Origin of the sequence: Halorubrum sodomense, assembly GCF_900111935.1 — an archaeon.
Taxonomy (GTDB): Archaea; Halobacteriota; Halobacteria; order Halobacteriales; family Haloferacaceae; genus Halorubrum; species Halorubrum sodomense.
This window is the reverse complement of sequence record NZ_FOYN01000003.1, coordinates 1-109328: the sequence shown is the minus strand read 5'-3', so window position 1 is coordinate 109328 and position 109328 is coordinate 1. Positions and strand designations below refer to the sequence as shown.

Below are 109328 nucleotides of genomic sequence, written 5' to 3'. Positions count from 1 at the left end.
CGACGTACTTCCTGTTCCTCGTCGGACTGGCGGGGATGTACGCGCTGTTGTCCTTCGGCCTGAACGCCCAGTGGGGGTTCACGGGCCTGATCAACTTCAGCGTCGCCGCGTTCTTCGGCATCGGCGCGTACGGCACTGCGCTGATGACCGCGAGCGGCTCGCCGATAGCGGGGGGGTTCAACCCCCTCGTCGGGCTCGCCGTCGCGCTCGTCGTCGCGTTCGTGCTGGCGCTGCTGATCGGTATCCCGACGCTCCGGCTCCGGGCCGACTACCTCGCCATCGCGTCGCTCGGACTCGCGGAGGTCGTGCGGCTGATCGTACTCAACGAGCGGTGGCTGACGAACGGCAGCGCGGGCCTTCGCGGTATCCCCGGATTCTTCGTCGGGTGGCCGGTGCTCTCGACGTTCCCCGAAGCGATGCCGGGACTCCGGTTGGAGGTAGTACCCGGGTCGCCGGTGTTCCTCGAAACGCCGTTCTGGCAGGCGTCGCTGAACGGCCTGTTGGTGGTGGCGTTCGCGGGGGGCGCGTACCTCGTACTCAGGCGTGCGCACCGGTCGCCGTGGGGGCGCGTGTTGCGCACGATCCGCTCCGACGAGGACCTCGCGCGGGCGCTGGGCAAGAACACCTACTCGTTCAAGATGCAGTCGTTCGTCCTCGGCAGCCTGATCATGGCGCTGGCCGGCGTGTTCTACGCGCATCTGAATCTCTACGTCGGGCCGGGCGACCTGGACCCGATCACGACGTTCTACGCGTGGGTCGCGGTAATCCTCGGCGGCAGCGGCTCCAACCGCGGGGCGCTGTTCGGCGGTGTCGTCATCGTCACGATCCGCGAGGGGACGCGCTTCCTGAACGACGTGGCGCTCCCGATAGACCCCGCGCCGCTACGGCTGCTGTTGATCGGCGTCGTCATCGTCGCCGTCATGCGCTACCGGCCTCAGGGGGTCCTTCCGCCGCAGCGGGAGCTGATCTGGCCGAGCGCCGTCGACGGGGGCGGAACGCCCGAGACGCCGGACAGCGGCGTCCGCGAGCGCAAGGGAGGTGGCGGCGATGAGTGACGCCGACACCGAGAACGTCGTCCTCCGCGTCGACGACCTCCAGAAGTCGTTCGGCGGGCTCGCGGCGACCGACCACGCCACCTTCGACGTCGAGCGCGGGACGATCACTGGCCTCATCGGTCCGAACGGGGCCGGCAAGTCGACCATCTTCAACCTCATCTCCGGGTTCTACGAGCCGGACGGGGGGACGGTCGAGGTGAACGGGACGGACGTGACCGGCATGGAGCCGTACGAGGTCGCCGAGCGCGGCCTCGTCAGGACGTTCCAGACGCCCCGGAAGCTGGAGGGGATGACGGTGCGCGAGGCGATGCTGGTCGGGCCGCGGAAGCAGCCCGGCGAGTCGTTCCTCACGCTGTTCACCTCGCCCGGCACGGCCGCCGAGAGCGAGTCGGCCAACCTCGCCGAGGCGGAGCGGATCTTGGCGGAGTTCGAGATCGACCACCTCGCGACCCAGCCCGCCACCGACATCTCCGGCGGGCAGATGAAGCTCGTCGAGCTCGCGCGGGCGATGCTCGCCGAGCCGGAGGTGCTGCTGCTCGACGAGCCCGTGGCGGGGGTGAACCCGACGCTGGCGAAGAAGCTCAAAGAACAGATCCGGCGGCTCAACGAGCAGGGGACGACGTTCCTGCTCATCGAACACGACATGGAGTTCGTGATGGACTTGGCGGACCCGATCGTCGTCTTAGATCAGGGACACGTCCTCACCGAGGGGCCGCCGCACTCGGTCCGCAACGACCAGCGCGTCATCGACGCGTACCTCGGAGGCGGCGCATGAGCGACGGAATGACGGACGACACGACCGGGGCCGCGGACGGGCCTCACGGCGGAACCGATCCCGTGCTCTCGCTGTCGGGCGTCGACAGCGGGTACGGCGAGGTACAGGTGCTCGACGACTGCTCGGTCCGGCTCGATCCGGGCGAGATCGTCTGTCTGGTCGGCCCGAACGGCGCCGGCAAGTCGACGGTCCTCAAGACCGCGTTCGGGATGTTGACCCCGTGGACGGGGACCGTGGAGTACCACGGCCGCGACATCGGCGGGATGGCGCCCGAGGAGATCGTCCGCGAGGGGATCGGCTACGTCCCCCAGACCGACAACGTGTTCGGCTCGCTGACGATCGACGAGAACCTCCGGATGGGCGGCGTCGCCCGCGACGGGGGGCTCGAAGAGGTGATCGAGACGCTGTACGACCGGTTCCCGATCATCGACGAGAAGCGCGGCTCGAAGGCGAAGACGCTCTCCGGCGGCCAGCGCCAGGTGCTCGCGTTCGCCCGCGCCCTGGTGATGGAGCCCGACGTGCTGCTCATCGACGAGCCCTCCGCGGGGCTCGCCCCCAACACGGCCGACGACGTGTTCGAGGACGTCCGGGAGGTCAACGACATGGACACGGCGATCCTCATGGTCGAGCAGAACGTGACGAAGGGGCTCGGCATCTCCGACCGCGGCTACGTCCTCGATCAGGGGACCGTCCGGTTCGAGGGGACGCCGGAGGAGCTGCTGAACGACGAGGAGGTCTCCCAGCTGTACCTGGGCGGCTGAGTCCTCTCCCGGCTCGCCTCCCGATTCCACTCAATGCCCACGTTCGGACGGTACGCGTTCGCCCTCGCGCCCCTCGCAGCCGCGGCGCTGTGGGGCGGGATGTACGTCGTCAGCAAGTGGGGGTTCGCGCTGATCCCGCCGGTGACGCTCGGGTTCCTCCGGGTCACGCTGGGCGCCGGGGCGCTCTGGCTCGTCGTCGCCGGCCGCGGCGACGCCGCGCCGTCGCGCGAGGAGTGGCCGACGTTCGCGGCGCTCGGCGGCTGGGTGACCCTGACGGTCGCCACGCAGTTCGTCGGCACGGAGCTGACGAACGCCAGCCAGGGCTCGCTTTTGACCGTCCTCACCCCGGTGTTCACCGTCGCGCTGGGGGCGCTCGCGCTCGGAGAGCGCGTCACGCCGGCGAAGGCGGGAGGGATGACGCTCGCGGGCGTCGGCACGGCGGTCGTCCTCGCCGGGCGGTACGAGCTCGCGTCGGTCGCCGCCGGCAACCTCCTCGGCGTGGCGCTGCTGCTCATCGCGAGCGCGGCGTGGGCCGGGTACACGGTCTGGGGGCTCCGCGCGGTCAGGCGACACGGGGCGCTCCGCGCGGCGACGTACTCCTCGCTTGCGAGCGTCCCGATGCTCGGAGCCCTCGCGGCCGGCGAGCTGTGGTATCTCGGCCGATCGCCGACCGAACTCCCGCTCACCGTCGAGTCGGCGGCCGCCGTGTCGTACCTCGGACTCGCGTCGACGGCGGCGGCGTGGTTCCTCTGGTACAAGGGACTGGAGTACGTCTCCGCCGGGACGGTCGCCGCGTTCTTCTTCGCACAGCCCGTCGTCGGCGCGGCGCTCGGGGCCGCGCTGCTCGGGGAGTCGCTCGGCCCGGGCTTCCTCGCCGGCGGCGCGCTGATGGCCGTCGGCATCTGGATCGTCAGCCGCGAGCGTGCGGGTCCCGTCGACGGACCGGCGGACTCGACCGGGTACTGAGACGGGTATCGGCGGCGAGGAACCCCTACGCCGTGCGCTTCTCGAGTTCGCCCGTCAGCGTCGCAGCGTCGAAGTCGTGGTCCGGGCGGATCGCGACGAAGTCGAGGAACCGGCGCGCCGCGAGGAGCTCGTCGGGTGAGTAGCTCGTCAGCGCGGCCTCGATCGCGTCGGCCGCGCCGATCAGCGGCTCCAGCGCCGCGAGCGCGCTCGCGAGGTCGTAGGCGCGGGCCGCCTCGCGCCCGTCCTCGCTCACGCGGGTCGCGTCGATGACGTAGAGCTCGCCGTCCGCAACGAGGACGTTCTCGGCCCGGAGGTCGCCGTGGGTGAGCCCGGCGTCGTGGACCGTCCGGAGCGTGGCGAAGAGATCGGGCGCCAGCCCGGCGACGGTCTCCGCGTCGAGCTCGCCGAGGGTGCGGAACTCGGGGAGGTACTCTAAAACGAGCACGCCGAGGCCGTCGACCTCGAACGCCTCGATCGGCTCGGGCGCGTTGACTCCGAGCTCGCGGACTCGCCGCGTCGCCTCCAGCTCGTGGCGCGCCATCTCGTACGGGGTCTCGTGGCGTTCGAAGAAGCCCTCCGTGCCGGCCGAGAACGCCCCGAGATTCCGCCCCGTCGTGAACAGCGCGTGGACGAGCGTGTTCTGTCGCGTGATCACCTTCACGAAGAGGTCGTCGTCGACGACCATCGGCGTCGACAGCCAGTTGTCGGCGTCGAGGAACCGCACGCGGGTCTCGTCGCGATCGTATCGGTCCGCCAGCTCGCGCGCGACCCGCTCGATGTCGGGCCAGTCGACGCGACCGCGGACGAGCTGCCGGAACTCCATACCGGCGGAACGCGGCGACGCCTCATAAGTCGTCGGCTCGCGGTCGACCCCGACAACACGGACTGTCACGGACGTTCGCATCGTTTATGCCCGCGGGTCGCAATTCTTGCCCATGGACTTCGAGGTACCCGCCGAACACCGGATGATACGCGACACCGTCCGGGAGTTCTGCGAGGCGGAGATCGCCCCCATCGCGCAGGAGATCGAGGACGAACACCGGTTCCCCGAGGAGGTGTTCGAGTCGCTCGCGGAGCTCGACATGATGGGCGTCCCGGTCTCGGAGGAGTACGGCGGCCTCGGCGGCGACCAGCTCATGTACTCGCTCGTCACGGAAGAGATCGGCCGCGTCTCCGGCGGGATCGGCCTCTCGTACGCCGCCCACACCTCGCTGGGCGCGAAGCCGATCGACCTGTTCGGCACCGACGCACAGAAGGAGCGGTGGCTCCGGCCGCTCGCGGAGGGCGAGGGGATCGGCGCGTGGGCGCTCACGGAGCCGGGCAGCGGCTCCGACGCCTCCGACATGGACACGACGGCCGAGTACGACGCCGACGCGGGCGAGTACGTGCTCAACGGCACCAAGCAGTTCATCACGAACGCGAACGTCGCGAACTCGATCCTCGTGAAGGCCGTCACGGACCCCGAGGCCGGCTACGACGGCATCTCGACGTTCATCGTCGACCCGGAGAACGACGACGGCTTCGAGGTGACGACCGTCTGGGACAAGATGGGACTCAACTCCTCGCCGACCTGTGAGATCCAGCTGGACGACGTGCGGATCCCGGACGACCGGCTGCTCGGCGAGGCGGGCGAGGGGTGGACACAGACGATGAAGACGCTCGACGGCGGGCGGATCTCCATCGCCGCGCTCTCGGTGGGCCTCGCGCAGGGCGCCTACGAGGCCGCGAAGGAGTACGCGGGCGAGCGCGAGCAGTTCGGGAAGCCGATCGCGAAGTTCGACGCGGTCCGCGACAAGATCGTCCACATGCACCGCCAGACCGAGCGCGCCCGCCTGCTGACCCACCGGGCCGCGTCGAAGTACGACGCCGGCGAGTCGGTGACCCGCGAGTCGGCGCTGGCGAAGCTCGACGCCAGCGAGGCGGCCCGCGAGGTCGCCGAGGAGGCGGTCCAGACGCTCGGCGGCTACGGCTACACGACCGATTTCGCCCCGCAGCGGTTCTACCGCGACGCGAAGCTGATGGAGATCGGCGAGGGGACGAGCGAGATCCAACACGTCGTCATCGGCCGCGAACTGGGGCTGTAAACGGATTCGAGACGGCTTGATCGACCGTCTCAGGGGAACTCGACGAGGTCGTCGTCGACGGCGCGCAGGCTCTCGGCGAGCCGCGAGCCGTCCGGCACCGCACGCTTGAACGGCGCCGAGCCGAACTCCGCGTCGCCGTTGACGGAGACGAGGCCGAGGGCGGCCGGACCGCCGTCCAGCCCCGTCAGGAACGCGACGGTGCTGACCGCGGGCACGTCGCCGGCCCGCGAGTCCGAGTCGACCGAGCCGTACAGCGTGCGGTTCGTCGCGACGTGGTGGACGCAGGTGGGCGTCGGCGCGAAGCAGAGCAGGTAGCGCGCGGCCGGTTCGACCCGGCCGAGCTTGGGGCGGAGCGCGTGGCGCTCGTCGGCGTGGAAGTACCGCTCCATCCGTCGGTACTGCCGGAGGACCTCGTTCGCGCCGGTGGCGCGCCGGACGGCGGCGTCGGCCTTGAGTTCGATCACGCGGTCGACCGGCTCCGGCGTCCGCGTCCGGACGAACAGGTCGACGACGCCCTCCCGCCCGTCGGCGTCGTACGGCTCCTCGAGCCGGATCGCCGGGTCGTCGGCCGTCGTCTCGTAGTGCTCGACGAGCCGGGTCGCCAGCGCGTCTTCGCGCATTGGTCGCCGGGAGGGTCCGGAGCGCGATAAACCCGCCCCTCCCGACCGGTCCGGCGGCTCGTCGAGCGGACCGATTTCCCCCGTCGCGTTCCCGCGAACCGAGAGCCATCACGGGGTTTGTAAGGCTCCAACCCCTACGATCGGTGATGTCTGATAAACTGTCCAGACGGCGGTATCTCGCCGGCACCGGCGCCGCGCTGACCATCGGAACGCTCGCCGGCTGTTCGGGCGGCGGCGACGGGTCGAGCGGCGGCGGCGGTGACGGTTCCGGCGGCGGAAGCGGGGGAGACGGCGGAGGCGGCACCGCCGTCGACGACGTGCCGGCCGAGATCGACGAGTACCTCGCCGACGCCCGCCTGTACGAGGGCACCATCACCGACTTCACCGGGGAGGACGAGGTGACCGTTCAGGTCGGCGCCGGGGACGTCGGGTTCGCCTTCTCGCCGCCGGCGATCCGCATCACCTCCAGCACGACCGTCGTCTGGGAGTGGACCGGACAGGGCGGCGCGCACAACGTGGCCTCGGTCGAGGCGTCCGAGTCCGACTTCAACAGCGGCAGCGCCGTCTCCGAGGAGGGGCACACCTTCGAGCAGTCGTTCGACAACACCGGGATCCAACTGTACCAGTGTACGCCCCATCAGGCGAACGGGATGCTCGGCGCGATCGAAGTCGTCGAGGCCTGAACGGCTCGCGTCGGACCGTTCGGAGGCGAACGGGGATTTTTCCAGCGAACCGCTCTCAGGAGAGGAACGGCCAGCGAACGTCGACGATCCGGTCGCGTTCGCTGGTGACCGTCGGCCGCGCGAGGTGGTCGTTGGCGTTGGCGCCGACCTCGGCGAGCCGCGACAGGGCCTCTTCGAGCGTGCGGTCCGAGCGCGCCACGGCGGAATCCCGTTCGTACGGGGCGTCGATCGGGTTCGCCCGGGAGTTCGAGATCGCGATCGCGTCGGTGAGGTCGCCGCCGATCGCGTGCGGCGGCTGGTGGAAGTGCCAGTCGTCGATCGTGAGGAACAGCCACACGTCGCCGTTGATGGCGTGGTACTCGCCGGTGACTCGGTCGGCGTCGTAGGAGACGACCCGCGAGAGGACGGCGGTCTTGAGGCGATAGAGCGCGTCCTTCCGCGCCGAGCGGACGTTGCTCTCGGTGACGTCGCCGCGCTCGTAGGCCGCGGTGGCCTCGTCGGCGAACTGCTTGGCGACCTTGTTGACGACGTACAGCGATTCGAGCAGGTCGTCGGTCGGTTCGAGCGGAGTCACGGCGGATACCGGTCGTGTACTGCGACCGAGCGTCGCTCCGGTCGTCGCGCTCATAGTCGTTTCGGGATCGAAACTCCGGCCGGCCCCGCTCGGCGGCGGACCGGCCCCGCTCGGCGGCGACGCCCGAGACCCCGGATGGTTAATTCTTTAAGCGCAGGGACGAACGTGGAGGTACGATGGCGCACGACTCCGTGAAAATGTATACGGCGATATACGTCGCCCTCTTGGTGGCGGCGACGCTGAACTTCCTCCTCTTCGAGTCGACCTTCGTCGAGTTCACGTACGCCCAAGCGGTCGGCGGCACGCTGGCGATCGCGACGGTCAAGACGCTGCTCATCGTCGCGTACTTCCAGCACCTCCGGTGGGAGAACCGCTCGCTGACCTACCTGATGGGCCTCGCGCTCGCCCTCACCATGCTGCTGATGGCGGCCGCGACGTACTCGATCTCGTAACGCCGCCCGCGGCGGTCGATTCCCGCTGCCGACCCCCCTTCGTCCAAGCGCCTCGTTTTCCGCGTCCCGAGCGACCGCGTCTCCTCCCGTTCGCCCGACCCGCTATCGACATCGATCTCCCGCTAGCTTATTACTTAGTGATATTAGTTAGTTATAACACGCCGCGGAACGAGGCCCCGACGAGATGGACTTCAGCGACCGACTCCTCGATGCCGGATCGGCCATCTGGGACGCACAGAAGGAGCATCCCTTCGTCGTCGAGCTCGCCGAGGGCAGCCTCGACGAGGCGGCGTTCCGTCACTGGGTGAAACAGGACTACCGATACCTGCTCGACTACGCGCGCGTCTTCGCGCTCGCCGGGACGAAGGCGGACGACGAGGAGACGGCACGGCGGCTCATCGGCACGGCGCACGCCACGCTCGCCGACGAGATGGACCTTCACCGCTCGTTCGCCGCCGACTACGGGCTTTCGCCGGCGGACCTGGAGTCCGTCGAGAAGGCGCCGACCTGCGCCGCCTACACCGACTTCCTCGTCCGGACGGCCCACGAGGGGTCGATCGCGGAGGTCGTCGCCGCCGTCTACCCGTGCGGACAGGGGTACCTCGACGTGGCCGACCACATGGCGTCGCTCGCGGCCGAGGAGCACCGGTACACCCCGTTCATCGAGAAGTACACGAGCGACGAGTTCCGCGAGACGGTCGGATGGATGCGCGAGCTCGTCGACCGGTACGGCGAGACGTACCCGGGCGAGCGCGACGCGATGCGGGCGGCGTTCCTGCGGAGCGCCCGGCTCGAACACGCCTTCTGGGAGATGTGTTACACCGAGGAGGAGTGGAGCGTCTAAGGCGACGAGCCGACCGAGGCGTCTCGGTCAGCGGCCGCGCAGCGGGTGAGACCCGCTCAGAACGGGTATTCGCGTGGCTCGTGCTGGATCGAGATCCACTTCGTCTCGGTGATCTCGTCGAGGAAGGCGTCGCTGTTGTAGTGGCCGACGCCGGAGGCGCCGACCCCGCTGAACGGGACGTGCGCCTCGTCGTTGATCGGCTGGTCGTTGATGTGGACGTTGCCGGTCTCCATGCGGTCGGCTATCTCCTTCGCCGTGCCGAGGTCGCCGGAGTGGACCGCGCCCGAGAGCCCGTACTCCGTGTCGTTAGCTATCTCGACCGCCTCGTCGACGTCCGAGAACGGGATCACCGGGGCGATCGGGCCGAAGTGCTCGTTCGCCGCCGCGGGCATGTCGTTCGTCACGCCCGAGAGGACGGTCGGCGCGACGACGAGCGAGTCCTCGACGCCGTCGACGTCGACCGTGTGGCCCCCCGTCTCCAGCGTCGCGCCCGCGGCGACCGTCTCGTCGACGTAGCCGAGCATCTCGTCGCGCTGCGACTCGTCGATGATCGGGCCGACGATCGTCTCGGGGTCGTGGACGCCGCCGGTCGGGAGCGACTCGGCGCGGTCGACGAGGCCGGCGACGTACTCGTCGTAGATGTCCTCGTGGACGACGTGACGGTTGATCGAGATACACACCTGCCCCTGGTGGACGAAGGAGCCGAACGCGGCGGCGTCGAGCGCGCGGTCGAGGTCGGCGTCCGCGGTGACGACGTGCGCGTTGTTGCCGCCGAGCTCCATCGCCGGGACGGCGAGGTTCTCGCCGGCGAGGCCCGCGACGTGTTTGCCCACTTCCGTCGAGCCCGTAAACGCGACGACGTCGCTCTCGGGGTGGCTCGCGACGCGGTCGCCGATCTCGGAGCCGCGCCCGGTGACGATGTTCACGACGCCCCCGGGGAGGTCGGTCTCCTCGAACAGCTTGGCGAACAGCAGCCCGCCGGTGATCGGGGAGTTCGTCGAGGGCTTGAGGACGACCGCGTTCCCGGCCGCGATGGCGGGCGCGACCGCCCGCATCGAGAGGTTCAGGGGGAAGTTCCACGGCGAGATCACCGTGACGACGCCCTTCGGGCCGACCTGAAGCTGGTTCTCCTTGCCGGGGATGTTGGAGGCGGCGTGTTCGCCCTTCATCCGGCGGGGGAGCGTGGCGGCCTCGGCCACGTGATCGCCCGCGATCTGGATCGACGTCTCGCCCATGATGGTCGAGCCGCCGACCTCGTACGCCAGCAGCTCGATGATCTCGTCGGCGTGGGCGTCGAGCGCCTCGTGGAACTGCTCGACGACCTCCTGTCGGTGCGCGGGCGGCCGCTCGCCCCACGTCTCCTGCGCCTCGGCGGCGGCCTCGTAGGCCGCGTCCACGTCCGCCTCCGTCGCGGCGGCCACCTCGGTCACCGCCTCGCGGGTGGAGGGGTCCTCGACGGCGATGGTCTCGCCGCTCTCGCTCGCCCGCCACTCGCCGTCGACGTAAAGCTCGTCCCACGCCGCGTCGATCGATAGGTCACTCATTGCGTTTTACCAAACGGTAGAAACAGTGAAAAGGGGACAGATAGCGGAGATGCCCACCGGATCGGAATCTCCGGCCGACCGGGGGAACCGCGGATATGACGGCCGCTCCAACAGACTTTACCGCCTGGTAAACAATGGGTGACGCATGAGTCAGTTCGACCGGTCCGGCGGCGTCGCCCCCGACGAGGAGCGGACGGACCGAACCGACGGCGTCGACGCCTCGGTCGCGGCCCCGCGAACCGAGTCGCGGATCCCGCCGTCCGAGGTGTTCGCCACCCTCGGCAACGAGACGCGGGTCGAGGTCCTCCACGCGCTGCTCGAGCTCGGCGGCGACGAGTCGCCCGTGAGCTTCACCGACCTCTTCGAGCGGGTCGACGCGGCGGACAGCGCGAACTTCAGCTACCACCTCGACCAGCTCACCGGCCACTTCGTCCGGCGGCGAGACGACGGCTACGAGTTCCGCGCGCCCGGGCGGAAGGTCGTGAGCGCCATCTTCACCGGCACGCTGACGGAGCGGGCGCAGCTGGGCTTCTTCCCGGCCGAGGGGTCGTGTCACGCCTGCGGGGGCGACCTCCACGCGTGGTACGTCGACGACACCCTCTCCGTCGGCTGCGCCGACTGCGGCGCGATCCAGGTGAGCTACCCGTTCCCGGCGGGCGCGCTCGACGGCCGCTCGACCGACGACCTGCTGGACGCCTTCGGCCACTACGTCCGACACCACTACTGCCTGGCCGCGGACGGCGTCTGCCCCGAGTGTACCGGGACGGTCGAGACCGACCTCGTGCGCACCCCTGACGAGGAGGACCAGGAGGTCGCCGTCGAGCACGCCTGCCGGCGCTGTAGCTACGACCTCCGATCCACCGTCGGTCTCCTGCTGCTCGACGACGCGGACGTCCTCCGGTTCCACGCGGACCGCGGCGTCGACCCGAGCTCGGCGCCGTTCTGGACGTTCGACTGGTGCGTGAGCGACGCCGCGACGACGGTCGTCTCCGAGGAGCCGCTCCGCGTTCGCCTGACGATCTCCTGCGCGGGCGACGAGATGCGCGTGGGCGTCGACGAGACCGGAACGGTCGTCGAGACCGACGCACCCGACCTCGACGCGCGGTGACCGCCCGAATCCCGACGACCGCCGCTCGACGACTGCGGACAGCGACGATCAGTTATAAAAGAAGGTGCGGTGGCGCGTACCTGCGAGGCCGCCTCGCGGCCGAGCCGCGAGGGACCGGAGGTCCCTCTGGAAGCCGGCGCGAAGCGCCGGCGACAGCACCGCGCGAGGGAGTGGGCCGGTCGGAGCGAAGGGGAGACCGACCGACGAGGCTGGGGAGGCGTGAGGTGCGGTCGCGGTGCTGTGCGGGTGGGGCTTTGGAGGTGTTCACCGCCGGTCACCAGTTTATCATTTATAAGCGAACAACCGTTTCGGACGGGAGAGTCTCCGGAGCCCCGACGTTCCATAGCCGAGAAGGGAGAGAAATCGCCGCCGAGACCCCCACAGTATCGCTCCGTCGCCGGCGGCGGGCGCACGGAGCGCGGAAACGTCACCTCAGACCAATCGCGCGGTCGACTACCCAATTACTCGAAGAGCTCGACGGCCTGCTCGTAACGGCTGGACGGCTCGTCCCAGTCGACGACTTCGAAGAAGTTGTCGACGAACTCGCCGCGGGCCGGGCCGTAGTCGTGGTAGTAGGAGTGCTCCCAGACGTCGAGCGCGAGGATCGGGTGGCCGCCCCAGATCGCGCCCTGGTCGTGCTTGTCGACCACGACGTTGCGGAGCTGGTTCGAGAACGTGTCGTACACCAGCAGCGCCCAGCCGCTGGCCGCTGAGGCCGCGGCCTCGAACTCGCCCTTCCAGGCGTCGTACGAGCCGAAGTCCTCTGCGATGCGGTCGGCCAGCTCACCCTCGGGCTCGTCGCCGCCCGCCGGCGACATGTTCTGCCAGAACAGGTCGTGGAGGATGTGCCCCGAGGAGTTGTGGGTCACGTTCCGGATGGCGCCGGCCGACGAAGAGAAGTCGTGCGACTCACGGTTCTCTTCGAGCGTCTCTTCGGCCGAGTTCCAGCCGTTGACGTACCCCTGATGGTGGGTGTCGTGATGCCATTCGAGCACCTGCTCGGAGATATGGGGTTCCAGCGCGTCGTAATCGTACGGCAGCGGATCGAGTTCGTAGCTCATTGTTGCGTCCCAGTGTACTCGCGGCAGCGGTAAGAAGATTCTCTGTAGCGGATTCCAGTAAATTATCTGTTTTTTCAGTAGTACCCAAATAACGACCTTTTCAGGCTACTGAGCGAGATATCTAAAAATACAGTACAGAATTTGACTTTTTCTCGGTTCCGTAATCGTGATGCTTATCGGCTGTGGTCGGCTCCGTTCGGACGTGACTGAAAACGAGTCGAGCGCGACCCGGACGGCGCCCCTCCCGGGCCAGACCGTCCGCCACGGCACCGGGGTGAACTCGAACCGGGCCTTCCCGACCGAGGCGCACCCGCAACACCTCGACCCCTTCGTCCTCTTCGAGCGGTTCTACATCGAACCGGACCAGGGGTTCCCGATGCACCCGCACCGCGGATTCGAGATCGTCTCCTACATGATCGAGGGCGGCATGGACCACGAGGACAGCCTCGGAGTGACGAACACCGCTCGCGAGAACGAGGCGATGCACATCACGACCGGCGGCGGGATCCGGCACTCGGAGTTCCCGGCCGACGGCGCGGGCTGTAACGGACTTCAACTGTGGGTGAACCTCCCCCGCGAGGACAAGGAGATGGACCCGGACTACTCGGACGCCGCGGCCGACGACCTCCCGACCGAAGCGGTCGACGGCGCGACGGTCACCACGGTCGTCGGGGACGGGTCCCCGCTCTCGACGCACACGCCGCTGGAGTACCTCGACGTCGAGGTCACCGACTCGTGGCGCTGGTCGGTCCCGGACGGGTGGACCGGCTTCCTCTACGCCGTCGACGGCGCGGGGACGGTAGAGGTCGGGGAGACGAGCGACGGCGACGCGTTCACCGAAGGCGACGTGCTTCCGGTGACGGAGACTGAGACGGTCGGCGTCGCTACGGAGGACTCTCTCCGGGCGGTTGCGGTCTCGGGACGGCCACACGGGGAACCGATCGACCAGCGCGGCCCGTTCGTACGCTAGGGTTCGACGACCCGCCGAGAGGGCCCCGTCGTCGCCGGCGGTGCGGGATCCGACCGAGTTTTTTGTAGTCGGAGCGGAATTTGCTCACATGGACCTACGCGCCGCAACCGCCGAAGACGTCGACGCGGTCCGATCGGTCGCCCGGGAATCGCTCGTGGCGTCGTACGGACACGCCGTCGACGAGGGACTGTTGGACGAGGCCGTCGAGGAGTGGTACGACGCCGGCGACCTCGGCGACGACATCACCGACGACGACGCGGTGTTCCCCGTCGCCCTCGTCGACGGGGTCGTCGTCGGGTTCGCGGAGAGCTACGTCGTCGGGCGACGCGAGCGCGTCGGCGAGATCGACTGGCTCCACGTCCACCCCGACCACAGGGGGTCCGGTATCGGCTCCGCGCTGCTCGAGCGCGTCGAGTCCGCGCTCCGCTCGGCCGACGTCGACCGTATCGAGGCCCGCGTGCTCGCCGACAACGAGGCGGGAACGGAGTTCTACGAGCGCGAGGGATACGAACTCGCCGGCGAGCGCGGCGTCGACATCGGCGGCGAGAGCTTCGCGGAACTGGAGTACCGGAAGCAGATCGGGCGCCTCACGGGCATCTCCGAGGCGACCTACGAGACCGAGGACGGCGAGACCGTCCACGTCGCGTTCGACGAGAGCGACCGCGGCTCCCAGGCCCCGTTCTACGTCGCGTACGCCGACCCGGACCACGAGCGCCGGTACGGCTACCTCTGTGGCGAGTGCGAGGGCACCGACATCGCGATAGACACCATGGACCGGATGGAGTGTCGCGACTGCGGGAACCGGCGGAAGCCGGCGCGGTGGGACGCCGCGTACTGACCGCGGCTCGACCCGCGGGGCGGGGAGATGCCTCCCGCCTCAGAGCGTCTCCTTCACGCCGATGACGCGCTCTTCGGCCTCGCGGCCGGGGTCCCACTCGCTCCCGTCGCGGTCGGACTCGCGGTGCTCTTCGACCGTCCGTGCCATCGCCTCGTCGACCGAGGTCGACTCCCAGCCGAGGTCCGCGAGCGCACAGGTGTCGAGCAGGTGCGGGTACTCGCGGTAGAGGGGGAAGTCGCCGGCGTCGAGTCCGCCGGCCGCGAGCGCGTCGTCGCTCGCGGTGACGACCTCGCAGTCGACGCCCGCGGCGTCTGCGACCGTCTCCACCGTCTCCCGAAGGGTGAGTGCGCGCCGGTCGCCGACGTTGTACGCCGCGCCCGGCTCGCCGCGCTCGGCGACGATCCGCAGCGCGCTCGCGACGTCCTCGACGTACGCCCGGTGCCAGAGGTTCTGCCCGTCGCCGGGGACGACCACGCGGTCGTGCGTGAGCACGCGGTCGATCCAGTAGTCGAGCCGCTCCGTGTAGTCGTGCGGCCCGTAGACGATACACGGGCGGACGGCCATCGCGGAAACCCCCGCCTCGGCGGCCGCGAACACCGCGCGGTCGCCCTCGGCCTTCCGGTTGCCGTACGTCTCGTGAGAGTCGTCGGTCGCCTGCTCGTCGGTACACGGCTCAAGCGGGGTCTCGCCCTCGCGCTTGGGGATCTCCTCGGCGGCGTAGCTGGACCCCGACGAGATGTACACGTAGCCGTCGACGTCGGCGAAGACCTCGGTCGCGGTCTCCACGTCGGCCGGCTGGTAGGCGACGCAGTCGATCACGACGTCCGGTTCGACCGACAGCTTCGCCGCGCGCAGCGCGGTCTCGTCCTTCCGGTCGCCCTCGACGCGGGTCACGCGGTCGTCGTCCGCAAAGGGGTCCTCGTGGTTCCCCCGGTTGAATATCGCGACCTCGTAGTCGTGCGCCAGCAGTTCCGCGACGGTGTGGCGGCCGATGAATCGCGTGCCGCCGACGACGAGCGCCGTGTCTGTCATACGCGGGATCGGACGAGCGAGGTGAAAAGCGTGGCCGAACCGGAAGTCGGGTCGACCACCTCGACGCAGGCGCTCGTCGCTTCCAGGCCCCCGTCTCAGTCGTTATCGCGCGGTCCGTCGCCGCGCCACCGCCGGTACAGGAGGTACGCGACGCCGAGGCCGATCCCCCAACTCGCGACGCCGAACACCGCGAATGCGACTCCGCCGAGGAACTCGCCGGACGGCAACCCGAACATACCCGGATTCGGCCCGTCCGGCACATAAACGCTCCGAGAGAGGGGTAGCTTCTCGGGGCGGGAGGTCGTACGACCGCCCATGTCGGAACGCACTCGCCGGCGACCGTGGCTCGCCGCCCTGCTCGCGCTCGTCGTCTCCGGACTCGGTCACGCGTATCTCCGTCGGTGGGCCCGGGCGCTCGGCTGGTACGTGGCGGTCACGGCGGCGGTCTTCGTGTTCGTCCCCGAATCCGCAATCTCCGGCGCGCTCGCCGGTAACCCACCGCCGGTCCGGGACGTCGCGCCCGCCGCCGCGGTCGTCGGCGCGAGCGTGATCGACGCGTACGTCGTCGCGCTCCGGAACAACCGCGAGTACGAGCGAGAGCGGGAGGAGACCCGCGCGACCGGCCGCACGGAGTCGGCCGGCCACGGGACGACAGAGGAACCGAACGCGCCGTCCGCGGGGAGGGCGGAGGAACCGAACGCGCCGTCCGCGGGGAGGGCGGACGACAACGGGACCGTGCGCTGTCCGGAGTGCGGGAAAGAGACCGATCCGACGTTCGACTTCTGTCAGTGGTGTGCGGAACCGGTCGGTGAGGGCGACGCGTAAGCGAACGAAAAACCGACCGCGAACCGGACCTCAGAAGAGGTAGAACAGCGGGAAGATGAACACCCAGACGATGTCCACGAAGTGCCAGTAGAGGCCGAAGTACTCGATCGGCCGCTCGTCGTCCAGGTAGTGGCCCTGGTACGCCCTGACGAACAGGAAGATGGCGATCACTAACCCCAGCAGCACGTGGATCCCGTGGAGCCCCGTGGTCACGTAGTAGATCGACGCCTGAATCGGGTCGCCGTGGGCGTTCGCGGAGATCGTCACGCCGCGGTCGAAGATCTCGTGGTTCCACTCCCACAGCTTGATCCCCATGAACGTGAACCCGAGCAGGATGGTCGCCCCCAGCGTCGCCAGGAGGCCCTGCCGGCTCTTCCGGCGAGCGGCGACCAGCGCGAGGATCACGGTGAACGACGACGTGATCAGCACGAAGGTGTTGATCAGTCCCGGCAGCGACTCGGTCAGCGGCGACCACGTCATCCAGCCCGCGTTGTAGCGGACGAAGACGGCCGCCGAGATGAACGCGCCGAAGACGATCACGTCGGAGGCCAGGAAGAACCACATCCCCAGCTTCACCTTCTCGACGCCGTCGAACGGCCAGCGCTCGGCGAACTCGGTCGGGGGCGCGTAGAAGTCTTCGAGGCCCCACTTCACCCCGGTGTAGAGGAGGCCGACGAGCCCCACGACGATCGCGACCGGGTAGAGCGCGTTCGAGATGACGACGTTGCTCTGCATCGCCGTCTCGCCCAGTTGGACGGTGACCGCGTCAGCGAAGCCGGAGAAGCCGAACAGCGTGATTCCGAGCGCCAGCGAGAGCGCGAGCGGCCAGATGCTCGCGTGGCTCGGGTGTTTGTCCCAGTAGGGGTACTCCGAGATGTGCGCCGAGTGGCTGTCGCCGCCGTCGGTGGCGACGTCGCCGTTGTCGTCGGTCCGCATCGCGGGCCCGCCGTCAGGCACGTAGTCCTTCACGAACTCCAGTTTCCCGGAGGCGTACGACGGCCGGTTCGGCCAGTTCTCGAGCGGCGGGGGCGAGGAGACCGCCCACTCCGCCGTGCGCGAGTAGTCCCACGGGTTGGCGCCGGCGGGCTCGCCGGAGACGTAGGACTTCGCGAAGTTGTAGAACATGATGAAGAAGGACAGCCCGAGCACGAACGCGCCGATCGTCCCGAACTGGTGGTAGATCTGGAACTCGGGGTTGTACTCGAACACCCGGCGGGGGGTCTCCCAGCCGAGGAACATCGAGAAGTACACCATGTTGAAGCTGATAAAGAAGATCGCGAAGTGGAGCTTCCCGAGGAACTCGTCGTACATCTTCCCCGTGATCTTCGGGAACCAGTAGTAGGCCCCGCCGAACAGCGCCGTCGCGCCGCCGAACATCACGTAGTGGAAGTGCGCGACCACCCAGTACGTGCCGCGGAACTGGTAGTCGAGCACGATGGCGCCGAGGAAGACGCCAGTAATCCCGCCGAGGATGAACAGCAGCAGCGCGCCGAACGCGAACAGGAACGGCGTCGTGAACTGTATCCGTCCCTTGATTAACGTGTAGATCAGCGCGAAGACGACCAGGTCGAAGGGCAGTGAGATGCCGATGGTCGTCGCCATCATCAGCGTCTTGATCTCAAGGTTGATCGTCGTCAGGAACATGTGGTGCATCCACACGAGGAACGACTGGACGGCGATCAGACAGATGGAGATGATCACCCACTTCCTGCCGACGAGGCGGCGCCCGGAGAACGTCTGGAACAGCTCCAACATGACGCCGAGCGCCGGGAAGAAGACGATGTACACCTCCGGATGGCCGAAGAACCAGAACAGGTGGCCCCACAGCAGGGACCCGCCTTCGGTCGCCGAGAAGTAGACGCTCCCGAGGACGCGGTCGGCCGCGAGGATGAGTCCGACCGCGAGCAGCGCGGCGAACGCGAACAGCATCATCCACACGGTCGTGAGCATCGACCAGGTGAACATCGGCATGTCCATGATCCCCATCCCCTCAGCGCGGGAGTGGTGGATGGACGTGAGGAAGTTCACCGTCGACGCGGTCGTGCCGGTAACGAACATCGCGAGCGCGAGCACCGCGCCGGTGGACCCGATACTCGGTGTGTACATCGGCACGTTGAGCGGGGCGTAGATCGTCCACCCCGCCGAGAGCGTGCCGCCCTGGAAGAAGCTGATCGCGAGCAGGACGCCCGAGAACAGGTACAGCCAGTAGGACAGGGCGTTGAGCCGCGGGAACGCGAGGTCGTCCGCGCCGATCTGAAGCGGCACGAAGTAGTTCGCGAACCCGAACGCGAACGGCGAGAGGAACCAGAACACCATTATCAGTCCGTGAGCGGTGACGGCCTCGTTGTACGCCAGTCCGGAGAGGATCTGGCTCGTCGGGTCCCACAGCTGGAGGCGGATGAGCAGCGCCATCACGCCGCCGAACAGCAGGAAGAACAGCGCGGTGATCGTGTAGAGGATACCGATGTCCTTGTGATTGGTCGTGACGAGCCAGCGCTTGACCGAAGTCGTCGGCGGGAGTTCGCTCATGCGCTCACCCCGCTGGGCGCGGCGACTCCGGAGCCTCGGATACTGGCGCTCGCGGAGCCGTTACCGGTGTTAGCGTACCACTCCTCCCACTCGTCTTGCGGGAGGACGGTGATCTGGCCTTTCATCGCGGAGTGCCCGGGACCGCACAGCTCGAAGCACTGGACGAGGTACGTCGCGTTACCGCCCTGTTCTCGGACCGTCTCGGAACTCACGGAGAACCAGGTCTGACTGTACTCTCCGGGGATGGCGTCGGATTTTATCCGTAACCGCGATGAGCCGAAGTTGTGCCAGACGTCTCTCGACGTGATGTTGAGGTTGATCCGGTGGTCGGCCGGCACGATCAGTTCGCCCCGCTCGGTGTGGCCGTTCGGATACTCGTACGCCCAGCCGTACTGGTAGCCCTCGACGGTGATCTCGATGTTCCCTTCGTCGCCGGTATCGGGTCCCTGTTCGACGTAGAGGAGTAGCCCGTACGCGTAGACGACGAGGCTGATGACGACGATCGCGCTCAACCCGAACGAGAGGAAGAGCTTCTTCGCTTTCGGACCGCCCTGTCCCGTTGGGAGCTCGCCGACGACCGGCGCGTCGAACTCCTCGTCCGACCGGTCACCGTCGTCGCGGTACTTGTACACGTTCCACAGCGTGTACGCCACGACGATGGTGCCGACGAGGGTACCGAGCGCGAGGAAGACGAAGAAGATCTCCTCGAAGACCTCCGCCTGTGCGCGCCAGTCGCTCCCCTGTTGTAGGATAACTGGGTCTATCATGTTCGTCTGTCTGCTCTTGTCTCTCCCTTAGCGATGGCACACTTATCTCTTGTGTAGCGAAGCGGTCGGTCGGACGGTCGAGGCCGCCTTCGATCTCCTGAAGGAGGCTCGCGGCGCGGTCGATCGGAGCGGCCGGGCGGGGGCGTTGGGCGAGGAACCCCGTGCGTCGAAGGGTATTTGTACGCGCGAACGGAGGCCTTAACAACGGATATCCATGACATCACTCACCCTCTTGAGCACGGGTCTGATGGGCCTACTCGTCGTCACCACGTTCATCGCAGTCGCCGAGGTCGGGGGAAAGCGAACCGCGCCCGGTCGGGACGAGGCGGGCGGACGCTACGAGGCGGTCGTCACGGCGCTCAGCGAGGTCGTCCGGACGCCGGTCGTGTGGGCGGTCTCGTTCGTCGGTATCACCGTTCTCGTCGGCGGGAGTATCCTCCTCGGCGTCGGCAGCTTCGGCATCCCGACGGGGATCGCCGGCACACTGGTGACCGTCGCGTACCTGGCCGTCGCACTCCTCCTCATCGGTTTCGTCTTCCTCGGCGCGTACTTCGCGACGCGGAGCCGCGGACTCGGAAACGCCCAGGGCGTCGCCGTCGGATCCCTCGCGACCGGCGCCGCGGGCCTCGTCCTCATCACCGTCCAGCTGATCTTCGGCGTCGTCGGCTGACCCGCGTCCGACCGGTCGCCGGCGTCGTCGGCTGATCCGGCCCGACGCGCTGTCGAGGTTCACGCCGGTCGAAACGCGTCCGATCCCTAGCGCCCGCCGTCGGCGTCGGCCCCGCGGAGCCCGTCGTCGAGACCGAGCCCCACGAACGCCCCGTACCGGTCCCACACGACGACCAGCGACGGAACCAACAGGATAGAACAGAGGTACGCGTAGAACACGCCCAGCGCGAGCAGGACGCCGAAGTCCCGCAGCAGGGGGATCACCGCGAGCCACAGGACGCCGAGCCCGGAGACCGTCGTGAGCATGCTCCCGGTGAGCGCGCCGCCCGTCCCGGCGATGGTGACATCGAGCGCCTCGTCGATCGGGAGCCCCGCCTTGTACTCGTCGACGAACCGATGGACGAAGTGGACGGTGTAGTCGACGCCGAGTCCGATCGAGACCGAGAGGATCGGTGCGTTGATCGGCGTCAGCGGAATGTCGAACAGCCGCATCGATCCGACGAGCAGGCCGACCGTGACGAGGACGGGAACGAGATTTAACAGGCCGTAGACCGTCCTCCCCTCGAGGTACGCGTACGACAGCGCTAAGAACAGCGCCGTGAGTCCGAACGCGGCGAAGAGGCTCCGGATCGCCGACTCCGTCAGCAGGTCGATCACGGCCTGGTTGACGACGAGGGAGCCGGTCGGCACGGCCTCGAGCGGCGTGCGCTCGGCGAGGGCGCGAACGTCCGCGACGGCCTCCGAGTCGTCGACGCCCGGCCGGATCGTGTAGTCGATGCGCGCGCTGCCGCGGTCGGCCGCCACGTAGCTCCGGGCGCGATCCCTCGCTGGGGAGTCCAGAAGGGCGTCGTACACCTCGTCGACGTTCCGGTCGGGCACACCGTTGCCGAGGCGGTCGTTGCGCTCGACCAGCGCGGCGAACTCGGGGTCCCGCGACGCGCGGTCCTCGATCACGGTGACGACGCTCGTCGCCTGTGCGCGGCGCTCGTCGGTCGTCGCGAAGGTGTCCGGCGGATTCCGCGTGGTCCGGTCGATCAGTTCCAGGGCGTCGTCGTCCCTGACCGACTGGTCGACGTACAGCGTCACCGACCCCACGAAGTCCTGATCGAACTCCTCTTCGAACAGCGTCAACACGTCGAGGAACGTGTACTCCGTCGGCGCGAACGGCTCCGGGAGGTCCGCGTACCTCTCCAGCCGGTCTTGCTCCGGGAAGAACGCCTCCTCCGAGAACTCCGTGTTCACGCCGGTGCCGTAGGCGCCGCCGACCGCGCCCCCGACGAGGAGGAGGGCGACGACCGCGACCGGGGCGATCCGGGAGAGGTCGACGCCGACGTGGAGGAGTCGAGCGAGCCGCGAGCCGCCGGCGCCGAGCGCGCTCGTCCCGAACGTCGGAACCGACAGCCGCTCGCGCCACCGGTCGGAGAGCACCTTCGCGGCCGGGAGGAAGACCCCGAAGATGATCAGCGTGAACGTGATCCCGGCGGCCGCGACGATCCCGAAGTCGCGGTTGGGGTCGAACGGGCTCACGACGTTTGAGACGAGCCCGAACACCGTGGTGATCGTCACCAGCAGGAAGGCGATGAGCAGCTGGTCGGTCGTGGTCCGCATCGACCGCTCGATCCCGGTCCCGGTCGCCCGCTCCTCGCGGTAGCGGTTGACGATGTGGATCCCGAAGTCGATCCCGACCGCGAGCAGCAGCGGGAACACCGTCACGAGCGAGTCGGAGAACGGGATCCCGGCGTACCCCATGAACCCGAAGGTCCAGAGCAGCGAGATCAGCAGCGCCGAGATCCCGATCGCCATGTCGATCGGGTCGCGGTAGGCGAAGATCAGGAAGCCGACGATCAGGATGAGCGCCGCCGGGAAGACGATGATCGCGGTGTCGGTCAACAGCGCGGTGATCTCGGACTGGAGGACGCCGTCCCCGAAGAGGATCGCGTTCTCGCCGGCGACGTTGCCCGGAACGGAGTCGACGACCTCGACGCTACGGGTCTGAAGCTCCGTCACCCGGGCCGTCGTCGCCGCGTCCGGAAGGTCGTAGGAGATCCCCACGATCGCGGTGTCGGCGGTCTGTGCGGTGGGGTTGTAGTCGACGGATACCTGCGCCGCGATCGCCCCGGCCGCGTCGGCGTCCGCGATGGCCGTCCGCAGTTCCGCGGGCGTCGCCTCGACGACGGCGTCGCGCCGCTCGGCCGCGCTCGCGGCGGTCGGATCCAACCGTCGAGCGATCGCGTCCGCGTGACTGGACGTCGACGCGACCCGGAGCGTCGACCGCGACTCCAACCGGTGTTGCGTCTCCAAGATCCGGACCAGCGCCTCGCGGGAGAGGACGTTGTCGTCGGAGACGATAATCTGCGCCGAGGTCGCGGAGCCGCCGATCGACGTCTCGAACTCCTCCTCGATATCGTCGAGCGCCCGCTGAGCCGGGATGTCCTGGGTAAACTGGTCCGCGCCCGCGGTCGTCTCGATACCGGTCAGCCCGCCCGCGAACGCGACGGTGACGACGAGGAAGACCGCCAGAACCGCCAGCGGGCGCTCCGTGACGACGCGGTCGATCGCCTCGATCAGCCGGTGCGCGGCGGTCACCGGCGCCCCCCTGTCCGGCGGTCCGCCGTCCGTCGTCGCGTCGTCCGTCGTCGCGCCGTCCGTCGTCGCACTGTCCGTCGTCGCGCCGTCCGTCGTCGCGCCGTCCCGGATCCCGTCGCTCGGCGATCGCCCGACGGCCGATCCGGAGCGGTACCTCGTTCCCTCATCCGATCACCGCCGTCGGTACCAGACGGCGCCGCCGAGCACGGCGGCGACGAGCAGGACGCCGACGACGATGGGGCCGGTCGGCGCGCCCCCGTCGTCGGTGGCGGCGGTCACCGTGACCGGGACCTGCGTGATGTCCGAGATGCGGTCGTTGCCTCGCTCGTCGTCGTACCGGAAGTCGAACTCGATCGGGTGTGCCTCGACGCTCGCGCTCGGCGCGGCGGCGACCTCGAACCAGATGTCCGCGGACTCGCCCGGTTCGAGGTCGTCGACGAACGCCTCCTCGTTCACCGCCGTCAGCGGGCTGTCGGCGTATAGCCCGGCGTTGATCGACGACAGCGTCTCCGGCCGTCGGTTCGTGATCGTGACATTGATCCGACGGGTCTCGCCGGCCGGGACGGTGGCGTTGTCGACGGCGAGCTCGAACTCGGGCTGTCTCGGGGCGACCTCGACGCGGCGCGCCGCCTCGGCCGTCGCCGTCGCGTCGCCGCTGTCGTACCGGGTGGTGAACCGGAACTGCCGGGGACCGGGGTCGGCGCTCCCGCTCACGGCGGCGTCGAACGAGAACGCCGCGGACTCGCCCGGCGGGATCCTCGGGAGCGCGTACCGGCTCTCACCGAGGCTCACGCCGTTGCTCCCGGAGTCCGCGACGAGGACCGCGTTCTCGACGGGGAGCGGCCCCTCGTTCGTGATCGTCCCGGAGACGGTGCCGGAGTAGCCGACCTCGAGCGTTCCGGACACGTTGTCCAGCGAGAACGACTGCTCGCGGACCGGGACGACGCCGGCGCGCGCGGGCGCCGCGGTCTCGGCGATCCCGTTCGGGTCGCGGTAGTCGACGGTCGACGAGATCGCGTACGCGCCGCCGCCGAACGCCTCGCTGACCGACGAGTCGAACGTCACCGTCCGGTTCTCGCCGGGCGCCCAGTCGCCGACGAAGGACTGGCCGCCGCCCTCGCCGGCCCCGAGCCGGACGCCCGGACTGGTCGTCGTTCCGGAGACGACCGCGTCGCGGGCGGTCTCGTCGCCGACGTTCGCCATCGTGACGGTCACGTCGCCGCTCCCGCCGACCTGGGCGTCGGTGTCGGTCTCGAGGACCGCGAACCGCGCGCCGTCGTCGACGACGATCGTCAGGTCGAACTCGTCGATGCCGCGCCGGTCCTTGTGGTCGTTGAACTCGGGGATGATCTCGAAGGTGTACCGGTAGCGAGCGGTCGCCTCGACCTCGTACGTTCCGTCCGGCACGTCGTCGGGCACGGTCACGTCGAGCGGAACGGAGACCGGGCTCGCGGCGGTCGGGACGTTTCCGACCGGGATCTCGCCGTCCTCGACGTCGATCGGGACGTCGCTGTCGTCGATCGCCAAGGTCAGCCCGCGCGCGGTCGTGACCCGGGAGTCGAGCTGGTTGCCGATCTCCATCTCGCCGGTGTTGACGATGTCGATCGTCACGGTCGATTCGGCGCCGCCGGGGACCGAGCGCTGCGAGACGAACAGGTCCAGCACCGGCGAGCCGCGGATCTGCCTCGCGGTCGGCTCGGAGCCGGCCTGTGCGACGGCACCGTCGGCGATCGGTCCGTCGACACCAGCGAACGCGGCTGCGTCGCCGCCGGCCGCGGTCCCCGCGCTCGGCGCCGCGGCCCCCGCCAGCGAGACGCCGACGAGCAGCGCGCTCGCGGCGACGACGGCGAGCGCGGCGGTCGCGAGCCGCGTCGACCGGCTCATCGGTCTCCTCCGCCGGCTCCCCGAGCGGCTCCGGTCGCGCGCGCCGCCCGGTCACATCGTGACGCATCGGAACGAGTCATACGGTCCGCTCGGCCCCCCGATCAATAAGCTTGTTGAATGAACGTTCAATCAGGAACGATATATATCGCGCCCGTCAACGGGGCGTATGAACGACCCGTTCGCGGAGCCGTCGGACACTCGGCAGGCGATCCTCGGCGCGGCGTTCCGCGCGCTCTGTGAGCACGGGTACGCGGACGTCACGATCCAGCGGATCGGCGACGAGTTCGACAAGAGCCCGTCGCTGGTGTACCATCACTACGACGGGAAAGACGACCTGCTGATCGATCTCATGGGCTACCTCCTCGACGAGTTCGAGGCGTCCATCGCCGACGGGGCCGCCGCGGAACGGTCGGGGAACGGCGCGGAGCGGTCGGAGAACGGCGCGGAGCGGTCGGAAGAGGGCGGAGCGGCCGAGAGTGAGGTCCCGGAGGTGGCGCCGGAGGAGGCCTTCGACCGCTCGGCGCGGGAACAGCTCGACGGCTACCTCACCGCCGCCGTCGACCCCGCGTCGCTCGACGACCCGTACGCGCCCGACGAGCGGTTCGTCACGGTGATGACCGAACTGCGTTCGCAGGCCGCGAGCGACGAGGCGTACCGCGACCACTTCGACCGCAGCGACCGCGTCTTCGGCGAGTACCTCGAACGGCTCGTCCGCGAGGCGGCGGCCGAGGTCCCCCGGGACGCCGCGGGAGCCACGGACGACGACCGGTCCGTCGCCGCGTCGGAGGTGGCCGCGACGCTCCAGACGTTCGCGACCGGCGGGATGTTCCGCTGGGCGACGACGAGCGACGAGGCGTGGGTCGCGGACTCGCGCGCCGGAATCGACCGCTACCTTGAGTCGATGCTGCCGCTCGTCGAGACCACCGGTTCGGACGAGTAACGGTCGGAGGCGCCGTCGACGGCCTGCGACGAACTCAGCGGTCGGTGACGCCCTCGGCGTCCATCCGGGACACCTCCTCTTCGAGCCACTCGCGGAGCCACTTCACGCGCTTGATGCGCTGGTGGGCGATGCCCTCTGCGGTGTCGGAGACGACGCGCTCGGTGTGGTCGTGCGCGCGCTGGAGCACGCGGTCGACCATCTTCGCGGCGTCCATGTGCGTGCGCGACTCGTATCCCATCCGCAACAGCATGAGGACGGCGCCGTTGGCGCCGACCTTGTCGAGCACGTCGGCCTCGATCAGACACCGGCTCTCCAAGGGCACGTCGTCGAGGTCGCCCGTGTACGAGTGGTCGACGACCGCCCCGCACACCTCCTCGATGAACGACTCGGGGTAGTTGCCGCGGCTCTGGAGGTACTCGCGGGTGACGCGCGCGCCGGCCTCCGCGTGGACGTCCTGTTCGGCCTCCAGCTTGGCGACGTCGTGGAAGACGGCGGCGACCCGGACGACGTCGACGTCGGCGCCCTCGGCCTCCGCGATTTCGGTCGCGAGGTCGACGACGTTGAGGATGTGATTGAAGCGGTACGACGACGAGTGCCAGGGGTACCAGCGCATGCGTCCGCCGTCGTCCTCGCCCTCGACGCTGGCCGCGAGGTAGTCGCGGACGAACCCCTTCATCTCCTCGAAATCCTCGTCGCTCACCTCGGTTTCCTTAATTTCGACGCCCACGGGGACCACCTCGGACGAAAAGATCGTGATTCATTACCGTATCCGAGGAGCGTTTCGGTCTTAGGCGTTACGACGGAGTCCTCGGGCCGAAACGGCGTCGAAACCGAGCGACGCGAGGGGCGCTTCCGGACGAGGGGGCGACGGTCGACCCGACGCGGGACCCTTAACAGCGTCCGGGGCCCACCGGTGCCTATGTCGAGCCCCTTCGGGAACGGCGACCGCGCCCGGTTCCAGCGGGCGGCGGCGGTGAACGTCGCCGGCAACGCGGTGAAGATCGCGGTCGTGGGCGCGGCGGGACTCGCGTTCGGCAGCGTCGCGCTGCTGGCCGACGCCGCCCACTCCGTCGCCGACCTCGTCGCCAGCGCGGTCGTGTTCGTCTGGGGGGGATCGCGGTACGAGAGCGCGGACGAGACCCACCCGCACGGTCACCAGCGGATCGAACCGCTGACGGCGCTGTTCGTCGGCGCGACGGTCGCGATCCTCGGACTGATCCTGTTGCGCGAGTCGGCGCTTGGGCTCGTCGGCCCGGTCGAGGTGCGGGCCAGTCCGGTCCTCGTCGCCGCGCTGCTCTTCGCGATGGCCGACATGTACCTGCTGTACCGATACACGGAGCGGGTGAACGCGGACCTCGGATCGACCGCGCTGACCGCCCTCGCGGCCGACTGCCTCAACGACATCTACACCACCGTCGCGGCGCTGGTCGGCGTGTTCGGCGTGTTCCTCGACGTCCCGATCCTCGATCCGGTCGCCGGGGCGCTCGTCAGCGTCCTCGTCGTCTACCAGGGCGTCGAGATCGGTCGCGAGAACGTCACGTACCTCGTCGGCGGCGCGCCGCCGCCCGGCGACCGCGACCGCGTCGTCGCCTCGCTCCGCGACCACCCGGCCGTCGAAGGCGTCCACGACCTGACCGTGTTCTACGACGGGACCGACCTGGAGGTCGAGGTCCACGTGGAGGTCGACGGGGAGATGACGCTCCGAGAGGCGCACGACGTCGAGACGGAACTCGTCACGAGCCTCCGCGCGCTGACCGACGTGGGCGACGTCCACGTCCACCTCGATCCCTCCGGCGTCGGCGAGTGGAAAGACGCGCCGGAGGGCTCCGACGCGTCACGGGAGTGACCGCCCGCCCCGGGGCGAACCCGCCGGCGGCGTGCGAGTTTTGTCCGCCCGTCCCCTGCGATCCGGTATGCTCGGTCGCCGCTGGCTGGAGATGACGTGGCGCGACGGTCTGTTCGCGCACTGGCCCGTCGACCCGTCGAGCGTCGCCGCGGCGCTGCCCGACGGGCTGTCGGTCGCGACCCACGACGGCGACGCCTACCTCGGGGTCGTCTCGTTCGTGATGGACGACGTCCGCCCGCGAGGGGTCCCGATTGGGCTGTCGTTCCCCGAACTCAACCTCCGGACCTACGTCGAGGGGCCGGACGGGCCGGGCGTCTACTTCCACAGCCTCGACGCCGACGACCGGATCGGCGTCGCCGTCGCCCGCGGGCTGTTCCGCCTCCCGTACTACCGCGCCGAGACCGACGTCCGGCTCACCGCCACCGACGGCGGGTTCGACGCCGTCCGATTCGCGAGCCGTCGCGTCCACGAGGGCGCTCCGCACGCGCGGTTCGACGCGACATACGGGCCGGCCGGTGAGGCGTTCACGCCCGAGACGGGGTCGCTGCCGGCGTTCCTGCTGGAGAACTACCGGTTTTACACCGCCGGCTCGGAGGGACGGCTGTACGTCGGCGAGATCGACCACGAGCGGTGGACGCTGCGCCCGGCCGAGGCGGAGATCCGGGCGAACACGCTGTTCGCGGCGAACGGCTTCGATCGGCCCGACGGCGAGCCGCTGCTCCACTACGCCGAGCCGCTCGCGGTTACCGCGGACCGGATCAGGCGCGCCTGACGGGGGGCGAGGCGCTCGCGGGGAGAACGGATCGAGAGAGGGCGGTTACGGGAAGAGCCCGCGGTACTCGTGGGCCTTCGCGGTGCGCTCCAAGGCGAGCGTGTACGCGGCGGTCCGCAGGTCGGGCAGCCCCTCGGTGTCGTACTGCTCGATCGTCTCGTCGAACGCGGTTCCGATGCGGCGCTCCAGTTCGGCGTTGACCGTCTCCAGCGGCCAGGAGAACTCCTGTGCGTTCTGGACCCACTCGAGGTACGAGACGATGACGCCGCCCGCGTTGGCGAGGATGTCCGGCACGACCTGGATGTCGCGCTCGGTGAGCGCCTTGTCCGCGGCGACCGTCGTCGGCCCGTTGGCGGCCTCGACGATCGCGGACGCCCGGAGGTCGTCGACGTTGTCGGCGGTGATCACGCCCTCGACGGCCGCCGGGATGAGCACGTCGACGTCGAGGGTCAGAAGCTCCGCGTTGGTGATCGCGTCCGGGTCGTCCCACCGGGAGTCGCCCTCGCCGGCGCTCCCTCGGAGGTCGCCCGCGACGTACTCCTCGATCAGCCCGCCGGCGTCGACGTGCGCGCCGAGCGCCGCCACGTCGAGGCCGTCGGGGTCGTAGGCCGCCCCCGACACGTCCGAGGTGGCGACCACGTTGGCGCCGGACTCGTCGAGGAGCCGGGCCGCGTTCGACCCGACGTTGCCGAACCCCTGGATCGCGACCGTGGCGTCGGTGAGGTCACGGTCGAGGTACTCGAAGAGGCGCTCGGTGACGAGCGAGACCCCGCGGCCGGTCGCCTCCACCCGGCCCGGCGTCCCGCCGATCTCCAGCGGCTTCCCGGTGACGACCTGCGGGACCGAGTACCCCTCGTACATCGAGTAGGTGTCCATCATCCACGCCATCGTCTGCGGGTTCGTGTTCATGTCCGGCGCGGGGACGTCGACTTCGGGCCCGATCATCCGGCGGATCCCCTCGGTGTACCGCCGGGTGAGCCGTTCGAGGTCGCGGTCGGTGAGCTCTTTCGGCTCGCAGATCACGCCCCCCTTCGCGCCGCCGTACGGGAGGTCGACCAAGGCGGTTTTCCAGGTCATCCAGCCGGCGAGCGCCTCGACCTCGCGCTGGCTGACCGACGGGTGGAACCGGACGCCGCCCTTGAACGGCCCGCGGGCGCTGTCGAACTGACAGCGGTACCCCTCGAACACCTCGACCTCGCCGGACTCCAGCTCCACCGGGAGCGTCACCTTCAGCGTGCGCTCCGGGTGTTTGAGCCGCTCGAACACCCCGTGATCCACGTCTGCGTACTCCTCGGCGCGGTCCATCTGAGCGAGCATGTTCTCGAACGGGTCGTCGGCCATGGCCGGCACGACTCGATCGCCCGGGATATCGGTTTCGGCAAGTATCGCCTTCGGTAGAGATTTCCTACCACGGATCGTCGACCGCCTGTCACCGACCGCTTCCGACCGGACTTATACGTCGGGGACCGCAATCGCCGGCTATGACACACGGACACGCGACGGGGGACCGTCGATGACGGCACAGACGCTCCACCCCCGAGTCCAGATCGTGTGGGCCCTCCGCGCGGTGCTGCTCTCGGCGCTGATCACCGCCCCGTTCGTCGGCGGCGTGTACTTCGAGTACCTCCCGAGGTGGGCGCCGGTGGCGGTCGGCGCCGTCGCGTTGACGCTCACCGTCGGGCACGCGCTGCTCCGGTACCGCCGCTGGAGCTACGAGATCCGCGAGGACGCGATCCACCTCGACCGCGGCGTCATCACGCAGGTGCGGACGACGGTGCCGCTGGTGCGGATCCAGCACGTCGACTCCCGCCGCAGCCCGATAGAACGGGCGGTCGGGCTCGCCTCCTGCGTGGTGTACACGGCGGGGTCGCGGGGGGCCGACGTCCGGATCCCGGGACTCACGCCGGACGGCGCGAGCGACCTCCGCGAGGAGCTGAAGCGGCTGGCGATCCGCGCCGACGGGGAGGACGCGGTGTGAAGCTGGCGCCCCAGTCGGTCCCGTACCGCGCGCTCCAGAAGGCGGCCGGGACCGCCGTCGCGCTGTTCGTCATCGTGAACAGCGGCGGGTTCGGGCTCCCGATCGCGGTCGCCGGCGGCGCCGCCATCCTCGTCGCGATGTTCGCCTACGAGGTCGCGTACTACCGCCGCTTCGAGTACGTCCTCACCGAGGACACGCTCGACATCTCCTCCGGCGTGATCTCGCGGCGCGAGCGGGAGATCCCGTACCGGCGGATCCAGAACGTCGACGTGAGCCGAGGCGTGATCCAGCGCGCGATCGGCGTCGCCGCGGTCGACTTAGAGACCGCCGGGGGCTCGAGCACCGAGGGGTCGATCCGGTTCGTCACGCCCGAGGAGGCGACCCGGCTCCAGCGCGAGGTCCAGCGCCGGAAGTCCGGCGTCGACCGCCCGGCCGACGCGGGCGAGGGGGCGGCGACCGACGCCGACGCGGTCGAGGGCGGCCGCGACGACGCGTTCGCCCCGAACGAGGAGGAGCTGTTCGCCATCTCCCCCGGCGAACTCGCCCTGGTCGGGGCGCTGTCGTTCGACGGGCGCCTGATCGGGCTGTTGGCGTTCCTCAGTTCCGGGTCGTTCCCGGTGCTGTCGAACTTCCTGCCGGAGACATCCGCCGTCGCGGTGACCGCGACCGCGATCGTCGGCGTCGCGCTCCTGTTTCTCGCCTCGTGGCTCATCGGTGCGGGCGTCGCCTTCTCGAACTACTACGGGTTCCGGCTCGCGCGTGCTGGAGACGAACTCCGCTACGAGCGCGGCCTGTTCCGCCGGTACAGCGGATCGATCCCGACCGAGAAGGTCCAGACGCTACGGATCACGGACAACCCGGCCAAGCGCGCGCTCGGCTACGCGAGCCTCTCTATCGAGACCGCGGGGTACGCCCCCGGACAGGACTCCGAGTCCGGCAACCAGTCCGCCGTGCCGATCGCGGCGACCGACCGCGTCTACCGGCTCGCACACGAGATCGAATCGTTCGGCTCGCCAGAGTTCAATCGCCCGCCGAAGCGGATCCGATGGCGGTACGTCATCCGGTACGCGATGATCGTCGGCGCGCTCACGGGGATCGCGTACGGCGCGAACTGGTACCTCTCGGAAACGCTCCCCTGGTACGGGGTCGCCGCGCTCTTCTTAGTCGTCCCGCCGGCGGCGCACCTGAAGTGGAAACACCGCGGCTACTGGCTCGGGGAAGACCACCTCCTCACGCGGAACGGGTTCTGGAGCCGGACCGTCGCGGTCGTCCCGTACTACCGGATCCAGAACGTGATCGACAGCCGGACCGTGTTCCAGCGTCGGTGGGGGGTCGCGACGATCGTCGCCGACACGGCGGGGTCCGGATCGCTGACCGGCACCGACGCCGCGGCGGTCGACTTCGAGCTCGACGAGGCCGAGTCGCTGAAGGAGACGCTCACCGAACGCCTCGCGACCGCCGTCGCGGCGCGGCGTGGCGAAGGGCCCGGCTCCTTCGAGTGGATCGACGACGACGAGGGAGTCGGCGTCGGCGGACGGACCGGCGGGGACGAAGGATTCGGCGGCACCGAAGAGGCCGGAACGGAGGAGGAAGTCGGAGACACCGAAGAGGCGGGAACGGAGGAGGAAGTCGGGGACACCGAAGAGGCGGGAAGCGACCGGACCGGCGGCGGCGGCGGACCCGTCGAGGACGTGGTCGTCGACGCGGAAGCGGACGAGGGGTCGACCGAGGAGCCTCCGGACGAAGACCTCGACGTCCCCGACGACGGCGTCGTCCGCCCGGATTTCTCGCCGAGCGATCGCGACTACTCGGAGCCCGCGGAGCGGATCGACACGGGCGAGTACGCGGTCGACCAGAATCCGTCGGACGCCGACGTCGCACACGGGCCGGGACCAGGAGCCGAGCGCGGCGATACGGAGAGAACGAACGACGACGGCGAGGACGGCGACGGCGAGGATGACCACGGCGAGGACGGCGACGGCGAGAACGACGACGGCGGGGACGGCGACGGCGAGGACGACGACGGTGATCCGAGGGCCTGACCGGCGCGGCCGACAATCGCCCTACTCGTCGAGCAACTGCTGGGCGATCGTGTTACGTAACACTTCGCTCGTCCCCTCGTAGATCTCCGAGAGCTTCGCGTCGCGGTAGTATCGCTCGGCGGGGAAGTCCTTGGTGTAGCCGTAGCCGCCGTGGATCTGGATCCCCTCGTTGGCGACCTCGCGCGCGATCTCGGAGGCGTACAGCTTCGCCTGCGCCGCCTCCTTGATGTAGTCCTCGTCGCGCATCTTCAAGTCGGCCGCCTCGTGCATCAGCAGCTCCGCCGCGCGGGCCTTCGTGTCCATGTCCGCGAGCTTGTGCTGGATCGCCTGGAAGTCGCTGATCGGCCGGTCGAACTGCTCGCGCTGCTGGGCGTACGACTTCGCCTCATTGAGGGCGGCGCGCGCGATGCCGACCGACCGGGCCGCGATCGTGATCCGGCCGCCGTTAAGCGTCTTCAGCGCCTGAACGAACCCCTCGCCCTCCTCGCCGAGCCGCCGCTCTTCGGGGATCCACATGTCGTCGAAGCGGAGTTCCGCGGTCGGACACCCCTTGTCGCCGAGCTTGTCCTCCGTCCCCTCGACGACGAACCCGTCGTCCTCCTCCGGGCGCACGACGAACGACGAGATGCCCTTCCGGCCGGCGTCGGGATCGGTCTTGGCGAACAGCGTGACCGTGTCCGCGACGGAGCCGTTCGAGATCCAGAGCTTCCCGCCGTTGACGGTGTAGCCGTCGCCGTCGCGCTCCGCGGCGGTCGACATGGCCGGGACGTCGGAACCGGCCTCGGCCTCCGAGAGCGCGAACGCGCCGATCTCCTCGCCGGTGTTGAGCGCGGTGAGGTACGCCTCCTTCTGGGTCTCGTCACCGAACTCGTAGAGCATGTTCCCGGCCAGCGACGTGTGTGCCGCGACGACGGTTCCGAGTCCGCCGGAACCTCGGGAGATCTCCTCGAGCCCGATCGCGTAGCTGTGGTAGTCGAGACCGGCGCCCTCGTACTCGACCGGGAAGGGCATGCCCATGAGCCCGAGGTCGGCCATGTCGTCGATCAGGTCGGCGGGGAACTCGTCCTCCTCGTCGATCTCGGCCGCGCGCGGGACGACCTCCTCGTCGACGAACTCCGCGACCGTGTCGCGGATCTGGCGCTGCTCTTCGGTGAGCGTGAACTCCATGCCGGAGCGTTCGGCCGAGCGGACTTAGCCGTTTCCACACGATTGTACACGGGTTGTCGGTTCGTCGGAGCGAGCGGGCTCGCAGTCGTGCGATTTCGGCGCCTCCGTCGACGAGTCGCGGCCGACCGCCGTTCCACGAGGCTTTTTATGCGTTGTGCCGTAAAGACTGCCAACTGAATGAGCGGACGTGAACACGGCCCCGATGCGGCCGACCTCGCGTGGTGTCACGAGGCGGTCCAAGGGGTCTCGCGGACCTTCGCGCTGACCGTCGACGTGTTAGAGGAGCCGATGGCCTCGCAGATCTGCGTCGGCTACCTCCTCTGTCGCGTCGCGGACACGGTGGAAGACGCCGGTCACATCCCGCCGGACGCCCAGAGCGACGTGTTGCGGACGTATCGACGAGCGATCGACCCGGACGACGAGACGGACATCGGGGAGTTCCGCGAGGCGGTCGACGAGTGGCTGCCGGCGGAGCTCGACGACGACTGGACCGTCGTCGCGGAGGCGCCCACCATCGCGGCGACGTTCGAAGAGCTCGATCCGGACGCGCAGGAGGCGATCGTTCCCCCGGTGTTGGAGATGGTCGACGGGATGGCGATGTTCGTCGACCGTCACGCCACCGAGGGCGGGCTCCGTATCGACGACCGCGACGAGTTGGAGCAGTACTGCTACTACGCGGCCGGCACCGTCGGCAACCTCATCACGAACCTGCTCACCCGCGGCGACGTCGGCGAGGAGCGCGCGGAGCGCCTGCGGGAGACCGCCGAGGAGTTCGGCCTCCTCTTACAGCTCGTGAACGTCTCCAAGGACGTCTACGACGACTACACCGAGGAGAACAACGTCTACCTCCCCGCCGAGTGGCTCGAGGCGGAGGGGGTCGATCAGGAGCGCGTCGTTCACCCCGAAAACCGGGAGTCGTCCGCGCGCGTGGTCGACCGCACCGCCGACTACGCCCGGTCGTTCCTCGACGACGCGCAGGCGTACCTCGAGACGATGCCGCTCTCGAACGGGAACACCCTCGAGGCGTGGACGGTCCCGTACCTGCTCGCGGTCGGCACCCTCCGCGAACTCGGGACCCGTCCGGAGGACGCGCTCACTGAGACCGGCGTGAAGGTCTCCAGACAGGAGGTGTTCGCGGTGATGTCCGCCGCGAGCGACGTCGGCCGCGACTCGCTCGCAGAACTACGGCAGACGATCGCCCGGACCCCGTTCCACCGGACGGTCGGATCGGCCGACTGACCGCCGACGCCGGGGTCGTCGCTTCTTCTCGCCCGTCTCTCACAGCCGCGACCGCGCCCGCGACACCGCGGGGACGCTGACGCCGATCGTCTCCCCGAGCGCCTCGGCCGCGCTCAGCAGCCACTCCGCGCGTTCGACTCGCGAGTCGAGGTCGCCGGGGCCGATCCGGTAGCGCTCGACGAGTTCCTCGACGGTCGCGCCGCCGATCCACTCGTCCAGGATGCGCGCCGTCTTCACCGACTCCAGCCATCCCTCGAAGTCGTCCGGCTCGGTCATATCGGTCGTCAGGGTGGCGGCGTTGCGCCGCGCGAACCGGTAGATGTCGGCGCGTTCCTCGTTCCCCAAGTAGGTGTCTCGCATGTCCGGCGTGTCGCAGATCACCTCGAAGGCGGTGAGCGTCGTCGCGTCCGAGAGGCCGGCCGCGGCCCGGAGGCCGGCGACGATCCGCTCGCCGGTCTCGGGGCGGACGTACTGCTTCGAGGTGGTCTCGCCGACCGCCGTCGCGACCAGGCGATAGTCCTCGACGCCGCCCGTCTCCCGCGCGACCATCCCGGCCGCGACGAGGTCGTCGACCGCGACGGCGACCGCGTCCGCGAGGCCGCCCGCGCCCGTCTCCCGGGCGTAGAACGTCCCCTCGAAGACATCGAGGATCTCCGTCTCGGTCGCCGCGAACCCCGTCGCGATCGCGGCGAGGACGTGCGTCCGGAGCGCGCCCGGATCGGCCAGCTGCGACTCGACGGCCTCGGGATCGCCGTCGACGTACCGCTCGCGTACTTCCGCCCGCGTGTCGGCGTCGGCGACGAGGACGGCCTCCCCGTGCGGGTCGAGGCCGGGCCGGCCGGCACGGCCGCACATCTGGTGGACCTCGAGCGTCGGGACCCACGCCATGCCGCCCTCCCCGTACCGGCGCTGGTCGCGGACGACGACGCGTCGGGCGGGAACGTTGATACCGGCCGCGAGCGTGGGCGTGGCGCAGATACAGGCGACGTCACGCTCGCGGAACGCCGCCTCGACGACCGATCGGTGCCCCGACCGGAGTCCGGCGTGGTGGAACGCGACGCCGGCGCGCAGGCAGTCCGCGAGCTGTCGTCCGGTGATCGTGCCGTCGACCTCGGTGACCTCCTCGGCCGCCGCGTCGGCCGCGTCCTCGATCCCCAACGCCGCAGCGAGCCCGTCGTCCGCGAGCCGCTCCGCGAGGGCGACCGCCTCGCGGCGGGAGCGGACGAACGCGAGACACTGGCCGCCCTGCGCGACCGCGTCACCGACCAGAGCCGCCGTGACGTCGGTCGGGTCGGTCTCGCCGTCAGCGTCGGCTCCGGTCCCGGCGCTGTCGACGTCGACCGTCAGTTTCGTTCCGTCGTCGAACGCGATCTCGCCGCCGACGGCGACGCCGGTTCGCAGGTCGACCGGACGCCAGTCGGACTCGACGAGGGCGGCGTCGAGCCAGTCCGCGATCGCGTCGGGGTTGTCGACGGTCGCGGAGAGCGCGACCGTCTGGAGGTCGGGGTTCCGGCGGCGGAGCGTCGCCAGCGTCACTTCGAGGGTCGGCCCGCGCCGCTCCGCGCCGAGCAGGTGGACCTCGTCGACGACGACGCACGCCAGTTCGTCGACCCACGACGCGCCGTTGCGGATCGCGGAGTCCACCTTCTCGCTCGTGGCGACGACGACGTCGTTGCCCGCGAGCGCCTCGCCCGTCGCGTCGAAGTCGCCGGTGGAGATGCCCACGTCGACGCCGGGCAACGCAGCGAACGTCTCGTACTTCTCTCTGGCGAGCGCGCGGAGCGGACAGACGTACAGGCCGGGCCCCGCCGCGGTCAACAGCGCCAGTTGGGCGACGAACGTCTTTCCCGACGCGGTCGGCACCGCCGCGACGACGTCGGCGCCCTCGCAGACGCCCGCCTCGACCGCCGCGCGCTGCGGCGGGTACAGCTCGCGCACGCCGCGCTCGGCGAAGTGATCGACGACGGACTGGGAAAGCGGCAGGTCCCGGACGCGCATGTGAACACGGCTTCGGCTCGATCGGTCATAAAGAGTCGGCGGCACACCTCCCTCGAACCGTTCGGTCGCGGGCTACCCGTCGGTGTCGAACTCCTGAAAGAGCTTCTCGTAGTCCTCGTCGTCGGTCGCGACCGCGTCGCGAGACTCGTCGGCCTGCTCGCGGAGCGTCTCGATCCGGTCGGTGAGCCGCTGATACTCCTCGTTGTCGGCGAGGTCGCTCGCGCTCTTTTCCGACTCTAACATCGCTTTCTTCGAGGTCAGCGAGAACAGCTCCTGGACCTCGGAGTCGTACTCGCCGCGCCGCAGCAGTCCCTCCACCGTCTCTCGGAGGGTGTCGCTGGTGACGGGCTTGACGAGGTAGTCGTCGAACCCCATCTCCAGGATGTCGAAGTCGGGCTCGACGGCGGTGACCATCGCGACCCGACAGTCGATGCCCCGGTCGCGGACGGCGGTGAGGACCTCGTCGCCGGAGAGTCCGGGCATCCGGCGATCGAGGAGGATCGCGTCGACCTCGTCGTCGGTCTCGTCGAGCTGGTCGAGGGCCTCGCGACCGCCGTACGCGGTTCGAACGCGGTACTCGTCGCCGAGCCAGGCGGCATACAGATCGGCCAGGTCGGGTTCGTCCTCGACCACGAGGACCAGCGGCGGTTTCTCACTCATGGGTGACGGGAGCGAGGGGGTGTTCGCTCACACGTTTCATCTCGCCGCTGGCTATATTAAAATACCTCTTCGGCGCGCGGTCCGATCGGTGTGTCCGGACCCGCCTCCGGTCTGCTCCTCCGAGCGGTCGTCCGCGATCACTCGTCCGGGCTGTAGTTCGGCGCCTCGTCGGTGATCATCACGTCGTGCGGGTGGCTCTCGCTCTGTCCCGCGGCGGAGACGCGGACGAACTCCGCGCGCTCGTGGAGGTCGAGGACGGTCTCCGCGCCGACGTACCCCATCCCGGAACGCATCCCGCCCGTGAGCTGGTGGAGCTCCGAGGCGAGGCTCCCCTTGTACGGGGTCGCCGCCTCGACGCCCTCGGGGACGAACTCCTCGTCTTCCTCCTCCTCTTTGAGGTAGCGGTCGCCGCCGCCGGACTTCATCGCGCCGACCGAGCCCATCCCGCGGTACTGCTTGTACTTCTTCCCGTTCATCGTGATGACGCGCCCCGGCGCTTCGTCGGTTCCGGCGAAGTACGAGCCGAGCATCACCGCGTTCGCGCCCGCAGCGAGCGCCTTGATCGCGTCGCCGGAGTAGCGGATCCCGCCGTCGGCGATCACGGGGACGTCGTGTTCGGCGGCGACGTCCGCGACCTCCGCGACCGCGGTCATCTGCGGCATCCCCGCGCCGCTGACGACGCGCGTGGTACAGATCGACCCGGGACCGATTCCAACCTTGAGTCCGTCGGCGAAGCCGACCGCGGCCTCGGCGGCCTCGCGCGTCCCGACGTTTCCGACGACGACGTCGGCGTCGACGGTCCCCTTGATCGCCTCCGCCGAGTCTAAGACGTTGAGGTTGTGCGCGTGCGCGCAGTCGATGAAGATGACGTCGACATCCGCCTCGTCGGCCGCGACGGCGCGCTCCTCCTCGAACGGACCGACCGCGACGCCGGCCAGGAGCCGCCCGTCCTCGTCGCGGGCGGCCTCCTCGTGTTCGCGACGCTGGAGGATGCCCTGCATCGTGACGAGTCCGACCAGCCCCTCGGCGTCGTCGACGATCGGGACGCGCTCGATCTTGTGCTCGTACATCAGCTCCAGTGCCGCGCGCGCGTCGACGTCCTCCGGGGCCGTGATGACCTCGTCGGTCATCGCCTCGCGGACGGCGTCGTCCTCGCCGACCTCGAGGTAGGGTCGGATGTCCGTCCCGGAGATGATCCCGAGGACGGTGTCGTCGTCGGCGACCACGGGGGCGCCGGAGACGCCCTGCCGCTCCATCACGGCGTCGGCCTCGCGGACGGTGTCGTCCGGCGAGACGGTGACGACATCCTCGCGGCGGATGACGAGCTCGTGAGCGCGCTTGACGCGCTCGACCTCGGCGGCCGTCTCCTCGACGGTCATGTTGCGGTGGAGGACCCCGAGACCGCCCTCACGGGCCATCGCGATGGCGAGATCGCTCTCGGTAACGGTATCCATCGCCGCCGACAGCACGGGAACGGTGAGTTCGACGTTGTTCGACACCCGGGTGCTCAGGTCCGCGTCGTCGGGCTCGACTCGGCTCTCCTTCGGGCGGAGGAGCACGTCGTCGAACGTCAGCGCTTCCGGAACCTCGAGCTTCGTCGAGAATCGGCCAGAATCTGTCGCCATATAATCCGTCACGAACGGCCGATGAAAAGCGTTGCGAGACGACACGGACGTGGTGGTTGATCACACCCAGATCCGTGTTGTATACACGATTATGGCTACATTCGGCGTGAGAGCGCGATCATCGCGACGTCGTCGCGACACCGACCGAACGGGGTCCGCCACCCGGGGTACTCGGCCCGAGGTCGCCTCGAAAGCCGAAAAATGATCGGAAAATACGGGGAGCGGCCGACGTATCGTCGTCGAAGTCGGCCCTCTACCGTCGATCCTTCGTGTCGTGCGGACACGTCTCACACAACCTTTAACGCGACCGAAACACGTATACCTAGTATGGACTCCGACAGTCCCGTGAACGCGCGCATCGCCGGCCAGCCGAACGACGAACTCGGCGTCCGCTTTACAGCCGGCAATCCGCGCAAACGCTTTACATGGGCTCGTCGGACCTCCCGCGTGGACTCCGCGTGCTGGTCCCCCGACCGTCGCGAGTCGCACGGGTCCCACCGCCGCCCCGTCGGTCAGGGCTATCGTCCCTAAATGAGCACGTCACGCCACCCGGTCGCCCTGCGATTAGAACAGCAGGTCGGGAGCGCGACGAAGCTGCTCGCGACCGTCATGGCCCTGCCGCTCATCGACGGGATCTTCCCCGCCCTCGTTGTCGCCGGCGTCCTCGGATCGGCCACGGGCGTCGTCGAAACCGGGATCCTCATCTTCGGCGGCTCCGCAACCGCGGCGGTGATCCTCGCGGAGATGGACGGCTCCCGGCGGCAGATGGCGACCTCCGTGCTGCTCATCGGCGCGGTGATCGTTCCCGTCGCCGCCGTCGAGGCCGCCCTCGCGCCGACGCTTCAGGGGCTCCTGAACCTGCCCGTCTTCGAGCGGTTCGCCGGGCTGGTCATCCTGACCGTCGCCGCCAAGACCGCCAGTTCGGAGATCGGAGAGTACCTCCCGAGTCCGGGGGTTATCATCGGGCTCGGCCTCGTCGCGAGCTTCGATCCGTCGGGCTTCGCCGTGGAGACGTCGACCGAGTACGTGGTCAACGGCACCGCGGCCGCCGCCGTGGGCGTGGCGTTCGCGCTGTCGATCGCGCTGCTGTCCCCCCATCTCCGAGGCCGCGTCGACATCGACCGGTTCCGGTTCGGCTCGGCGGTCGCGCTGGGCGTGCTCGCGCTGCCGATCCTGCTCGGCCCGTTCGATCTGATGCAGACGGAGGCGCCGGTCGCGCTCGCGGTGCTCGCGGTGACGGCCCTGTTCGCGTACGACCCGGACTCCGGCGGCGTGGCGGGCGCCGCCGGCGACGCGGACGACGGCGACCGCGGACCCGCGAACGATTCCGGCGAGGAGAGCGACTCGGACGACGCCGATCCGACCGACTCCGACGGGGACCCGGGAGGGGAACCGCCGAGCGAACCCCCGCTCGACGCCCCGCCGAAGGGGCCGTCTCCCGTCGTCGACGACGACGTCGCGGTGCTCGCGAACGACGGCAGCGGACGCGAGACGGACGACGACGGGTCGGACCCGTTCACCGACGACGACTCCCGGGCCCCGTGGCTGTGAGTTGAGCGTGCTCGGGGCGGCCCGTTCCGGTCCGACTCCCGAGTCCGCTCGCCCGCCACCGCGTGTCCCGTGCGTGTCGCCGGGGTTTAGGCGCTCGACGCCGAACGCCCGGTATGTCAAACCGCGTCGTTCAGGGCCGGATGGTGACCCCGGAGAAGCTGGCGGAACTGGTCGAGGGAGAGTCGGTGCTGGAGGCCGAGTCGATCGCCGACGCCGACCGCGACTGTCCGGAGTGCGGCGGCGACGTCATCTCCGTCGGGTACATGCCGAGCGTGACCGAGTTCGTCACCGGGTTCAAATGTCAGGACTGCGACTGGAGCGCCGACGATCGGGAGTGAGTCGGATTTCGTCCGCCTCCGGCGAGCCCCGAGTCGAGGCGGATCCGTCGCGCCGAGGAGCGCGTCGCCGTCCCTCGATCGGCTTCGATCGAAACCCCTTTATCCGCGTTTCGGCAAGCGTGGAACGCGAGATCACGCGGGGCTGTGGCCAAGCCAGGCATGGCGACTGACTCCAGAGGCTACGCCCGGGACGACACTCCAGACTGATATACCGAGCGGCCGACTGATCATCGGTCGTGTTGACGACCCTCTGGAGTTCCGAGGCGCACCGGAGATATCAGTCGATCGGGGGTTCAAATCCCTCCGGCCCCATCCTAAATTTAAATATTCGTGAACCTGAGGTAAACGTAGAGCCGAAGATCTGCGAGTTCTGCGGCTGCTGTATCACCGAGTACGACCAGCGGTGCGCCGCGCCCGACGGGGAGGGGGGCCGGCTATGAGGCTCTACTCGAACTGCGGCTCGAAGCTCACGCGCACCTCGAAGCCCGGCAGCGCGATCCCGTACGACACCTGCCCGAACTGCTCGTCCGGAGGTGACGACGATGTCTGATCGCGTTGACGAGCTCCGGCACGTCGTGGAGCGCGCCCGGACGAACCGGCCGCTCCTCCGAGAGGAGGATTACCCCCAACCGGGGGAGGCGCACGCGACCACGGAGATGGTAGAGGGTGAGCCGAACGGGAGCGACAGCCGACGCGTCTGGTCGCAGAGGGTCGGATCCCGAGAACGGAAGCCGCTCGGAAGCCGTGCGAAAAGCGTCGCTCTCACCGATCGAACCGAACGCGAGCGCAACGCTTCCGCCGGCCTCACCGACGCGAGACGATTCGTCCGGCCACCACGCCGACGAGGGCGATCATGCCCGCCATCGCGAGGTACAGCGCCAGGCCAGCCGTCTCGCCGTTCGCGCCGTTCAGGCCCGCGAAGATCAGGAACACCACGGCGACGGCGGCGTGGAGCGCGAACACGCCCGACGGGACGTTCGCTCCGAGTTCGAATCCGATTTCCATGTCCCGACTTCGGAGGGCGTCAAAAAAAGTCGTCCGGTCGGAACGAGGACCGCGCCGCGGCCGTCACACTGAACCGACCGCGACTCGACGACCGGGGCGGTGACCGACGCCCGCTCCGGACGCGAGCGGCTCGCTGCGCTCGGCCCCGGTGTGAGCCGGATCGCGAGCGACCCGCGCGCGCTACGACTGCGGCTCGTCGGGCAGGTCGAACACGTCCTCGACGCGCGCGTCGAACTCGCGCGCGATACGCCAAGCCAGCTCCAAGGATGGGTTGTACTCGCCCTTCTCGACGTAGAGGATCGTCTGACGTGTCACGTCGACCCGGTCCGCGAGCTCGGCCTGCGTCAACCCCGCCTCCTCGCGGAGCCGCCGGACGCGCGTCTCGAACTCCACGGTCACCCCGCCACGCTCCGGCGTCGTACCCATGCTCGCGTGCCGTGCGCGACGGAGGAGACGCAGATCGCGACGGCGGCCCAGACGACGACGACCCGGGCCTGCGCGTAGACGCTCCCCGCGACGCCCCCGAGTCCGCCGGTCGCCTCCAGCGCGGCGCCGAGGAGGAACGCGACGAACGCGACGCCGAAGAGCAGGAACGCCGCCCGGCTCGCGGCGAGCCGGGTGAGTTCGCGGGTCCGTTCGTCAGATCGGGTGTGGCCGACGCGGTCGGCGAGCAGTCGGCTGAACGGGAAGAACGTCACGAACAACACCCCGCCGCCGGCGATTATCGGTGCCGACTCGCGGGCCAGCCCGAGGTTCAACACCAGTACCGTCACGAGCATGTGAACGGCGCGACCGGCCCGATGGAGGGTCTGCGGTCTCACGGAGTGGTCACCCATGTGTGTTATATCTATCTAACGTTGTATATTTCTTACGCCGGCCGGCCGACCCGTCCGCGGCTGACGGGCGGGATCGGTGCGGTCGACGACGAGCGGAGCGGGGAGCACGGCGCGACCGAAGGGTCAAAGAGGGGCTGGACGGCCGCGTCGCCGGAGCGGAGGGACGAGTCGAAGAGAGGCGGGGCGACTGCGCCGCCGGAGCGGGGAGGCGACCGTTACAGCACGTCGCCGATCCGGACCGGCTCGCCGTCCAGATCCGGGTCCTCCGCGACTATCGTCAGCACCTCGTGATCGGTGACGTCGCGGTACGACTTCCCGGTCGCCTCCTCGATCAGCGTCTTCTCCAGCTCGAACTCCGTGCCCTGATACACGACGTCGACGCCGCGGTCGGTGAACGTCAGATCGGTGCTCATGCGTCGGCGTACGCGGCGTATCTGTAAAAGGAGCGCGACACGGTCGGGCCCCGCCGGGGGCTATCGGGCGGGTGTCTCTCGCCGGTTACTCCTCGTCGTCGTCGCGCATCTCCGAGAGGCGCCCGACGAGGTCGTCGGTGTCGGCGTCGCCCTCGATGGAGACGTCGCCGTCGTGGTCGTTCTCGTGGACGTTCACCGCGTCGTCCTCGTCCGTGTCGACGTCCTGATCCTTCTGTTCGCTCTCGTCGTACGATCCGAATCCCATATCCGCGATACCGGCGGCGCACTGAAAAGCGCGGCGTCTCTCCCGCGCCCGCGTCCGACGCCCGTCCGACGCCCCGCACCGTTTATACGGGCGGGGCGACTGCTCCCGGTGTGTCGCTGCGAGGAGACGGCCCGATCGAGGAGCTCGCGATCCCCTCGGGGACGACCGTCGAGGAGCACGACATCGTCGTCGACGGCGACGTGCTCGTGGGCGGGCAGTCGACGGTCGAGCTCGGCGTCCGCGGCCGCAACGTCGCGATCGGCGAGCGCGTGCGCGTCGCCAACGACATCGAGGCCGAGGGGGACTGTCGGCTCGACACGTGGTGTTCAGTCGACGGGAACGTGCTGGTCGGGCAGGACGCCTACCTCGGGGAGCGGGTGACCGTCACCGGCCGCCTGATGGTCTCCGGCGACCTCGACATCGGCGACGACGTGACGATCGAGGAGGGGTTCGAGGCCAACGGCTGGATCGTGATCCGCAACCCGGTGCCGACGATCGTCTTCTACTTCATCGTCCTCTCGCAGCTCCTGCGCGTCGGGGAGACTGACGCCGCCGACGAGCTGGCGGAGGCGCTCGCCGACGGCGACGACGTGCGCGACCCCCTGCTGGTCCCGCGGAGCGCCGAGATCTCCGACGACGCCTGGCGCGTGTCGACGCCGGCGACGGTCGGAGACGACTGCCGGCTCCACGGCAACCTCCGGGCGGCGTCGATCCGCGTCGGCGAGCGCAACGAGGTGTTCGGGTCGCTTCGCGCCCGCGAGGACGTCACCGTCGGCGCCGACACGATCATCCACGGCGACGTGACGACCCGCGGCGGGACGGTGACCGTCGAGAGCGGCGCGCGGGTCCTCGGCGACATCTCCGCCGGCGACCTGGTGGTGTACGACGGCGCGGAGATCCAAGGTACCCTCCGGGCGCGCGGCGAGATGAAGTTGGTTCAGGAGTCGAAGCGAGAGACCGACGAGGCCGATACCGGGGAAGCGGTCGCAGACGACGACGGAAATCCCGTCGCGGAGAACGGATCGGCGGCCGACGAAGCGGTCGACGAGACCGACGCCGCTCCCGACGACGCCGAACCCGCGGCCGAGTCGACCCCTGACGCGGAGTCCGAATCCGAGCCGGACTCGGACGCGACGGAACCGGAGCCGGACGGAGAACGCACCCCCGACTCGTCGTCTGAGGGCGACGAGGCGTCGGAAGGCGACGACGAATCCGAGGACGGCGGCGAGTCCGAAGACGGCGATGAGTCCGAAGACGGCGATGAGTCCGAAGACGGCGATGAGTCCGAAGACGGAGGCGAGTCCGAAAGCGACGAAGAAGAACCGCCGGAGACCGACCCCGAGCCCGTGGCGTCGCGGCCGGCCGGCGACGACGAGGACTGAGCGCACCGGATCGAGCGCGCTTTGCGACGACGTCGCTCAGTTCGTCGCGCTCGCGTCTCCGGGTCCGACGAACACCTCGTCGTCGAGCCGCTCGCAGACCGCGTCCGCGAGCGTCCGCAGGTTCACGGTGTCCTCGCGGTTGTACGAGACGAGCGTCTCCAGCGCGTCCTCCTCGCCGCGCTCGTACTCGCGCCAGAGGCGGACCGCGTCGCGCCCGGAGATGTCCGGGCGGTCCCGCTCGATCCCCAACTGCTTCTCGATCGGTTTCAGCCCGCCCGAGAGCCCGATCCGCTTCGCGGGGTACATCAGGTCGAGGTGGGGCGTGTCGACCTCCAGGTCGAAGGAGGTCTCTAGGAAGGGCACGTCGAAGCGCGCGCCGTTGAACGTCGCGAGCAGGCTCGCGTCCGCGAACTGCTCGCGGAGCCGCCGCGCGGTGAGGTCCTCGCCCGCGACCAGCGTCGTCGTCTCGCCGCCCTGATGGAAGCTGACCGTCGTCACGCGGTCGCGCCGCTCGTCGAGGCCGGTCGTCTCGATGTCGAAAAAGCAGGTCTCCTCGCGGAAGTTCTCGTAGAGCCGCCAGCGCTCGCCGGAGGGGAACTCGCGGTCGAAGTAGGCGGCGTCGCCGTCGTCGAGCCGCGCGAGCGCCTCCGCGATGAACGACTCGATCCGGTCCGCCGTCGTCGCGCCAACGCCCGCGACGTCGACCGCGGGATCGAACTCGTCCCACGTCGTGACTCCTCCCTCCCAGAGGCGTCGTTCGGTCGTCTCGCCCACCCCCTCGACGGGGATGAAGCTGTTCTCGATACGCATGTCGGTCCCGGAGCGCCGCGCGACTAAAAAGCCGACGGGAGCGGCCGCGCGACCGGGACGACGAAGAGCTAACACGGTCCGAGTCGAAGAGCGGCACGTGACCGACGGCGCGAACGGACTGGGAACGGACGCGGACGCCGAGACCGACCCGACGGACCCGACCGACGTCACCCTGATCGGCCACCGCGGCTGCGCCGGCCGGCACCCGGAGAACACGGTCGCGGCCGTCGAGCGCGCGGCGCCGCACGTCGACGCCGTCGAGGTCGACGTGCGCCGGTGCGCGAGCGGCGAACTCGTCGTCGTCCACGACGCGAAGCTCGACCGACTGACCGACGCGTCCGGCCGGGTCGCGGACGCGGACTGGGAGGAGCTCCGCGATCTGACGGTTCTCGACTCGGCCGAGCCGATCCCGCGGCTCGAAGGAGTGTTCGACGCCGCGCCCGACGACCTCCTCGTCAACGTCGAACTCAAGCAGCCGGGCATCGCGAGCGACGCGCTCGACGCCGCTCGACGGGCGGCCACCGACGTGCTGTTCTCGTCGTTTCACGCCGAGGCGCTGGCGGCGCTGCGGGACCGCGATCCGACGACGGACCGCGCGCTGCTCGTCGCGGACGGACCGCCGGAGCGCGCGGTCGACGCGGCGACGGACCTCGGGTGCGTCGCGGTCCACCCCCCGATCGACCTCGCGACCGAGCCGGGGTTCGTCGAGACGGCGCACGGGGCCGGCCTCGCGGTGAACGCGTGGACCGCCGCCGACCGCGAGGACGCGGAGCGGCTGCTCGCGGCCGGGGTCGACGGGATCATCGCCGACCGCTGGGACCTGTCGGACGGCCTCCCGTCGCGGAGTTAAGTGCCTCCCGAACGAACGCGAGAGACATGTGCGGCCGCTACACGCTCTTCACCCCGACCGACGACCTCGAGGCCCGGTTCGACGCCGACTTCGGCGACCGCGAACCGAGCTACAACTGCGCCCCGGGGCAGTCGCTGCCGGTGATCACCGACGAGACCCCGTCGGAGGCGACCCGGATGGAGTGGGGACTGACGCCCTCGTGGGCCGGCGAGTCGTTCGACCTCATCAACGCCCGCGCGGAGACAGTCCGCGAGAAGCGGAGCTTCGCCGACGCCTTCGAGCGCCGGCGCTGTCTCGTCCCCGCCGACGGCTTCTACGAGTGGGTCGGCGGGAGTGGCTCCGACGGGGACAGCAACGCCTCCGGCAAGACCCCCTACCGGGTCGCCTTCGAGGACGACCGTCCGTTCGCGATGGCCGGGATCTACGAGCGCTGGGAGCCGCCGACACCGGAGACGACCCAGACCGGCCTCGGCGCGTTCGGCGGCGGGAGCGGGGACGGAGGCGACGGAGACGACGGAGCCGACGACGACTCGGACGTGGTCGAGACGTTCTCGATCGTGACCACCGAGCCGAACGACATCGTCGCGGACCTTCACCACCGGATGGCGGTGATCTTAGATCCCGACGCCGGCGAGGAGGAGACGTGGCTCCGGGGCGATCCGGACGAGGCGGCCACGCTGCTCGACCCCTACCCGAGCGACGAGATGACCGCGCACCCGGTGTCGACGCGGGTGAACTCGCCGAGCGTCGACGCGCCGGACCTGATCGAGCCGGTGGCCGGCGACTGAGTCGGGGTGACCGCCGGAGGAGGTTCCGGCCGGTCAGGGCGCGACCAGGTCGACGACCGTCTCGTCGTCGACGACGACGTTGTACGCCCCCTCGTCCTCGTTCCAGAGGACGAGCCCGTTCTCGACGAAGACGACCGACCCGTAGCCGGCCTCGCGGAGGTCGCGGTTCAGCGCCGTCTCCCGGGTACAGACGAAGTAGTGGTCCGTCGCCTGCGAGCCGTCGCCGACGCGGTAGAGGGCGTTGTCCCCCTCGCTTAAGTCGTGGCTCAGCTTCACCGCGAGCAGGTTCACCCGGTCGGTGACGTGACGCTCCGACTCGGCCATGCGCGCGCACCGCTCGGCGCTCGCCTCGACGTCGACGCGCCGCTTCCCGTCGCGGCGGAGGATCGAGTAGGCGAACTGGACGTCGACGTTGACGAACTCGCCCGGCTCGTCCGTCTCGCCGCGCGCGGCCGCCTCGTCGAGCCGGCGCTGGAACGGCGGGACCTCCAGATCGGGCGCGACGTCGAACGACCAGCCCGGATCGGTCGGGATCGCGTCGGGCCACAGCCGAAGCGCCGGCGAGTAGATCTCGGCGTCGTTACCGGGGTAGCCGCCGTCGTCGCCGGCGACGAGCGCGCGTTCGATCCGGCGGAGCCCGGTCGCAGTGTTCCGGTCGGCCGGCGCGAACGCGACGAGGCTCCCGTCGGGGGCGAGCGCGTCGAGGGCGGCCTCCGCGACCGCGACCGGGTCGGCGAGCTCCGAGAGGACGTTGCCGAAGATGACGAGGTCGAAGGGGTCGTCCGTCGCTGAGGAGGGTTCCTCGCCCTCGTCGATCCCGAGGAACGCCTCCGCGGTCGTCTCGTGGACCGTCGTCCGGAAGTTGCGGCCGGTCTCTTCCAGCATCCGGTCGAGGACCTCGGTGGCCGCGCTCGGCTCGACGGCGTGGTACTCGACGACGGCGTCGTCCGGGAGGTAGTCGTGGAGGCCGAGCGCGGGCCCCCCGACGCCCGCGCCCACGTCGAGGACGCGGAGCGTCCGGTCGAGCAGGCCGTTCTCGGTCAGGTCGTCGAGGACGTACCCGACCGTCGCGTAGTAGGCGGGGAGGTGGTAGATCGCGTAGCCGAGCGCCGCGACGCGGTCGTACTCGACCTCGTTCTCGTAGAGGTAGTCGGTCTTCATCCGGCGGACGCGCTCGCGGAGTTCGTCGCCGGAGTCGTCGCGGTGCCAGTTCGCGCCGTACTCGCGGACCAGCAGGTCCTCTAAGGCGAACGAGTACGCCTCCGGCAGGGCCTCGGGCGCCCAGCCCGACGGGTCGACGGGCGCCTCCTCGACGGGGACGAAGGCGCCGTCCTCGCGCTCGCGGAGCCGGAGGTCGAACGCCTCCTCGCGGAGCGTCTCGCGGACGACCGCCGGGTGCGGGGTCCCCTCGACGTACTCGGCGATCTCCTCGGGGTCGATCGGTCTGACGTTGCGCAGGTAGTTCGCGTTGTTCCGGACCGCGGTTCTGTCGATCATTGGTGTCTCGTCCGCTTCGCGTCGGCTCACTCCAGCCGGTCTCGCCCCTCGCGGTCGCCGCGGGCGCGCTCGTACAGGGCGGCGAACGCCTCGTCGTCCGCCGCGGCGATGTCGGCCGCCGCGTCGGCCACGTCCTCGGCGCCGTCGAAGGCGCGTTGAATCTCCGCGTACACCCCGGGCGACCCCTCGGTGACCGTGTCCGCGACGTCGTCGAGCGCGGCCGATACCGGGGTGTGGAACTCCTCGCGGACCGGCTCCGCGGCGAGCCGCCACGCGAGCACCGCGGCGTGCGCGCCCGCCTGGACCGTCTCCATCGCTTCGTCGTGCTCGGCGGCGGTCGTCTCGAACACGTCGTTGCCGCCGGCCTCGATGGCCGCCGAGAGGGACTCCACCGCCGGGCCGCCCTCGTCGACGACGGCCGCGACGTTTCCGGGGACCCGAGGGGGTGCGAACAGCGGGTGGTAGCTCCCCCGTTCGAGGTCCGAGGCGTGCTTGCGCATCGCGGCGAGCGCGTCGGTCATCTCGCCGGAGACGTCGACGATCGCCTCCTCCGCGCGCGGCGCGTACGCCTCGACCGCCGCGGGCACCGCCGACATCGGCACCGCGAGGCAGACCGCGTCGTGGACTGAGTCCCCGTCCGCGTCGACCGTTCGGGCGTCGCGCCCCGCCGCGGCGTCGGCCGCGACGGTCGGGTCGCGGTCGGCGAACGCGACGCTCGCGTCGACCGGCGCGGCGTCGGCCGAGACGGTGTCGGCAACCCAGCGCCCGATCTCACCGGCGCCGACGACGAGGAGGTCCATCGGTTACGGGAACGCAGGTGACGCGCCGATTAAAAGGACTCGGCTCGGGGCGGGGGGAAGGCGCGCTACCGTCGCCCGCCGATCGCTCATCCCCTCGCGCCGAGCCGGCCGAGCACCCCCGTGCCGGGCGAGATGGACCGGACCGCCGGCAGGAGCGCGATCGCGATGGCCAGCTCCAGCCCGCCGACCGCGAGGAACGCCGGCGTGTAGCCGAACGCGTCCGTGGCGCTCCCGCCGATGAGGAAGCCGGTCAGGAAGCCGAGCGAGCCGAACACGTTGAAGAGGCCCATCGCCGCGCCGCGGACCTCCGGCTCGACGAGGTCGGTGACGAGCGCCATCGTCGCCGGCGCCATCAGCGCGCCGCAGACCCCCACCAACACCATCAGCCCGGCCGCGACCGGGTACGCCGGCGCGACGCCGACGCCGATGGTGACGACGCCGTAGGCGAGGGAGCCCGCGACCACGGGGAGGAAGCGGCCGATCCGGTCCGAGAGCGCGCCGAACGGCGACTGGAGCAGCGCGAACGGGACGAAAAAGAGGGCGAGGGTCGCGCCCGCGCCGGCCGCCGACAGCCCGAACGTCGCCGGGTCCTGGAAGTAGTAGACGCCGACCAGCGCGAAGAAGCCCGCCGTCAGCCGGTCGACGAAGCCGAACGCGAGCGGGACGAGGAGCCCCGGCGTCGTCCGGGCGCGGGCGAGCACGTCGCGGAAGCCGACGCCGTCGGTCGCCTCGGGATTGGCTCCCGATTCCGTCGAGGGCGTCGCCGCCCGGTCGTCGACGGTCGCCGCGAGCAGCCCCGCGGCGGCCAGCACGACCGCGCCGGCGTACACCGGGTACAGCGCGCCGAGGGCCGCGAGGGATCCGCCGACGACCGAGCCGACCGCGGCGCCGAGCCCGATCGCGAGCCCCGCGGCCCCCATGTTGCGGCCGTTACCACCGCGCAGGTCCATCAGCAGCGTGATCGAGAGCGAGAACGCGCCGATGGTGAGCGCGCCGCCGACGACCCTGACCAGGAGCGCGGCTTCGAAACCGAGGCCGAACCCCGGCAGCGACGCGAGCGCGACGTACGAGCCCGCGCCGCCGAGCGCGCCGGCGACGATCAGGGGGATCCGGCGCCCGAGCGCGTCCGAGAGCGCGCCCCAGACGACCGCGAACGTCACGAACGCGCCGAACTCGGCGACGAGGAACCACATGCCGGCGTCGATGCCGGCGGGCGCGCCGAGCGCGACGACGAGGTCGGGCACACCGGGGTAGAGGAGGACCTGCGAGATCAGCACCGAGAGCACGACCGCGCCGAGCCGGCGGCGCGCGGCGGCGTCGGGGTCGGGGTCTCCACCCGCGTCGGCGTCCGCAGTCGCGTCGGGCGCCTCGACGTCGACCGGATCGGCGACGGCCACCGGGCGGTCGCCGCCGGAGGCGTCGGTTTCGGTGGAGCGGTCGGCGTCGCTCATCTACTTATAAAACGCGCCGAACGGGCAAAAGATCGACGCTCCGGGACGATCCACCCGGGCCCGCGCCGGTCGCGACCACGTTCGCCGCGTCTCAGAGCTCGGATTCGATCGCCGCCGCGATCGTCTCGGCGCCGTAGCCGCCCTCGACGGGGCTCCCGTTCACGAAGATGGTCGGCGTCCCCTGAACGCCCATCGACAGGCCCTCGGACTTGTCGTCCGCCGACGCCTCCCCGTACGCCGCGTACCGCGCGTCCGACATCGCCGCACAGGGGTCCGCGCCTGCGGCCTCCGCGGCGGCACCGATCGCCTCGCCGCTGTAGCTCCCCTGCGACTCGTAGGCGGCCGTGGCGAACTCGAAGAACGCCTCGTCGCCGTTGCGGGCGCCGACGCCGCGGGCCGCGCTGGCGACCGGGACCGCCCAGCGCTCGTTGACCGGGAGCGGGAAGTCCCAGTGTTCGTACCGGATCGCGCCGGGGTCGATGTACTCCGCGCGGATCGTCGGGAAGTGATTGAGCTTGTAGCTCGCGCAGTGCCCGCAGGTGAAGTCCTCGAACGCCCGAACGACCACGTCCGACTCGGGGTCACCGAGGGTCGGCCGGTAGTCGAGCTCCGGGTCCGACGGCTCCGTCAGGTCGCAGTCGTACTCGCCGGTGTCGAGCTCGACGCCGCTCAGGTCCAGGTTGGTTCCGCTTCCGCCTCCCCCGCCGAGACAGCCGGCGACGCCGACGACGCCGACCGTCGCTCCGGCCGCGAGCAGGGACCGCCGCGTGCGTTCCATGTCCGGCGATCGGTCGGGAACGCACTTAACCGCACCGTGAACCGACGACCGGATCGACGGAGGCGCCGACCGGCGCGCCGGCGACGGCGTCGCTCCCGAACCCTTTTGCCGCCGCCCGTCGACCCCCTCGTATGAGCGACTGGGACCTCGACCTGCGGGACGCCGAGGCGAAGATGGACGAGGCGTTCGCGTCGGCCGGCGACGTCGTTCTCGGCGTCTTGGACGGCACGACCGACCCGGAGGAGTGGGTCCGCAGCGTCGACTACGGGAACACGCTGGTGCTGTCGATCGAGGGCGACCTCAACGAGCTCGCCGCCCCCTTCGCGCGCGACGTGAAGGACATGGACGGCGAGCTGATACACTTCCGCGGCTTCCTCGTGGTGACGCCGCCGGGGGTCAGCATCGACACGGACCGCCTGAGCGACGCCGGCAGCGAAGGGAACGAGGGCGTCGAGGCGGACGACGCAGCCGAAACCGACGACGGCGAGGCCTGACCGGTTCCGAACGCGCCGCGACGGCGCGAAGCGCCGCTACCCCTCGCCGACCATCCGCTCCTCCTCGTCCCACTCGCGCTCGCGCAGCTCGTACTTCTGGATCTTCCCGGTGGCGGTCGTCGGGAGCTCCGCGACGAACTCCACCTCGCCGGGCGTCTTGTAGTCCGCGACGCGGTCGCGGACGAACGTCTTCAGCTCCTCGGGCGTCGCGCCCGCGTCGTCCGGGTCGCCGCTCTCGGGGACGACGAACGCCTTCGGCGTCTCGCCCCAGCGCTCGTCAGGGGCGGGGATGACCGCGGCGTCGGAGACGGCGTCGTGTTCGAAGAGGGTGTCCTCCAGTTCGATCGAGGAGATGTTCTCCCCGCCGGAGATGATGATGTCCTTCTTGCGGTCCTGGATCGAGACGAACCCGTCCTCGTCGACGACGGCCAGGTCGCCCATGTGGTAGTACCCCGCTAACCGCTCCGAGAACGCCTGTTCGGTGGCCTCCGGCTTGTTCCAGTAGCGGTCCATCACCTGGTTGCCGCGGACGACGATCTCGCCGATCGTCTCGCCGTCGGCGGCCACGTCCTCGCCGGTCTCGTCGACGACGCGCACGTCCGTGCCGAGGTAGCCGATCCCCTGCGTCTTCTTCACCGCGAAGCGGTCGTCCGCGCCCGCCTCGTAGTGGCGCTTCGCGTCGGAGGTGGTGATCAGCGGCCCCGTCTCGGTCGCGCCGTACACGTGTTTGAGGTCCCAGCCGAACTCTTCTTCGACGGTGCGGATCGTCGCCTCCGGCGGCGCCGCACCCGCGGTGGCGACCCGCACGTCGTTGTCGCCGGTCGTTTCGCCCCCGTGTTCGGCGTGGTGATCGCCGAGCATGTTGAGGACGGTCGGCGCCGCACAGAAGTACGACACGTCCTCGCCGCGGATCCTGTCGAACGTCTCCGCGACGTCGACCCCGCGGGTACAGACGTGCCGGGCCCCCGCCCCCGTGATCGCGTAGATGTGTCCCCACCCGTTGACGTGGAACATCGGCAGCGTCCAGAGGTACACGTCGTCGTCGGTGATCTCCTGGTGGATCGAGATCAGGTACGCGTGGAGCGTCTCGGCGCGGTGGGTCCGGCAGACGCCCTTCGGGTCGCCCGTCGTCCCGGAGGTGTAGTTGATCGTGATAACCTCGTCCTCGTCCATCTCCGGGCGCTCGTAGGCGTCTGGGTCCGCGTCGTCGAGCGCGGCGTCGAACGACTCCCAGTCGCCCGCGACCGCGTCCGCGTCGTTCGTGAGGAACGTCTCGGTCGGCACCTCGTCGCGGATCGCCTCGACGTTCGGGGCGTACTCGGCGTCGGCGTAGATGGCGTCGACGCCCGCGTCCGAGAGCATGTACGAGAAGTCGTCCGGCGTGAGCCGGTAGTTCAGCGGCGTGTGAACCGCACCGAGCTGCATCGCGCCGTAGGCGGCCTCCAGGTGGTAATGCGTGTTCGGGTCCAGCACCGCGACCCGGTCGCCCTTCTCGATCCCGCGCTCCTGAAGCGCGGCCGAGAAGCGGTCCGCGCGCTCACCGAGCTCCGCGTACGTGTATCGCGTCCCGTCGACGGCGAGGACGGCCTCCTCGTCGGCGTAGTGACGCCGCGCCCGGTCCAGAAAGTCCGTCGTCAACAGCGGCTTGTACATCGTCTATCACTATCGATGATGGGTAAAATCGTTTGCGGCCGACGCAAGGGAGGGGCTGTCGCGGGACCCTTTTGCCGGTCGCCCGCGGAGGAGGTAGAAATGAGCGACGAGTCCGGCGGGTCGGCGTTCGACGAGGGGTACGTGATTCCGATCGCGGGGCTGGTGGCGTTCGCCTTCGCGCTGATGGCGGGGTTGACCGCACAGCGGGCGCTCTCGGGCGATCCCGCCGACGTCGCCGTGACCGTCGGCTTCGGTGCCATCGCCGTCCTCGCGCTTCGGATCCGGCTCAAGGCTGTCGCGGCGCGGTCGGGAGGCGACGAGGGCGCCAGCGGGGAGTGATTCGAACGTCGGCACGGGAGACCGCGACCGCCGCCGACGCGTGGACGAATCGCATACCGGCGGCGGGATCAGAACCCTTAACAGTCGCACGCGATTGTGCTACGATAGCGGGATGGGATAGCCAGGAGATTCCGCCGGGCTCATAACCCGGAGATCGGTAGTTCAAATCTACCTCCCGCTATTTTCTTTCGAAGGCGACCAACATCCGGCCGACTGCTACCTTCCTAACACGGTCTCCGCCTTCCAGAGCCGCCGCCACCGAACCCGGAAGCGATTTCCGTCGCGCTGTCGTTCCCTCGCGTATGGATTACGAATCGAGCCTCGACCGCGCGATGGATGAGGTACCGGATCTGGGCGGCTCCGACGAGCGACTGTCGGTGCCCGACCCAGAGTGGCAGAAAGACGGGGCGTTCACCCGTCTGACGAACCTCTCCGCGATCGCCGACGCGCTGAGCCGCGATCCCGAACACGTCCACTCGAAGATCCAACAGGAGCTCGGTACCGCGGGCCAGTACGAGGACGGCCGCGCGCGCTACAGCGGGAACTTCCGCGAGCGCGACTTCCAGGCCGCGATCGACTCGTACATCGAGTCGTTCGTCACCTGCTCGGAGTGCGGCCTCCCCGACACCCGGCTGGAGACCGAGAACCGGACGCCGATGCTCCGCTGTGAGGCGTGCGGGGCGTTCCGCCCGGTGGCGAAGCAGAACACCTCGAACACCCAGCGGCAGGAGGAGGCCGTCGAGTCGGGCACCACGTACGAGCTCGAAATCGTCGGCACCGGCCGCAAGGGCGACGGCGTCGCCGAGCGCGGCGAGTACACCATCTTCGTTCCCGGCGCACAGGAGGGGGAGACCGTGACCGCCTACATCAAGAACGTCTCCGGCAACCTCGCGTTCGCCCGCCGCGAGGACTGAGTCGAGACGGGCGAAACGCCTCCGGCGTTCCGCTACCCGACCGTTTATCCCCGCGTTCGCGTATCCTGAGCCATGGCCACGCGACTCCCCGAGTCGGCCTTCGCGGACCGGCTCGCAGCGGTCCAGGACCGACTCGCAGACAGGGACGCCGACGCCGCGACGTGGGTCGGAGCGACGGCGATAGAGTACCTCACCGGCTTCCACCACATCCAGACGGAGCGCCCGGTCGTACTCGCGGTCACCGCCGACCGCGTCGAGATAACCGTCCCGCGGTTGGAGGTCGAACGCGTCTCTCCGAACCCGCGGATCGACGCCGTCCGCGACTACTTCGATTACCCCGGCGGCGAGCCGGTCTCGGTCGCCGTCGAGATGCTGAACGGCCTCGGCGCCGACGCGATCGCCGCCGACGCCGACGGGCCGCCGGGCGTGATGGGGTACGAAGGGCCCGCGTTCTCCGAGTTCCTCGACGTCGAGACGCAGTCGTGGGTCGACCGGATGCGCTGGGCGAAGTCCGACGCGGAGGTGGACCTGATCCGCGAGTCGGCCAAGTGGGCCAACCTCGGGCACCGCTACCTCGCCGATTTCTCCGAGCCGGGCGCGCACCCGGCGACCGTCTCGCAGCGCGCGTCGACCGAGGCCTCCCGCGCCATGCTCGACGCGCTCGGTGACGCCTACAGCGTCCGCGTCCGCGGCGACGGGCCGGTCCACGCGGGCTACATCTCCGGCGAGGAGACCGCGCTCCCCCACGGACACACCCCGAACGAGCGGCTCTCTGAGGGCGACGTGCTGGTCACCGGTGCGAGCGCGAACGTCGACGGCTACCGCTCGGAGTTAGAGCGGACGATGTTCGTCGGCGACTACTCCGACGAGCAGGCGCACTACTTCGAGCTCATGCTGGAGGCGCAGACGCTCGCCATTGACGCCCTCGGCCCGGGCGTTCCGGTCGACGAGGTCGACGCGGTCGTCTGGGAGTACTTCGAGGAGCAGGGGGTGACCGACCTCGCGCAACACCACGTCGGCCACAACATCGGTCTCGGCGCCCACGAGCCGCCGTACATCGACCGCGGCTGGGGCGAGCGCTACGACGGCGACGACGCCGTGATGGCGCCTGGCCACGTGTACACCATCGAGCCCGGGATCTACACCGACGAGTACGGCTACCGCCACTCCGACACGGTGGCGATCACCGAGTCGGGGACGGAGCGGCTCACCAACTTCCCGCGCGACATCGAGTCGAACGTCGTCTGAGCGGGTCGCACGGAACCGCCCGCTTCACGCGATCCGGTCGACGGCGACGCGGTGCCCGGTCTCGTCGACGTGGGTGCGCCGGACCGCGTCCGCGTCGGCCTCGGCGTCGTACAGGCGTTCAAGCGGGCACTCACGGCAGACGAGGTGGTACCGTTCGGTCCGGTGGACGGGGGACATACCACAGATACCCCCCCGTGACGACATAGTTACGAGCGGCCTACCGGCGGATAACGAGACGTTATCGCTCGGGACGGCGCGCCCGCGTCACTCGCTCGCCGCCGGCGTCGTCGACTCGAACCGGTCGAGCGCGACCTCCAGCATGTCCGGGCTCACGGGCTGGTACTCCTCGCGCTCGTGTTCGGGCAGGTACTCTCGAACGCCGTTCCACGAGTCGCGCGCGTAACGGGCGTCGAGCAGCACGCGGACGCCGCGCTCGTCCGGACCGCGGATGACGCGACCGACGGCCTGGCGGGCCTTCCGCACGGCGGGGACGGTGAGCGCCGTCTCGAAGCCCGACTCGAACCGGCGGTCGTAGGCGGTGATCACCGCCCGCGTCTGGGGCCGCGCCGTGTTGATGATCGGGACGCCGCAGACGACGGCCGCCGAGAGCCGGTCGCCCCGGTAGTCGACGCCCTCCGTGAGGGTTCCGCGGAGACTCGTCACCAGCACCTTCCCGTCGCCGGCGAAGAAGTCGTCCTTCAGCGACTCCGTCTCGCGGTCGCCCGATGACTCGTCCAAGAGGACCGGCTTCTGGAGGCGCTCCGAGAGCGCCTCAGCCATCCACGTCGCCTCCGCGTAGCTCGGGGTCCCCACGAGGACGTTCCCCTCGCGGCGCGCGACCGCCGCCGTCGCGTCGAGGTGCGCGAGCCGCGTCGGGTTCTCCTCGCCCGGCGCGCCGCGGTTCTGGTGGGTGAACTTCGGCGCGTCGACCGCGAGGCTCGCGCGGTTCTCGGCGGGGAACGAGAGGCCGTAGGTCCGCTCGACGACCGGGCGCCCGCGCTCGGCGAGGTGGTCGAGCCCGGTCACCTCCCGGAACAGGTCCATCGGCTCCAGCGTCGCGCTCATGAGGACGCCGCCGCCGAACTCCGCGAGGCGATCGCCGATCGGCTCGCTCGGGAGGCAGTTGTGGAGCGCGAGCCGCGCGTTGTACGCCCGCCGCCACGAGTCCGGCGGCTCGGTCTCGTCGAAGGTGCGTTCGAGCTCGATCGCCCGGAAGAAGTCGGTGTGCCCCTCGCGGTACCAGGCGTTGAGGGTGCGGCCGACGCCGGGCGCCGCGCGCTGTTTGTCCTCGTCCTCCAGCGAGTCGAGGACGCGCTTGACGACCGCGCCGACCTGCTCGGCGCGCGCCCAGACTCGCTCGCCGTACCCCTCCGCGTCCGCCCACGCGGTGATCTCGTCTTCGCCGGGCTCCTCGGGGTCGCGGAGCGGGATCTCCGTATCGTCGAGCTCACGGATCGACGCCCGCCAGTCGGGGCGCTCGCGGTCGAGGTGCGCGGTCACGCGGCGGTCGAGCTCGCCGCGCAGGTCGGCGTAGAACTCCCGCACCGCCTCGATCTCCTCGATCGTCACGTCCGCGTCCTCGAGTTCGCCGCGGACGAGGGCGGCGTCGTCGGACTCCGCGCCCGCGCTCTCGAACGAGAGCGGCTGGACGACGCGGGTGAGCTCGTTCTCGGCGTCGCGGAGGCTCGCGTCCGCGACCGCGTCGCTCACGAGGTCGCGCACGCGCGGTTCGAGCATGTGCGCCTCGTCGCAGACGACGAACGTCGAGTCGTCTAAGAGCGCGCCGGTGAACGTCCCCGTCGTCACGGGGTCGAACGCGTGGTAGTAGTTGCCGATGACGACCTCGACCTCCGGCACGAGCGCGCCCATGATCGAGTGGGGACAGGAGCCGTGGCCGGCGGCGAGCCGGACGAGCTCGTCGGCGTCGACGTGGCCGAGTTCGGTGACGTCGAACGGGACCGCCTCCGCGGGGTCGCCGTCGTCCGGGAGGTCGTCGAGGAAGCCGGCGTAAAAGGGGCAGAACTCCACGTCGTCGTACTCCTCGGTGTCGGGGCGGTACGGGGTCGGCTCGCCGTCGACGGAGAGGTAGTCGGCGGCGCCGGACCCGTCAGCGCCGTTCTCCGACCCGGCGCCCGTGGCGGCGCCCGAGTCCATCAGGCCGACCTGCTGGCTCCGCGCCTCGCTCACGAGGTTCGAGGTCGTCGTCGCTCCGCCGTCCCCGACGAGGTTCCGGGTTCGCTCGCGGAGCCCCTCGCAGCGTTCGTACACGTTCTCGCGGTCGATCCCGCCCCGGTTCTCCCGGGCGTACGGACAGACATCCGCCTTGCCGACGAGGGTGAGCCCGGAGACGGGGTCGTAGTCGCCCGGGAGGTCGTCGTTTATCGTCCGCAGGTCCGTCTCGAACTGGCGCAGCTGCTGTTTGACGCTGGTGAGGACGAAGACGCGCTCGAAGTCGGACTCCGGATCGCGGACGCGGTCGAGCCCGGCGGTGAGCGCGAGCATCGTCTTTCCCGTCCCGCAGGCGCCCTCGAGCGCGAGGAAGCCGCCGTCCGCGGCGGCGTCGACGGCGGCGTCGATACCGTCGGCCTGCTCCGGGTAGGGTTCGGGATGGCCGAAGAGGTCGGCCCACGGGGGCGAGTCGGTCACGAGGGCGAGTTACGCCCCATCCGATTTAAACGCTTCATCGGGCGACCGCGGACCGAGCAGGCGCACCCCGGCGGGCGTCGCAGACGCGTCGCTGGTGAAACGCGAGCGACGGGGGAGCGCGGCGGCCTCACTCCACGATGTCGTGGAGGTCGGAGAGCCGCTCTATCTCCCAGGTGGGCCAGACGTTCAGCTCCCAGTCGCGGCGGTGGGGGCGGCGAATGAACGCCGAGTCGATCCCGGCGTTCTCGGCCGCGCGGACGTCGGACTCGTTGTCCCCGACGAATAAGGCGTTCCCCGCGCCGAGGTCGCCGAGCGCCTGCTCGATGTAGTGCGGGTTCGGCTTGCGAAGCTGGAGCGAGTGAATCGTCGGTTCGCGGCCGTACGCGGCGCCCATGCGGTCGAAGCCGTCGAAGTGGTCGACGAGGAAGTCGACGGTCGCCTGCTGGTTCGACGAGACGATCCCCATCTGGACATCGAGGTCCTGGAGCTCGTCGAGGTCGTCGTACGGGGTCTTGCGTCCCTCGCGGGCCTCCTGCTGTTGGGCCCGCGACACCACGTCGTCGCGCGTGCGCCAAAACGACCCCGGGTCGAGGTCGTACGTCTGACAGACCGTGCCGACGCTACCGGGGGTCGCACCGATGGTCATCTGCTCTACGTCGTCCGGATCGGGCTCCTCGACGCCGCACTCCTCGAACGCGTTCCGGGTCGCGTCCCGGAGCACGTCGAAGCGCGTGCGGCCCACGAGGACACCGTCGTTGTCGAACACGACGGTATCGTACGTCATAGCCCTCGTTCGCGGCGAGCAGGGATAAGGGTTTCAGTGACGGTCTCAGCGACGAGAATCGACGCGAGGCGGTCCGCTCCCGTCGGTCAGGCGGTACAGTCGGTCGGTTTTACCGTCGGCGCGCCGTGAGGCGAGCCATGCGCGTCAGCGTCATCGGCGGGAGTTCGATCGGTCCGGAGACGGCGGCGGTCGCGGAGGCGCTCGGCGAACGGCTCGCGGAGCGCGGCCACGCCGTCGTCTGCGGCGGCCTGGGCGGCGTCATGGAAGCGGTCTGTCGCGGCGCCCGCGCGGCCGGCGGCGAGACGATCGGGATCCTGCCGACCGACCGCCGCGGGGACGCGAACCCGCACGTCACGACCCCGATCGCGACGGGGATGGGCCACGCGCGCAACGCGCTCGTCGTCATGAACGGCGACGCCGTCGTGGCGGTCGACGGCGCGAGCGGCACGCTCTCGGAGATCGGTCTCGCGCTCGCGCAGGGGCGCCCGGTCGCGGGGCTCGACACCCACGACATCGACGGCGTGGAGCCGGCGGCGTCGCCGGCGGAGGCGGTCGAGTACGTCGAGCGGGTCGTCGACCGGGACTGACCGGACGGGCGCGCGTCGGCTCAGGCGAGCCGGTCGTTCGCGATCTCGGCGCCCTCGACGAGCGCCTCCAGCTTCGCCCACGCGATCTCCCGATCGACCATCGCGAGGCCGGCCTGGGTACCGAAGCCGCAGTCGGGCGCGGCGACGAGGGGGGTCCCGTCGTCGACCGCGTCCGCGACGCGCTCTAAGCGGTCCGCGATCGTCTCGGGATGGTCGACGATGTTCGTCTTCACGTCGACGACGCCGGGGATGAGCGTCCAGCCGTCCGGAACGGGATGCTCGTCGAACGCGCGGTACTCGTGTTGGTGGCGCGGGTTCGCCTGCTCGACGCTGAGTCCGGTGATGTCGGCCTCGTAGATCAGCGGCAGCATCTCCGCGAGGTCGGTGTCGAGGTGGTGGGGGCCCTCGTAGCTCCCCCAGCACGTGTGGAGCCGGACCTGCTCGGCGGGCACGTCCGCGAGCGCCTCGTTGAGCGCCTCGACGTGGAGCCGGGTCGCGTCCTTCGCGGCTTCCAGCGGCTCGTCCGCGTACGCCGCGGTGTGACCGACCGTCAGCAGTTCCGGGGCGTCGATCTGGAGGGTGAGCCCGGCGTCCGCGACGAGTTCGTACTCCGTCTTCATCGCCTCGGCGACCGCGAACAGGAACTCGTCGTACCCGTCGTAGTGGTCGTTGACGTGCGTGGCGGTGACGACGCTCGGGGACGCCGCGGTCATGAACGCGTCGTCGACGTCGCGGTCCGCGGCCGCGAGCGCGTCGGTGAGCCCGTCGATCTCCGCCTGCGCCTCCTCGCGACCGGTGTACTCGACCGCCTCGGTGACGACCGGGTGCATCGAGAGGTCGATCACGTCGGTCTTGAACGTCTCCTCGGCGTAGGAGGGGAACTCCTGAAGGTCCGCCCACAGCTCCGTCTCCCGCTCGCCGCCGATGCCGCTGAGCCGGTCCGCGACGTACCAGTTGAACGAGACGCGAGACTGCTCGCCGTTGTTGATCGAATCGAGGCCGGTCTCGACCTGGCGGTCGACGACGTCGCGGGTCGCGGCCGCGACGGTGTCCGCCCACTCGTCGGGGTCGACCGTCTCGCCGTCCTGACGGCGGGTGAGCAGGTCGAGCAGTTCCGGCGGTCGCGGCAGGCTACCGATGTGCGTGGTCGAGACGCGGGCGTCGTTCGTCGTCATCGATCGACTGGAGGGGACGCGTCCCCAAAAGAGCGGAGGATCCGGCGGGGCCGGGCCCCGACGACCCGTAATTAGATGTAATTAAGATTTATCAGTCCGGAGCCTGACGGATCGGTCAATGAGCGAGTACACGACGATCTCGCTGCGGAAGGAGTTCGTCGCGGACGTGGAGGCGTACATCGAAGACGAGCCGTTCGGCTCCGTCAAGGAGTTCGTGAAACACGTCGTCGTCCAGGAGATGGAGGCCGACGACGGGATCTCGGAGACCGAGGCCAAGCAGATCGCACGGAAGCTTCGAGACCTGGGGTACATGGAATGAGCGGGCGGCACCGAGCGGCTCGGCCGGCCGGTCTCGACGGGGTCGACCGCGCCGACCTCATCCTGCTCGCGATCCCGCTCGCGTTCTGTGCCGTGTACGCGGTCGGGTCGCTCCTCGCCCGAGACTATACGCTACCCGTAACGGGCGCGTCAATCGCAGCCGCAGTCCTCGTGGCCGACGGGCTCTTTTGGCACCCTCCGGGCGAGGCCTGACGACCGTTCCGTATCGAGACCGGAGCCGAAAAGCAGCTCCGTGAATCGCTCCGATTCAGACTGATGTTCGTCTGAGATCACGAGGTCTCGAGCGACCGTCGCCGGACGGACTGGCTCCGCAATGATTCGGGCCGGTCGTGCCGGTTACGAAAGTACAAGGAGAAGGCCCCGCCCTTCACAGTAGTTGCCGAACCTGACTGAGGCTCTTGATGCTGGGCTGTGTTGTTCAACAAATGGTCCAGACAACTGAGGCGAAACAGGTTTGCCGTGCTGCGTCGACGGTGCTGTTTCCAGAACTCGAATTCGGCGTAAAATCGTGTGGGAAGTACACGAGAGAGGATTTCCAAGAAATCCTCTCTCGGATTGCTTTTGATCAGGAGTTCGCAAATACGGGTGGGAAAACGCTCCAACTTGATCGTGACGAGCACGTCGATATCACCGCTACGGCTCGAAATCCACTCGCTAAATCGCTGCTGTATCACTTGCGCAATCTCTCTACAGACGCCATCATCGACCAGTTCGATGGCGACCCGAGAGGGACGACCAAGGAGTGTGCGTCCTGCGGCGTCTCGACGGAGAAGCCGCTGTGGGTCCGTGAACACTCCTGTCCTGCCTGCGGGTTTGAGGCGGACAGGGACGCGAACGCGGCGTGGAACATTCTTTCTCGCGGCCTCGAAGACGTAGGAGTGGGATACTCCGAATCAACGCCTGTGGAGACTGCGCTCCCTACGGACACCGGTTCGGTGTCTGTAAAGCGCGTCGTGGAAACAGGAAGCCCTACCCTCAAGGAGCGAACGGCGTCAGCCGTGAGCGAGTAGGGTAGGGTAGTTCACTACGGAACGAGATTTGATTCGGCAACTACTGTGAAGGGCGGGAAGGATGTCAACGAAGCGGTGACTGTGACTGTTCGGGGCGCGAGACGAGCGTGAGTTCGATCGTCTGCTCCGTCCCATCGCGAAGGACCGTCACTTCGAGCGTGTCACCCGGCCGGGTCCGTAGTGCCAGGTAGCTCGCTAGGTCCTCGAAGGAACGCATCGGTTCCCCGCCGATCGCAAGGATAACGTCCCCGCCGACGGGAACGCGGACTCCGTTCACGAACTCGATGTCGCTCGGTCGGAGCACACCGTCGGCCGGCCCGCCACGAACCGTCTGGACGACTAGCAGTCCGCGAGGTTCGCTCATCCCGTTCGCTTCCGCGACCGCCGGCGTGACGTTCTGTAGCGACACGCCCATGTACGCGTGTTCGTATTCGCCCGTCTCGATGAGTTCGGGAACGACGCGTCGGGTGAGCGCAGCCGAGATGCCGAACGCGATGTTGTCCCCACGCTTGGAGTTTACGACACCGATAACGCGCCCGTCAAGTGACATCAGCGGTCCGCCGCTGTTCCCGGGGTTCACGGCAGCGTCCGTCTGAATCGCGTCCGGAATCTGGTACCCTGCCGGTGACGGGATCAGCCGGTCGAGACCGCTGACGATGCCGGACGTGACGGTTCCGTCCAAGTTATACGGATTCCCGATGGCGACGACCTCCTGACCGATGACCGGGCTGGTTCGCACGAACGACAGCGGCTCCGTCGACTCCGGCACCTCGTCGACGGAGATGACGGCGAGATCGCTGTGGAAATCGGTTCCCAGTACCGTCCCGTCACTCCACGGTCCGTCGTGGAACCGGAGCTGTGCCTCCGACGCGGTGCCGGCGACGTGCGCGTTCGTGACGACGTGTGAGTCGTCGTATAGAAATCCGGTCCCCTGTCCCCGCCCCGTATCGACCAGCACGACCGACGGGATCGTCTCGCGATAGACTCGAGTGTACTCGCTGCCCTCGGTTTGCGACGTGGTGTTCGGTCGTCGGTTCTCCGGCTGGGATGGCTCTGTGCCGGACGACGAGACGTTGCTACAGCCCGCAAGCGCTGCCGTGAGCGTGACGCTCCCGGCCTTCAGAAACCGACGGCGGGTGGAGGTCTCTTCGGGCATCTTCGGTTCTCAGTCGGGCTTCGAGTCCCGTAGGTTTTGTGCCCACGCGAACGACGTATTTACGCCGCGTTCAGCGAGCGCCGTCTCCGACTTCGACCGTCGAGTCGCCGGAGGCTCGTGAACGCTCCTCGCCGGGCGTCCATCAGCCGTGCGAGCCGGCGCTCGAACTCCGCCTCGCTCAGCTCTCCTGAGACGTACTCCTCTTCGAGCTCCTGTCTCCGCTCCTCGGTCGTCGGCGCAACCCGTTCGGATACGTCGAATGTCCCGAGGGCCGGGTACCGTCGTTCGAGCCACTGGGCGGCTGACGCGAGTCGGTCGTCTCGCGGGATAGAGGCAGTTCGGAGGATCGACGCCGCGGTCGCAACGAGAAAGAGGCCCGCGAACAGACCGAGGACGATAACGGCGATCACCCATTCGGCCGCGGCGCTGAGCATTGCGACGAGGAGGAACTCCTCGGTTGCCGGGATACCCCCGGACAGTGCTGACAGCCCCTCGAACAGTTCGATCAACCCGGCGCCGACCATCAGGATACCCGTCACCACAAACCCGCTGAAACGGAGCCGGTGTCGGGAGACCATGGTTCGAGTCTACGCTCACGCGGGATTACATCCACGGACCGCTGTTACGACTCGGAAAGGGACGCTTTCCGCTTTCGGCCTACCAGGTGTCGTGGAACGTGTCGAACTCGATCGAGTCGAGCGGCTTCTCGCCGATTGCGGCCTCGTACTCGCCGGGCGTCAGCATGGGCTTGTGGAACCGGGGGCCGTCGTCGGTCGTGATCCGGGGACAGCCGGTGTTGACGAACGCGTCCATGTCGAAGTTGCGCAGGCGGTCCGGCGTCACCTCGTCCATCGTGATCAGGTAGGCGTTCTCGTTGTTGTCGACGATCTCTTGGGCCGTCTCCCAGCGGCCCTGGCCGATCTTCGTACAGAAGATGACGCCCCACTTCTCGGCGTCCATCGCCTTGTGGACCGCGGCGTAGCGCTGCTTGAGGAACTGGTCGTGCTCCGCGACCGACACCGCGTTGTTGACCGGGTCCGCGATGACGACGCGCTTGTCGGGGTGTTCCATCGCCAGCCCGACCGGGTGGAACTTCCCGCCGCCGACGTACAGCACCTGCTCGGCGTCGATGTCCGCGGAGGCGTAGTTACAGCCGAGCACCTGCCCCTCCTTCGTGAGGCGGTCGTCGCCCCGGCGGGTGTGGACCTCGTAGCCGCGCTCCTCTAACCAGTCGGTCATCTCCTCGAACCGGTTCATGTGCTGGGCCGTCGTGACGAGCCCCACGTCGGGGTCCTCCTCGGGCGCGGTCAGCTCCTCCTCGAGCGCGTCCTCCATGATCGGGAAGGGGTCGACGTTCGAGAACAGGGGAACGTAGACGATGCTGTCGGACTCCTTCATCGGCGTGTGGCCGAAGTGGACGAACACGTCGGTCCGGCGCATCAGGTACGTGTCGAGGTCGCAGGCGCCGTAGCAGGGCTGCCCGGACAGCATGAAGGTGACGTCGTCGGGCGCGACCTCCCGGAGGTCGTCGGCGACCTTCGGGCCGCGGCGCTTGAGCCCCTCGGGGAACTGGAGACCGACCTTCGAGGCGTCGCGCTCCTCGATGGCCTCGAGGATCCGGTCGAGTTCGTAGTCCCACTCGCGGTCGTGCTTCAGGGCCATCCCCGTCTTCGTGAGGTCGCCCTCCGTGGAGCCGCTCATACGTGGCGAGTTGTGCGGCAGGACGGTTAAACCGCGCGTTCGACCCCGAGATCCGTCCCCGACGTTCGTGATCGTCGCCGCTCGGCCGCCGTCTCAGAAGCCGTTTCCGGTGAGCAGTCGGGCGATCCACGCCCGAACGCCGGGCAGCATCGCGCCCGCTTCGACTGCGACGGGATCGCGGTCGACGTCGAGGGGCACCCGCTCCGCGTCGTCGCGCTCGGCGTCCTCGCGGGACCAGACCAACTCGTCTCCGGTTCCGCCGCCGGGCGCGTCGCCCCGGACCTCCCACCCGGGCTCGCCGCGGACGGTGAGTCGATCGGCGCCGAGGTACCGCGACCCCTCGCCGCCGATGACGAACGGAACCCGCGGAGACGCGGGCGTCAGCGGCGTGAACACCACGGCGCCGAGGTGTCGTTCCGTGGCGTTGGGATCGCGGTAATCGACGGCCAGCACGTCGCCGTCAACTCGGGCGTCGACATCCTTCGGGTCCGCGATCCCGTCGCGCACCGCGTCGGTGACGACCGCGCGACGGAGCGATCCGTTCGCCGCGAGCGCGTCGCCGCCGGCCGCGAGATGGACCCGCGCCTCCCACGTCGACGACCCGTTACCGTGGAGTGTGACGGTGAGCGAGCTCTCGCCGGCGACCACGGAGTCGCCGTCCGGCGTCGTCCGATCGAGCTCGCAGACGCCGCAGACGGGCGTCGGCGGCGCGCGCGCGTCGACCGGCGGCGCGGCGGCCAAGACGGTCACGGAGAGGAGCAGTGCGACCAGCAGGGGGAGGGTGCGGGGACGCATACGCGGACCGTTCGTGCGATCGAACTATAAATTCACGGCGTCGACTCGACCGTATCCCCGCCGACCCCCGTGACGACGCGCTGCCGCGGCCGACGGACCTAACCCCCGCCCTCGCCAACCGCGGACCGATGACCGATATTCCGCTCGAACACGTTCACGTCGCGCCCGACGAGGGAGCCGACGACGAGCCCGCGCCCGCCGTCTTCGTCCTCCACGGCCGCGGCGCCGACGAGGAGGACCTGCTCCCGGTCGCCGCCGAACTGCCCGACGACCACCACGTCGTCAGCCTCCGCGCGCCGGACCCGCTTCAGGGCGGGTACACGTGGTACGAGCTCGACCTCTCGGCCGGCGGGCTGGAGTCGAGCCAGCCCGACGCCGAGGACTTTCGCCGGAGCCTCGACCTGATCGCCGAGAGCGTCGAGGCCGCGGTCGACGCCTACGGGCTCGACGCCGACCGGATCGGCCTCCTCGGGTTCAGCCAGGGCGCGATCACGAGCCTCTCGCTCCTCCTCGAAGACCCCGACCGCTACGCGTGGGTCGTCGCGCTCCACGGCTACCTCGCCGAGTCGCACGCGGACCTCGACCCGGACGGGATCGAGGGCAAACCGGTCTTCGTCGGCGCCGGCGCCGGCGACCGCGTGATCCCCGACTCGCGGACGAGCGCGGCCGTCGACCGGCTCGAAGCCGTCGACGCCGCCGTCACCGACGAGAGCTTCCCGGGCGGCCACGGTATCGGTCCGCAGGAGCTCGACGCGGTCGTCGAGTTCGTCGAGTCCCGAGTGGCGTAACGGGAGTCGGAAGGCGACCCCGAACCCCGGCTCCGGCAGGTTCAAACCGCTCGGCGACGATGTGCGAACATGAGCGTCGAACAGGTCTCCATCGAGGACCTCGGCCGAGAGCTCGGCGAACGGATCGCCGAAACCCCGGAGTACGAGCGCTTCGAGGAGGCGAGAGCCGCCGTCCAGCGCGACGAGGAAGTCCAGAGCCGGATCGACGAGTTCGAGCAGCTGCGCGCGGAGTTCATGCAGGCCCGACAGACCGGGCAGGCGACGAACGACGGACTTCAGCGCGTTCAGGAGGCGCAAGACGAGCTCCACGCGATGCCGGTGATGAGCGAGTACCTCGACGCGCAAGACGAGCTCGAGGACACGCTCGAGGCCGTCAACGAGGCCATCTCCGAGCCGCTCGCCGTCGACTTCGGCGGTGAGGCCGGCGGCTGCTGTCAGGACTAACCGTCCGTTCACGGCCGACTTTTTATATCGGATACCGACTCACGCCCGCCGTGATGGCCGTCGCCGGCGGCAAGGGCGGGAGCGGAAAGACCACGACCACCCTCGGGCTCGCCCGCGCGCTCTCGCGGCGCGGCGCGTCGGTCGTCGCGGCCGACGCCGACTGGGATCTACCGAACCTCGCGCGGCTAGCCGTGGAGACCGACTCCGATCCGGTCGAATCCGGCTCCCCGGCCGACGTGCGGGGCGCGCGGAGCGTCGCCGACGCGGTACGAGAGGCGGAGCCGATCCGCCCCGACCGCTCCGAACCGACGGTCCTCGCGGCTCCCGACTCCGCGCGCTCCGTCGACGCGCGCGCGACGTTCGACGCGCTCGACGGCGTGACACCCGAGGGCGCGCCGGTGTTGCTCGACTGTCCGGCGGGCGCGTCGCCGGACGTGGCCGCCCCCCTGCGAGCCGCGGACCGCGCGCTGATCGCGACGCCCCTCAGGCGCGCCGCGCTCCGCGACGCCGCGAAGACGGCGGCGATCGCGAGACGCCTCGACTGCCCGCCGGTCGGGGCGGTCGTGATCGGCGAGACGAGCGTGCCGGATCGGGTGGCGGCGCTGCTTGACTGCCCCGTCCTCGGGCGGATCCCGGACGGCGGGGGCGCTCCGCTGTCCGAGAGGGAAGTGCGGGACGCCTACGACGGCCTCGCCCGACGGCTCACCGAGACCGCGGCGGCGACGGGGTGGCAGATCGCGTGAGGATCGCGGACGCGGGCGACTCCGGAACGACGGACCGCGGGGCCGCGAGCGGCCGGCGGGTCGACCACCGACAGACCCAAGCCTCCACGGCCGGCAGCGATCGTATGGGGACGCTTCCGACCGGAATCTCGGTACTGGACCGACAGTTCGGCGGCGGACTCCCGAGCGGTAGCGTCGTCGTGCTGAAAGCGGACCCCGACAGCCAGTCCGAACTCATCTTGAACCGGTTCGCTCGAGCCCGCCGGTGCCGCTACCTGACGACCGTCCGGTCACCCGGTGCGGTGGAGGCGGCGCTCAGCTTCGACGGAGACGAGGAGACGACCGTCGAGGCCGCGGACGACGGCGGCGACCTCGACGAGACGCTGTCGTTGACCGGCGATCTCCCCGAGAGCGGGACGCTGATCGTCGACTCCGTGGAGCCGTTAGAGGGGCGCGCGTCCCCGTCGTCGTACGCCGAGTTCCTCGACGGGATACGAGACCGCGTCGACGACGCCGGCGGCCTCGCGCTGCTCCACGCGCTCCGCGGCGGCGAGGACCCGCGAACGAGGCGGGTGACGGAGCAGGTCGCGGACATCGTGTTCGACCTCCGGACCACCGTCACCGGTACCGAGATCGCGAACCGGCTCATCGTCCCCAAGTTCCGGGGGGGCGCCGCCCTCGAAGAGCCCCTGAAGCTGAAGCTCACGGACGAGGTCGCCGTCGACACGAGCCGCGATATCGCCTGACTCGGCCGTCCTTCGGTCCCGTGCCTCACAGCGCGGCCGACGCGAGCAGGACGAGCGCGCCGACGCCGGCCGCCGCGACCGCCCAGTTCCGCGCGGTGTCGACGGTCCCGTACGGCCCGCCTTTCCGCGAGAAGAGGTACACCGCGTACACGGCGAGCGGCGCCAGCGTCGGGAGCGTCGCGACCGAGACGACGCCGGTGAAACTCGACAGCAGCGCGATCGCAATCGTCGTCACGCCGGCGACTCCGGCGACGAGCGCGTCCTCGCGTGCCCGTTCGATCTCCATACTCGGTGTGGACGCGCTGGCGGGCAAAAGCGATTCGTTCGGCGGCCGGAGCGGTCGCTCGGCGGAGCGAAAAACGGTCGAACCGCGGGCCGGTAAAAGCGGCGTCGGCTACTCTTCGTCGATCTCGTCGACGATCTCGTCGGCGTCGACGTCGACGTCTTCGAGGGCCTCCTCGATGTCGACGTCGCCGGCGCCGCCGCCCATGCCGCCCATCATACCGCCGAGACCGCCCATACCGCCGCCCTCGATGACCTCCTCGATGACCACGCGGTCGAGGTCGAGGCGGTCCATGAGGTCCTGTGCGATCTGCTGTTTCTGGAACATCCACTGCTGGTTCATCTGCATCGCCTGGGTCGCGGTGACGTAGAGGACGTCCTTCTCGACCGCCTCGGTCTCGACGGTCTCTTCGCCGTCGTCGTCCTCGGTGACGGTCTCCTCCTCTTCGGTGACCGTCTCGATGCGGACCTCGGGCGCCTCCTGAAGGTACATCCCAAGCATACCGGCGGCCTGCTCCTCGCGGTCGTCGATCCGGGCCAAGATCTCGTACTCGTACTCGAGGTCCTCGCCGGCCAGCGGGTGGTTGAAGTCGACTCGGGCGCGGCCGCCGATGATCGTCTCGAGGTGGCCCTGGCGGTTGTCGATCTGGATCTGTGCGCCGGGGTAGCGGTCCTCTTCGGGGATCTTGTCGGCCTTGACCGTTTCGACCTCGTCGGGGTCGTACGCGCCGAAGGCGTCCTCGGCGGGCACGTCGACCGTTCCCTCATCGCCGACGGACGCGCCGAGGAACGCCTCCTCGACGGAGGAGAACACGTGGCCGGCGCCGAGCGCGATGATCCGCGGCTCGAAGTCGTACTCGTCGACATCGATTTCGGCGTCTTCGGCCGTCTCCTCGTCGGTCGTGTCGATGACGCGGCCGTCGTCGGCCGTCCGGATCGTGTACGCGACGCGGACGAAGTCGCCGTCCTCGAGTCCGTCGGCGTCGGTGTCCGCTCGGCTCTCGAGGCCCTCGGCGTCGGTCTCGGTCCCTTCGGCCTCGTCGGCCGCGTCCGCTTGCTCCTGATCGCTCATACCTGAAGGTCTCCTGTTACACCCTTAAGAAGCACGGTTCGGCCCGATGCCACCCGACGAGCGGGGGACGGCGGCAGTTCGGCCGCTGACGCATCGGCGCGCTGTCCGCCGGTTCGTCACCCGGGGCGCGCCCTCCCGCGTTCCTTATGAACGCCCCGTCCGCATCTCCGGGCATGTACGAGGTCGAGATCAAAGTTCCGGCCGGCCTAGACGCGACGCGGGAGCGGCTCCGCGAGGTCGGCGCCGAGCGCGTCGACGCCCGGCGACAGCGAGACACCTACTACGACGCCCCTCACCGTGAGTTCGCTGCGACCGACGAGGCGCTCCGGATCCGGCGCGAGACGCCGTTGGCGGACGGCGAGAGGTCGTCGGAGGGCGAGCCCGACGCGGCGGCGACGGTCACCTACAAGGGACCGCTCCTCGAGGAGGCCTCGAAGACGCGCGCCGAACACGAGACGGGCGTCGACGACGGCGAGGCGCTCGCGGCGGTCCTCTCCGGGCTCGGCTTCGAACCGGCCGCGACCGTCGAGAAGCGCCGCGAGCTCTGGTCGTACGACGGCTTCACGGTGACGCTCGACGCGGTCGCCGGGCTCGACGAGTACGTCGAGATCGAGCGGGAAGTCGAGGCGGAAGGCGAGGTCGACGCGACGCGCGAGGCGGCGGTCGAGGCGCTCGACCGGCTCGGCCTCGACGCCGCCGACCAGGTCCGAACCTCCTACCTCGGGCTGCTGTTGGCCGAGGAGGACGACTGACGGAAGCGGTAGCTACGATGTCGCGTCGGCGTTCCCGTCACCGTCCGGCCGCTTCTCGGAGAGCACCGTTCGCTCGAACTCGCAGACGAGGACGTCGTCGTCGCCGTCGACGAGCCTGAACGCCTCCACGCGCATGGTGACGACGCCGCGTTCGCCGTCGCTCGTCTCCCGCTTGTCGGTGACGGTCGAGCGCGCTCGGATCGTGTCCCCGTGGAACACCGGGTTCGGGTGTTCGACGTCGTCGTACGAGAGGTTCGCGACGATGGTGCCGTCGGTCGTCTCCGGGATCGAGATCCCGACCGCGAGCGACATCGTGTACAGCCCGTTCACCAGTCGCTCGCCGAACTCCGTCCCGCCGGCGAAGTCGGCGTCGAGGTGGAGCGGCTGCTGGTTCATCGTCATGTCGCAGAAGCGCTGGTTGTCCGCTTCGCTTATCGTTCGTCGCTTCGCGTGGTCGATCCTCTCGCCGACTTCGAACTCCTCGTAGTACAGTCCGGGCATGCCGCCTCGCTCGGCCGGCGGCGTGAAATCGGTACCGCTCTCGGCGCGGCCGGCGGACTTTAGCCGCCCGCCCGCGCATCCCCGCACATGCCACGCCGAAGCCTGCTGTTCTCGCCCGGCGACAGCCCCGGGCTCATGCGGAAGGCACCCGGAGCCGGCGCCGACGTGATCTGTTTCGACCTCGAGGACGCCGTCGCGCCCGGCCGGAAGGACGAGGCGAGGGCGGCGGTCGGCGAGGTCCTCGCGGACCCCGATTTCGACCCGGACGCGGAGGTGTGCGTCCGGCTGACCGCCGAGTCGCCGGCGGCCGACCTCGACGGCGTGTTGGGGGGAGGCGGCGAGGACGGGGACCGGCCGAAGGAGGGAACCGACGAGGTCCGCCTCGACGCCGTGATGCTCCCGAAGGTCGAGACCGCCGACCGCGTCGAAAGCGTCGCCGCGCTGTGTGCCGAACGCGGGCGCGACCCGGCCGTGTTCGCGCTCGTCGAGACCGCTGCGGGCGTCCTCTCGGCGCAGTCGATCGCGGCCGCGGACGCGACCGACGCGCTCGTCTTCGGCGCCGAGGACCTCGCGGCCGACGTGGGCGCGACCCGGACCGACGAGGGGACCGAGGTGCTGTACGCCCGAGAGCACGTCGTCGTCGCCGCGAGCGCGGCCGGGATCGACGCCATCGACACGGTGTACACCGACTTCTCGGACGATTCGGGGCTTCGCGAGGACGCGGCGTTCGCGCGGCGGCTCGGCTACGACGGCAAGCTCGCGATCCACCCGGCGCAGGTGGAGCCGATCACCGAGGCGTTCACGCCGGATCCGGCGGACGTCGAGTGGGCCGAAGCCGTCCTCGACGCGCGCGACGAGGCGGAGCGGGAGGGCCGGGCCGTCTTCCAAGTCGACGGCGAGATGATCGACGCGCCGCTGATCGCGCAGGCGGAGCGGATCCTCGACCGGGCGCCCGACGCCGACCGATAGCGTCGGCGCCCGACGCGGAACTCTCCGGGTCGTCCGTCACAATTAACCTCCGGCCCCCAGCACGTGAGAGTATGTCTTCGGAGGCGAACCCGTTCGAGAGTCTGCGGGAACAGGTCGACGACGCCGCGGCGGTCGTCGACGCCGACCCGGGCGTCATCGAGCGGCTGAAGAACCCGGAACGAGTGCTTGAGACGAACCTGACCTTCGAGCGCGACGACGGCTCGCTGGAGACCGTGCGCGCGTATCGGTCGCAGTTCAACGGCGACCGCGGCCCGTACAAGGGCGGGATCCGCTATCACCCGGGCGTGACCCGCGACGAGGTGAAGGCGCTGTCCGGGTGGATGGCGTACAAGTGCGCCGTCGTCGACGTCCCGTACGGGGGCGGCAAGGGCGGCATCGCGATCGACCCGGCCGACTACTCCGAGCGCGAACTGGAGCGGCTCACGCGCGCGTTCGCGACCGAACTGCGCCCGCTGATCGGCGAGGACCGCGACATCCCCGCGCCGGACGTCAACACCGGCCAGCGGGAGATGAACTGGATCAAAGACACCTACGAGACCTTAGAGAACACCACGGCGCCCGGCGTCATCACGGGGAAGGCGCTCGACTCCGGCGGCAGCGAGGGCCGGGTCGAGGCGACCGGGCGCTCGGTCGCGCTGTCGGCCCGCGAGGCGTTCGACTGGCTCGACCGCGACCTCGCGGGCGCGACGGTCGCCGTTCAGGGATACGGCAACGCCGGGTCGATCGCCGCCGCGCTGCTCGACGACCTCGGCGCCGACGTGGTCGCGGTCTCCGACTCCTCCGGCGGAATCCACGACCCCGACGGGTTCGACCCCCGAGAGGTGAAGGCGCACAAGGCCGAGACCGGCTCGGTGGTCGAGTACCCCGGAACGGAGCGGATCACCAACGACGAGCTGCTCACGCTCGACGTCGACTGCCTCGTTCCGGCGGCGCTGGAGAACGCGGTCGACGGCGACCTCGCGAGGGACGTGCGCGCCGACCTGATCGTCGAGGCGGCAAACGGGCCGCTCACCCCCGACGCCGACGACGTACTGGCCGACCGCGACGCGTACGTCGTCCCCGACATCCTCGCGAACGCCGGCGGCGTCACCGTCTCCTACTTCGAGTGGGTTCAGAACCGACAGCGGTTCAGTTGGACCGAGGAGCGCGTCAACGAGGAGCTCGAACGCGTGATCACGGACGCGTTCGACACGCTCGTCGACACCTACGAGTCGAACGCGGTCCACACCCTCCGCACCGCGGCGTACGTCGTCGGTATCGGTCGGATCGTGGACGCCTACGACCAGGCCGGGAGCTGGCCGTAGCGAGCGGAGTCGGCCCCGAGAAACGACCCCACCTACTCCAGCCGCGCGTCCCGGATCTCGACGTGCCCGCGGTCCCCCTCCCACACCGCGTCGTACGTCAGGTCGATGCGGCGGTCCATGTGCGGGCCGTCCACGACGTACGTCTCGAACTCGCCGCCCTCGCCCAGCTGGTGGACCCCGTACTCCTCGCGGAGCGCGAGCAGGTCGTCGAGCGCGGCCGCGTCGAAGCGCCGCCCGAGCCAGGACTCGTCGAGCCCGTAGGCCGCCACCTGAACGATTCGGATCTCGAAGCCGGCGTCGAACATCGCTTCCGCCAGTTCGACCGGGTCCCGCTGCCAGAGCGGCGCGAACAGGTCGATCCCGAGGCGGTCGCACATCGCCCGGATCCGGTTCGTCTGGAACTCGCTCTCGACCGCCCCCGCGGTGACGCCCGCGAGGTCGACGGCGTCCGCGGCGGCGATATCGCGGAGCGCCGCCTCCATCGGCTCCAACTCGGCGTCCCCCTGTGCGCCCGCGTCGTCGACGTCGTCCGCGCCGAAGTCGTCGGGCGACACCTCCACGAGGTCGATCCCGACGCTTTCGGCCGCGAGCGAGGCGAGTTCCGTCGCCGGCGTGTGGTACATGTACGAGTCGCCGGCGGGGTGGACGGTCAACAGCCGCGAGACGTCGAGGCCCTCCTCCAACGCGCGGTACAGCGCCCACGAGGAGTCCTTGCCGCCGGAGAAGAGGCTCACCCAGTTGCTCATGACAGGGGGAGAGAGTCGCGCGGATAAAGCGTCGGCGGTCGGGCGGTCGAGGCGCCCACCGCGGTGCTGGGGGAGTCCCGCCGTCTCAGTCCGAGATGAACTCGTTGTCGCGCCAGTTGACGCCGCCGCCGCCCTCGCCGGCGCCCTGCGGGCTCTCGACGACCTCGATGCTGGCGGGGCGGGGCTCGCCCTCGACGATCCGCGTCGCCTCGAGCTCGCCGTCCTCCTCGGTGATCGCGGTCAGCGTCCCCTTCTCGGAGAGCGTCGCGATCTTCCGAAGCACCCGGAACATCGGGTACTGGAGCGCGGAGTTCTGGAGGACGGTCTCGCGGTCGCCCTTGAAGCAGGCGAACTCGACGAGCTCGGACGGGATCTCCTCCTCCTCGTCGTCCATCCACTGGGGGCCGCCGGCGCGGGGCGGTTCCTCCTCCCAGACGCGGGTCTCGGTGACCGACGCCTTCAGCTGGGCGGTGGGGGTGTACTTGCTGATCGACTCGTCGTCGGACAGGGCCTTGATGATGAGTGTGTTGTTTCGACGCGTGATGTCGATGTCGTCGATCTCCGGCGGCAGATCGGGATCTTCGTCGAAGTACGTCTCTACGTCTTCGAGTGGCAGTTCGAGCGTCGAATGAAGTCGGAACACGCGGCCTGTCATTGTTTGTGGAATGCGGTGGGGTCGAACCGGTGGTCGCGGCGGCAGCGGCGGCCGCTGCGTCTACCCGTTCTACGCACCGTGGGTTTATATGGACTGCCCTTCGAAGTGTCTAGATCGACGCCTCACTCGGCGCCGAGCTCGGCCGCGAGCTCGCCGCGCTCTTCGAGTTCGGTGAGCACGTCGCTACCGCCGACGAACTCGCCGTCGACGAACGTCTGCGGGATCGTCTCCCAACCGCTGCGCGATTCGAGCGCCTCGCGGTACTGCGGCAGCGCAGGCAGCACGTCGACCGTCTCGAACTCCTCGACGTGCTGGGAGATCAGTTCGACCGCGCGCTTCGAGTAGCCGCACTGCGGCATCAGGCGGTTGCCCTTCATGAACAGCACCACGTCGTTGTCGGCGATCGTCGTCTCGACGCGCTCGTCGATCTCCTCGGAGTCGGCGTCGGTCTCGGGACTGAACGTCATGGCGTCGGGTACGCGGCGGCGAGGCAAATGGGTTCCGCACGCCGACGGGCGGCGAGACGACCGACCGTCGGGCGCGCGGGCGGCGCGCCGCCTACTCCTCACGGTCGACGCGGACGACGTCGACGAGCGAGTACACCGGCACGTCGTCGATCTCGTCGTATCCCCGCTTGTCGACCAACACCACGCACGCGGCCGGCTCGCCGCCCTGTTCGCGGATCGCGTCGATCGACTCCCGCATCGTCGTCCCCGACGTGATGATGTCGTCGACGACGTAGCAGTCGCGGTTCCGGATGGCGGCGAAGTTCCGCGAGAAGCCGCCGCCCTGTTCGTCGATATCCCCCTCGTCCCACTGGTGTTTCGCGGGCGCGTACGTGCCGAGATCGGTGTCGAGCCGGTCCGCGACCGCGGTCGCGAGCGGCGCGCCCGCCTTCTCGATACCGACGGTGAGATCGACCTCCTCGCCCTGCTTGGCCAAGAGGTCCGCCATCGCGCTCGCCGCGTAGCCGAGACGGGTCGAGTCGCGGCCGAGCGCCGACCAGTCGACGTGGATGTCGGCGGACGCGGTCGCCCCGTCGCCCGCCTCGACGGCGTCCGAGCCGCCGCCGCGCTCGACCAGCCAGCTCGCCGTCTCGCGGGAGACGTTCAGTTCGTCGGCGATTTCGCCCTTCGAGAGGCCGTGTTCCGCGAGCTCGGCCGCGCTGTCGATGAGGTCGTCAACGTTCTTCATACGCGGCAAATTCGACCGCCGTTTTAATAGTCGTGTCGTCATCCGCGAACGCGGCCTCGAACTCGTCGAGGCCGTGGACGCCGGTCACGAGATCGCCCAAGAACGCCTCTGAGAGCCCCGCAAGCGACTCGACCGCCGACTCGAAGTGGCCGTAGCCGGAGTTGACGCTGCCGACGAGCGCCTTGTTGTGGAGGACGAACTCGCGGTGGAGCCGGCCGCCGTCGATCTCGAACTCCCAGTCGCCGGGGACGCCGAGGAGCGCGCCGACGCCGTTTGGCGCGAGCGCCTCGATCGTCTCGAAGGCGTGGGGCGCGTAGCCGGTCGCCTCGAAGACGAAGTCCATCGGCTCGTACGCCTCGGGGACCTCGGGGACCGAGGTCCTGTTCGAGTTCACGTACGTCGCCCCCAGCGACTCGATGATGTCGATCGTCGGGTCGGGGCGGTCGCGCCGTCCGAGACAGTAGATCCGGTCGAACTCCTCGTCGAGGGTCGCGACCGTCAGGAGGCCGAGCGACCCGTTCCCCAACACGAGCGCCGACTCGGGCTCCCAGCTGAACGCCGACCGGCTGGCGTACGCGTGCTCGATCGCCTTCTCCGCGATCGAGATCGGCTCGACGAGGAACCCCCACTCCGCGAGCGCCGGCGGGATCTCGACGAGGAACTCCGCCGGGCTGGTGAAGTACTCCGCCATGAACCCGTGCGCGCCGACGATGCCGCGCTCGTGGTACTCGCCGTCCGGCGCCATGTCTGGCTCGCCGCGCGCGAAGTACTCGTTGGCGCCGTTCGGCGGCCGTCGAACCGTCGGGACGACGACGTCGCCGGCCTCGAACGGCGTGTCGTTCGGGTCCTCGACCACGCCGACGGCCTCGTGGCCGAGCACGAGGTGGTCCTCGCCCGCGGGCGCGCCGCCGTGGCCGCCGGCGATGACCTCGTGGTCGGTCCCGTCCACGCCGACCCGCAGGGTCCGAACCAGCGCCTCGCCGGGCGCGGGCTCCGGTCGCGGCTTCGCTGTCACGACCGGTTCGTCGGCTCCCTCGTAGACGGCAATCGCGTTCATGTCTGGACCAAAGCGGCCAGTCACCAAAAGATTTCTTTTATTACGAGTAAACACGTGCGGCGGATTCCCCGTGGAGTTTTCAGTCGCTCGGGCGTGTCTTCGGGCGTGTGTACCCTGACCCTCGCGTGGCGGGCGTTCGGCGACGCCCCCGTCGCGCTCGCGGCCACCCGCGACGAGGCGCTCGACCGCCCGAGCGAACCGCCGGCGCTCCGAACGGCCGACGGCGACGGAGTCCGATACGTCGCTCCGCGCGACGCGGAGGCCGGCGGCACGTGGATCGGCGTCTCCGAGAGCGGACTCGTCGTCGCCGTCACGAACCGGTGGCTCGACGCCGACGGCGAGGGCGAGCGCTCGCGGGGGCTGCTCGTCCGCGACTGCCTGACGGCCGCCGACGCGGAGGACGCGGTCCGAACGGTCGAGAACGAGCTCGACGAGCGCGCGTACGACGGCTTCAACCTCGTGCTGGCCGACGGTCGAGCGGCGTTCCTCCTGACGTACGACGGCGGCCTCGCCGTGACCCGACTCGACCCGGGCGTCCACGTCGTCGGCAACGTCGGCGGCGTGGTCAACGGGGCGGAGCGGTTCGCGGTCCCCCGGCGGCGACGGGAGTTCGGCGAGGAGCGCGCCGACAGCGCCAGACGGATCGCGGCCGCGCTCGTCCCGGAACCGGGCGAGTCGGGGTCGTCGTGGCTCGACCGCGCGAGCGGCGTCCTCGCGGACCACGAGTACGGCGCCTGCCTCCACGGCGACGCCTTCGGAACCCGGTCGTTCACCCGGATCCGGACCGGCTCGGGCCCCGAGATGGCGTACGCCGACGGCCCCCCCTGCGAGACGCCCGCGGAACCGGTGCGGCTCCCCGCCGACTTCGCGGACGGCGGGACCTAACGGGTCGGACGCGGTCGCGTCCCGGTCGGTCCGCCGTGCGCCGCGGTACCGTGCCTCCCGGGACGTTTTGACTCCGGACGCGAACGCCGAGACGATGCGGCTCCTCGTCTGCGGCGACCTCCACCTGAAGCCCGCGGCCAGCGACTACGACCTCGACGCGGTGTCGCCGCCCGAGGGCGTCGACGCCGCCTTGATCGTCGGCGACCTCACGCACCGCGCGGGCGACGACGACGCCGACCTGGCGCGTCGGTTCGTCGAGCGGCTCGCCCCGGACGTTCCGGTCGTCTACGTGCCGGGGAACCACGACCCCGCCCCGATGCCGGAGGGGGTGGTCGACCCCGTCGACGGCGCCACCGCGGGACACCTGAGCGCCCGGACGCTCGGGGACCTCGCCGTCGTCGGCTGGGGCTGCGAGCGCCGGTCGCTCACCCCGCCGCTTCCGCAGACCGAGTTCGACGCGCTCGACCCCCGGTCGGTCCCCCGCGAGGACCGCCGCTACGAAGCCGACCGGATCGCCGAGGACCTGCTCGACGCGTGTCACCGCGTCGTCAGCGGGTCCGCGTCCGTCCGGGAGGCCGCGGCGTCGCTGGGGATCGCGGACGACGAGGCGGCCGCGTTCCACCGGGGCGTCGAGGCGATCGAGGCGACGTACGAGCGGCTGTCGGAGCGCCTGCGCGGTCGCTCCGACGCGCTGCTCGCGACCCACCAACCGCCGTTCGGCGCGTCGTTCGACCGCCACCACGCGGTCGGTGAGCGCGAGACGGACCGGGAGCACCTCCACACCGGGTCGATCGCGCTCGCCCTCGCGGTTCGGGACCACGACGTGTTCGCCGCGTTCAGCGGCCACTCGCACGAGTTCGGATACGACGCCGGCGAGGCGGCAGACGGTCGACCGCACCTGCTCAACCTCGGCTTCCGCGGCGTCGGGGTCGTGACGGTCGATCCGGCTCGCGGAGAGTTCGCGTTCACTCGCCGGTAAGACGACGGCCGCGCGGCGCGAGACGTGCGACCGGAAAGCCAGTTTTAAGCGATTCGGGAGGCGTGAGAGAGTATGAGCGTGTCCGAAATCGAGTCCGACCTGTCGGCGGACGAGCGGGCCGGCCTCGAACTCATCCGCGAGACCGGCGGCATCCACCAGAGCGACTTCTGGAAGGAACTCGACGTCTCGTCGCGGAAGGGGAGCCGCATCGCCGAGGCGTTGGAGGAGTCGGGACTCATCCAGCGTGTGGACACCGTCTACGACGGCCACAACACCTACTACCTAGAGCCCGCGCCGCGCGACCTGGACTTCTCGCTGCTCATGGCCGACGACATGCTCTCGCCGTTCATCGGCGAGGAGGAGGTCGACCCGCAGGCCGACGCCTTCTCGCAGTGGATGATGAACCTCGCGTACGAGGAGTACTGACGTCGAGACACACGTTTTCGACAGGTCCGTACCGCGTTCCGACTCCCGTTCTCGCTTTCCTCCGGCCGCACCGTCGCCGGGATATCGACGCCGAACACCGAGCCGAACGACCGGTCGGTGAGACGCCCGGAGCGGGCGGCCCGGAACCGCTCAGAGCAGGAAGACCGCGAACAGCGCGACGCCGACCGCCACCGTCAAGACCAGCACGCTGCGCCCGATGCCGGACTTGATGTCGACGTCGCCGCCGACTCGCCGGACCGCCGCCTGCGGTTCGGTGACGGTCCGGATCGTCAGCCGGGCGAAGCCGACCGCGGCGCGGTCGACGGCGGCGTAGAGCTCCGTGACGCCGACGACGAGCCCGCGGGACCCGTAGAACACTGCGGGGTTGTACAGGGAGTCGACATCGGGGACGCGCCCGAGCTTCGAGAGCGGCTTCTTCGTGAGCGCGAAGCCGATCAGCCCGAGGACGCCGAGCAGCGCGCCTTCGATGACGTGGGGGACGGTGTAGGTCACGTAGACGTGGTCGACCACGGCGCCGTCGGTCACGTCGAAGGGCAACAGCGCGAACAGCGCGCCGTCGAAGATCCCGTAGGCCACACAGAGGACGGCGACGGTCACCATCGCGGCGGCCTGGCCGCGGTTGGCGTCCTCGACCTCGCCGTCGTACTCGCCGTGGAAGAACGCGTAGTAGCCGAACTTGATGAACGACATGAACGTCCCGACTCCGCCGAGCAGGAGCAGCCACTCCAGCGTGCCGAACCCCCCGAGCGGGAGCGGCCCCTTGCCGAACGTGTAGTGGCTTCCGGAGATGATTATCCCCTTGCTGACGAAGCCGTTGAACCCGGGGAACCCGGCGATCGAGAGCGCGGCGACGACGAACGCCCCCGCGGTGAGCGGCATCTCGCGGGCGAGGCCGCCGAGCTTCTTCAGGTTCTCCTCGCCGGTCCGGTAGACGACGACGCCGGCCGTCATGAAGAGGAGCCCCTTGTAGAGGATGTGGTTGAAGACGTGGGCGAACGCGCCGGCCTGAGACAGCGCCGACCCGATGCCGACGCCGGCGATCATGTAGCCGACCTGCGACTGGATGTGGTACGAGAGGAGCCGGCGCATGTCGTTCTGGAACAGCGCGAAGGTCGCCCCGAAGACGGCCATCCCGCCGCCCATGTACGCGATGGCGACGTGGCCGTCGGGGAACGCCCGGTACATCCCGTAGACGCCGGTCTTCGTGGTGAACACGCAGAGGAAGACGCTGGCGGCGATGTGGGGGCGCGGGTAGGTGTCGGGGAGCCACGCGTGGAGGCCGATGAACCCGACGTTGACGCCGATTCCGACCGCGGCGAGCGCGGCCGGCAGCCCGGCGACCATCCCCGCGGTCTCGGGGCCGCCGGGAACGGTCGCAAACAGGAAGGTCCCCTTCGCGACGTAGTTACCGAGGACGGCGGCCATCAGCAGCGTGCCGCCGAGCCCGTGGAACAGTGCGTAGCGGAAGCCGGCCCGGACCGCCTCGCCCCGGTAGTGCCAGACGAGCAGCGTACTGGTGACGGCCATCAGCTCCCAGAAGAACAGCAGCGTGAGCCAGTCACCCGCGAACACCGCGCCGTAGCTCGTCGCCACGTACGAGAACGCGAACGCGGTCTGAACGCTCTCGGCCTCGCTCGCGTACGAGTACAGGACGGCGACGGCGCCGATAATCCCGAATATCAGCCCCATCAGCCGCGAGAACTCGTCGACGTTGAGCAGGACGGCGTCGAAGCCGAGGAACGTGGCCTGGAGATGCGCGCCGGCCGGGACGGTCCACGCCCAGGCGACCGCCGCCCCGGAGGCGGCGACGCCGAGCGCGTGGCCGACCCGCCGGGACAGCAGCGCGATCAGCACGGCCACCGCCAGCAGCACCGGTCCCGGCGGAAGGGCGGTCAGGGCGTTCGTCATCAGACCACCACCCCCGGGAGCGAGCCGACGACGGTCTCGACGATCCTGAGGAAGACGGCGGTCCGCGGGACGACCCCGAGCAGGACCGACAGGCTCGCGGCCGTCAAGATCGGCCCGAGCATGAACCACGTGCTCTCGGCGCCGCGCCACCCGCGGACGTCCCAGCCGCTCGCCGGCGGCCCGCCGTGGTGACCGCGGTGACCGTCGTCGCGGCTCTCGACGTCGTGACCGTCCTCGTGGGTTTCAGCGCCGTGCGCGTCGTCGTGGGTCTCGGCGGCGGAGGCGTCGCCGTACGCCTCGGTCTCGCCGCCGCCGTCGGCGCGAGGCCCGCTGCGGCCCCCCAGCGGCGCGGACAGGAGGGGCTTCTCGTCGTGCCCCTCGGGCGACTCGAAGTACGCCTGGTAGACGACCGGCCAGAAGTACGCGATGTTGAGGACGCCGGAGATCAACAGCGCGGCGGCGAAGACGAGGCCACCGCCCTGCAGCGCGCCGATGACGATGTACCACTTACTGACGAACCCGGCGACCAGAGGGATCCCGGCCATCCCCGCGGCGGCGACGGCGAACGCCGCCATCGTCAGCGGCATCCGGTCGCCGATGCCCGCCATGTCGCTGATGTCGTCCGTGTGCGTCTCGACGTGGATCGCGCCCGCGCAGAAGAACAGGGTGAGCTTCATGAACGCGTGCGCCGGGATGTGGAGCAGCCCGCCGATCAGCGCGTCGCCCTCCAACAGCGCGAGCCCGAGGACGATGTACGACAGCTGGCTGATCGTCGAGTACGCCAGCCGCCGCTTGAGGTTGTCCTGTCTGAGCGCGATGACGCTCGCGGTCAGGAGCGTGATCGCCGCGACCGCCGCGAGCGGCAGCGCCACGCCCAGCTCCGCCATCGTCTCCGTCCCGAACACGTCGAGGACGACGCGGGCGATGCCGAAGATACCGCTCTTGACGACCGCGACCGCGTGGAGCAGTCCCGAGACCGGCGTCGGCGCGACCATCGCGTCGGGGAGCCACGAGTGGACGGGCATCAGCGCCGCCTTGACGCCGAACCCGCCCGCTAAGAGGGCGAACGCCGCCCGCGCCAGCGTCGGGTCCGCGGTCGCGAGCGCCTCGATGCCGCCCGGCGTGAACGCCGTAGTGCCCGTCAGCACGTAGACGAGCGCCGTCCCGCCGAGGACGGCGACGCCGCCGCCGAAGGTGTACGTGAGGTACTTCCGGCCGGCCGCGCGGGCCTCGTCCGTCTCGTCGTGCGTGACGAGCGGGTACGTCGACACCGTCAGCAGCTCGTAGAAGACGAACAGGGTGACGAGGTTCGCCCCGAACGCGACGCCGACGGCACACGCGAGGCTGGCGGCGAAGGAGGCGAAGTAGCGGGTCTGCGCGTGTTCGCTCAGCCCGCGCATGTACCCGATGGAGTAGAAGCTCGTCACGATCCACAGGAGGCTCGCGAGCAGCGCGAACAGGATCCCGAGCGGGTCCGCGCGGAGCGCGAGCGAGATCCCGTTCCCGAACTCGCCGATCCGCGTGACGTAGGTGGTGCCCGCGAGGACCCCCGGCACCATGCTCGCCACGAGGCCGAACTTCGTCGCGGCGACGGCGAGGGTGACCCCCTCTCGGACGTTCGGCCGCGACCGCAGCGAGAGGATGATCGGGATGGCCACGGCCGACACGAGCACGGCGAACAACGGTCGAAGGGAGGCGACGTCGGTCATTGGCGTATCAACTCGAACACGGTCTGGTCGATCAGCTGGTCGATCACTGGCACTGCGGCCGTGAGCGCGACGGCGAGGACGGCAGCGACGACGACGGTCACGATCATCCCGGTCGAGACGCTCTCGCCGCCGTCGGTCGCGGCGGTCGACCCCGACGTGATCGTCGGCTCGGCGAAGTAGAGTCGCTCGCCGAGCCGAGCGAAGTACGCCAGCGTCAACAGCGTGCTCGCCAGGAGGACGACGACCACCGGCCAGACGCCGGCGTCGACGGCGCCGAGGACGATGTACCACTTCCCGACGAACCCGATGGCGGGCGGGACCCCGACCATCGCGAGCGCCAACAGCGTGAAGACGCCGGCGGCGACCGGAACGCGACCGCCCATGCCGGCGTAGCCGCCGACCGTCGTCGCGCCGGTCCTGCGCTCGATGATCCCGGTGACGGCGAAGAGGCCGCCCTTCATCACCGCGTGGCCGACGAGGTGGACGGTCGCGCCGACGACGGCCAGCGGCGTCGCGATGGCGAAGCCGGCGATGACGAGTCCGAACTGCGACACCGACGAGTACGCCAGCATCCGACGCACGTCGGACTGCGCGACCGCGAGGCCGCTCCCGGCGACGATGCTGACGCAGGCGACGCCCACCAGCGCCCAACGCGCGGTGGGGACGGCCTCGAGGAAGTCGACCGTGAACACCGAGAACAGCACGCGAGCGAGCGCGTACGCCGACACGGTCGAGACGAGCGCCGAGATGAACGCGCTCACGCTGTCGAGCGAGTCGGCGTACGCGTCGGGCTGCCAGGTGTGGAGCGGGAACAGCGCGACCTTCACCGTCAGGCCGGCGACTATCAGCCCGAACGCGGTCAAGACGAGCGTCGAGTCGTAGCCGACCTCGGCGAGTTTGACGCTGAGGTCGGCCATGTTCAGCGTGCCGGTGGCGGCGAGCGCGTAGCCGACGCCGAGCAGGTACAGCGACGCGCCGATGGTCCCGATGACGAGGTACTTCAGGGCCGCGACGGCCGACCGCGCCCCCGGGCCGCTCGCGACGAGCCCGTACGCCGCGAGCCCCGTGATCTCGAGGAAGACGTACAGGTTGAACACGTCTCCCGTCACCGTCATCCCGGACAGGCCGGCGACGAGCAGGAGGAACTGCGAGTAGAACGTGTTCGCGTGCGGGCCGGCGTGTCTGGCGTACGCGAGCACGCCGAGCGAGACGGCGCTGACGAGGGCGACGAGCAGGATCGTCAGCCCGTCGGCGACGAGTTCGATCCCGTACGGAGCGGCGAAGCCGCCGACCGCGTACCGCACGGTGCCGTCGGTCCAGACGGTCCACGCGAGCGCGGCGGCGAACGCGGCGTGACCGAGCGTCGTCGCCGTCGCGACCGCCCACCCGACGCGGTCGTAACGCAGGCTGGCCAGCGGCGGGACCGCGGCGCCGAGGATCGGCAGGACGACCAACAGGACGATGAGGTGTTCAATCATGGTAGAGTTGCTCCAAGGTGTCTTCGTCGAGCGTGCCGTACTCCGAGTAGACGCGCACGACGAGCGCGAGCGCCACCGCCGTCAGGCTCACCCCGACGACGATGGCGGTCAGGATGAGCACGTGCGGGAGCGGGCTGACGTACGGGCCGGCGCCCTCGGTGATGACCGGGGGATTCCCGCCGTTGCGGAACGCGAGCGTGATGAAAAACAGGAATATCCCGGTCTGGAACACGTTCATTCCGATGACCTTCTTCACGAGGTTCGGCGACTCGATGACGGTGTACAGGCCGATTCCGAGCAGCAGGGCGACCGCGTAGTAGTTGTAGTGAGTCGTGAGCAGGTCGAGCGTCATGACGGGTCCTCCTCGATGGCGTGGTCGAAGCCGGCCGCGAGCAGGAAGAAGAGCCCGATCGCGACGGCGGCGACGATGGCGCCGATGCTGAGTTCGACGAGTTCGATCGCGTACTTGATCGCGTGCCCGAACAGCGCCTCGTACTCCGCGTACTGGAGGAACTGTCCGCCGAGCGCGATCGCGCCGAGACCGATCCCGACGAAGACGTACACGCCGCCGGAGGCCAGCGCCGCGATCACGCGGCCGTCGAGCCACTGCCGGGTCGAGTCGATACCGTAGGCGAACGCGAGCATCATCACGACCGAACCGGCGATGACGCCGCCCTGGAACCCGCCGCCAGGGGTATCCGCGCCGTGGAACATGATGAACAGCGCGAACGTGAGGATGAACGGGGAGACGAGCCGGACGGTCGTCATGATGATCGTGGACTCGACGTACAGGCCGGGCGCCGCCTCGTCGCCGTCCGCGTCGGGGGAGTCGGCGGCGTCCGGGCCTGCGGCGCCGTCCGCGTCGCCGGCGTTCCGGCCAGCGTCGTCGGTACTCATGCCACCACCTCGCGGCGGAGGACGGACAGCGTGACGACCACCGCGGAGAAGACGACCACGCCCTCGCCGAGCGTGTCGAAGCCTCGGTAGGCCGCCAACACAGCCGTCACGGCGTTTCTGACCTCCGTCTCGGCGTACGCGTTCGCCAGGTAGTACTGGCTCACCTCGCCGGCGACGACCGGCGAGTTCGGGTCGCCGATGGCCGGCAGCGCGGGGACCGTGGCGCCGATCAGCAGGACGAACCCGCCGACCAGCGCCACCGTCCGCCAGCGGATCGGCTCGAACAGCCGGTCCGCGTCCGGCGAGACGGTGTTCGACAGCGCCAAGAGGAACAGCACGGTCATGATGCCGGCGCCGACCGCCGCCTCGGTGAGGCCGACGTCCGGGGCCTGAAGCACGAGCCAGAGCACCGAGACGCCTAGGCTGTACGCCGCGAAGGCCATCACCGCCGCCAGCGTGTCCTCAAGCAGGGCCGCACCGAGGGCGCAGCCGAGGACGAACGTCAGCAGCGCGGCCTCGACGAGCGTGATCGGCATCAGTCGTCCCCCTCGTCGGCGGTCCACGGTTCGATTCCCTGGTCCTGTGCGGCGCGGGCGACGGCGTGTGCCGCCGTCGGGTTCGTGATGAACATGAACAACAGGAGGAACACCGACTTTGCCGTCGAGAGTCCGGACTGGAGCGCGAGCGCGGCCGCGGCGACCGTGAGGATGGCCCCCAGCGTGTCGCTCTTCGAGGCCGCGTGCGACCGGGTGTAGACGTCCGGGAGCCGGACGAGGCCGACCGCCGCGACGCCGCCGAAGAAGGCGCCCGCGAGCGCGAGGGCGACGATGCCCCACTCGGCCGGCGTCACAGCACACCCCCGCGTTCGACGTTGAACTTCGAGAACGCTATCGACAGCAGGAAGTTCAACAGGGCGTACACGAGCGCCACGTCGAGGAACGTCGACTCCTGGTACGCCGCCGCGACGAGCGTGATGGCGATGACGGTGTTCGTCCCGGCGACGTTCACCGCGATGACGCGGTCATGGTTCGTCGGCCCGGCGTACACCCGGTACAGCGCGACGACCGCGAAGAGCACGAAGGCCGCAGCGATGGCCAGAAGCGCCGTCTCGAACTCAACCATCCCGGCCCTCCCCGGCGTCGTCGCGCTCGCGCGGCGTCGGTATCCGCGCCGACGCGCGACCGTAGAAGACGAACCGGACCGCGCGCTCTAACCCGCCGTCGAAGAGGTCCTCGCGGGAGTCGGCGGTCAGCGAGTGAATGTCGAACGAGCGCTCGGAGACGTTGACGGTCAGGGTCCCGGGCGTGAGCGTGATGCTGTTCGCGAGCGTCGTCACCGCCCCGTCGCCCCACACCGCTGCCCGGAACTGAACGACCTCCGGGTCGATCGGCATGTCGGGGTGGAGGACGACGTACGCCACCTGGAGGTTCGCGACCGCGATCTCCTTGACGAGGTACGGGGCGTACACCGCCAGGCGGGCGAGCCGCCGGAGTGTCAGCCCCAGCGGCGCCGACCGGTTCGCGACGACCGGCGCGAGGACGACGGACACGATCGAAGCCGTCACGAAGCCGGTCAGGAAGTCGAGCGGCTTCCACGCGCTCAGCGACATGTAAAACAGGTACGAGACGACGAACACGGAGAGGTACTTCGACAGCGACGCCGCGCGCGCGAGCACCGCGCCCTGGGCCGGCCGGTCGTCCGGAGCCGTCTCGACCGGCACGTCGCCGCGGGCCAGCTCCACCGACATCGACCGCAGCATCGACGCGGTGCCGGCGGGGTTGTACTCCGGGTCGACGACGATCCGGTCGATCCCCGTCTCGGCCGCGTACTCGAGGAGCGCGTCGGCGTAGTCGCCCGGACTGAACAGGTACCGGTCGGTGCCGACGACGTCGGTGACGACGGTGAACCGGTCCGGCGGGCCGTCGGCCGCGTCGGTCGCGCCGTCGGCGGAGTCCGCGTCCTCCTCGACCCAGAGGGCGACGCGCTCTAACTGTTCGCGCGCTGAGCCGAGCTCCTCGGGCGCGTCCGGGTCGACCGACTGCGTCTCCGCCGCGACGACGAAGTGGAACTCGACCGGTCGGTTCGGTGCCGCCGCACTCGCCCGCTCGACGGCGTACGAGACCGTGTCTCGGAGCGTGTCCGAGTCGCCGACGGGAACGAGTATGCGGTGGGCGTCTGTGTCTGACATGTGTGAACCATCTCTCGCGTCTTCGCGCGAAAACGACGAGACTATCCACCGAGTTCAAGCGATGGGACGCCCAAAACTATTTCGCTATACCTCGGTCGAGGCCCCGAATTACCCGAGTACGTCGGCGAGTTCGTCGGCCACGCGCCCGCCGAGGCCGTCCTTGTCGCCGACGTACTCGTCGGGGTCGGTCCGGCCGACGAGGAGCGCGCGCGTCTCGTCGCCGCCCATCACGCTCGCGTCGTTGGCGACGACGAAGGAGAGGCCGACGCGGTCGCGGATCCGCTCGGCCTCGGACACCATCGCCGCGTCGTCGCCCGAGGTCTCGGCCTTGAACCCGACGATGGGGAGGTCGGGGTACGCCTCGCGGACCGAGTCGATGAGCTTCGGCGTCGGCCGGAGATCGACCGACAGCGGCGACCCGGATCGGATCTTCTGGTCGACTGCGTCCGCGGTGAAATCCGAGATGGCGGCCGCCGAGATCAGCGCGTCGGCGGTCGCGGCCGTCCGCCGGCAGGCGTCGATCATCTCGTCGGCCGTCTCGACGGCGACCGCGTCGGCGTACGGGACGTCGGGCCCGTCGTGGACGAGCGTCACCCGCGCGCCGCGGACGTAGAGCGCCCGAGCGACCGCCCGGCCGGTCTTCCCCGACGCGCGGTTCGTCAGGATACGGATCGGGTCGATCCGCTCCTTCGTCGCGCCCGCGGTGACGACGACGTGCGTCCCGGCGAGGCTCTGCGGGGTCGTCGCTCGCGCGACCTCCGTCACGATATCGTCCTCGGCCGCTATCTTCGCCTTCCCCTCCTCGATCCGGGGGTCCGCGAAGCGGACGCCCCACGACTCCAGGCAGTCGAGCGCGTCGAGGACGCCCGGGTGGTCGTACATCGGCTCGTGCATCGCGGGCGCCATCACGACCGGCAGGTCCGCGCCCAGCGCCGTCGTCGCGCAGGTCGTCACGGGCGTGTCGTCGACCGCGGCCGCGACCTTCCCCGCGGTGTTCGCGGTCGCCGGAGCCAAGAGGAGCACGTCGGCCCACCCCTCGCGGCCGCAAAGCTCGACGTGTTCCACGCTCCCGGTGATCTCGGTGACCGTCGGCTCGTCGGTCGCGAAGTCGACCGCCCACGGGTGGACGATGTTCGTCGCCGCCGGGGACATGACGGCGCGGACGCTCGCGCCGTACCGGCGCAGTTCGTGGGCAAGTTCGACGACCTTCACCGCCGCGATGCTCCCCGAGACGCCGAGCGCGACGTTGACCCCGTCCAGCATTACCGAGTCCGTTCCGCCCGCGACGGCTTATAAGGTGTCGTTGCGGAGCGGACCCGAGTGACCGATCGCGACGCGGTGCGCCGGGAGTTATTTATAACCGAGCGGTGCGGCGGCGCGTGCCTCCGAGTGGCCGCCGGAGGCGGCCGCGAGGAGCACGCGCGAGGGAGTCAGTCGCTGGAGCGAAGCGGAAGCGACTGACGAGGCTGGGGAGGCGTGAGGCGCGGTTGCGGTGCTGTGCGGGGCGGGACTCAAAGGGGCAGTCACCGGCGGCTCCGCCGCCGGTTGCCCGTGGCGCGTAGCGCCACGCTGCCGGGAGGCGGGCGCAAGCGTTCACGAGAGCGAAGCTCTCGTGAGCCAATCAGAACGCGAAGCGTTCTGATGACGACGTAAGCACCGCAAGGAGCGAGCGAAGCGAGCGACTGAGGAGCACAGCGAGCGTGCGCCCGCCTCCCGGCTGGGGCTTTGGAGGTGTTCGCTGTCGGTCCGCAGTCATCGATTTATAAGCGAGTGGCCGGGATTTGGCGGCGTCTTCGGAGCGGCTACCGCCGGTTGCTTATAAATGAACGACGGAGTCGGAAACTGCTATTCAAACCCCGAACGTCGCGCGCAGCATGTCGCGCGTGCCCGGACCCAACCCGACAGCCAGCACCGTGATCAGCAGTAACAGCGTGTACCGCGGCGACTCCTCGTACATCTCGCCGTTGAACACCCAGACGACGAACGTCGCGGCCGCGAGCTTCACCAGCAGGAACGGCCACGCGTCGCCGGTGACGGAGACGATCGACTCCGGCAGCAGCCGCCCGGTCCAGTCGACGATCAGCGCGTTGACGACGTGTTTCGGGACGAGGTTCGGGGTGCCGGTCAGCGCGGGCATCCAGTTGAGCCCGATCACGTTCGCCACGCCGTCGATCGCGTGGCCCCAGATGATCACGATCCCCGCGGCGCCGGTGCCCTGCCGGATCGTCGAGATCCGTCGGGTCGCGATCGCCCACGTGCCCGCGGTCGCGACCGTCGCGATGACGAGCGTCAACAGCAGCACCTGCGGGTAGAAGGTGACGTAGCCGGTCGTGGCCGCGAGAAAGGACAGATACCCGACCGCGAGCGCGAGCCCCGCGGTTCCCGACGCGAACAGCGGGCGCGCGTAGTCGTCGACGACGCCGCGGCGTTCGAGCCCGTACGACGCGAGGACGCACGCGAGCGTGAACGCGAACACCGTGAAGTAGATGAACGGGCTGATCAGCACCGCGCTCGCGGGGAACGGGATCAGCGGTTCGGCGCCGGCGGCGGTCGCGGCGACGCCCGCGTCCTCGACCGTCCGCATCGCCCCGCCGAACAGCATGAACGGGAACAGCGCGTAGAAGAAGCGGAGCTCCGTCGCGATGTCGAGTCGGCGGAGGAGGAAGACGACGCCGATCAGCATCGCCAGCAGGATCACCACGTAGCTCACCGTCGAGAAGGTGGTGTAGCCCGGGGTGGCGACGACCTCGCCGGCGCTCCGCGCCGACTGACACGCCGCGTCGGTGCCGAGCAGCTCCGTGGTGCCGCCGGCCTCGCGGACCGCGCACTGCGCCCCTTCGCCGTCCGCGACCACCGGCCCCCAGAAGTAGCGCCAGAGGAAGCGGTCGTAGACGGTCCGCGGGAAGACGACCGATCCGACCGCCAGCACCGCGGCGACACCGCCAACGACCGCCGCCCACGCCCGTTCCGGCGACGGATCGAACCCGTCCGCCACACCCGTGCTCATGGTCGTCTTTCGGGGAGGTCCCGAGTTGAGCGTTCCGGTCCCGAGCGAGCGCGGCGCCGCTCGCCGCCCGGCGCGGCGACGGGGTTCCCGTCTCGCTACAGCGGCGGCCCCGGCTGCTCGTAGTCGGTGCCTAAGATCACCATCGTCTGCGAGCGCGAGAACCCCGCGGTCTCCGCGATCCGCTCGAACATCAGTTCGCGGAGCCGGTCGGTGTCGGCCGCGACGACCCGGAGGATGACGTCCCACTCGCCGGTGGTGAGGTGGATCTCGCGGACGCCGTCGATGCCGCGGAGGCGTTCGAGCGCGTCCTCCTCGCGCCCCTGCTCGACGCGCAGGCCGACGAACGCGCCGACGCCGTACCCGACCGCCTTCGGGTCGATGTCGGCGTGGTACCCCCGGATGACGCCCGCCTCTTCGAGGCGGCTCACGCGGTCGTGGACGGTCGCGCTGGACATGTCGATCCGACGCGCGACCTCCGAGAACGGGGTCCGCGCGTCCTCCTGGAGGATCCGCAGGATCGCCCGGTCCGTCTCGTCAAGTTCCATGTGCGTCGATACGGGCGGCGGAGGCTTTTGCCTTCCGGCGGGGGCCGCGACGGGGCTACGCCGGACCCGCGCCGCCGTCGCTCGGTGCCTCGTCCGCGAACGACCCCCCGCGGATCGCCGTCTCGGCCGCGTCGAGCGCTGCGTCGGCGTCGAACTCAGCGGCGATCCGCTCCAGTTCCGCCGGCGACGCGTCCGCGAGGTCCCGCGCGTGCGCCGTCACGTTTGGCACCGCGCGCAGGAGGTTGTCGACGATCGGCACGTCCGCCGTCCGCGGCGAGCGGCTCCCGGGGTTCAGGTCGATCACGATCTCCGTCTTTCCCATCGCGTCGAGCGCGGCGGCGCGGTCGCCGTCCTCCAAGGGCACCACGACGACGTCGGCCGCTTCGATCCCGTCGGCGTCGACGACGCCGCGAGCGTGCTCGAGGCCCGGGATCTCGCCGTCACCGGCGAGCCCCTTCACGTCGTCGGCGCCGTGCTCGCGGAGGTGGTCTGCGATCCGGCGGACGCGCTCGTCGGTGTGGTTGAACAGGTTCACCTCGAGGTCGGCGCCGACCGCCTCGGCCAGCTCGACCGTCTCGCCAGGCGCGAGCGCCGCGACGTTCCCGTTCACCGAGATCACGGGGCGGTCGGCGAGCAGGAGGGTCGCGGCCGCGGCGCGCGCGGCGTCGTCGGCGCTCGGGAGCGTGCGTTCGCCGAGGAGGTAGTCGAACGCCTCGCCGCGCCCCTCCGCGATCAGTCCCTGTTTCGAGGTGATCCCCTTCTCGACGCCCGCCTCGATCCGGTGGCGCGTCACGAGCGACGCGTGCCGCGGGTGGTCCTCGGGGACCTCCGTCTCCGTCATACCCGAGCGAGGCGACGGGTCGATTAAAATGGACCGTTCGCGGTCGGCGCGTGCGGTCCGCACGCAGGTGCGCACAACTGTTAACACGGACCATATCGTAGCTCAACGCGGGATGGACCGCACTGGCAAGTACACGGTCGTCGACGCGTGTAACGACCACGGGGCGATCACGCTCCGTGAACACCCGCGCAACGAGACGCTGTACGTCGTCGAGTACGACGACCCGGACGTGGAGGCCGAGCTGTCGTCGCTCGACGCCGGCTCGGTCGTCGAGCTCGACCTCCGGCGAGCGGGCCGTCGGGGCAGCGCATGGTGCGCGGAGTCCGCTCGGTCTGTCGACCCGGCGTAACGCCCGGTCGGTCCGTTTTTTCCCCCTCGTTTTCGCTCGGTCAGGCGACCCCGATCCGCTCGCGGTAGCTCCCGTGTTCCGCCTCGAACACGCTCATGATCTCGCCCATCGTCGCGTACGTCTTCACCGCCGTGACGATCGCGGGCATCACGTTCTCGCCGGCGTCGACGGCGGCTTTGAGGTCGTCGAGCGCGGCGTCGACCGCGTCGCCGTCGCGGTCATCCTTCACCGACTCCAGCCGATCGAGCTGTCGCTCGCGGGTGGTCTCGTCGACCTTCAGCAGGTCCGGGCGGGTGTCCTCGTCGATCTCGTAGGCGTTGACGCCGACGACCGTCTCCTCGCCCTCGTCGACGCGCTCCTGGTACTCGTAGGCGGACTCCTGGATCTCGCGGTGGAAGTACCCCTGTTCGATGCCGCGTAAGACGCCGTCGCGCACGGAGCCGTCGCCCATCTCTCTGATCTCCTCGATGTATTCCATCGCCTCGGCCTCGGTCTCGTCGGTGAGCGACTCGACGGCGAAGGAGCCGCCGAGCGGGTCGACGATGTCGGCCGCGCCCGACTCCTCCGCGATGATCTGCTGGGTCCGGAGCGCGACGCGGACCGCCTGCTCGGAGGGGAGCGCGAGCGCCTCGTCGAAGGAGTTGGTGTGGAGGCTCTGGGTGCCGCCCAGCACGCCCGCGAGCGCCTGAATCGTGACGCGCGCGACGTTGTTGAGCGGCTGCTGGGCCGTCAGCGACTGCCCGGCGGTCTGGGTGTGGAACTTCAGCCGCTTCGACGCCTCGGCCTCGGCGTCGTACCACTCGTCCATCACGTTCGCGTAGATCCGGCGCGCGGCGCGGAACTTCGCGACCTCCTCGAACAGCGAGTTGTGCGAGTTGAAGAAGAAGGAGAGTTGGGGGGCGAACTCGTCGACGTCGAGCCCGCGGTCGAGACACGCCTCGACGTAGGCGAACCCGTCCGCGAGGGTGAACGCGAGCTCCTGGACCGCGGTCGACCCCGCCTCGCGGATGTGGTACCCCGACACCGAGATGGGCTTGAACTTGGGCGTCTCCGCGACCGCGAACTCGATTGTGTCCGTCACCAACTCGAGGGAGGGCTCCGGCGGGATCACCCACTCCTTCTGCGCGATGAACTCCTTGAGCATGTCGTTCTGGAGGGTCCCCCGAAGCTCCTCGCGCGGGACTCCCCGCTGGTCCGCGAGCGCGACGTACATCGCGTAGATCACCGGGGCGCTCGGGTTGATCGTGAAGGAGGTCGACACCTCCGCGAGGTCGATGCCGTCGAACAGCACCTCCATGTCGCGTAAGGTGTCGACCGCGACGCCCTCCTTGCCCACCTCGCCGAGCGACATCTCGTCGTCGGAGTCGATCCCCATCAGCGAGGGCATGTCGAAGGCGGTCGAGAGCCCGGTCTGCCCCTCGTCGATCAGGTAGCGGAACCGCTCGTTGGTCTCCTCGGCGGTGCCGAACCCCGCGAACTGCCGCATCGTCCACGTGCGGCCGCGGTACATCGTCGGGTAGACCCCGCGGGTGTACGGTTCCTCGCCCGGGAACCCCAGGTCCTCGTCGTAGTCGAGGTCGGCGACGTCGTCGGGCGTGTACAGGCGGTCGACCTCGCGGTTCGACACCGTCGCGAACCGCTCTTTCCGCTCCCCGTGGCGGTCGAGGGTGGGGTCGAGCGTCTCCGCCTCCCACGACTCCTTCGCCTCGCGGATCTCGGAGAGCTCCTCGTCGTCGTACATATCGCCCGTTACCGGCCGGTCGCGTATAAATATTCATTATATTCTGGAAGGGCGCGGCGGGCCGACTTCATCGGGTTCCGACGCCCCGCGGATCGATTATATGGGTCTGGGATCAATCTCCGCCCATGACCGAATCCTCGGAACGCCCAACGCCGCCGGAAGGGCTCTCCCCGGAACTGGTAGACGCGTTGACCGATCGTTCGCCAGAAGAGCTCCGCAAAGCGATCGTTCACGCGCAGGAGCTGCTCCACTATCACGGAGAGGCGGAACTGCCGGTCGAGGCGGAGGACAACGAGGACATCCTCCGCGTCACCGAACACGAGGGGCACACGGAAGTGGTAAAGCAGTTCCGCTGTGCGGACGGCTGCGACGACTGCCCGCACGGTCCGTACCTCTATCACGTCACCGAGGAGCCGCAGCCCGACGGGAGCCACGAGGTTCACTGGTCGTTCATGGGACGGATGCGAGAAGCGGAGTGACCGGGGCGAGAGGGCACCGGGGACCCGTCGACTCACCGGGACCAGCTACGGGTTCAGTCCCCAAATCCCGGCCCGAAGGAACACCAGCACCGGGATGATCTCCAGCCGCCCGATCCACATGTTGAAGAGGAACATTCCCTCCGCCAGCGGCGGCATCGAGGGGCCGGTGATCCCCGTCGAAAGGCCGACGTTCCCCTGCGCGCTGGCGACCTCGAACAGCGCGTCGGCGTAGGTGAACTCGGGGCCGGCGACGTTGACGAGGACGAGACTCCCGACAGCGAGGGCGAGAAGCCACAGGAGCGTGACGATGGCGGCCTCGCCGAACTCCCGCTCCATCGTCTCCCGGTCAAGCGTTCGGTCGCCGATGCGCGCGGTGACGACCGCGTTCTTCGGGAGGAACACGCGAGAGAACTGCCAGACGATCCCGCGTGCGACCGTGTACCCGCGAACGATTTTGATACCGCCGACGGTGGACCCGGCGGCGCCGCCGAGCACCATCGCGCCGACGACGAGCACCTTCGCGCCGGCGACCCACCGGCCGATCGGCGCCGACTGAAACCCGGTACAGCTCAGAGCGCTGACCCACTGGAACGTCGAATCCCGGATCGCGTCGGTCTGGGCCGCGTCCAGGGAGAGCGCGGAGACCGGGAGGAACGACCCCGTCGAGAACGCGCCGGCGGTCGCCGGCACGGAAAGGACGTTCTGGATCGAGAGAACCGCGATGCCGGCCCCGAACAGGAGCAACAGCCACCGCGTCTGGAGGTCGTCGACCAGTTCGCGAACCCGCCGATCCCGCAACACGACGTAGTGGACTGGAAACGCGATCGCCCCGAGGACCATGATCGGCAGCAGGGCGGCCTCGACGAGCGCGGAGTTGTACGTCGCGATCGAGTTGTCCGTGACGGAGAATCCGCCCGTCGTGAGCCCGGTCATCGCGTGGTTGAGCGCCTGCCACGCGGTCTCACCGACCGAGAGTGACTCGGCGTACGCGCTCTCGCTCGCCCGGACCGCGGCGAACAGGGTCGCGAAGGCCAACAGCGTGTAGCCGACGACCAGCTTCCAGACGGTCCGGACCGTCGAGACGACGCTCGGGTGGATCTTCTCCTCGCGGGCCTCGCTCTGGTAGAGCGCGTAACTCCCGCTACCCGGCCGTGAGAGGATGGAGACGGTGAGGACGATAACGCCGACGCCGCCGACCCACTGGATGAACGACCGCCACCACTGCACCGCCCGCGGCAGCGACGGCTCGTGTATCGCCATCGTCAGACCGCTCCCGGTCCACCCGCTCATGCTCTCGAAGAGGGCGTGGAGCGGGTCGCGGAAGTAGGCGAGGCTCGAAACGGTCGTGGTCCCCCCGACCGCGATCGGCTCCCACGAGGCCGCGTCCGCCGCGGCGGGAACGAACGAGTCCATGACGGCCGGCGGCGTCAGCCACGCCGCGAGGAACAACGGGAGCGCCCCGAAGGCCGCGACGGTGAGCCATCCACCGGCGGCGATGACCATGCCGTGTTTCATCCTCGGATTCGGCGCGTCGGCGAACCGCCGGTTCGCGAAGCCGCCGATCGCGGCCGTCACGCCGCCGGCGATCAGGAACCCGAGCGCGGCGTGAAACTCCCCGAAACCGAGCGCGACGGCCACGGAGAAACTCATCAACCCGGCTTCCATGAGGAGCAGCGAGCCGATGTCCCGCGCGATGATCCCCAGATCGGCCGAGAGGAGCCCGTCGGATCGGTCGGTCATCTCACTCGCCGTCCCCGGTGTGGCCGAACACGTCGGTCAGTTCGGGGGTCACGCCCTCACCCGAGTACACCGTGAGCAGGTCGTCCGCCTCGATACGGGTGCCCCCGCGCGGCGTTATCGGCTTCCCCTCGCCGTCCCGCTCGATCGCGACGATCAGCGTCTGTCCCCCGATGAGGTCCGCCTCGTCCGCCTCCCGAAGCGTCTTGCCGGCGATCGGCGCGTCCGGACCGACGCTGATCTCGAACACCTCGGCCTCCTCGCCGATGTGCATGAAGTCGACGACCGACGGCCGGCTCACGGCTCGATAGAGGTACTCCGCGATCAGGCTCTGCGGGTTCTGCATCGTGTTGACGCCGATCTGCTCGAACACGTTCATGTGCTCTGGGTTGTGGACGACGGAAACGATGTTCGGGACCGAAAGCTCCTGAGCGAGGAGACAGACCATGATGTTCGTCGCGTCCTGATCGGTCGTCGAGATGAGGGCGTCGGCACGGTCGGCACCGGCGTCTTGGAGGGTCTCCTTCGAGGTCGCGTCGTCGTTGATCACGAGGCAGTCGTACTGTCTCGACGCCCGCTCCGCGCGCTCCCCGTCGCGTTCGATGACGACGACCTCGTTGCCGCCGGCGGTCGCGAGGTCGACGAGCGGGGTACCGATGTCGCCGGCGCCCACGACGATCAGATACATATGAAGGGGGCTTCAGGATCGACGACTGAAAGCCTACCGCTTGGCGGAGGCGGCCGGTGATCTCCGGCCGGTGTCCCGTCGAACGGCCGCCGCTCAGTCCTCCCCGTCCACTACCGGGAGCGCGACGACGGGAAGCGGCGCGTTCGTCACCAGCTTCAGCGATACATCGCCGGAGAGGAACTGCATGAGTCGGTTCCCGCCGCGCGAGCGGTAGGCGACCGCGCTCGCGTCGACCGCCTCGGCGGCGTCGAAGATCGCGTCGACAACGTCGTGATCGTACGCGGTGTGTTCGTCGGCGGCGGGGAACACGCGGCGAACGGCGGCGTACGACTCGGCGGCCAGTTCCTCGGACTGCTCGACGGGCGTTTTGTCCGGAACGCCACCGCCCTTCTCGACGACGTGAAGCGCCGTCACTCGTCTCGGAGCGTACGGTTCGAGCGCCCGAGCCGTCGCCAGCGCGTCTTCCTCGTGTGCGACGGGGAGGAGCACGTGTCCGAGCAGGTCCTGACCGTCGGTGTCGTCGGTGTCCGTCATACGACGATCACTATTCCCGTCGGTTAAGAAGATACGCTCTCCACGTTCGGAGAGCCCGCGTCGGTATCGCCCGTGCGACCGGTCGAAAGGCGGTTTCCCGAGGACGACCGGCGCCGTCACCGACTGTCGACCGCCGAGATGAACACCGCGAGCACCGGGACGATCTCCAGCCGACCGACCCACATCAGGAAGACCATCAGCAGCTTCGACGTGTCGGGGAAGAAGAGGTAGCTCCCGAACGGCCCGACCCGACCGAACCCCGGGCCGATGTTCCCGATGGTCGCGAGCGACGCGCTCGTCGATTCCAGCATCGTCAGCTGGACCCCGATCCGCGCGGCGTCGAGCGAGAGGAACACCGCCGAGACGCCGAACAGCACGAAGTACAGAACGGTGAACGCCATGATGCCGCGGATCGCGTCCTCGTCGACGATGTTTCCGCTGAGCCGGATCGGCTGGACCACGTCGGGGTGTGCCGAGGTGAAAAGCTCCCGCCGGATCGCCTTGCCGACGACGAGCCAGCGGACGATCTTGACCCCTCCACCGGTCGACCCGGCGGAGCCGCCGATGAACATCGCGAACATGAGCAGAATCTGGGCGTCGGTGTCCCACTGCGCGAAGTCGGCGGTGGCGTACCCGGTGGAGTTCAACAGCGAACTGACTTGGAACGCGGCCTGCCGGAGCGAGTTCTCCGCGACCCCCTGCGTCGCACCGCCGAGTTCGATGGTCGGCGCCGCGCCGCGGAACAGCAGCACCGCGAGGACGGCGGTCACGACCGCGACGGCGCCGGCGTACGCGCGGAACTCGGCGTTCTCGAGCATCACCTCGACCTCGCCGCGCAACACGTGCCAGAACAGCGCGAAGTTGACGCCGGCGACGAGCATGAACGGGATGAAGACCCACTGGACGACCGCCGAGAACGCCGCGATGCTGTCGGCCTTCGGCGAGAACCCGCCGGTCGGCAGGGCAGTGAACCCGTGGGCGATCGCGTTGAACAGGTTCATCTTCGGCGCCATCCCGACGAGGTGGAGCCCGTACAGGACCGCGATCATCAGCACGGTGAACCCGAAGTAGATCAGCCAGAGCGCGCGCGCCGTCTCCGCGATCTTCGGCGTGAGCTTCTGGAGCTCCGGGCCCGGCGCCTCCGAGTCCATCAGCTGCGCGCCGTTGACCGCGACCTCCGGGAGGATGGCGATCATCAGGACGATGATCCCCATCCCGCCGAGCCACTGGGTGAGCTGGCGCCACATCAGCACGGCGTGGGAGTGCTGGTCCGTGCTGATCTCGCCCAGCACCGTCGCGCCCGTCGTCGTGAACCCGCTCATCGACTCGAAGAGGGCGTTAACGATCGACTCGGTGAACGCACCGAGCGACCCGGTCTGGAGCCCGATCGTCGACGCCGTGCCGTAGCCCGCAAGCAGGTACGGGATGGTACCGATCACCGCCGCCGCGAGCCACGCGAGCGAGACGAACAGCAGCGCCTCGCGGGGGCCGAGGTCCGGGTCGGGATCGACCCGCTCGACCGCGAACCCGAGCGCCGCGACGAGCGCCATCGACACCAGGAACACCCAGATGTCCTCGCCGTACGCGACCGCGACGATCAGCGGAACCAGCAGGGTGACGGCGAGGTACTTGATTCCGACCCCGAGAAGCCCCACGCTCGCCTTCCAGTTGACGCCCCAAGACATAGGTATCCGATCGATATGGGAGTTGCCCGTTCGCTGTATTAAACTGTCGAAGGGACGACGACTGGGAGAGAAAACGGGACGACGACTGGGAGAGAAAACGGGACGACGACTGGGAGAGAAAACGGACGACGACTGGGAGAGAAAACGGGTCACGAGGTCCAGAACGCCTTCGTGAACAGCACCAGCACGGGGACGATCTCGATCCGGCCGATCCACATCAGGACGATCATCACGGCCCGCGTCGTCATCGGGAACGTCGCGAACGTCCCGTACGGGCCGGCGTCGCCGAACGCGGGACCGATGTTGAGGAACGTCGTCGCCGCGGCGCCGAGCGCCTCGAACTCGTCCACTCGGAGGTCCGCCCGTTCGGCGTCGACGACGATGACGACGGTGAGCAGGAAGAAGATCACGATGCTGAGGAGGAGGTACGCGTAGATGTCGCGGATCGCGCCCTCGTCGACCGGCTTCCCCGAGATCCGAACCGGCCGCACCGCCTCCGGGTGGACGGCGGTGAACAGGTTCCGCTTGAACGACTTCAGCGCGACCAGCCACCGGAGCGACTTGATCGAACAGGTGGTCGACCCGACCATCCCGCCGACGAACATCCCCATGAACAGCACGTGCTTCGCCGCGGGCGCCCACTCCACGTAGTCGGTGCTCGCGTACCCCGTCGTCGTCACGATCGAAGCGACGTTGAAGACGGCGTGGCGTATCGTCCCCTCGACGCCGAAGGTGGCGCCCGGATCGAGGAACAGACCGAGGGCGACGACCGACGCGAGCGTCCCCATCGCGCCGAGGTAGAAGTGGAACTCCTCGTTCTTCAGGAGGCGCATCGGCTCCCCGTTGATCGCGAAGTAGATGAGCACGAAGCTCGTCGAGCCGATCACCATGAACGGGACGACCGCCCACTGGATGAGCGGGTGGAACGCGCCGACGCTCTGCGGTTCCGGCGAGAACCCGGCGGTCGCGACCGAGGTGAACGCGTGCGCGACCGCGTTGTACAGGCCCATCTGCGGGTCGACCGCGAGCCCGAGCAGGAAGTAGACGGCGACCGCGAGCCCGGTGAGCCCGAAGTAGATCCCCCAGATCAGCTGCGCTGTCCGCGAGATCTTCGGCGTGAGCTTGTTGACGTCCTGGGTCTGCGACTCCGACTCCATCAGCTGTGCCCCACCGACCCCGATCTCGGAGAGGACCGCGGTCGCCAGAATCAGGATGCCGAGCCCGCCGAGCCACTGGATGACCTGCCGCCACATCAGCACGGACCGCGAGTGGAGCGAGAAGTCGCGCAACACCGTCGCGCCGGTCGTCGTCAGCCCGCTCATCGACTCGAACATGGCGTTCACCGGATGCGCGACCGTGCCGACGCCCGCGACGGCGAACGGGATCGCACCCACCGCGGCGACGAGGAACCAGATCATCGCCACCGCGAGGAACGCCTCTCGGGGCCCGAGGTCCTCCGCCGGGTCCCGCACCGACCGGAACGCCGCGCCGACCGCGATCGAGACGGCGATCGCCGCGAGGAACGGGACCGGCGATTCGTCGTAGTAGAGAGCGACCAGCAGCGGGAACGCCAGAGGAACGGGAAGCGCGGCGAGGACGTCACCGGTGAGCCCCACGCTCGACCGCCAGCCGACGCGGATCGTGGCGTTCACGGCCCGCTCACGCCATCGAGGTGACGGCACTCACGGCGTCGGACTCCACGAAGAGGATGACGTGGTCGCCCGCTCGGAGCACGGTGTCTCCCCGCGGCGTGACGAGTTCGCGGCCGCGCGTGATCGCGCCGACGACGAACCGCACGTCGGTGTCGGCGACGATCTCCGAGATGGGCCGGCCGACGAGCCCGCACCCCTCGGTGAGTTCGAGTTCGAGGACCTCCGCCTGGTCGTTCTCCAGCACCGCGATGTTCTCCGCGACGCTCTCGTAGGTGAACCGCGTGATCTCCTCCGCCGTCACGGTGCGGGGGTTGATCGCGATGTCGATCCCGATCTCCTCGAAGACGGTGACGTAGTCCGGGCTGTCCACGACGGCGATCACCCGGTCGACGCCGAGGCGCTTGGCGAGCACGGAGATGAGGAGGTTCTTCTCGTCGGAGCGGAGCGCGGTGACGACGATGTCGGCCTCGTCGACGTGCTCGCGGGAGAGGAACTCCGTGTCGGTGGCGTCGTGCTCCATCACGACGGTGTTTGGGAGGTTCTCCGCGAGCCACCGCGCGCGGTCGGCGTCGCGCTCGATGAGCCGCGGCTCGAAGTCGCGCTCCTCGAGCAGCCGAGCGGTCTGGTAGCCGATCTCGCTGCCGCCGACGACGACGATCTCGTCGGCGTGGTCGGGAGTCGTCGCGGGCGCGACGTCGGTCGCGAACGACTGGACGCTCTCGGGGCTGCCGATCACTACCGCGCGGTCGCCGACGGCGATGTCGGTGTCCCCGCGCGGGATGACCATCTCGCCGTCGCGGAACAGACCGACGAACGTGAGCGACTCGAACCGGTCGGCCTCGGAGACGGTCTGTCCCGCGACGGGACTCCCCTCCCCGATCTCGAACTCCGCCATCTGGACGAGCCCGCCCGCGAACGGGTCGACGTCGATCGCCGCCGGAAGCCCGATGACGCGGACGATGTTCTCCGCGGTCAACAGGTCCGTACACACCATGAAGTCGACGCCGAACGCCCCCTCGTTCCCCTGCCACGTGCGGAGGAAGTCGGTGCTCTTCACGCGGGCGATCGTGAACCCGTCACCGAGGGTCTTCGCGGTGCCGCAGGCGACGAGGTTCGTCTGGTCGTCGTCGGTACACGCGATGACCATGTCCGCGCGGTCGATATCGGCGGCCGACTGGATCTCCGAGGACGTGCCGTCGCCGGCGATAGTGAGCACGTCGAGTTCGTACTTGAGCTGTTCCGCCCTGGCCGGATCGACGTCCACGACGACGACCTCGTGGTCCGACGCGAGACTCGCGGCGATGCTCGTCCCGACCTCGCCGGCCCCGATGACGACCACGTACATGGACCGATCGACCACGCGAACCCACTAGTGGGTTACTATCCGAACCGTCTCGGAGAACCGCCGTGTCACCGAACGCGGGGTCCGCTTCAGGCCTCGCCGCCGAACGCGGCCGGATCGGCGTCTCCGTCCCGCCCCGAGACGGTGCGCTGGGGGAACGGAATCGTGATACCTGCCTCGTCGAACCGCGCTTTGACGGCCTTCACGAACTCCGCGCGCGCCTTCACGAAGTCCGACCGCGAGGGGTCGTCGATCCAGATCCGCGCCTGAAGCCCGACGTACGAGTCTGCGAGTTCGGTCAGTCGGACCGACGGCGCCGGCTCCGCGAGGATCGCGTCGCTCCGTTCGGCCTCCTCGACGATGATCTCGCTCGCGCGTTCGACGTCGTCCTCGTAGTCGATCCCGAAGACGAACTTCAGCCGGAGCGACTTCTTCGCGACGGGGTTCTTCACCACGTTGCCGGTGAGCACGTTGTTCGGCACCGTGAGCAGTTCGTTGTCGAACGTCCGCACGCGGGTGACCCGGAAGGAGATGTCCTCGACGACCCCGGAGTTCCCCTGCCATTCGATCCAGTCGCCGATGCGGAACGGCTTGTCCGTGTAGATGAACACGCCGGCGACGAAGTTCTTGATCACGTCCTGAAGCGCGAAGCCGATCGCGAGCGTCGCCGCGGCGGCGATGGTCGCCAGCGAGCGCAGGAACCCCTGATAGCCCGCGGCGCCGAACGCGACCGTGACGCCGGCGAACAGCGAGACGAACGCCACGATCTTCTGGAGCGGGCGCCGGGCGTGCTCGTCGAGCCCCTGTCTGTCGAAGACACGCCGGACGAGCGGTGCGATGACCGCCTTGTAGAGGACGTACGTCGCGGCGACGACGGTGACGAATATCGAGGCGTCGACGACGATTCCGGTCAGCGGGCCGAGGAACGGTCGGAGCGTCCCCGAGACCGCGAGGGGGCCGAGCGCTCCCGCGGCGGCGTCCATCAGTGGAGCACCGCCGTGTTCCCGCGCGTCTCGATCAGGTCGGCGTCGACCGCCTCCGCGAGTTCGTCGGCGAGTTCGTCGGTCGAGGTCCCGCCGCGGGCCGCCCGGAGGAACTTCACCTTCACCAGCTTCCGGTCGTCGAGCTGGTCGGCCGTCTCGTCGACGACCGAGTCGATGCCGTGCTTCCCGACCCAGACGGTGACATCGAGGTCGTGCGCCTCCTTCCGGAGTTCGTGGTCGCTCATACGCGGTCGAGTCGGTCGCGCGCATTGAAGCTTGAGGTTCGGCCGCGCCGGCGGGAGACCGGCGCGTTACCGATTGACGCGTTACCGATCGTACTCGGCGTCACGCTCCCGGTCTGCGGACCGGTTGCGCTCGGCCCACTCGGCCGCGTCCTCGGGCGTCTCGGTCTCCAACAGCCGATCCACCTTCCGCTCGAACTGCTCGTCCGTGAGGTCGCCGTTCGCGTAGCGGGTCCGCAGCCGCTCCAAGGCGTCCGCGGTGTCGCCGGTCGCCTCTTCGCGCTCCGCCGCCTCGCCGCGCTCGACGCGGACCGAGCCCGACCCCGACTCGACGTGGACGGACTCCGCCTCCTCCTCGTCGAACAACATGGAAACGATAGGGACGATCACGATGTACCCGAACAGCATCAGCGGGAGCCACCACTCGACGTTGAGGAACATCGCCGCCAGCCACGCGCCCGTCACCGTCGTGGCGGCGATGCCGCTCGCGTTGCGGCGGAACCGCTCGCGGAGGGTCTCGTCGTCGGCCATCGGTAGCAGGGTGTCAGTCGCGGTACAAAGTCGTATCGGCGGGGCGGACCGACGACGACGCCGACGCGTCGAGCGCGCCGCGCCGCCTACTCTTCGATCTCGACCGTTATCTCGTCGCGGTCGACCGCCAGCCGGAACGTCGGGACGGTGCGGTAGACGATCTCGACGACGTTCTTGCGTTCGAGGCTACGGAGCGCGCGCCGCACCGCGTCCACCTCGGGGTCGCCGTCGAACGCCTCGCGGACGGCGTTGAGTACGCTGACGACCGACTGCGAGCGCTCGTCGGGCCCGGCGAGCACGTCGACGACCCGCGCTTCCAGCTCCGGAACCCGGATCGTCTCCGGGACGGCGCCGCGGGCGACCGCGTCGGGCTCGATCCCGGGCTCGACGTCGACGAGGTCGTTCGCCTCCGCCGTCGCGCGGATCAGGCTGTCGTCGTCCCGGTAGTAGTACTCCTTCAGGTGGTCCTCGAGGTAGCCGTGGACCTCGCTGCCGCTCTCCATCTCCCAGGCGTCCCGGAGCTCGCCGTTTTTCGTCGGCTGGAGGCGGACCACGTCCGCGAGCCGACCGCGTTCCTCGTCCGTGAGGCTCATCGCTTTTCGACCGCGCTCGCGGCGCGAACGATCGTCTCCTCGCCGAACTTCGGCCCGACGAGCTGGAGCCCGACCGGGAGCCCATCGGCCTCGCCGGCGGGCACGGAGATCGCCGGGAGGTTCGCGAGGTTCACCGGCGTCGTGTTCGCGTCCGCGAGGTACATCCGCAGCGGGTCGTCGAGGCTCTCGCCGAGCTCGAACGGGAGGACCGGCATCGTCGGGGAAGCGATGACGTCGACGTCCTCGAAGGCGTCCTCGAAGTCCCGCCGGACCCACGCGCGTGCGTCCTGCGCCTTCTCGTAGTACTTGTCGTGGTAGCCGGCCGAGAGCGCGTACGTGCCGAGCAGGATCCGGCGTTTGACCTCCGCGCCGAACCCCTCCTCGCGCGTCTCCGCGAACGACTCGTTCCAGTTGCCGTCGGCGTCGCTGCGGCGGCCGTACCGGACCCCGTCGAAGCGCGCGAGGTTCGAGGAGGCCTCCGCCATCGCGATGACGTAGTACGCCTGGACCGCGTGCTCGACGGATGGCAGCGAGATGTCGGTCGTCTCCGCGCCCCGCGCCTCCAGGTCGTCGATCGCGGTCTCGACCGTCTCGACGACGCGCTCGTCGGCGCCGTCGAACAGCTCCGCGGGGACCCCGACCGTCAGCCCCGCCACGTCGCCGTCGGCGGCCGCGGCGTAGCTCGCATCGGGGTCGGCGCCGTCGACCTCGCTCAAGTCGCGCGTCGTCCCGTCGTTCGGGTCGTCGCCGGCGATGACGTCGAGCGCGGCGGCCGCCTCCTCGACGGTGCCCGCTATCGGGCCGATCTGTTCGAGGGAGTTCGCGTACGCGATCAGTCCGTACCGGGAGACGAGCCCGTAGGTGGGCTTGATCCCGACGACGCCGCAGAACGCGGCCGGACAGCGCACCGAGCCGCCGGTGTCGGAGCCGAGCGCCACGTCGGCCTCGCCCGCCGCGACCGCGGCCGCGGACCCCCCGGAGGAGCCGCCCGGGACGCGGTCGGTGTCGACCGGATTTCTGGTGGGACCGAACGCGGAGGTCTCCGTCGTCGTCCCCATCCCGAACTCGTCCATGTTCGTCTTCCCGACGATCGTCGCGCCCGCGCCGGTCAGTCGGTCGACGACGGTCGCGGAGTAGGGCGGCACGTAGTCGGCCAGCATCTCCGAGCCGCAGGTCGTCCGGATCCCCTCGGTGGAGATGTTGTCCTTCACCGCGACGGTCGCGTCCGCGAGCGGGCCGTCGGCGTCCGCGTCGCCCTCGATCGTCTCCTCCGTGACGAAGGCGTTGAGGTCGGCCGCCATCTACGACACCTTCGGCCCGACGAAGAAGCCGTCCTCCGTCTCCTCGGCGTTCGCGAGCGCCTCCTCCTGGGAGAGCCCCGACTCGACCTCGTCCGGGCGCATCACGTTGACGAGCTCCTCCTCGCGCTCGACCTCGGGGACCTCGTCGAGCGCCTCGAAGTACTCCAAGATGTCGCCGAACTGCGCCGCGAACTCGTCGACCTCGTCGTCGGCGAGCCGCACCCGCGCGAGGTCGGCGACGTGTCTGACCTCCTCGGCGTCGACGGCGGTCGCGTCCTCGCCGTCGTCCGACGCTGCGGTGTCGCTCATACTCGAACGTACCACGCGGGCGGCGAGTAAGGGTTTCGGAAGGGGGCCGGCGACCCGGAGCGGTCGGCCGCGCCGCGGGCGGGACCGTCGCCCGAACCGACCAGCGGGACGGCGAGTCACCGCACCTGATCGACGAACGCGAGCCAACGCTCGTGGCCGGCGAGGGTGTCGGCGTGGTGTTCGTCGGCGAAGCCGGGGCGGCGGATCCCCTCCAAGGCGTTCAGCGCGCGGTCGATGCCGATCGCCTCCTCGACGAGTGTCTCGCCGGTCTCCCGGTCGATGTCCTCGGTTTCCAGCCGCTCGACCCGTCGCTCCCGCTCCGCTCGGAGGGACTCGCGCGCCGCCGTCACCTTGCGGTCGAGCGCGGGCGGAACGGCGTCGACCTTCCGGCTCTCGACGATGAACGCGGACAGGTCGACCGTCTCCCCGTGGATCTCGACCTCGTCGGGGACGCTCGCGCCGACGGTCGCGCTCGGGCTGTTCACGCGGTCGAGGAGGGCCTCGCGAGCGTCGTCTCCGATCGGCGTTCGCTCCGGGTCGCTCACGGGTGTGGGTGGCAGGGGGAGCCCGAAAAACCGTCGGCCCGCGCGCGGTTCCGCGGTCGCACGTCGACTCGCTACCGTTCGGCTCCGCGCCCTCACGCGTCCGCCCGCACGGTCGTCACCGGAACGTCCGACAGCCGCACCACCTTCTCCGCGACGCTGCCGAGCAGGTACCGCTCGACGCCGGTCCGCCCGTGGGTCCCCATCACCACGAGGTCGACGTCGTTCGCGCTCGCGTACTCCAGGATGGCCGAGTGCGGCGTTCCCGTCTCGACGGCGGTGACCGTCTCCGGCGACGCCTCGCCGTCGCGGAGCGACGCGGCCGTCGCCTCGACGATCTCCTCGCCGTGCTCGACGAGCGCCGACCGCGTCGCCTCCGCGTCGGTCCCTTCACCGACCATGCCGCTGCCGTCGCCGGGCGCCGGGTCGGCCCGCACGCCCGATCCCTCCTTCGTCAGGAAGGCGCCGCTCAGTCCGTAGCTGGCGCTTCGCGCGTCGACCACGTGGAGGACGTGAACGGTCGCGTCGAACGCGGCCGCGAGCTCTCGGACGTGGTCGACGACGGCCTCGGCCCCCTCGCTCCCGTCCGTCGGGTAGAGGATCGTCTGGTACATGGTGTCACCCGTCCGAAATTCTCAGAGCTGACAGAAAACGTTGGCGGCGGATGGGACCGCCTGACCCGTCGGATTCGGGACCGTCTCCGCCGAATCGGCGACCTACAGCAGGTCGTTCGCGACGAGGCGGTCAACCGCCTCGCGCAGCCGTTCCTCGCTCGCGGCGTAGGAGATCCGCGCGTAGCCGGGGGCGTTGAACGCGCTGCCGGGGACACACGCGACCGCGGCCTCCTCGATCGCCGCCTCGCACCACGCCTGGTCGTCGTCCGCCACCGGGATCATCATGTAGAAGGCGCCGTCGCCCACGTCGACGTCGACGCCGTGTTCGTCGAACAGGTCGACGAGGAGATCGCGGCGGGACTCGAACGCCGCGCGCATCTCCTCGACCGACTCCTCGGTGTTTTCGAGGGCCTCGATCCCCGCGCGCTGGACGAAGTTCGTCGCGCAGGAGACGGAGTGGGAGTGGAGCTTGCCGGCCTCGTCGACGAACTCGTCGGTGGCGTGGAGGTAGCCGAGCCGCCAGCCGGTCATCGAGTACGCCTTCGAGAAGCCGTTGACCGTCACCGTGCGGTCGGCCATCCCGTCGAGGCTCGCGAGCGAGACGTGCTCGGCGTCGTAGACGATCCGCTCGTAGATTTCGTCGGCGATCACGGCGACGTCGTGCTCCACGGCGAGGTCGCGGACGCCCTCCAAGGCGGCCTCCGAGAACACCGCGCCCGTGGGGTTCGACGGGGAGTTGACGACGAGCAGTTCGGTGTCGTCGGAGACGGTCTCCGCGAGGTCGTCGAGCGCGGGCTCCAGCTGGAAGCCGTGCGGGGCGAGGTCAACACGCGAGAGGTCGGCGCCCGCGAGCTTCGCCATCGCCTCGTAGGAGACCCACGCCGGGTCCAGCAGGACGACCTCGTCGCCGGCGTGGGACGACGTCCCACTGGGTGACGGGTGTGACCCGTCACCCCCGTCGATCAGCGTCTGGAACGTCTCGTAGAGGGCCTGCTTGCCGCCGGGCGTGACGATCACCTCGTCGGCGTCGGCGTCGACGCCGTTGCCGCGGAGCTTCTCCGCGATGGCCGCCTTGAGTTCGGGGACACCGTTCGAAGAGGTGTACCCCGTGTGGCCCGCGTCGAGGGCGTCCTTGCCGGCCGCGACGACGTTCTCCGGGGTGTCGAAGTCCGGCTCGCCGACGGAGAGGTCGACGATGTCCGCGCCTTCCGCCTCCTTCTCCGCCGCGAGGTTCGATATCGCCAGCGTCGCGCTGGGCTCTACGCGTCCGATCCGCTCCGAGAAGTCGTATCCGTCGCTCATGTGTGGTGTGTAGTCGGCTCGTGTCCGTCAGTCTAGTTCCGCCGCGAGGTCGATCGCGGCCGCCGCCG

At 69.6% G+C, this 109328-nt stretch carries 115 protein-coding genes, 2 tRNA genes and 1 pseudogene (1 of these 118 running past the window's edge); 45 read left to right on the top strand and 73 right to left on the bottom strand.

Annotation, left to right across the window (positions count from 1 at the left end):
* The 4 genes in view from BM286_RS09955 to BM286_RS09940 are tightly spaced (at most 33 nt apart) and all read left to right on the top strand, a layout consistent with a single transcriptional unit that may run on beyond the window.
* On the top strand, positions 1–1055 hold the 3' portion of the coding sequence (locus tag BM286_RS09955; protein ID WP_092921616.1) for a branched-chain amino acid ABC transporter permease. Its footprint begins 127 nt before the window's first position; only the last 1055 of its 1182 coding nucleotides appear in the window; its start codon lies beyond the left edge, outside the window; it ends in the stop codon at positions 1053–1055.
* Complete coding sequence (locus BM286_RS09950) at positions 1048–1830, top strand: ABC transporter ATP-binding protein (protein ID WP_092923209.1); 783 nt, start codon at positions 1048–1050, stop codon at positions 1828–1830. The genes BM286_RS09955 and BM286_RS09950 overlap by 8 nt, the downstream gene beginning before the upstream one ends.
* Positions 1827–2591 carry an ABC transporter ATP-binding protein gene (locus tag BM286_RS09945; RefSeq protein WP_174549001.1) on the top strand — a complete coding sequence of 255 codons (765 nt, stop codon included), beginning with the start codon at positions 1827–1829 and terminating at the stop codon, positions 2589–2591. Before BM286_RS09950 ends, BM286_RS09945 begins: the two co-directional genes overlap by 4 nt.
* A gap of 33 nt (positions 2592–2624) precedes the next feature.
* A complete protein-coding gene (locus tag BM286_RS09940; protein ID WP_092921614.1) occupies positions 2625–3557 on the top strand; it encodes a DMT family transporter in 933 nt (310 codons plus the stop codon).
* A gap of 25 nt (positions 3558–3582) precedes the next feature.
* Here the strand turns inward: BM286_RS09940 and BM286_RS09935 are convergent, their stop codons facing one another.
* Positions 3583–4380 carry an RIO1 family regulatory kinase/ATPase domain-containing protein gene (locus tag BM286_RS09935; RefSeq protein WP_092921612.1) on the bottom strand — a complete coding sequence of 266 codons (798 nt, stop codon included), beginning with the start codon at positions 4378–4380 and terminating at the stop codon, positions 3583–3585.
* Between the two features lie 112 nt (positions 4381–4492).
* Between BM286_RS09935 and BM286_RS09930 the strand changes: the two genes are divergently transcribed.
* Positions 4493–5641 (top strand): acyl-CoA dehydrogenase family protein, encoded by a 1149-nt coding sequence (locus BM286_RS09930; RefSeq protein ID WP_092921610.1) that lies wholly within the window; start codon positions 4493–4495, stop codon positions 5639–5641.
* 29 nt (positions 5642–5670) lie between these two features.
* Here the strand turns inward: BM286_RS09930 and BM286_RS09925 are convergent, their stop codons facing one another.
* Entirely contained in the window at positions 5671–6261 is a 591-nt protein-coding gene (locus tag BM286_RS09925; RefSeq protein ID WP_092921608.1) for a hypothetical protein, read from the bottom strand.
* A 146-nt stretch (positions 6262–6407) separates the two neighbouring features.
* Here BM286_RS09925 and BM286_RS09920 point away from each other — a divergent pair, with 146 nt between their 5' ends.
* Positions 6408–6944, top strand: coding sequence for a halocyanin domain-containing protein (locus BM286_RS09920; RefSeq protein ID WP_092921606.1), 537 nt, complete (start codon positions 6408–6410; stop codon positions 6942–6944).
* A 55-nt stretch (positions 6945–6999) separates the two neighbouring features.
* Here BM286_RS09920 and BM286_RS09915 read toward each other — a convergent pair whose 3' ends face one another.
* Positions 7000–7518 carry a hypothetical protein gene (locus BM286_RS09915; RefSeq protein ID WP_092923203.1) on the bottom strand — a complete coding sequence of 173 codons (519 nt, stop codon included), beginning with the start codon at positions 7516–7518 and terminating at the stop codon, positions 7000–7002.
* Positions 7519–7694: 176 nt separating this feature from the next.
* On the opposite strand from BM286_RS09915, the gene BM286_RS09910 reads away from it, so the two are divergent.
* Entirely contained in the window at positions 7695–7970 is a 276-nt protein-coding gene (locus BM286_RS09910) for a cytochrome C oxidase subunit IV family protein (protein WP_092921604.1), read from the top strand.
* A gap of 184 nt (positions 7971–8154) precedes the next feature.
* Positions 8155–8814, top strand: coding sequence for a thiaminase II (gene tenA / locus BM286_RS09905; protein WP_092921602.1), 660 nt, complete (start codon positions 8155–8157; stop codon positions 8812–8814).
* A gap of 56 nt (positions 8815–8870) precedes the next feature.
* Here tenA and BM286_RS09900 read toward each other — a convergent pair whose 3' ends face one another.
* Complete coding sequence (locus BM286_RS09900) at positions 8871–10358, bottom strand: aldehyde dehydrogenase family protein (protein WP_092921600.1); 1488 nt, start codon at positions 10356–10358, stop codon at positions 8871–8873.
* Between the two features lie 145 nt (positions 10359–10503).
* On the opposite strand from BM286_RS09900, the gene BM286_RS09895 reads away from it, so the two are divergent.
* On the top strand, positions 10504–11466 hold the full coding sequence (locus tag BM286_RS09895) for an ArsR/SmtB family transcription factor (RefSeq protein WP_092921598.1): 963 nt from the start codon (positions 10504–10506) through the stop codon (positions 11464–11466).
* A 461-nt stretch (positions 11467–11927) separates the two neighbouring features.
* On the opposite strand, the gene sod is transcribed toward BM286_RS09895, so the two are convergent.
* A complete protein-coding gene (sod, locus tag BM286_RS09890; protein WP_092921596.1) occupies positions 11928–12527 on the bottom strand; it encodes a superoxide dismutase in 600 nt (199 codons plus the stop codon).
* Positions 12528–12729: 202 nt separating this feature from the next.
* Between sod and BM286_RS09885 the strand changes: the two genes are divergently transcribed.
* Together BM286_RS09885 and BM286_RS09880 are read left to right on the top strand one after the other, a co-directional pair.
* Entirely contained in the window at positions 12730–13497 is a 768-nt protein-coding gene (locus tag BM286_RS09885; RefSeq protein WP_092923200.1) for a pirin family protein, read from the top strand.
* An 88-nt stretch (positions 13498–13585) separates the two neighbouring features.
* Positions 13586–14335, top strand: a complete 750-nt coding sequence (locus tag BM286_RS09880) for a GNAT family N-acetyltransferase (protein WP_092921594.1) — start codon at positions 13586–13588, stop codon at positions 14333–14335.
* 39 nt (positions 14336–14374) lie between these two features.
* Here BM286_RS09880 and BM286_RS09875 read toward each other — a convergent pair whose 3' ends face one another.
* Positions 14375–15367 carry an NAD-dependent epimerase/dehydratase family protein gene (locus BM286_RS09875; RefSeq protein ID WP_092921592.1) on the bottom strand — a complete coding sequence of 331 codons (993 nt, stop codon included), beginning with the start codon at positions 15365–15367 and terminating at the stop codon, positions 14375–14377.
* A gap of 95 nt (positions 15368–15462) precedes the next feature.
* Positions 15463–15603, bottom strand: coding sequence for a hypothetical protein (locus BM286_RS15625; RefSeq protein ID WP_167603383.1), 141 nt, complete (start codon positions 15601–15603; stop codon positions 15463–15465).
* Between the two features lie 79 nt (positions 15604–15682).
* On the opposite strand from BM286_RS15625, the gene BM286_RS09870 reads away from it, so the two are divergent.
* Positions 15683–16192, top strand: coding sequence for a zinc ribbon domain-containing protein (locus tag BM286_RS09870; RefSeq protein WP_092921590.1), 510 nt, complete (start codon positions 15683–15685; stop codon positions 16190–16192).
* A 30-nt stretch (positions 16193–16222) separates the two neighbouring features.
* On the opposite strand, the gene BM286_RS09865 is transcribed toward BM286_RS09870, so the two are convergent.
* Together BM286_RS09865 and coxB are read right to left on the bottom strand one after the other, a co-directional pair.
* Complete coding sequence (locus BM286_RS09865; RefSeq protein ID WP_092921588.1) at positions 16223–18721, bottom strand: cbb3-type cytochrome c oxidase subunit I; 2499 nt, start codon at positions 18719–18721, stop codon at positions 16223–16225.
* Positions 18718–19488, bottom strand: a complete 771-nt coding sequence (gene coxB / locus BM286_RS09860) for a cytochrome c oxidase subunit II (RefSeq protein ID WP_092921586.1) — start codon at positions 19486–19488, stop codon at positions 18718–18720. The genes BM286_RS09865 and coxB overlap by 4 nt, the downstream gene beginning before the upstream one ends.
* Before the next feature lie 247 nt (positions 19489–19735).
* Between coxB and BM286_RS09855 the strand changes: the two genes are divergently transcribed.
* Positions 19736–20158, top strand: coding sequence for a hypothetical protein (locus BM286_RS09855; protein WP_092921584.1), 423 nt, complete (start codon positions 19736–19738; stop codon positions 20156–20158).
* Positions 20159–20244: 86 nt separating this feature from the next.
* Here the strand turns inward: BM286_RS09855 and BM286_RS09850 are convergent, their stop codons facing one another.
* Together BM286_RS09850 and BM286_RS09845 are read right to left on the bottom strand one after the other, a co-directional pair.
* Positions 20245–22743: an efflux RND transporter permease subunit gene (locus BM286_RS09850; RefSeq protein WP_092921582.1), complete on the bottom strand. Its 2499-nt coding sequence runs from the start codon at positions 22741–22743 to the stop codon at positions 20245–20247.
* A 171-nt stretch (positions 22744–22914) separates the two neighbouring features.
* Entirely contained in the window at positions 22915–24627 is a 1713-nt protein-coding gene (locus BM286_RS09845; protein WP_092921580.1) for a COG1361 S-layer family protein, read from the bottom strand.
* Between the two features lie 166 nt (positions 24628–24793).
* Here BM286_RS09845 and BM286_RS09840 point away from each other — a divergent pair, with 166 nt between their 5' ends.
* Positions 24794–25567 carry a TetR/AcrR family transcriptional regulator gene (locus BM286_RS09840; RefSeq protein WP_092921578.1) on the top strand — a complete coding sequence of 258 codons (774 nt, stop codon included), beginning with the start codon at positions 24794–24796 and terminating at the stop codon, positions 25565–25567.
* Between the two features lie 34 nt (positions 25568–25601).
* Here the strand turns inward: BM286_RS09840 and BM286_RS09835 are convergent, their stop codons facing one another.
* Positions 25602–26303 carry an HD domain-containing protein gene (locus BM286_RS09835; protein WP_092921576.1) on the bottom strand — a complete coding sequence of 234 codons (702 nt, stop codon included), beginning with the start codon at positions 26301–26303 and terminating at the stop codon, positions 25602–25604.
* A gap of 183 nt (positions 26304–26486) precedes the next feature.
* Here BM286_RS09835 and BM286_RS09830 point away from each other — a divergent pair, with 183 nt between their 5' ends.
* Together BM286_RS09830 and BM286_RS09825 are read left to right on the top strand one after the other, a co-directional pair.
* Positions 26487–27413: a cation diffusion facilitator family transporter gene (locus tag BM286_RS09830; protein WP_092921574.1), complete on the top strand. Its 927-nt coding sequence runs from the start codon at positions 26487–26489 to the stop codon at positions 27411–27413.
* 67 nt (positions 27414–27480) lie between these two features.
* Positions 27481–28185, top strand: a complete 705-nt coding sequence (locus tag BM286_RS09825) for a YqjF family protein (RefSeq protein WP_092921572.1) — start codon at positions 27481–27483, stop codon at positions 28183–28185.
* Positions 28186–28230: 45 nt separating this feature from the next.
* Here BM286_RS09825 and BM286_RS09820 read toward each other — a convergent pair whose 3' ends face one another.
* The gene (locus tag BM286_RS09820; protein ID WP_092921570.1) at positions 28231–29526 is read right to left on the bottom strand and encodes a Glu/Leu/Phe/Val family dehydrogenase; all 1296 of its coding nucleotides are present in this window, start codon (positions 29524–29526) and stop codon (positions 28231–28233) included.
* A 172-nt stretch (positions 29527–29698) separates the two neighbouring features.
* On the opposite strand from BM286_RS09820, the gene BM286_RS09815 reads away from it, so the two are divergent.
* Positions 29699–30163, top strand: coding sequence for a PH domain-containing protein (locus BM286_RS09815; protein ID WP_092921568.1), 465 nt, complete (start codon positions 29699–29701; stop codon positions 30161–30163).
* Positions 30160–32205, top strand: a complete 2046-nt coding sequence (locus tag BM286_RS09810) for a PH domain-containing protein (RefSeq protein ID WP_092921565.1) — start codon at positions 30160–30162, stop codon at positions 32203–32205. The genes BM286_RS09815 and BM286_RS09810 overlap by 4 nt, the downstream gene beginning before the upstream one ends.
* A 21-nt stretch (positions 32206–32226) precedes the next feature.
* On the opposite strand, the gene BM286_RS09805 is transcribed toward BM286_RS09810, so the two are convergent.
* Positions 32227–33372: an acyl-CoA dehydrogenase family protein gene (locus tag BM286_RS09805; protein ID WP_092921563.1), complete on the bottom strand. Its 1146-nt coding sequence runs from the start codon at positions 33370–33372 to the stop codon at positions 32227–32229.
* A gap of 177 nt (positions 33373–33549) precedes the next feature.
* Between BM286_RS09805 and BM286_RS09800 the strand changes: the two genes are divergently transcribed.
* A complete protein-coding gene (locus tag BM286_RS09800; protein WP_092921561.1) occupies positions 33550–34611 on the top strand; it encodes a phytoene/squalene synthase family protein in 1062 nt (353 codons plus the stop codon).
* 39 nt (positions 34612–34650) lie between these two features.
* On the opposite strand, the gene BM286_RS09795 is transcribed toward BM286_RS09800, so the two are convergent.
* From BM286_RS09795 to guaB, 3 genes are all read right to left on the bottom strand, one after another.
* Entirely contained in the window at positions 34651–36609 is a 1959-nt protein-coding gene (locus BM286_RS09795; protein ID WP_092921559.1) for a DEAD/DEAH box helicase, read from the bottom strand.
* Between the two features lie 72 nt (positions 36610–36681).
* The gene (locus BM286_RS09790; protein WP_092921557.1) at positions 36682–37269 is read right to left on the bottom strand and encodes a HalX domain-containing protein; all 588 of its coding nucleotides are present in this window, start codon (positions 37267–37269) and stop codon (positions 36682–36684) included.
* 137 nt (positions 37270–37406) lie between these two features.
* Positions 37407–38894, bottom strand: coding sequence for an IMP dehydrogenase (guaB, locus tag BM286_RS09785; RefSeq protein ID WP_092921555.1), 1488 nt, complete (start codon positions 38892–38894; stop codon positions 37407–37409).
* 531 nt (positions 38895–39425) lie between these two features.
* Between guaB and BM286_RS09775 the strand changes: the two genes are divergently transcribed.
* The 3 genes from BM286_RS09775 to BM286_RS15620 all read left to right on the top strand — a co-directional run bounded on the left by BM286_RS09775 (position 39426) and on the right by BM286_RS15620 (position 41095).
* Complete coding sequence (locus BM286_RS09775; RefSeq protein ID WP_092921551.1) at positions 39426–40445, top strand: DUF5794 domain-containing protein; 1020 nt, start codon at positions 39426–39428, stop codon at positions 40443–40445.
* 113 nt (positions 40446–40558) lie between these two features.
* A complete protein-coding gene (locus tag BM286_RS09770; protein ID WP_092921549.1) occupies positions 40559–40783 on the top strand; it encodes a DUF5795 family protein in 225 nt (74 codons plus the stop codon).
* Positions 40784–40921: 138 nt separating this feature from the next.
* Positions 40922–41095, top strand: a tRNA-Trp gene (locus tag BM286_RS15620).
* A 492-nt stretch (positions 41096–41587) separates the two neighbouring features.
* On the opposite strand, the gene BM286_RS09765 is transcribed toward BM286_RS15620, so the two are convergent.
* The 5 genes from BM286_RS09765 to BM286_RS09745 all read right to left on the bottom strand — a co-directional run bounded on the left by BM286_RS09765 (position 41588) and on the right by BM286_RS09745 (position 43302).
* Positions 41588–41788 (bottom strand): hypothetical protein, encoded by a 201-nt coding sequence (locus tag BM286_RS09765; protein ID WP_092921547.1) that lies wholly within the window; start codon positions 41786–41788, stop codon positions 41588–41590.
* Between the two features lie 180 nt (positions 41789–41968).
* Complete coding sequence (locus BM286_RS09760; RefSeq protein ID WP_092923193.1) at positions 41969–42181, bottom strand: helix-turn-helix transcriptional regulator; 213 nt, start codon at positions 42179–42181, stop codon at positions 41969–41971.
* Positions 42182–42183: 2 nt separating this feature from the next.
* Positions 42184–42624, bottom strand: a complete 441-nt coding sequence (locus BM286_RS09755; protein WP_245779343.1) for a hypothetical protein — start codon at positions 42622–42624, stop codon at positions 42184–42186.
* A 215-nt stretch (positions 42625–42839) separates the two neighbouring features.
* On the bottom strand, positions 42840–43037 hold the full coding sequence (locus BM286_RS09750; RefSeq protein ID WP_092921545.1) for a DUF5800 family protein: 198 nt from the start codon (positions 43035–43037) through the stop codon (positions 42840–42842).
* Between the two features lie 85 nt (positions 43038–43122).
* Positions 43123–43302: a DUF5786 family protein gene (locus tag BM286_RS09745; protein ID WP_008445673.1), complete on the bottom strand. Its 180-nt coding sequence runs from the start codon at positions 43300–43302 to the stop codon at positions 43123–43125.
* A gap of 110 nt (positions 43303–43412) precedes the next feature.
* Here BM286_RS09745 and BM286_RS09740 point away from each other — a divergent pair, with 110 nt between their 5' ends.
* Positions 43413–44684, top strand: coding sequence for a polymer-forming cytoskeletal protein (locus BM286_RS09740; RefSeq protein WP_092921543.1), 1272 nt, complete (start codon positions 43413–43415; stop codon positions 44682–44684).
* A gap of 36 nt (positions 44685–44720) precedes the next feature.
* Here the strand turns inward: BM286_RS09740 and BM286_RS09735 are convergent, their stop codons facing one another.
* Positions 44721–45494: a ribonuclease H-like domain-containing protein gene (locus BM286_RS09735; RefSeq protein ID WP_092921541.1), complete on the bottom strand. Its 774-nt coding sequence runs from the start codon at positions 45492–45494 to the stop codon at positions 44721–44723.
* A gap of 97 nt (positions 45495–45591) precedes the next feature.
* Between BM286_RS09735 and BM286_RS09730 the strand changes: the two genes are divergently transcribed.
* Positions 45592–46344 (top strand): glycerophosphodiester phosphodiesterase, encoded by a 753-nt coding sequence (locus BM286_RS09730; RefSeq protein ID WP_241988329.1) that lies wholly within the window; start codon positions 45592–45594, stop codon positions 46342–46344.
* Positions 46345–46370: 26 nt separating this feature from the next.
* Entirely contained in the window at positions 46371–47132 is a 762-nt protein-coding gene (locus tag BM286_RS09725; RefSeq protein ID WP_092921537.1) for an SOS response-associated peptidase, read from the top strand.
* Positions 47133–47165: 33 nt separating this feature from the next.
* Here the strand turns inward: BM286_RS09725 and BM286_RS09720 are convergent, their stop codons facing one another.
* From BM286_RS09720 to BM286_RS09705, 4 genes are all read right to left on the bottom strand, one after another.
* Positions 47166–48629, bottom strand: coding sequence for a small ribosomal subunit Rsm22 family protein (locus BM286_RS09720; protein WP_092921535.1), 1464 nt, complete (start codon positions 48627–48629; stop codon positions 47166–47168).
* Between the two features lie 26 nt (positions 48630–48655).
* On the bottom strand, positions 48656–49429 hold the full coding sequence (locus BM286_RS09715) for a prephenate dehydrogenase (RefSeq protein ID WP_092921533.1): 774 nt from the start codon (positions 49427–49429) through the stop codon (positions 48656–48658).
* A gap of 86 nt (positions 49430–49515) precedes the next feature.
* Positions 49516–50880: an MFS transporter gene (locus BM286_RS09710; protein WP_245779342.1), complete on the bottom strand. Its 1365-nt coding sequence runs from the start codon at positions 50878–50880 to the stop codon at positions 49516–49518.
* A 91-nt stretch (positions 50881–50971) separates the two neighbouring features.
* Positions 50972–51658 (bottom strand): DsbA family protein, encoded by a 687-nt coding sequence (locus tag BM286_RS09705; protein ID WP_092921531.1) that lies wholly within the window; start codon positions 51656–51658, stop codon positions 50972–50974.
* Between the two features lie 131 nt (positions 51659–51789).
* Between BM286_RS09705 and BM286_RS09700 the strand changes: the two genes are divergently transcribed.
* Entirely contained in the window at positions 51790–52152 is a 363-nt protein-coding gene (locus tag BM286_RS09700; RefSeq protein WP_092921529.1) for a DUF5779 family protein, read from the top strand.
* A 36-nt stretch (positions 52153–52188) separates the two neighbouring features.
* On the opposite strand, the gene BM286_RS09695 is transcribed toward BM286_RS09700, so the two are convergent.
* Entirely contained in the window at positions 52189–53805 is a 1617-nt protein-coding gene (locus tag BM286_RS09695; RefSeq protein WP_092921527.1) for a long-chain-fatty-acid--CoA ligase, read from the bottom strand.
* A gap of 99 nt (positions 53806–53904) precedes the next feature.
* On the opposite strand from BM286_RS09695, the gene BM286_RS09690 reads away from it, so the two are divergent.
* The 4 genes from BM286_RS09690 (at position 53905) to BM286_RS09675 (ending at position 56306) form a co-directional block, all read left to right on the top strand.
* Positions 53905–54144: a hypothetical protein gene (locus BM286_RS09690; RefSeq protein ID WP_092921525.1), complete on the top strand. Its 240-nt coding sequence runs from the start codon at positions 53905–53907 to the stop codon at positions 54142–54144.
* A 106-nt stretch (positions 54145–54250) separates the two neighbouring features.
* Positions 54251–54325: transfer RNA gene (locus BM286_RS09685), tRNA-Met, on the top strand.
* A 121-nt stretch (positions 54326–54446) separates the two neighbouring features.
* Positions 54447–55058: a translation initiation factor IF-2 subunit beta gene (locus BM286_RS09680; protein WP_092921523.1), complete on the top strand. Its 612-nt coding sequence runs from the start codon at positions 54447–54449 to the stop codon at positions 55056–55058.
* Between the two features lie 72 nt (positions 55059–55130).
* On the top strand, positions 55131–56306 hold the full coding sequence (locus BM286_RS09675; RefSeq protein ID WP_092921521.1) for a M24 family metallopeptidase: 1176 nt from the start codon (positions 55131–55133) through the stop codon (positions 56304–56306).
* Between the two features lie 24 nt (positions 56307–56330).
* Here the strand turns inward: BM286_RS09675 and BM286_RS15615 are convergent, their stop codons facing one another.
* From BM286_RS15615 to BM286_RS09665, 3 genes are all read right to left on the bottom strand, one after another.
* Positions 56331–56483: a hypothetical protein gene (locus BM286_RS15615; RefSeq protein ID WP_167603381.1), complete on the bottom strand. Its 153-nt coding sequence runs from the start codon at positions 56481–56483 to the stop codon at positions 56331–56333.
* An 87-nt stretch (positions 56484–56570) separates the two neighbouring features.
* A complete protein-coding gene (locus tag BM286_RS09670) occupies positions 56571–58952 on the bottom strand; it encodes an ATP-dependent DNA helicase (protein ID WP_092921519.1) in 2382 nt (793 codons plus the stop codon).
* Positions 58953–59079: 127 nt separating this feature from the next.
* Positions 59080–59736, bottom strand: a complete 657-nt coding sequence (locus tag BM286_RS09665) for an HAD family hydrolase (RefSeq protein ID WP_092921517.1) — start codon at positions 59734–59736, stop codon at positions 59080–59082.
* A gap of 137 nt (positions 59737–59873) precedes the next feature.
* Here BM286_RS09665 and BM286_RS09660 point away from each other — a divergent pair, with 137 nt between their 5' ends.
* On the top strand, positions 59874–60323 hold the full coding sequence (locus tag BM286_RS09660) for a TIGR00725 family protein (protein WP_092921515.1): 450 nt from the start codon (positions 59874–59876) through the stop codon (positions 60321–60323).
* Positions 60324–60343: 20 nt separating this feature from the next.
* Here BM286_RS09660 and BM286_RS09655 read toward each other — a convergent pair whose 3' ends face one another.
* On the bottom strand, positions 60344–61498 hold the full coding sequence (locus BM286_RS09655) for a cobalamin-independent methionine synthase II family protein (RefSeq protein WP_092921513.1): 1155 nt from the start codon (positions 61496–61498) through the stop codon (positions 60344–60346).
* 118 nt (positions 61499–61616) lie between these two features.
* On the opposite strand from BM286_RS09655, the gene BM286_RS09650 reads away from it, so the two are divergent.
* A complete protein-coding gene (locus tag BM286_RS09650) occupies positions 61617–61817 on the top strand; it encodes a hypothetical protein (RefSeq protein ID WP_092921511.1) in 201 nt (66 codons plus the stop codon).
* 739 nt (positions 61818–62556) lie between these two features.
* A pseudogene (locus BM286_RS15750) lies at positions 62557–62847 on the top strand (zinc ribbon domain-containing protein); the annotation flags it as partial.
* Positions 62848–62911: 64 nt separating this feature from the next.
* On the opposite strand, the gene BM286_RS09635 reads toward BM286_RS15750, so the two are convergent.
* The 4 genes from BM286_RS09635 to BM286_RS09620 form a co-directional block, all read right to left on the bottom strand.
* Complete coding sequence (locus BM286_RS09635; RefSeq protein WP_092921505.1) at positions 62912–64003, bottom strand: S1C family serine protease; 1092 nt, start codon at positions 64001–64003, stop codon at positions 62912–62914.
* Positions 64004–64062: 59 nt separating this feature from the next.
* Positions 64063–64581, bottom strand: a complete 519-nt coding sequence (locus BM286_RS09630; protein ID WP_092921503.1) for a hypothetical protein — start codon at positions 64579–64581, stop codon at positions 64063–64065.
* A gap of 79 nt (positions 64582–64660) precedes the next feature.
* A complete protein-coding gene (gene dph2 / locus BM286_RS09625; protein ID WP_092921501.1) occupies positions 64661–65704 on the bottom strand; it encodes a diphthamide biosynthesis enzyme Dph2 in 1044 nt (347 codons plus the stop codon).
* A 93-nt stretch (positions 65705–65797) separates the two neighbouring features.
* Positions 65798–66499, bottom strand: coding sequence for a hypothetical protein (locus BM286_RS09620; RefSeq protein WP_092921499.1), 702 nt, complete (start codon positions 66497–66499; stop codon positions 65798–65800).
* A gap of 128 nt (positions 66500–66627) precedes the next feature.
* Here BM286_RS09620 and BM286_RS09615 point away from each other — a divergent pair, with 128 nt between their 5' ends.
* The 4 genes from BM286_RS09615 (at position 66628) to BM286_RS09600 (ending at position 69199) form a co-directional block, all read left to right on the top strand.
* The gene (locus BM286_RS09615) at positions 66628–67287 is read left to right on the top strand and encodes an alpha/beta hydrolase (protein ID WP_092921498.1); all 660 of its coding nucleotides are present in this window, start codon (positions 66628–66630) and stop codon (positions 67285–67287) included.
* 69 nt (positions 67288–67356) lie between these two features.
* Positions 67357–67731, top strand: a complete 375-nt coding sequence (locus BM286_RS09610; protein ID WP_092921496.1) for a YlbF family regulator — start codon at positions 67357–67359, stop codon at positions 67729–67731.
* Positions 67732–67781: 50 nt separating this feature from the next.
* The gene (locus BM286_RS09605) at positions 67782–68474 is read left to right on the top strand and encodes a MinD/ParA family ATP-binding protein (RefSeq protein WP_092921494.1); all 693 of its coding nucleotides are present in this window, start codon (positions 67782–67784) and stop codon (positions 68472–68474) included.
* Positions 68475–68578: 104 nt separating this feature from the next.
* The gene (locus BM286_RS09600) at positions 68579–69199 is read left to right on the top strand and encodes an RAD55 family ATPase (RefSeq protein ID WP_092923187.1); all 621 of its coding nucleotides are present in this window, start codon (positions 68579–68581) and stop codon (positions 69197–69199) included.
* 25 nt (positions 69200–69224) lie between these two features.
* Here the strand turns inward: BM286_RS09600 and BM286_RS09595 are convergent, their stop codons facing one another.
* On the bottom strand, positions 69225–69485 hold the full coding sequence (locus BM286_RS09595) for a hypothetical protein (RefSeq protein WP_092921492.1): 261 nt from the start codon (positions 69483–69485) through the stop codon (positions 69225–69227).
* 108 nt (positions 69486–69593) lie between these two features.
* Positions 69594–70553 carry an FKBP-type peptidyl-prolyl cis-trans isomerase gene (locus BM286_RS09590; protein WP_092921490.1) on the bottom strand — a complete coding sequence of 320 codons (960 nt, stop codon included), beginning with the start codon at positions 70551–70553 and terminating at the stop codon, positions 69594–69596.
* Between the two features lie 173 nt (positions 70554–70726).
* On the opposite strand from BM286_RS09590, the gene cyaB reads away from it, so the two are divergent.
* Positions 70727–71305 carry a class IV adenylate cyclase gene (gene cyaB / locus BM286_RS09585; protein ID WP_092921488.1) on the top strand — a complete coding sequence of 193 codons (579 nt, stop codon included), beginning with the start codon at positions 70727–70729 and terminating at the stop codon, positions 71303–71305.
* A gap of 12 nt (positions 71306–71317) precedes the next feature.
* On the opposite strand, the gene BM286_RS09580 is transcribed toward cyaB, so the two are convergent.
* Positions 71318–71806, bottom strand: coding sequence for a MaoC family dehydratase (locus BM286_RS09580; protein ID WP_092921486.1), 489 nt, complete (start codon positions 71804–71806; stop codon positions 71318–71320).
* Between the two features lie 87 nt (positions 71807–71893).
* Between BM286_RS09580 and BM286_RS09575 the strand changes: the two genes are divergently transcribed.
* Together BM286_RS09575 and BM286_RS09570 are read left to right on the top strand one after the other, a co-directional pair.
* The gene (locus BM286_RS09575; RefSeq protein WP_092921484.1) at positions 71894–72775 is read left to right on the top strand and encodes an HpcH/HpaI aldolase/citrate lyase family protein; all 882 of its coding nucleotides are present in this window, start codon (positions 71894–71896) and stop codon (positions 72773–72775) included.
* A 71-nt stretch (positions 72776–72846) separates the two neighbouring features.
* Positions 72847–74100, top strand: a complete 1254-nt coding sequence (locus BM286_RS09570) for a Glu/Leu/Phe/Val family dehydrogenase (RefSeq protein WP_092921482.1) — start codon at positions 72847–72849, stop codon at positions 74098–74100.
* A 32-nt stretch (positions 74101–74132) separates the two neighbouring features.
* Here BM286_RS09570 and BM286_RS09565 read toward each other — a convergent pair whose 3' ends face one another.
* The 5 genes from BM286_RS09565 to BM286_RS09545 all read right to left on the bottom strand — a co-directional run bounded on the left by BM286_RS09565 (position 74133) and on the right by BM286_RS09545 (position 77752).
* Positions 74133–74846, bottom strand: coding sequence for a diphthine--ammonia ligase (locus tag BM286_RS09565; RefSeq protein ID WP_092921480.1), 714 nt, complete (start codon positions 74844–74846; stop codon positions 74133–74135).
* Between the two features lie 85 nt (positions 74847–74931).
* Entirely contained in the window at positions 74932–75501 is a 570-nt protein-coding gene (locus BM286_RS09560; RefSeq protein ID WP_092921478.1) for a DUF7110 family protein, read from the bottom strand.
* A 122-nt stretch (positions 75502–75623) separates the two neighbouring features.
* On the bottom strand, positions 75624–75968 hold the full coding sequence (locus tag BM286_RS09555) for a glutaredoxin family protein (protein WP_092921476.1): 345 nt from the start codon (positions 75966–75968) through the stop codon (positions 75624–75626).
* Positions 75969–76059: 91 nt separating this feature from the next.
* Positions 76060–76695 carry a transcriptional regulator GfcR gene (gene gfcR, locus BM286_RS09550; protein ID WP_092921474.1) on the bottom strand — a complete coding sequence of 212 codons (636 nt, stop codon included), beginning with the start codon at positions 76693–76695 and terminating at the stop codon, positions 76060–76062.
* Positions 76682–77752 carry a glucose 1-dehydrogenase gene (locus BM286_RS09545; protein ID WP_092921472.1) on the bottom strand — a complete coding sequence of 357 codons (1071 nt, stop codon included), beginning with the start codon at positions 77750–77752 and terminating at the stop codon, positions 76682–76684. The genes gfcR and BM286_RS09545 overlap by 14 nt, the downstream gene beginning before the upstream one ends.
* Positions 77753–77857: 105 nt before the next feature.
* On the opposite strand from BM286_RS09545, the gene BM286_RS09540 reads away from it, so the two are divergent.
* The 3 genes from BM286_RS09540 (at position 77858) to BM286_RS09530 (ending at position 80042) form a co-directional block, all read left to right on the top strand.
* A complete protein-coding gene (locus tag BM286_RS09540) occupies positions 77858–78637 on the top strand; it encodes an NRDE family protein (RefSeq protein ID WP_092921470.1) in 780 nt (259 codons plus the stop codon).
* A 94-nt stretch (positions 78638–78731) separates the two neighbouring features.
* Entirely contained in the window at positions 78732–79616 is an 885-nt protein-coding gene (locus BM286_RS09535; RefSeq protein ID WP_092921468.1) for a metallophosphoesterase family protein, read from the top strand.
* Between the two features lie 72 nt (positions 79617–79688).
* Positions 79689–80042 carry a helix-turn-helix transcriptional regulator gene (locus BM286_RS09530; RefSeq protein ID WP_092921466.1) on the top strand — a complete coding sequence of 118 codons (354 nt, stop codon included), beginning with the start codon at positions 79689–79691 and terminating at the stop codon, positions 80040–80042.
* Between the two features lie 150 nt (positions 80043–80192).
* Here BM286_RS09530 and BM286_RS09525 read toward each other — a convergent pair whose 3' ends face one another.
* The 13 genes from BM286_RS09525 to BM286_RS09465 all read right to left on the bottom strand — a co-directional run bounded on the left by BM286_RS09525 (position 80193) and on the right by BM286_RS09465 (position 92636).
* Positions 80193–81971, bottom strand: a complete 1779-nt coding sequence (locus BM286_RS09525) for a Na(+)/H(+) antiporter subunit D (RefSeq protein ID WP_092921464.1) — start codon at positions 81969–81971, stop codon at positions 80193–80195.
* Entirely contained in the window at positions 81971–83680 is a 1710-nt protein-coding gene (locus BM286_RS09520; protein WP_092921461.1) for a cation:proton antiporter, read from the bottom strand. Before BM286_RS09520 ends, BM286_RS09525 begins: the two co-directional genes overlap by 1 nt.
* On the bottom strand, positions 83677–85158 hold the full coding sequence (locus tag BM286_RS09515) for a monovalent cation/H+ antiporter subunit D family protein (protein ID WP_092921459.1): 1482 nt from the start codon (positions 85156–85158) through the stop codon (positions 83677–83679). The genes BM286_RS09520 and BM286_RS09515 overlap by 4 nt, the downstream gene beginning before the upstream one ends.
* Positions 85151–85510, bottom strand: a complete 360-nt coding sequence (locus BM286_RS09510; RefSeq protein WP_092921457.1) for a cation:proton antiporter subunit C — start codon at positions 85508–85510, stop codon at positions 85151–85153. Before BM286_RS09510 ends, BM286_RS09515 begins: the two co-directional genes overlap by 8 nt.
* A complete protein-coding gene (locus tag BM286_RS09505; protein ID WP_092921455.1) occupies positions 85507–86055 on the bottom strand; it encodes a Na(+)/H(+) antiporter subunit B in 549 nt (182 codons plus the stop codon). Before BM286_RS09505 ends, BM286_RS09510 begins: the two co-directional genes overlap by 4 nt.
* On the bottom strand, positions 86052–86591 hold the full coding sequence (locus BM286_RS09500) for a DUF4040 domain-containing protein (RefSeq protein ID WP_092921453.1): 540 nt from the start codon (positions 86589–86591) through the stop codon (positions 86052–86054). Before BM286_RS09500 ends, BM286_RS09505 begins: the two co-directional genes overlap by 4 nt.
* On the bottom strand, positions 86591–86905 hold the full coding sequence (gene mnhG, locus BM286_RS09495; protein ID WP_092921451.1) for a monovalent cation/H(+) antiporter subunit G: 315 nt from the start codon (positions 86903–86905) through the stop codon (positions 86591–86593). The genes BM286_RS09500 and mnhG overlap by 1 nt, the downstream gene beginning before the upstream one ends.
* A complete protein-coding gene (locus BM286_RS09490) occupies positions 86902–87177 on the bottom strand; it encodes a cation:proton antiporter (protein WP_092921449.1) in 276 nt (91 codons plus the stop codon). Before BM286_RS09490 ends, mnhG begins: the two co-directional genes overlap by 4 nt.
* The gene (locus BM286_RS09485) at positions 87170–88243 is read right to left on the bottom strand and encodes a monovalent cation/H+ antiporter subunit E (RefSeq protein WP_092921447.1); all 1074 of its coding nucleotides are present in this window, start codon (positions 88241–88243) and stop codon (positions 87170–87172) included. Before BM286_RS09485 ends, BM286_RS09490 begins: the two co-directional genes overlap by 8 nt.
* A 108-nt stretch (positions 88244–88351) precedes the next feature.
* The gene (gene coaBC / locus BM286_RS09480) at positions 88352–89506 is read right to left on the bottom strand and encodes a bifunctional phosphopantothenoylcysteine decarboxylase/phosphopantothenate--cysteine ligase CoaBC (protein ID WP_092921445.1); all 1155 of its coding nucleotides are present in this window, start codon (positions 89504–89506) and stop codon (positions 88352–88354) included.
* A gap of 586 nt (positions 89507–90092) precedes the next feature.
* Positions 90093–91250: a DUF63 family protein gene (locus BM286_RS09475; RefSeq protein ID WP_092921442.1), complete on the bottom strand. Its 1158-nt coding sequence runs from the start codon at positions 91248–91250 to the stop codon at positions 90093–90095.
* A 95-nt stretch (positions 91251–91345) separates the two neighbouring features.
* The gene (locus BM286_RS09470; protein WP_092921440.1) at positions 91346–91795 is read right to left on the bottom strand and encodes an Lrp/AsnC family transcriptional regulator; all 450 of its coding nucleotides are present in this window, start codon (positions 91793–91795) and stop codon (positions 91346–91348) included.
* A gap of 55 nt (positions 91796–91850) precedes the next feature.
* Entirely contained in the window at positions 91851–92636 is a 786-nt protein-coding gene (locus BM286_RS09465; protein WP_092921438.1) for a phosphopantothenate/pantothenate synthetase, read from the bottom strand.
* Positions 92637–92748: 112 nt separating this feature from the next.
* Between BM286_RS09465 and BM286_RS09460 the strand changes: the two genes are divergently transcribed.
* Positions 92749–92985: a hypothetical protein gene (locus BM286_RS09460; RefSeq protein ID WP_092921436.1), complete on the top strand. Its 237-nt coding sequence runs from the start codon at positions 92749–92751 to the stop codon at positions 92983–92985.
* A gap of 40 nt (positions 92986–93025) precedes the next feature.
* Here BM286_RS09460 and BM286_RS09455 read toward each other — a convergent pair whose 3' ends face one another.
* Positions 93026–94726 (bottom strand): acyl-CoA mutase large subunit family protein, encoded by a 1701-nt coding sequence (locus tag BM286_RS09455; RefSeq protein WP_092921434.1) that lies wholly within the window; start codon positions 94724–94726, stop codon positions 93026–93028.
* A gap of 125 nt (positions 94727–94851) precedes the next feature.
* Here BM286_RS09455 and BM286_RS09450 point away from each other — a divergent pair, with 125 nt between their 5' ends.
* Positions 94852–95205, top strand: coding sequence for a hypothetical protein (locus BM286_RS09450; RefSeq protein ID WP_092921432.1), 354 nt, complete (start codon positions 94852–94854; stop codon positions 95203–95205).
* 45 nt (positions 95206–95250) lie between these two features.
* On the opposite strand, the gene BM286_RS09445 is transcribed toward BM286_RS09450, so the two are convergent.
* The 15 genes from BM286_RS09445 to BM286_RS09375 all read right to left on the bottom strand — a co-directional run bounded on the left by BM286_RS09445 (position 95251) and on the right by BM286_RS09375 (position 109260).
* Complete coding sequence (locus tag BM286_RS09445) at positions 95251–96945, bottom strand: potassium transporter TrkG (RefSeq protein WP_092921430.1); 1695 nt, start codon at positions 96943–96945, stop codon at positions 95251–95253.
* 1 nt (position 96946) lies between these two features.
* Positions 96947–97630: a potassium channel family protein gene (locus BM286_RS09440; RefSeq protein ID WP_092921428.1), complete on the bottom strand. Its 684-nt coding sequence runs from the start codon at positions 97628–97630 to the stop codon at positions 96947–96949.
* A 93-nt stretch (positions 97631–97723) separates the two neighbouring features.
* A complete protein-coding gene (locus BM286_RS09435) occupies positions 97724–98164 on the bottom strand; it encodes a universal stress protein (protein WP_092921426.1) in 441 nt (146 codons plus the stop codon).
* A 116-nt stretch (positions 98165–98280) separates the two neighbouring features.
* Positions 98281–99849, bottom strand: coding sequence for a TrkH family potassium uptake protein (locus BM286_RS09430; protein WP_092921424.1), 1569 nt, complete (start codon positions 99847–99849; stop codon positions 98281–98283).
* A gap of 149 nt (positions 99850–99998) precedes the next feature.
* Positions 99999–101501 carry a TrkH family potassium uptake protein gene (locus BM286_RS09425; RefSeq protein WP_092921422.1) on the bottom strand — a complete coding sequence of 501 codons (1503 nt, stop codon included), beginning with the start codon at positions 101499–101501 and terminating at the stop codon, positions 99999–100001.
* Positions 101502–101508: 7 nt separating this feature from the next.
* A complete protein-coding gene (trkA, locus tag BM286_RS09420; RefSeq protein ID WP_092921420.1) occupies positions 101509–102846 on the bottom strand; it encodes a Trk system potassium transporter TrkA in 1338 nt (445 codons plus the stop codon).
* A gap of 86 nt (positions 102847–102932) precedes the next feature.
* Positions 102933–103826 (bottom strand): mechanosensitive ion channel family protein, encoded by an 894-nt coding sequence (locus BM286_RS09415; RefSeq protein WP_092921418.1) that lies wholly within the window; start codon positions 103824–103826, stop codon positions 102933–102935.
* The gene (locus tag BM286_RS09410; protein ID WP_092921416.1) at positions 103826–104071 is read right to left on the bottom strand and encodes a YhbY family RNA-binding protein; all 246 of its coding nucleotides are present in this window, start codon (positions 104069–104071) and stop codon (positions 103826–103828) included. Before BM286_RS09410 ends, BM286_RS09415 begins: the two co-directional genes overlap by 1 nt.
* An 81-nt stretch (positions 104072–104152) precedes the next feature.
* A complete protein-coding gene (locus BM286_RS09405; RefSeq protein ID WP_092921414.1) occupies positions 104153–104599 on the bottom strand; it encodes an SHOCT domain-containing protein in 447 nt (148 codons plus the stop codon).
* A gap of 86 nt (positions 104600–104685) precedes the next feature.
* The gene (locus BM286_RS09400) at positions 104686–105192 is read right to left on the bottom strand and encodes a DUF5797 family protein (RefSeq protein ID WP_092921412.1); all 507 of its coding nucleotides are present in this window, start codon (positions 105190–105192) and stop codon (positions 104686–104688) included.
* Positions 105189–106493 (bottom strand): Asp-tRNA(Asn)/Glu-tRNA(Gln) amidotransferase subunit GatA, encoded by a 1305-nt coding sequence (gatA, locus tag BM286_RS09395; protein ID WP_092921410.1) that lies wholly within the window; start codon positions 106491–106493, stop codon positions 105189–105191. The genes BM286_RS09400 and gatA overlap by 4 nt, the downstream gene beginning before the upstream one ends.
* Complete coding sequence (gene gatC, locus BM286_RS09390; protein WP_092921408.1) at positions 106494–106802, bottom strand: Asp-tRNA(Asn)/Glu-tRNA(Gln) amidotransferase subunit GatC; 309 nt, start codon at positions 106800–106802, stop codon at positions 106494–106496.
* 116 nt (positions 106803–106918) lie between these two features.
* On the bottom strand, positions 106919–107347 hold the full coding sequence (locus BM286_RS09385; protein WP_092921406.1) for a DUF5788 family protein: 429 nt from the start codon (positions 107345–107347) through the stop codon (positions 106919–106921).
* Positions 107348–107439: 92 nt separating this feature from the next.
* Positions 107440–107958, bottom strand: a complete 519-nt coding sequence (locus BM286_RS09380; protein ID WP_092921404.1) for a universal stress protein — start codon at positions 107956–107958, stop codon at positions 107440–107442.
* Positions 107959–108060: 102 nt separating this feature from the next.
* Positions 108061–109260, bottom strand: a complete 1200-nt coding sequence (locus BM286_RS09375; RefSeq protein WP_092921402.1) for a pyridoxal phosphate-dependent aminotransferase — start codon at positions 109258–109260, stop codon at positions 108061–108063.
* Between the last annotated feature and the right edge of the window lie 68 nt (positions 109261–109328).

Bases quoted from the DNA above. Each gene is read 5' to 3' on its own strand.
- BM286_RS09950 (WP_092923209.1), top strand. From the start codon at position 1,048: ATGAGTGACGCCGACACCGAGAACGTCGTCCTCCGCGTCGACGACCTC.
- BM286_RS09945 (WP_174549001.1), top strand. From the start codon at position 1,827: ATGAGCGACGGAATGACGGACGACACGACCGGGGCCGCGGACGGGCCT.
- BM286_RS09940 (WP_092921614.1), top strand. From the start codon at position 2,625: ATGCCCACGTTCGGACGGTACGCGTTCGCCCTCGCGCCCCTCGCAGCC.
- BM286_RS09935 (WP_092921612.1), bottom strand. From the start codon at position 4,380: ATGGAGTTCCGGCAGCTCGTCCGCGGTCGCGTCGACTGGCCCGACATC.
- BM286_RS09930 (WP_092921610.1), top strand. From the start codon at position 4,493: ATGGACTTCGAGGTACCCGCCGAACACCGGATGATACGCGACACCGTC.
- BM286_RS09925 (WP_092921608.1), bottom strand. From the start codon at position 6,261: ATGCGCGAAGACGCGCTGGCGACCCGGCTCGTCGAGCACTACGAGACG.
- BM286_RS09920 (WP_092921606.1), top strand. From the start codon at position 6,408: ATGTCTGATAAACTGTCCAGACGGCGGTATCTCGCCGGCACCGGCGCC.
- BM286_RS09910 (WP_092921604.1), top strand. From the start codon at position 7,695: ATGGCGCACGACTCCGTGAAAATGTATACGGCGATATACGTCGCCCTC.
- tenA (WP_092921602.1), top strand. From the start codon at position 8,155: ATGGACTTCAGCGACCGACTCCTCGATGCCGGATCGGCCATCTGGGAC.
- BM286_RS09900 (WP_092921600.1), bottom strand. From the start codon at position 10,358: ATGAGTGACCTATCGATCGACGCGGCGTGGGACGAGCTTTACGTCGAC.
- BM286_RS09895 (WP_092921598.1), top strand. From the start codon at position 10,504: ATGAGTCAGTTCGACCGGTCCGGCGGCGTCGCCCCCGACGAGGAGCGG.
- sod (WP_092921596.1), bottom strand. From the start codon at position 12,527: ATGAGCTACGAACTCGATCCGCTGCCGTACGATTACGACGCGCTGGAA.
- BM286_RS09880 (WP_092921594.1), top strand. From the start codon at position 13,586: ATGGACCTACGCGCCGCAACCGCCGAAGACGTCGACGCGGTCCGATCG.
- BM286_RS09875 (WP_092921592.1), bottom strand. From the start codon at position 15,367: ATGACAGACACGGCGCTCGTCGTCGGCGGCACGCGATTCATCGGCCGC.
- BM286_RS15625 (WP_167603383.1), bottom strand. From the start codon at position 15,603: ATGTTCGGGTTGCCGTCCGGCGAGTTCCTCGGCGGAGTCGCATTCGCG.
- BM286_RS09870 (WP_092921590.1), top strand. From the start codon at position 15,683: ATGTCGGAACGCACTCGCCGGCGACCGTGGCTCGCCGCCCTGCTCGCG.
- BM286_RS09865 (WP_092921588.1), bottom strand. From the start codon at position 18,721: ATGAGCGAACTCCCGCCGACGACTTCGGTCAAGCGCTGGCTCGTCACG.
- coxB (WP_092921586.1), bottom strand. From the start codon at position 19,488: ATGATAGACCCAGTTATCCTACAACAGGGGAGCGACTGGCGCGCACAG.
- BM286_RS09855 (WP_092921584.1), top strand. From the start codon at position 19,736: ATGGGCCTACTCGTCGTCACCACGTTCATCGCAGTCGCCGAGGTCGGG.
- BM286_RS09845 (WP_092921580.1), bottom strand. From the start codon at position 24,627: ATGAGCCGGTCGACGCGGCTCGCGACCGCCGCGCTCGCCGTCGTCGCC.
- BM286_RS09840 (WP_092921578.1), top strand. From the start codon at position 24,794: ATGAACGACCCGTTCGCGGAGCCGTCGGACACTCGGCAGGCGATCCTC.
- BM286_RS09830 (WP_092921574.1), top strand. From the start codon at position 26,487: ATGTCGAGCCCCTTCGGGAACGGCGACCGCGCCCGGTTCCAGCGGGCG.
- BM286_RS09825 (WP_092921572.1), top strand. From the start codon at position 27,481: ATGCTCGGTCGCCGCTGGCTGGAGATGACGTGGCGCGACGGTCTGTTC.
- BM286_RS09820 (WP_092921570.1), bottom strand. From the start codon at position 29,526: ATGGCCGACGACCCGTTCGAGAACATGCTCGCTCAGATGGACCGCGCC.
- BM286_RS09815 (WP_092921568.1), top strand. From the start codon at position 29,699: ATGACGGCACAGACGCTCCACCCCCGAGTCCAGATCGTGTGGGCCCTC.
- BM286_RS09805 (WP_092921563.1), bottom strand. From the start codon at position 33,372: ATGGAGTTCACGCTCACCGAAGAGCAGCGCCAGATCCGCGACACGGTC.
- BM286_RS09800 (WP_092921561.1), top strand. From the start codon at position 33,550: ATGAGCGGACGTGAACACGGCCCCGATGCGGCCGACCTCGCGTGGTGT.
- BM286_RS09795 (WP_092921559.1), bottom strand. From the start codon at position 36,609: ATGCGCGTCCGGGACCTGCCGCTTTCCCAGTCCGTCGTCGATCACTTC.
- BM286_RS09790 (WP_092921557.1), bottom strand. From the start codon at position 37,269: ATGAGTGAGAAACCGCCGCTGGTCCTCGTGGTCGAGGACGAACCCGAC.
- guaB (WP_092921555.1), bottom strand. From the start codon at position 38,894: ATGGCGACAGATTCTGGCCGATTCTCGACGAAGCTCGAGGTTCCGGAA.
- BM286_RS09775 (WP_092921551.1), top strand. From the start codon at position 39,426: ATGAGCACGTCACGCCACCCGGTCGCCCTGCGATTAGAACAGCAGGTC.
- BM286_RS09770 (WP_092921549.1), top strand. From the start codon at position 40,559: ATGTCAAACCGCGTCGTTCAGGGCCGGATGGTGACCCCGGAGAAGCTG.
- BM286_RS09765 (WP_092921547.1), bottom strand. From the start codon at position 41,788: ATGGAAATCGGATTCGAACTCGGAGCGAACGTCCCGTCGGGCGTGTTC.
- BM286_RS09755 (WP_245779343.1), bottom strand. From the start codon at position 42,624: ATGGGTGACCACTCCGTGAGACCGCAGACCCTCCATCGGGCCGGTCGC.
- BM286_RS09750 (WP_092921545.1), bottom strand. From the start codon at position 43,037: ATGAGCACCGATCTGACGTTCACCGACCGCGGCGTCGACGTCGTGTAT.
- BM286_RS09745 (WP_008445673.1), bottom strand. From the start codon at position 43,302: ATGGGATTCGGATCGTACGACGAGAGCGAACAGAAGGATCAGGACGTC.
- BM286_RS09735 (WP_092921541.1), bottom strand. From the start codon at position 45,494: ATGCGTATCGAGAACAGCTTCATCCCCGTCGAGGGGGTGGGCGAGACG.
- BM286_RS09725 (WP_092921537.1), top strand. From the start codon at position 46,371: ATGTGCGGCCGCTACACGCTCTTCACCCCGACCGACGACCTCGAGGCC.
- BM286_RS09720 (WP_092921535.1), bottom strand. From the start codon at position 48,629: ATGATCGACAGAACCGCGGTCCGGAACAACGCGAACTACCTGCGCAAC.
- BM286_RS09715 (WP_092921533.1), bottom strand. From the start codon at position 49,429: ATGGACCTCCTCGTCGTCGGCGCCGGTGAGATCGGGCGCTGGGTTGCC.
- BM286_RS09710 (WP_245779342.1), bottom strand. From the start codon at position 50,880: ATGAGCGACGCCGACCGCTCCACCGAAACCGACGCCTCCGGCGGCGAC.
- BM286_RS09705 (WP_092921531.1), bottom strand. From the start codon at position 51,658: ATGGAACGCACGCGGCGGTCCCTGCTCGCGGCCGGAGCGACGGTCGGC.
- BM286_RS09700 (WP_092921529.1), top strand. From the start codon at position 51,790: ATGAGCGACTGGGACCTCGACCTGCGGGACGCCGAGGCGAAGATGGAC.
- BM286_RS09695 (WP_092921527.1), bottom strand. From the start codon at position 53,805: ATGTACAAGCCGCTGTTGACGACGGACTTTCTGGACCGGGCGCGGCGT.
- BM286_RS09690 (WP_092921525.1), top strand. From the start codon at position 53,905: ATGAGCGACGAGTCCGGCGGGTCGGCGTTCGACGAGGGGTACGTGATT.
- BM286_RS09680 (WP_092921523.1), top strand. From the start codon at position 54,447: ATGGATTACGAATCGAGCCTCGACCGCGCGATGGATGAGGTACCGGAT.
- BM286_RS09675 (WP_092921521.1), top strand. From the start codon at position 55,131: ATGGCCACGCGACTCCCCGAGTCGGCCTTCGCGGACCGGCTCGCAGCG.
- BM286_RS15615 (WP_167603381.1), bottom strand. From the start codon at position 56,483: ATGTCCCCCGTCCACCGGACCGAACGGTACCACCTCGTCTGCCGTGAG.
- BM286_RS09665 (WP_092921517.1), bottom strand. From the start codon at position 59,736: ATGACGTACGATACCGTCGTGTTCGACAACGACGGTGTCCTCGTGGGC.
- BM286_RS09660 (WP_092921515.1), top strand. From the start codon at position 59,874: ATGCGCGTCAGCGTCATCGGCGGGAGTTCGATCGGTCCGGAGACGGCG.
- BM286_RS09655 (WP_092921513.1), bottom strand. From the start codon at position 61,498: ATGACGACGAACGACGCCCGCGTCTCGACCACGCACATCGGTAGCCTG.
- BM286_RS09650 (WP_092921511.1), top strand. From the start codon at position 61,617: ATGAGCGAGTACACGACGATCTCGCTGCGGAAGGAGTTCGTCGCGGAC.
- BM286_RS09635 (WP_092921505.1), bottom strand. From the start codon at position 64,003: ATGCCCGAAGAGACCTCCACCCGCCGTCGGTTTCTGAAGGCCGGGAGC.
- BM286_RS09630 (WP_092921503.1), bottom strand. From the start codon at position 64,581: ATGGTCTCCCGACACCGGCTCCGTTTCAGCGGGTTTGTGGTGACGGGT.
- dph2 (WP_092921501.1), bottom strand. From the start codon at position 65,704: ATGAGCGGCTCCACGGAGGGCGACCTCACGAAGACGGGGATGGCCCTG.
- BM286_RS09620 (WP_092921499.1), bottom strand. From the start codon at position 66,499: ATGCGTCCCCGCACCCTCCCCCTGCTGGTCGCACTGCTCCTCTCCGTG.
- BM286_RS09615 (WP_092921498.1), top strand. From the start codon at position 66,628: ATGACCGATATTCCGCTCGAACACGTTCACGTCGCGCCCGACGAGGGA.
- BM286_RS09610 (WP_092921496.1), top strand. From the start codon at position 67,357: ATGAGCGTCGAACAGGTCTCCATCGAGGACCTCGGCCGAGAGCTCGGC.
- BM286_RS09600 (WP_092923187.1), top strand. From the start codon at position 68,579: ATGGGGACGCTTCCGACCGGAATCTCGGTACTGGACCGACAGTTCGGC.
- BM286_RS09595 (WP_092921492.1), bottom strand. From the start codon at position 69,485: ATGGAGATCGAACGGGCACGCGAGGACGCGCTCGTCGCCGGAGTCGCC.
- BM286_RS09590 (WP_092921490.1), bottom strand. From the start codon at position 70,553: ATGAGCGATCAGGAGCAAGCGGACGCGGCCGACGAGGCCGAAGGGACC.
- cyaB (WP_092921488.1), top strand. From the start codon at position 70,727: ATGTACGAGGTCGAGATCAAAGTTCCGGCCGGCCTAGACGCGACGCGG.
- BM286_RS09580 (WP_092921486.1), bottom strand. From the start codon at position 71,806: ATGCCCGGACTGTACTACGAGGAGTTCGAAGTCGGCGAGAGGATCGAC.
- BM286_RS09575 (WP_092921484.1), top strand. From the start codon at position 71,894: ATGCCACGCCGAAGCCTGCTGTTCTCGCCCGGCGACAGCCCCGGGCTC.
- BM286_RS09570 (WP_092921482.1), top strand. From the start codon at position 72,847: ATGTCTTCGGAGGCGAACCCGTTCGAGAGTCTGCGGGAACAGGTCGAC.
- BM286_RS09565 (WP_092921480.1), bottom strand. From the start codon at position 74,846: ATGAGCAACTGGGTGAGCCTCTTCTCCGGCGGCAAGGACTCCTCGTGG.
- BM286_RS09560 (WP_092921478.1), bottom strand. From the start codon at position 75,501: ATGACAGGCCGCGTGTTCCGACTTCATTCGACGCTCGAACTGCCACTC.
- BM286_RS09555 (WP_092921476.1), bottom strand. From the start codon at position 75,968: ATGACGTTCAGTCCCGAGACCGACGCCGACTCCGAGGAGATCGACGAG.
- gfcR (WP_092921474.1), bottom strand. From the start codon at position 76,695: ATGAAGAACGTTGACGACCTCATCGACAGCGCGGCCGAGCTCGCGGAA.
- BM286_RS09545 (WP_092921472.1), bottom strand. From the start codon at position 77,752: ATGAACGCGATTGCCGTCTACGAGGGAGCCGACGAACCGGTCGTGACA.
- BM286_RS09535 (WP_092921468.1), top strand. From the start codon at position 78,732: ATGCGGCTCCTCGTCTGCGGCGACCTCCACCTGAAGCCCGCGGCCAGC.
- BM286_RS09530 (WP_092921466.1), top strand. From the start codon at position 79,689: ATGAGCGTGTCCGAAATCGAGTCCGACCTGTCGGCGGACGAGCGGGCC.
- BM286_RS09525 (WP_092921464.1), bottom strand. From the start codon at position 81,971: ATGACGAACGCCCTGACCGCCCTTCCGCCGGGACCGGTGCTGCTGGCG.
- BM286_RS09520 (WP_092921461.1), bottom strand. From the start codon at position 83,680: ATGACCGACGTCGCCTCCCTTCGACCGTTGTTCGCCGTGCTCGTGTCG.
- BM286_RS09515 (WP_092921459.1), bottom strand. From the start codon at position 85,158: ATGATTGAACACCTCATCGTCCTGTTGGTCGTCCTGCCGATCCTCGGC.
- BM286_RS09510 (WP_092921457.1), bottom strand. From the start codon at position 85,510: ATGACGCTCGACCTGCTCACGACTCACTACAACTACTACGCGGTCGCC.
- BM286_RS09505 (WP_092921455.1), bottom strand. From the start codon at position 86,055: ATGAGTACCGACGACGCTGGCCGGAACGCCGGCGACGCGGACGGCGCC.
- BM286_RS09500 (WP_092921453.1), bottom strand. From the start codon at position 86,591: ATGCCGATCACGCTCGTCGAGGCCGCGCTGCTGACGTTCGTCCTCGGC.
- BM286_RS09490 (WP_092921449.1), bottom strand. From the start codon at position 87,177: ATGGTTGAGTTCGAGACGGCGCTTCTGGCCATCGCTGCGGCCTTCGTG.
- BM286_RS09485 (WP_092921447.1), bottom strand. From the start codon at position 88,243: ATGTCAGACACAGACGCCCACCGCATACTCGTTCCCGTCGGCGACTCG.
- coaBC (WP_092921445.1), bottom strand. From the start codon at position 89,506: ATGCTGGACGGGGTCAACGTCGCGCTCGGCGTCTCGGGGAGCATCGCG.
- BM286_RS09475 (WP_092921442.1), bottom strand. From the start codon at position 91,250: ATGAGCACGGGTGTGGCGGACGGGTTCGATCCGTCGCCGGAACGGGCG.
- BM286_RS09470 (WP_092921440.1), bottom strand. From the start codon at position 91,795: ATGGAACTTGACGAGACGGACCGGGCGATCCTGCGGATCCTCCAGGAG.
- BM286_RS09465 (WP_092921438.1), bottom strand. From the start codon at position 92,636: ATGACGGAGACGGAGGTCCCCGAGGACCACCCGCGGCACGCGTCGCTC.
- BM286_RS09460 (WP_092921436.1), top strand. From the start codon at position 92,749: ATGGACCGCACTGGCAAGTACACGGTCGTCGACGCGTGTAACGACCAC.
- BM286_RS09455 (WP_092921434.1), bottom strand. From the start codon at position 94,726: ATGTACGACGACGAGGAGCTCTCCGAGATCCGCGAGGCGAAGGAGTCG.
- BM286_RS09450 (WP_092921432.1), top strand. From the start codon at position 94,852: ATGACCGAATCCTCGGAACGCCCAACGCCGCCGGAAGGGCTCTCCCCG.
- BM286_RS09445 (WP_092921430.1), bottom strand. From the start codon at position 96,945: ATGACCGACCGATCCGACGGGCTCCTCTCGGCCGATCTGGGGATCATC.
- BM286_RS09440 (WP_092921428.1), bottom strand. From the start codon at position 97,630: ATGTATCTGATCGTCGTGGGCGCCGGCGACATCGGTACCCCGCTCGTC.
- BM286_RS09435 (WP_092921426.1), bottom strand. From the start codon at position 98,164: ATGACGGACACCGACGACACCGACGGTCAGGACCTGCTCGGACACGTG.
- BM286_RS09430 (WP_092921424.1), bottom strand. From the start codon at position 99,849: ATGTCTTGGGGCGTCAACTGGAAGGCGAGCGTGGGGCTTCTCGGGGTC.
- trkA (WP_092921420.1), bottom strand. From the start codon at position 102,846: ATGTACGTGGTCGTCATCGGGGCCGGCGAGGTCGGGACGAGCATCGCC.
- BM286_RS09415 (WP_092921418.1), bottom strand. From the start codon at position 103,826: ATGGACGCCGCCGCGGGAGCGCTCGGCCCCCTCGCGGTCTCGGGGACG.
- BM286_RS09410 (WP_092921416.1), bottom strand. From the start codon at position 104,071: ATGAGCGACCACGAACTCCGGAAGGAGGCGCACGACCTCGATGTCACC.
- BM286_RS09405 (WP_092921414.1), bottom strand. From the start codon at position 104,599: ATGGCCGACGACGAGACCCTCCGCGAGCGGTTCCGCCGCAACGCGAGC.
- BM286_RS09400 (WP_092921412.1), bottom strand. From the start codon at position 105,192: ATGAGCCTCACGGACGAGGAACGCGGTCGGCTCGCGGACGTGGTCCGC.
- gatA (WP_092921410.1), bottom strand. From the start codon at position 106,493: ATGGCGGCCGACCTCAACGCCTTCGTCACGGAGGAGACGATCGAGGGC.
- gatC (WP_092921408.1), bottom strand. From the start codon at position 106,802: ATGAGCGACACCGCAGCGTCGGACGACGGCGAGGACGCGACCGCCGTC.
- BM286_RS09380 (WP_092921404.1), bottom strand. From the start codon at position 107,958: ATGTACCAGACGATCCTCTACCCGACGGACGGGAGCGAGGGGGCCGAG.
- BM286_RS09375 (WP_092921402.1), bottom strand. From the start codon at position 109,260: ATGAGCGACGGATACGACTTCTCGGAGCGGATCGGACGCGTAGAGCCC.